108 protein-coding genes, 4 tRNA genes and 2 pseudogenes (2 of these 114 cut by a window edge) are annotated in these 111,507 nt (G+C 58.1%); 52 read left to right on the top strand and 62 right to left on the bottom strand.

Annotation, left to right across the window (positions count from 1 at the left end; all coding sequences use genetic code 11):
- A protein-coding gene (locus ACQY8Q_RS23360) for a DUF1775 domain-containing protein (RefSeq protein WP_428428807.1) crosses the window boundary here: on the top strand, nt 1-894 show its 3' portion. It extends 93 nt beyond the left edge of the window; only the last 894 of its 987 coding nucleotides appear in the window; its start codon lies off the left edge, out of view; it ends in the stop codon at nt 892-894.
- A 71-nt stretch (nt 895-965) separates the two neighbouring features.
- On the opposite strand, the gene ACQY8Q_RS23355 is transcribed toward ACQY8Q_RS23360, so the two are convergent.
- From ACQY8Q_RS23355 to ACQY8Q_RS23335, 5 genes are all read right to left on the bottom strand, one after another.
- Nucleotides 966-1,301, bottom strand: coding sequence for a hypothetical protein (locus tag ACQY8Q_RS23355; RefSeq protein ID WP_428428806.1), 336 nt, complete (start codon nt 1,299-1,301; stop codon nt 966-968).
- A 170-nt stretch (nt 1,302-1,471) separates the two neighbouring features.
- A complete protein-coding gene (locus tag ACQY8Q_RS23350; RefSeq protein WP_428428805.1) occupies nt 1,472-1,744 on the bottom strand; it encodes a hypothetical protein in 273 nt (90 codons plus the stop codon).
- A gap of 334 nt (nt 1,745-2,078) precedes the next feature.
- Nucleotides 2,079-3,005, bottom strand: coding sequence for a 4-hydroxy-tetrahydrodipicolinate synthase (gene dapA, locus ACQY8Q_RS23345; RefSeq protein ID WP_428428804.1), 927 nt, complete (start codon nt 3,003-3,005; stop codon nt 2,079-2,081).
- Nucleotides 2,998-3,504 carry a hypothetical protein gene (locus tag ACQY8Q_RS23340; protein WP_428428803.1) on the bottom strand — a complete coding sequence of 169 codons (507 nt, stop codon included), beginning with the start codon at nt 3,502-3,504 and terminating at the stop codon, nt 2,998-3,000. The genes dapA and ACQY8Q_RS23340 overlap by 8 nt, the downstream gene beginning before the upstream one ends.
- A gap of 9 nt (nt 3,505-3,513) precedes the next feature.
- Nucleotides 3,514-3,699 carry a hypothetical protein gene (locus ACQY8Q_RS23335; protein WP_428428802.1) on the bottom strand — a complete coding sequence of 62 codons (186 nt, stop codon included), beginning with the start codon at nt 3,697-3,699 and terminating at the stop codon, nt 3,514-3,516.
- Nucleotides 3,700-3,897: 198 nt separating this feature from the next.
- Between ACQY8Q_RS23335 and ACQY8Q_RS23330 the strand changes: the two genes are divergently transcribed.
- Nucleotides 3,898-4,308, top strand: coding sequence for a nuclear transport factor 2 family protein (locus ACQY8Q_RS23330; protein WP_428428801.1), 411 nt, complete (start codon nt 3,898-3,900; stop codon nt 4,306-4,308).
- A gap of 46 nt (nt 4,309-4,354) precedes the next feature.
- Here ACQY8Q_RS23330 and ACQY8Q_RS23325 read toward each other — a convergent pair whose 3' ends face one another.
- The 3 genes from ACQY8Q_RS23325 to ACQY8Q_RS23315 all read right to left on the bottom strand — a co-directional run bounded on the left by ACQY8Q_RS23325 (nt 4,355) and on the right by ACQY8Q_RS23315 (nt 7,016).
- Nucleotides 4,355-4,945, bottom strand: a complete 591-nt coding sequence (locus ACQY8Q_RS23325; RefSeq protein ID WP_428428800.1) for a carboxymuconolactone decarboxylase family protein — start codon at nt 4,943-4,945, stop codon at nt 4,355-4,357.
- 110 nt (nt 4,946-5,055) lie between these two features.
- Nucleotides 5,056-6,036, bottom strand: a complete 981-nt coding sequence (locus ACQY8Q_RS23320) for an HAD family hydrolase (protein ID WP_428428799.1) — start codon at nt 6,034-6,036, stop codon at nt 5,056-5,058.
- A gap of 14 nt (nt 6,037-6,050) precedes the next feature.
- The gene (locus tag ACQY8Q_RS23315; protein WP_428428798.1) at nt 6,051-7,016 is read right to left on the bottom strand and encodes a formylglycine-generating enzyme family protein; all 966 of its coding nucleotides are present in this window, start codon (nt 7,014-7,016) and stop codon (nt 6,051-6,053) included.
- A gap of 310 nt (nt 7,017-7,326) precedes the next feature.
- On the opposite strand from ACQY8Q_RS23315, the gene ACQY8Q_RS23310 reads away from it, so the two are divergent.
- From ACQY8Q_RS23310 to ACQY8Q_RS23285, 6 genes are all read left to right on the top strand, one after another.
- Nucleotides 7,327-8,025: a L,D-transpeptidase gene (locus ACQY8Q_RS23310; protein WP_428428797.1), complete on the top strand. Its 699-nt coding sequence runs from the start codon at nt 7,327-7,329 to the stop codon at nt 8,023-8,025.
- A gap of 166 nt (nt 8,026-8,191) precedes the next feature.
- Nucleotides 8,192-9,244, top strand: a complete 1,053-nt coding sequence (locus ACQY8Q_RS23305; protein WP_428428795.1) for a hypothetical protein — start codon at nt 8,192-8,194, stop codon at nt 9,242-9,244.
- Nucleotides 9,245-9,428: 184 nt separating this feature from the next.
- Nucleotides 9,429-10,340: a DnaJ C-terminal domain-containing protein gene (locus tag ACQY8Q_RS23300; RefSeq protein WP_428428793.1), complete on the top strand. Its 912-nt coding sequence runs from the start codon at nt 9,429-9,431 to the stop codon at nt 10,338-10,340.
- A gap of 1 nt (nt 10,341) precedes the next feature.
- The gene (locus ACQY8Q_RS23295; RefSeq protein ID WP_428428792.1) at nt 10,342-10,659 is read left to right on the top strand and encodes a chaperone modulator CbpM; all 318 of its coding nucleotides are present in this window, start codon (nt 10,342-10,344) and stop codon (nt 10,657-10,659) included.
- Nucleotides 10,660-10,747: 88 nt separating this feature from the next.
- Nucleotides 10,748-11,191 carry a VOC family protein gene (locus ACQY8Q_RS23290; RefSeq protein WP_428428791.1) on the top strand — a complete coding sequence of 148 codons (444 nt, stop codon included), beginning with the start codon at nt 10,748-10,750 and terminating at the stop codon, nt 11,189-11,191.
- Nucleotides 11,192-11,364: 173 nt separating this feature from the next.
- The gene (locus tag ACQY8Q_RS23285) at nt 11,365-11,721 is read left to right on the top strand and encodes an endonuclease domain-containing protein (RefSeq protein WP_428428790.1); all 357 of its coding nucleotides are present in this window, start codon (nt 11,365-11,367) and stop codon (nt 11,719-11,721) included.
- 661 nt (nt 11,722-12,382) lie between these two features.
- Here the strand turns inward: ACQY8Q_RS23285 and ACQY8Q_RS23280 are convergent.
- The 6 genes from ACQY8Q_RS23280 to ACQY8Q_RS23255 all read right to left on the bottom strand — a co-directional run bounded on the left by ACQY8Q_RS23280 (nt 12,383) and on the right by ACQY8Q_RS23255 (nt 18,645).
- Complete coding sequence (locus tag ACQY8Q_RS23280; RefSeq protein ID WP_428428789.1) at nt 12,383-13,012, bottom strand: hypothetical protein; 630 nt, start codon at nt 13,010-13,012, stop codon at nt 12,383-12,385.
- A 23-nt stretch (nt 13,013-13,035) separates the two neighbouring features.
- On the bottom strand, nt 13,036-13,677 hold the full coding sequence (locus ACQY8Q_RS23275) for a 7-cyano-7-deazaguanine synthase (RefSeq protein ID WP_428428788.1): 642 nt from the start codon (nt 13,675-13,677) through the stop codon (nt 13,036-13,038).
- Entirely contained in the window at nt 13,674-15,011 is a 1,338-nt protein-coding gene (locus ACQY8Q_RS23270) for a nucleoside 2-deoxyribosyltransferase (RefSeq protein WP_428428787.1), read from the bottom strand. The genes ACQY8Q_RS23275 and ACQY8Q_RS23270 overlap by 4 nt, the downstream gene beginning before the upstream one ends.
- Entirely contained in the window at nt 15,008-15,370 is a 363-nt protein-coding gene (locus ACQY8Q_RS23265; protein ID WP_428428785.1) for a hypothetical protein, read from the bottom strand. Before ACQY8Q_RS23265 ends, ACQY8Q_RS23270 begins: the two co-directional genes overlap by 4 nt.
- A 129-nt stretch (nt 15,371-15,499) precedes the next feature.
- Complete coding sequence (locus ACQY8Q_RS23260; RefSeq protein WP_428428783.1) at nt 15,500-16,432, bottom strand: hypothetical protein; 933 nt, start codon at nt 16,430-16,432, stop codon at nt 15,500-15,502.
- Nucleotides 16,432-18,645 (bottom strand): AAA family ATPase, encoded by a 2,214-nt coding sequence (locus ACQY8Q_RS23255; RefSeq protein WP_428428782.1) that lies wholly within the window; start codon nt 18,643-18,645, stop codon nt 16,432-16,434. The genes ACQY8Q_RS23260 and ACQY8Q_RS23255 overlap by 1 nt, the downstream gene beginning before the upstream one ends.
- Nucleotides 18,646-19,007: 362 nt before the next feature.
- Between ACQY8Q_RS23255 and istA the strand changes: the two genes are divergently transcribed.
- Together istA and istB are read left to right on the top strand one after the other, a co-directional pair.
- Nucleotides 19,008-20,528, top strand: coding sequence for an IS21 family transposase (gene istA, locus ACQY8Q_RS23250; protein WP_428423463.1), 1,521 nt, complete (start codon nt 19,008-19,010; stop codon nt 20,526-20,528).
- A pseudogene (istB, locus tag ACQY8Q_RS23245) lies at nt 20,518-21,313 on the top strand (IS21-like element helper ATPase IstB). The gene istA and the pseudogene istB overlap by 11 nt, the downstream one beginning before the upstream one ends.
- A gap of 98 nt (nt 21,314-21,411) precedes the next feature.
- Here istB and ACQY8Q_RS23240 read toward each other — a convergent pair.
- The 7 genes from ACQY8Q_RS23240 to ACQY8Q_RS23210 form a co-directional block, all read right to left on the bottom strand.
- The gene (locus tag ACQY8Q_RS23240; RefSeq protein ID WP_428428781.1) at nt 21,412-22,185 is read right to left on the bottom strand and encodes a metallophosphoesterase; all 774 of its coding nucleotides are present in this window, start codon (nt 22,183-22,185) and stop codon (nt 21,412-21,414) included.
- A gap of 46 nt (nt 22,186-22,231) precedes the next feature.
- On the bottom strand, nt 22,232-22,702 hold the full coding sequence (locus tag ACQY8Q_RS23235) for a hypothetical protein (protein WP_428428780.1): 471 nt from the start codon (nt 22,700-22,702) through the stop codon (nt 22,232-22,234).
- A gap of 11 nt (nt 22,703-22,713) precedes the next feature.
- Complete coding sequence (locus ACQY8Q_RS23230) at nt 22,714-23,688, bottom strand: toll/interleukin-1 receptor domain-containing protein (protein WP_428428779.1); 975 nt, start codon at nt 23,686-23,688, stop codon at nt 22,714-22,716.
- 222 nt (nt 23,689-23,910) lie between these two features.
- Entirely contained in the window at nt 23,911-27,723 is a 3,813-nt protein-coding gene (locus ACQY8Q_RS23225) for a vitamin B12-dependent ribonucleotide reductase (RefSeq protein WP_428428778.1), read from the bottom strand.
- A 637-nt stretch (nt 27,724-28,360) separates the two neighbouring features.
- Nucleotides 28,361-28,927 (bottom strand): hypothetical protein, encoded by a 567-nt coding sequence (locus tag ACQY8Q_RS23220; RefSeq protein WP_428428776.1) that lies wholly within the window; start codon nt 28,925-28,927, stop codon nt 28,361-28,363.
- Between the two features lie 196 nt (nt 28,928-29,123).
- Nucleotides 29,124-29,621 carry a xanthine phosphoribosyltransferase gene (gene gpt / locus ACQY8Q_RS23215; RefSeq protein ID WP_318411742.1) on the bottom strand — a complete coding sequence of 166 codons (498 nt, stop codon included), beginning with the start codon at nt 29,619-29,621 and terminating at the stop codon, nt 29,124-29,126.
- A 41-nt stretch (nt 29,622-29,662) separates the two neighbouring features.
- Nucleotides 29,663-29,747: transfer RNA gene (locus tag ACQY8Q_RS23210), tRNA-Leu, on the bottom strand.
- Between the two features lie 208 nt (nt 29,748-29,955).
- Here ACQY8Q_RS23210 and ACQY8Q_RS23205 point away from each other — a divergent pair.
- Both ACQY8Q_RS23205 and ACQY8Q_RS23200 read left to right on the top strand, forming a co-directional pair.
- Complete coding sequence (locus ACQY8Q_RS23205) at nt 29,956-30,198, top strand: hypothetical protein (RefSeq protein ID WP_428428775.1); 243 nt, start codon at nt 29,956-29,958, stop codon at nt 30,196-30,198.
- A 96-nt stretch (nt 30,199-30,294) separates the two neighbouring features.
- Nucleotides 30,295-30,492, top strand: a complete 198-nt coding sequence (locus tag ACQY8Q_RS23200) for a hypothetical protein (RefSeq protein WP_428428773.1) — start codon at nt 30,295-30,297, stop codon at nt 30,490-30,492.
- Nucleotides 30,493-30,799: 307 nt separating this feature from the next.
- On the opposite strand, the gene ACQY8Q_RS23195 is transcribed toward ACQY8Q_RS23200, so the two are convergent.
- Nucleotides 30,800-31,042 carry a DUF2188 domain-containing protein gene (locus ACQY8Q_RS23195; protein ID WP_428428772.1) on the bottom strand — a complete coding sequence of 81 codons (243 nt, stop codon included), beginning with the start codon at nt 31,040-31,042 and terminating at the stop codon, nt 30,800-30,802.
- A 296-nt stretch (nt 31,043-31,338) separates the two neighbouring features.
- A complete protein-coding gene (wrbA, locus tag ACQY8Q_RS23190) occupies nt 31,339-31,938 on the bottom strand; it encodes an NAD(P)H:quinone oxidoreductase type IV (protein WP_428428771.1) in 600 nt (199 codons plus the stop codon).
- A gap of 163 nt (nt 31,939-32,101) precedes the next feature.
- On the opposite strand from wrbA, the gene ACQY8Q_RS23185 reads away from it, so the two are divergent.
- Nucleotides 32,102-32,857: a competence/damage-inducible protein A gene (locus ACQY8Q_RS23185; protein WP_428428770.1), complete on the top strand. Its 756-nt coding sequence runs from the start codon at nt 32,102-32,104 to the stop codon at nt 32,855-32,857.
- A 4-nt stretch (nt 32,858-32,861) separates the two neighbouring features.
- On the opposite strand, the gene ACQY8Q_RS23180 is transcribed toward ACQY8Q_RS23185, so the two are convergent.
- A complete protein-coding gene (locus ACQY8Q_RS23180) occupies nt 32,862-33,476 on the bottom strand; it encodes a hypothetical protein (RefSeq protein WP_428428769.1) in 615 nt (204 codons plus the stop codon).
- Between the two features lie 180 nt (nt 33,477-33,656).
- On the opposite strand from ACQY8Q_RS23180, the gene ilvA reads away from it, so the two are divergent.
- Nucleotides 33,657-34,904 carry a threonine ammonia-lyase gene (gene ilvA / locus ACQY8Q_RS23175; RefSeq protein ID WP_428428768.1) on the top strand — a complete coding sequence of 416 codons (1,248 nt, stop codon included), beginning with the start codon at nt 33,657-33,659 and terminating at the stop codon, nt 34,902-34,904.
- Between the two features lie 22 nt (nt 34,905-34,926).
- Here ilvA and ACQY8Q_RS23170 read toward each other — a convergent pair whose 3' ends face one another.
- Nucleotides 34,927-35,811, bottom strand: coding sequence for an alpha/beta hydrolase (locus ACQY8Q_RS23170; RefSeq protein WP_428428767.1), 885 nt, complete (start codon nt 35,809-35,811; stop codon nt 34,927-34,929).
- Between the two features lie 109 nt (nt 35,812-35,920).
- Between ACQY8Q_RS23170 and ACQY8Q_RS23165 the strand changes: the two genes are divergently transcribed.
- The gene (locus tag ACQY8Q_RS23165; RefSeq protein WP_428428766.1) at nt 35,921-36,238 is read left to right on the top strand and encodes an HlyU family transcriptional regulator; all 318 of its coding nucleotides are present in this window, start codon (nt 35,921-35,923) and stop codon (nt 36,236-36,238) included.
- 201 nt (nt 36,239-36,439) lie between these two features.
- The gene (locus ACQY8Q_RS23160; RefSeq protein ID WP_428428765.1) at nt 36,440-37,684 is read left to right on the top strand and encodes a diguanylate cyclase; all 1,245 of its coding nucleotides are present in this window, start codon (nt 36,440-36,442) and stop codon (nt 37,682-37,684) included.
- A 19-nt stretch (nt 37,685-37,703) separates the two neighbouring features.
- Here the strand turns inward: ACQY8Q_RS23160 and ACQY8Q_RS23155 are convergent, their stop codons facing one another.
- Nucleotides 37,704-38,165, bottom strand: a complete 462-nt coding sequence (locus ACQY8Q_RS23155) for an Lrp/AsnC family transcriptional regulator (RefSeq protein WP_428428764.1) — start codon at nt 38,163-38,165, stop codon at nt 37,704-37,706.
- Nucleotides 38,166-38,319: 154 nt separating this feature from the next.
- Between ACQY8Q_RS23155 and ald the strand changes: the two genes are divergently transcribed.
- Nucleotides 38,320-39,438, top strand: coding sequence for an alanine dehydrogenase (gene ald, locus ACQY8Q_RS23150; protein WP_428428763.1), 1,119 nt, complete (start codon nt 38,320-38,322; stop codon nt 39,436-39,438).
- Between the two features lie 49 nt (nt 39,439-39,487).
- Here ald and ACQY8Q_RS23145 read toward each other — a convergent pair whose 3' ends face one another.
- The 5 genes from ACQY8Q_RS23145 to ACQY8Q_RS23125 all read right to left on the bottom strand — a co-directional run bounded on the left by ACQY8Q_RS23145 (nt 39,488) and on the right by ACQY8Q_RS23125 (nt 43,260).
- On the bottom strand, nt 39,488-39,961 hold the full coding sequence (locus ACQY8Q_RS23145) for a DUF1203 domain-containing protein (protein ID WP_428428762.1): 474 nt from the start codon (nt 39,959-39,961) through the stop codon (nt 39,488-39,490).
- A 72-nt stretch (nt 39,962-40,033) separates the two neighbouring features.
- Complete coding sequence (locus ACQY8Q_RS23140; RefSeq protein ID WP_428428761.1) at nt 40,034-40,600, bottom strand: GNAT family N-acetyltransferase; 567 nt, start codon at nt 40,598-40,600, stop codon at nt 40,034-40,036.
- 5 nt (nt 40,601-40,605) lie between these two features.
- Nucleotides 40,606-41,460, bottom strand: coding sequence for a 3-mercaptopyruvate sulfurtransferase (gene sseA, locus ACQY8Q_RS23135; RefSeq protein ID WP_428428760.1), 855 nt, complete (start codon nt 41,458-41,460; stop codon nt 40,606-40,608).
- Nucleotides 41,461-41,464: 4 nt separating this feature from the next.
- A complete protein-coding gene (locus tag ACQY8Q_RS23130; protein ID WP_428428759.1) occupies nt 41,465-42,211 on the bottom strand; it encodes an alanyl-tRNA editing protein in 747 nt (248 codons plus the stop codon).
- Nucleotides 42,212-42,219: 8 nt separating this feature from the next.
- Nucleotides 42,220-43,260 carry a cysteine synthase A gene (locus ACQY8Q_RS23125; RefSeq protein WP_428428758.1) on the bottom strand — a complete coding sequence of 347 codons (1,041 nt, stop codon included), beginning with the start codon at nt 43,258-43,260 and terminating at the stop codon, nt 42,220-42,222.
- 310 nt (nt 43,261-43,570) lie between these two features.
- On the opposite strand from ACQY8Q_RS23125, the gene ACQY8Q_RS23120 reads away from it, so the two are divergent.
- Both ACQY8Q_RS23120 and ACQY8Q_RS23115 read left to right on the top strand, forming a co-directional pair.
- Nucleotides 43,571-44,218, top strand: coding sequence for a ChrR family anti-sigma-E factor (locus tag ACQY8Q_RS23120; RefSeq protein ID WP_428428757.1), 648 nt, complete (start codon nt 43,571-43,573; stop codon nt 44,216-44,218).
- Between the two features lie 108 nt (nt 44,219-44,326).
- Complete coding sequence (locus ACQY8Q_RS23115; protein ID WP_428428755.1) at nt 44,327-45,169, top strand: SDR family NAD(P)-dependent oxidoreductase; 843 nt, start codon at nt 44,327-44,329, stop codon at nt 45,167-45,169.
- A gap of 49 nt (nt 45,170-45,218) precedes the next feature.
- Here ACQY8Q_RS23115 and ACQY8Q_RS23110 read toward each other — a convergent pair whose 3' ends face one another.
- The 8 genes from ACQY8Q_RS23110 to ACQY8Q_RS23075 form a co-directional block, all read right to left on the bottom strand.
- Nucleotides 45,219-46,559, bottom strand: coding sequence for an MFS transporter (locus ACQY8Q_RS23110; RefSeq protein ID WP_428428753.1), 1,341 nt, complete (start codon nt 46,557-46,559; stop codon nt 45,219-45,221).
- Nucleotides 46,552-47,805 carry a class I SAM-dependent methyltransferase gene (locus tag ACQY8Q_RS23105; RefSeq protein ID WP_428428751.1) on the bottom strand — a complete coding sequence of 418 codons (1,254 nt, stop codon included), beginning with the start codon at nt 47,803-47,805 and terminating at the stop codon, nt 46,552-46,554. Before ACQY8Q_RS23105 ends, ACQY8Q_RS23110 begins: the two co-directional genes overlap by 8 nt.
- A gap of 43 nt (nt 47,806-47,848) precedes the next feature.
- Nucleotides 47,849-48,727 carry a DUF1365 domain-containing protein gene (locus ACQY8Q_RS23100; RefSeq protein WP_428428750.1) on the bottom strand — a complete coding sequence of 293 codons (879 nt, stop codon included), beginning with the start codon at nt 48,725-48,727 and terminating at the stop codon, nt 47,849-47,851.
- The gene (locus ACQY8Q_RS23095; RefSeq protein ID WP_428428749.1) at nt 48,728-50,071 is read right to left on the bottom strand and encodes an NAD(P)/FAD-dependent oxidoreductase; all 1,344 of its coding nucleotides are present in this window, start codon (nt 50,069-50,071) and stop codon (nt 48,728-48,730) included. It lies immediately after the preceding gene.
- Nucleotides 50,068-51,531, bottom strand: coding sequence for a cryptochrome/photolyase family protein (locus ACQY8Q_RS23090; protein ID WP_428428748.1), 1,464 nt, complete (start codon nt 51,529-51,531; stop codon nt 50,068-50,070). The genes ACQY8Q_RS23095 and ACQY8Q_RS23090 overlap by 4 nt, the downstream gene beginning before the upstream one ends.
- Before the next feature lie 172 nt (nt 51,532-51,703).
- Entirely contained in the window at nt 51,704-52,336 is a 633-nt protein-coding gene (locus ACQY8Q_RS23085) for a LysE family translocator (RefSeq protein WP_428428747.1), read from the bottom strand.
- An 84-nt stretch (nt 52,337-52,420) separates the two neighbouring features.
- A complete protein-coding gene (locus ACQY8Q_RS23080; RefSeq protein WP_428429854.1) occupies nt 52,421-53,209 on the bottom strand; it encodes an APH(3'') family aminoglycoside O-phosphotransferase in 789 nt (262 codons plus the stop codon).
- Nucleotides 53,210-53,346: 137 nt separating this feature from the next.
- Complete coding sequence (locus tag ACQY8Q_RS23075; RefSeq protein WP_428428745.1) at nt 53,347-53,952, bottom strand: TetR family transcriptional regulator; 606 nt, start codon at nt 53,950-53,952, stop codon at nt 53,347-53,349.
- 90 nt (nt 53,953-54,042) lie between these two features.
- Between ACQY8Q_RS23075 and ACQY8Q_RS23070 the strand changes: the two genes are divergently transcribed.
- Complete coding sequence (locus ACQY8Q_RS23070) at nt 54,043-54,957, top strand: SDR family oxidoreductase (RefSeq protein ID WP_428428744.1); 915 nt, start codon at nt 54,043-54,045, stop codon at nt 54,955-54,957.
- 60 nt (nt 54,958-55,017) lie between these two features.
- On the opposite strand, the gene ACQY8Q_RS23065 is transcribed toward ACQY8Q_RS23070, so the two are convergent.
- Nucleotides 55,018-55,092, bottom strand: a tRNA-Asn gene (locus tag ACQY8Q_RS23065).
- A 221-nt stretch (nt 55,093-55,313) separates the two neighbouring features.
- Between ACQY8Q_RS23065 and ACQY8Q_RS23060 the strand changes: the two genes are divergently transcribed.
- On the top strand, nt 55,314-55,592 hold the full coding sequence (locus ACQY8Q_RS23060; RefSeq protein WP_428428743.1) for a hypothetical protein: 279 nt from the start codon (nt 55,314-55,316) through the stop codon (nt 55,590-55,592).
- A 100-nt stretch (nt 55,593-55,692) separates the two neighbouring features.
- On the opposite strand, the gene ACQY8Q_RS23055 is transcribed toward ACQY8Q_RS23060, so the two are convergent.
- Nucleotides 55,693-56,025, bottom strand: coding sequence for a hypothetical protein (locus ACQY8Q_RS23055; protein WP_428428742.1), 333 nt, complete (start codon nt 56,023-56,025; stop codon nt 55,693-55,695).
- A 252-nt stretch (nt 56,026-56,277) separates the two neighbouring features.
- Between ACQY8Q_RS23055 and lexA the strand changes: the two genes are divergently transcribed.
- Both lexA and ACQY8Q_RS23045 read left to right on the top strand, forming a co-directional pair.
- Complete coding sequence (gene lexA / locus ACQY8Q_RS23050) at nt 56,278-56,988, top strand: transcriptional repressor LexA (RefSeq protein WP_428428741.1); 711 nt, start codon at nt 56,278-56,280, stop codon at nt 56,986-56,988.
- A 295-nt stretch (nt 56,989-57,283) separates the two neighbouring features.
- Nucleotides 57,284-57,357 (top strand) — tRNA-Cys (locus ACQY8Q_RS23045).
- A gap of 243 nt (nt 57,358-57,600) precedes the next feature.
- On the opposite strand, the gene ACQY8Q_RS23040 is transcribed toward ACQY8Q_RS23045, so the two are convergent.
- Nucleotides 57,601-57,819 (bottom strand): hypothetical protein, encoded by a 219-nt coding sequence (locus ACQY8Q_RS23040; RefSeq protein WP_113243694.1) that lies wholly within the window; start codon nt 57,817-57,819, stop codon nt 57,601-57,603.
- A 518-nt stretch (nt 57,820-58,337) separates the two neighbouring features.
- On the opposite strand from ACQY8Q_RS23040, the gene ACQY8Q_RS23035 reads away from it, so the two are divergent.
- Nucleotides 58,338-58,955: a LysE family translocator gene (locus ACQY8Q_RS23035; protein ID WP_428428740.1), complete on the top strand. Its 618-nt coding sequence runs from the start codon at nt 58,338-58,340 to the stop codon at nt 58,953-58,955.
- A gap of 46 nt (nt 58,956-59,001) precedes the next feature.
- Here the strand turns inward: ACQY8Q_RS23035 and ACQY8Q_RS23030 are convergent, their stop codons facing one another.
- Nucleotides 59,002-59,664, bottom strand: a complete 663-nt coding sequence (locus tag ACQY8Q_RS23030; RefSeq protein WP_428428739.1) for a response regulator — start codon at nt 59,662-59,664, stop codon at nt 59,002-59,004.
- A 92-nt stretch (nt 59,665-59,756) separates the two neighbouring features.
- Here ACQY8Q_RS23030 and ACQY8Q_RS23025 point away from each other — a divergent pair, with 92 nt between their 5' ends.
- Together ACQY8Q_RS23025 and ACQY8Q_RS23020 are read left to right on the top strand one after the other, a co-directional pair.
- Nucleotides 59,757-61,544, top strand: a complete 1,788-nt coding sequence (locus ACQY8Q_RS23025) for a hybrid sensor histidine kinase/response regulator (RefSeq protein WP_428428738.1) — start codon at nt 59,757-59,759, stop codon at nt 61,542-61,544.
- Nucleotides 61,545-63,190: 1,646 nt separating this feature from the next.
- Complete coding sequence (locus tag ACQY8Q_RS23020; protein WP_428428736.1) at nt 63,191-64,981, top strand: hypothetical protein; 1,791 nt, start codon at nt 63,191-63,193, stop codon at nt 64,979-64,981.
- A gap of 365 nt (nt 64,982-65,346) precedes the next feature.
- Here ACQY8Q_RS23020 and ACQY8Q_RS23015 read toward each other — a convergent pair.
- Nucleotides 65,347-66,103: pseudogene (locus ACQY8Q_RS23015) on the bottom strand (IS5 family transposase).
- Between the two features lie 154 nt (nt 66,104-66,257).
- Between ACQY8Q_RS23015 and ACQY8Q_RS23010 the strand changes: the two are divergent.
- The 5 genes from ACQY8Q_RS23010 (at nt 66,258) to ACQY8Q_RS22990 (ending at nt 68,330) form a co-directional block, all read left to right on the top strand.
- Nucleotides 66,258-66,845, top strand: a complete 588-nt coding sequence (locus ACQY8Q_RS23010; RefSeq protein WP_428428735.1) for a hypothetical protein — start codon at nt 66,258-66,260, stop codon at nt 66,843-66,845.
- Nucleotides 66,846-66,867: 22 nt separating this feature from the next.
- A complete protein-coding gene (locus ACQY8Q_RS23005) occupies nt 66,868-67,011 on the top strand; it encodes a hypothetical protein (RefSeq protein WP_428428734.1) in 144 nt (47 codons plus the stop codon).
- A gap of 42 nt (nt 67,012-67,053) precedes the next feature.
- Nucleotides 67,054-67,479 (top strand): peptidoglycan-binding domain-containing protein, encoded by a 426-nt coding sequence (locus ACQY8Q_RS23000; RefSeq protein WP_428428733.1) that lies wholly within the window; start codon nt 67,054-67,056, stop codon nt 67,477-67,479.
- The gene (locus tag ACQY8Q_RS22995; RefSeq protein WP_428428732.1) at nt 67,476-67,766 is read left to right on the top strand and encodes a hypothetical protein; all 291 of its coding nucleotides are present in this window, start codon (nt 67,476-67,478) and stop codon (nt 67,764-67,766) included. The genes ACQY8Q_RS23000 and ACQY8Q_RS22995 overlap by 4 nt, the downstream gene beginning before the upstream one ends.
- Before the next feature lie 102 nt (nt 67,767-67,868).
- Nucleotides 67,869-68,330, top strand: a complete 462-nt coding sequence (locus ACQY8Q_RS22990) for a hypothetical protein (protein WP_428428731.1) — start codon at nt 67,869-67,871, stop codon at nt 68,328-68,330.
- A gap of 599 nt (nt 68,331-68,929) precedes the next feature.
- On the opposite strand, the gene ACQY8Q_RS22985 is transcribed toward ACQY8Q_RS22990, so the two are convergent.
- From ACQY8Q_RS22985 to ACQY8Q_RS22965, 5 genes are all read right to left on the bottom strand, one after another.
- Nucleotides 68,930-69,124, bottom strand: a complete 195-nt coding sequence (locus ACQY8Q_RS22985; protein ID WP_428428729.1) for a hypothetical protein — start codon at nt 69,122-69,124, stop codon at nt 68,930-68,932.
- A gap of 62 nt (nt 69,125-69,186) precedes the next feature.
- Nucleotides 69,187-69,831: a tyrosine-type recombinase/integrase gene (locus ACQY8Q_RS22980; RefSeq protein WP_428428728.1), complete on the bottom strand. Its 645-nt coding sequence runs from the start codon at nt 69,829-69,831 to the stop codon at nt 69,187-69,189.
- Between the two features lie 38 nt (nt 69,832-69,869).
- Nucleotides 69,870-70,058: an Arm DNA-binding domain-containing protein gene (locus ACQY8Q_RS22975; protein ID WP_428428726.1), complete on the bottom strand. Its 189-nt coding sequence runs from the start codon at nt 70,056-70,058 to the stop codon at nt 69,870-69,872.
- A 272-nt stretch (nt 70,059-70,330) separates the two neighbouring features.
- Nucleotides 70,331-70,420, bottom strand: a tRNA-Ser gene (locus ACQY8Q_RS22970).
- 68 nt (nt 70,421-70,488) lie between these two features.
- Nucleotides 70,489-70,731, bottom strand: a complete 243-nt coding sequence (locus ACQY8Q_RS22965; RefSeq protein WP_428428725.1) for a tyrosine-type recombinase/integrase — start codon at nt 70,729-70,731, stop codon at nt 70,489-70,491.
- Between the two features lie 1,544 nt (nt 70,732-72,275).
- On the opposite strand from ACQY8Q_RS22965, the gene ACQY8Q_RS22960 reads away from it, so the two are divergent.
- The 9 genes from ACQY8Q_RS22960 (at nt 72,276) to ACQY8Q_RS22920 (ending at nt 82,633) form a co-directional block, all read left to right on the top strand.
- Entirely contained in the window at nt 72,276-73,766 is a 1,491-nt protein-coding gene (locus ACQY8Q_RS22960) for a GSCFA domain-containing protein (protein WP_428428724.1), read from the top strand.
- Nucleotides 73,763-74,482: a hypothetical protein gene (locus ACQY8Q_RS22955; protein WP_428428723.1), complete on the top strand. Its 720-nt coding sequence runs from the start codon at nt 73,763-73,765 to the stop codon at nt 74,480-74,482. The genes ACQY8Q_RS22960 and ACQY8Q_RS22955 overlap by 4 nt, the downstream gene beginning before the upstream one ends.
- 654 nt (nt 74,483-75,136) lie before the next feature.
- Nucleotides 75,137-76,171 (top strand): septal ring lytic transglycosylase RlpA family protein, encoded by a 1,035-nt coding sequence (locus ACQY8Q_RS22950; protein WP_428428722.1) that lies wholly within the window; start codon nt 75,137-75,139, stop codon nt 76,169-76,171.
- A gap of 74 nt (nt 76,172-76,245) precedes the next feature.
- On the top strand, nt 76,246-77,394 hold the full coding sequence (locus ACQY8Q_RS22945; RefSeq protein ID WP_428429853.1) for a D-alanyl-D-alanine carboxypeptidase family protein: 1,149 nt from the start codon (nt 76,246-76,248) through the stop codon (nt 77,392-77,394).
- A 167-nt stretch (nt 77,395-77,561) separates the two neighbouring features.
- Nucleotides 77,562-78,260 carry a dTMP kinase gene (gene tmk / locus ACQY8Q_RS22940; RefSeq protein ID WP_428428721.1) on the top strand — a complete coding sequence of 233 codons (699 nt, stop codon included), beginning with the start codon at nt 77,562-77,564 and terminating at the stop codon, nt 78,258-78,260.
- On the top strand, nt 78,257-79,300 hold the full coding sequence (locus ACQY8Q_RS22935) for a DNA polymerase III subunit delta' (RefSeq protein WP_428428720.1): 1,044 nt from the start codon (nt 78,257-78,259) through the stop codon (nt 79,298-79,300). The genes tmk and ACQY8Q_RS22935 overlap by 4 nt, the downstream gene beginning before the upstream one ends.
- Nucleotides 79,301-79,461: 161 nt before the next feature.
- Nucleotides 79,462-81,012: a methionine--tRNA ligase gene (metG, locus tag ACQY8Q_RS22930; RefSeq protein WP_428428719.1), complete on the top strand. Its 1,551-nt coding sequence runs from the start codon at nt 79,462-79,464 to the stop codon at nt 81,010-81,012.
- 12 nt (nt 81,013-81,024) lie between these two features.
- The gene (locus tag ACQY8Q_RS22925) at nt 81,025-81,804 is read left to right on the top strand and encodes a TatD family hydrolase (protein WP_428428718.1); all 780 of its coding nucleotides are present in this window, start codon (nt 81,025-81,027) and stop codon (nt 81,802-81,804) included.
- A gap of 1 nt (nt 81,805) precedes the next feature.
- Nucleotides 81,806-82,633 carry an MBL fold metallo-hydrolase gene (locus tag ACQY8Q_RS22920; RefSeq protein ID WP_428428717.1) on the top strand — a complete coding sequence of 276 codons (828 nt, stop codon included), beginning with the start codon at nt 81,806-81,808 and terminating at the stop codon, nt 82,631-82,633.
- A 6-nt stretch (nt 82,634-82,639) separates the two neighbouring features.
- Here ACQY8Q_RS22920 and ACQY8Q_RS22915 read toward each other — a convergent pair whose 3' ends face one another.
- On the bottom strand, nt 82,640-83,584 hold the full coding sequence (locus ACQY8Q_RS22915; protein ID WP_428429852.1) for a phosphoribosylaminoimidazolesuccinocarboxamide synthase: 945 nt from the start codon (nt 83,582-83,584) through the stop codon (nt 82,640-82,642).
- A gap of 287 nt (nt 83,585-83,871) precedes the next feature.
- Here ACQY8Q_RS22915 and ACQY8Q_RS22910 point away from each other — a divergent pair, with 287 nt between their 5' ends.
- Both ACQY8Q_RS22910 and ACQY8Q_RS22905 read left to right on the top strand, forming a co-directional pair.
- Complete coding sequence (locus ACQY8Q_RS22910; protein ID WP_428428716.1) at nt 83,872-85,158, top strand: NAD(P)/FAD-dependent oxidoreductase; 1,287 nt, start codon at nt 83,872-83,874, stop codon at nt 85,156-85,158.
- Nucleotides 85,159-85,344: 186 nt separating this feature from the next.
- Nucleotides 85,345-85,764: a DUF4864 domain-containing protein gene (locus tag ACQY8Q_RS22905; RefSeq protein WP_428428715.1), complete on the top strand. Its 420-nt coding sequence runs from the start codon at nt 85,345-85,347 to the stop codon at nt 85,762-85,764.
- A 12-nt stretch (nt 85,765-85,776) separates the two neighbouring features.
- Here ACQY8Q_RS22905 and tgt read toward each other — a convergent pair whose 3' ends face one another.
- The 5 genes from tgt to coaD form a co-directional block, all read right to left on the bottom strand.
- Nucleotides 85,777-86,907, bottom strand: coding sequence for a tRNA guanosine(34) transglycosylase Tgt (gene tgt, locus ACQY8Q_RS22900; protein WP_428428714.1), 1,131 nt, complete (start codon nt 86,905-86,907; stop codon nt 85,777-85,779).
- Entirely contained in the window at nt 86,904-87,989 is a 1,086-nt protein-coding gene (gene queA / locus ACQY8Q_RS22895) for a tRNA preQ1(34) S-adenosylmethionine ribosyltransferase-isomerase QueA (protein WP_428428713.1), read from the bottom strand. Before queA ends, tgt begins: the two co-directional genes overlap by 4 nt.
- 76 nt (nt 87,990-88,065) lie before the next feature.
- Nucleotides 88,066-88,575: a peptidylprolyl isomerase gene (locus ACQY8Q_RS22890; protein ID WP_428428712.1), complete on the bottom strand. Its 510-nt coding sequence runs from the start codon at nt 88,573-88,575 to the stop codon at nt 88,066-88,068.
- 41 nt (nt 88,576-88,616) lie between these two features.
- Nucleotides 88,617-89,186 (bottom strand): peptidylprolyl isomerase, encoded by a 570-nt coding sequence (locus tag ACQY8Q_RS22885; RefSeq protein ID WP_428428711.1) that lies wholly within the window; start codon nt 89,184-89,186, stop codon nt 88,617-88,619.
- Between the two features lie 30 nt (nt 89,187-89,216).
- Complete coding sequence (gene coaD / locus ACQY8Q_RS22880) at nt 89,217-89,711, bottom strand: pantetheine-phosphate adenylyltransferase (RefSeq protein ID WP_428428710.1); 495 nt, start codon at nt 89,709-89,711, stop codon at nt 89,217-89,219.
- A gap of 108 nt (nt 89,712-89,819) precedes the next feature.
- Between coaD and ACQY8Q_RS22875 the strand changes: the two genes are divergently transcribed.
- Together ACQY8Q_RS22875 and ACQY8Q_RS22870 are read left to right on the top strand one after the other, a co-directional pair.
- The gene (locus ACQY8Q_RS22875; RefSeq protein ID WP_428428709.1) at nt 89,820-90,056 is read left to right on the top strand and encodes a hypothetical protein; all 237 of its coding nucleotides are present in this window, start codon (nt 89,820-89,822) and stop codon (nt 90,054-90,056) included.
- Between the two features lie 13 nt (nt 90,057-90,069).
- Nucleotides 90,070-90,210, top strand: coding sequence for a hypothetical protein (locus tag ACQY8Q_RS22870; protein WP_428428708.1), 141 nt, complete (start codon nt 90,070-90,072; stop codon nt 90,208-90,210).
- Nucleotides 90,211-90,403: 193 nt separating this feature from the next.
- Here ACQY8Q_RS22870 and gyrA read toward each other — a convergent pair whose 3' ends face one another.
- Complete coding sequence (gene gyrA / locus ACQY8Q_RS22865) at nt 90,404-93,199, bottom strand: DNA gyrase subunit A (RefSeq protein ID WP_428428707.1); 2,796 nt, start codon at nt 93,197-93,199, stop codon at nt 90,404-90,406.
- A gap of 231 nt (nt 93,200-93,430) precedes the next feature.
- Here gyrA and ACQY8Q_RS22860 point away from each other — a divergent pair, with 231 nt between their 5' ends.
- A complete protein-coding gene (locus ACQY8Q_RS22860) occupies nt 93,431-94,060 on the top strand; it encodes a MarC family protein (protein ID WP_113243675.1) in 630 nt (209 codons plus the stop codon).
- Between the two features lie 77 nt (nt 94,061-94,137).
- On the opposite strand, the gene ACQY8Q_RS22855 is transcribed toward ACQY8Q_RS22860, so the two are convergent.
- Complete coding sequence (locus ACQY8Q_RS22855; RefSeq protein ID WP_113243674.1) at nt 94,138-94,683, bottom strand: single-stranded DNA-binding protein; 546 nt, start codon at nt 94,681-94,683, stop codon at nt 94,138-94,140.
- A gap of 265 nt (nt 94,684-94,948) precedes the next feature.
- Between ACQY8Q_RS22855 and uvrA the strand changes: the two genes are divergently transcribed.
- Both uvrA and ACQY8Q_RS22845 read left to right on the top strand, forming a co-directional pair.
- Nucleotides 94,949-97,870 (top strand): excinuclease ABC subunit UvrA, encoded by a 2,922-nt coding sequence (uvrA, locus tag ACQY8Q_RS22850; protein ID WP_428428706.1) that lies wholly within the window; start codon nt 94,949-94,951, stop codon nt 97,868-97,870.
- Nucleotides 97,871-97,894: 24 nt separating this feature from the next.
- Nucleotides 97,895-98,698, top strand: a complete 804-nt coding sequence (locus ACQY8Q_RS22845; RefSeq protein WP_428428705.1) for a DUF72 domain-containing protein — start codon at nt 97,895-97,897, stop codon at nt 98,696-98,698.
- Here ACQY8Q_RS22845 and ACQY8Q_RS22840 read toward each other — a convergent pair whose 3' ends face one another.
- Nucleotides 98,699-100,183, bottom strand: coding sequence for an NAD(P)H-hydrate dehydratase (locus ACQY8Q_RS22840; protein WP_428428704.1), 1,485 nt, complete (start codon nt 100,181-100,183; stop codon nt 98,699-98,701).
- 336 nt (nt 100,184-100,519) lie between these two features.
- Between ACQY8Q_RS22840 and ACQY8Q_RS22835 the strand changes: the two genes are divergently transcribed.
- Nucleotides 100,520-100,858 carry a P-II family nitrogen regulator gene (locus ACQY8Q_RS22835; RefSeq protein WP_018324798.1) on the top strand — a complete coding sequence of 113 codons (339 nt, stop codon included), beginning with the start codon at nt 100,520-100,522 and terminating at the stop codon, nt 100,856-100,858.
- 60 nt (nt 100,859-100,918) lie between these two features.
- The gene (gene glnA / locus ACQY8Q_RS22830; protein WP_428428703.1) at nt 100,919-102,328 is read left to right on the top strand and encodes a type I glutamate--ammonia ligase; all 1,410 of its coding nucleotides are present in this window, start codon (nt 100,919-100,921) and stop codon (nt 102,326-102,328) included.
- Nucleotides 102,329-102,423: 95 nt separating this feature from the next.
- Here glnA and ACQY8Q_RS22825 read toward each other — a convergent pair whose 3' ends face one another.
- The gene (locus tag ACQY8Q_RS22825; protein ID WP_428428702.1) at nt 102,424-103,461 is read right to left on the bottom strand and encodes a TAXI family TRAP transporter solute-binding subunit; all 1,038 of its coding nucleotides are present in this window, start codon (nt 103,459-103,461) and stop codon (nt 102,424-102,426) included.
- A gap of 44 nt (nt 103,462-103,505) precedes the next feature.
- Complete coding sequence (locus ACQY8Q_RS22820) at nt 103,506-104,537, bottom strand: hypothetical protein (protein ID WP_428428701.1); 1,032 nt, start codon at nt 104,535-104,537, stop codon at nt 103,506-103,508.
- Nucleotides 104,538-104,724: 187 nt separating this feature from the next.
- Here ACQY8Q_RS22820 and hspQ point away from each other — a divergent pair, with 187 nt between their 5' ends.
- Nucleotides 104,725-105,054, top strand: coding sequence for a heat shock protein HspQ (gene hspQ / locus ACQY8Q_RS22815; RefSeq protein ID WP_113243712.1), 330 nt, complete (start codon nt 104,725-104,727; stop codon nt 105,052-105,054).
- An 86-nt stretch (nt 105,055-105,140) separates the two neighbouring features.
- Here the strand turns inward: hspQ and ACQY8Q_RS22810 are convergent, their stop codons facing one another.
- Nucleotides 105,141-105,776 (bottom strand): invasion associated locus B family protein, encoded by a 636-nt coding sequence (locus ACQY8Q_RS22810; protein WP_428428700.1) that lies wholly within the window; start codon nt 105,774-105,776, stop codon nt 105,141-105,143.
- A 222-nt stretch (nt 105,777-105,998) separates the two neighbouring features.
- Here ACQY8Q_RS22810 and ACQY8Q_RS22805 point away from each other — a divergent pair, with 222 nt between their 5' ends.
- Both ACQY8Q_RS22805 and ACQY8Q_RS22800 read left to right on the top strand, forming a co-directional pair.
- Nucleotides 105,999-107,873, top strand: a complete 1,875-nt coding sequence (locus tag ACQY8Q_RS22805) for an extracellular solute-binding protein (protein WP_428428698.1) — start codon at nt 105,999-106,001, stop codon at nt 107,871-107,873.
- Between the two features lie 100 nt (nt 107,874-107,973).
- A complete protein-coding gene (locus tag ACQY8Q_RS22800; RefSeq protein WP_428428697.1) occupies nt 107,974-108,639 on the top strand; it encodes a DsbA family oxidoreductase in 666 nt (221 codons plus the stop codon).
- A gap of 65 nt (nt 108,640-108,704) precedes the next feature.
- Here ACQY8Q_RS22800 and mfd read toward each other — a convergent pair whose 3' ends face one another.
- A protein-coding gene (gene mfd, locus ACQY8Q_RS22795; RefSeq protein WP_428428696.1) for a transcription-repair coupling factor crosses the window boundary here: on the bottom strand, nt 108,705-111,507 show its 3' portion. The gene runs 704 nt beyond the window's last position; only the last 2,803 of its 3,507 coding nucleotides appear in the window; the start codon falls outside the window, past its right edge; it ends in the stop codon at nt 108,705-108,707.

The raw sequence follows: 111,507 nt of genomic DNA, 5'->3' as shown, positions 1-111,507 counted from the left end.
GTGGCATCCGAAAGCAGCTTCAAGGCCGTGCTGCAGATTCCGCATGGTTGTGACGGCAAGGCCACTACCGAGGTGCAGGTCAAACTGCCGGAAGGCTTCGTCTTCGCAAAGCCGCAGCCCAAGGACGGCTGGGAGCTCGAGATCATCAAAGGCGATTACCAGAAGAGCTATGACAATCACGGAAAGGCGGTCACCTCCGGTCCGCTGGAAATTCGCTGGAAGAACGGCAATCTGTCCGACGACTATTACGACACCTTCGTCATCAGCGGCAAGATTTCAGGATTCGACAAGGAAACGCAGCTCGCCTTTCCGGTGACGCAGCTCTGCGGCGATTCAGGCAAGGTTGTCTGGGACGAGATTGCCGCTGAGGGGCAGAGTGCGCATTCGCTGGAGCACCCGGCCCCGACAGTGACGGTGACGCCTGCCCAGGCCGGCGGCCACGATCATCATGACATGGCGGCGATGGCTGGCATGGGCGCAACCGATGGCGCCCCGGTCAAGGCCGGATCGCTGGAGATTTCCGGCGGTGCGGTCAAGGCGATGTTGCCGGGCGCAAAAGTTGGCGGTGGTGGCTTCATCATCAAGAATGAGGGTGGAGAAGACGACACATTGCTTTCGGTCGAGAGCCCAGCCGCAGGCCGTGTCGAGTTGCATGAGATGACGATGCAGAACGACGTGATGAAGATGCGCAAGCTGGAGAGCGGCATTGCCCTTCCGGCTGGCGAAACCGTAACGCTTCAAAGCGGTGAGCTGCACCTGATGTTCATGGATGTGAAAAAGCCGTTTGCCGAGGGCGACAGCATCCCGGTGACGTTGACCTTCGAGAAGGCTGGCAAGGTTGATTATGTGCTTGCGGTTGGCAATGCGGCCGGTGGCGCGCAGAAGCACAAGTAGAATCTGCGAATTTTGAGCGGATAAATGACGGCGCAGGAAACTGCGCCGTTATCGTTTGACCGCAGTGCCGCTTAGCTATCGGTCGCTTCGTCGTCCGGGGTCAATGCCTCGTCGCTCTCATCGGTTTCCGGATCGTCCAGGCCGAACTCCATGTAGCGGCGCACCGCTTCGCCGCGGGTGCCCTGCGGCAGGCGGCCATTGGATGTCATCAGCATCAGTGAGAGTGCAGTCGGGCTGCGGAGGGCTGCAACCGAGGCATGGGTGTTTGCCGCATCGTCCTTTGGCCGCGCCGAAAGCAGCGTGATCGCCTCATCGGCCGGGCCATCACCGCTTACGCGGGCCGACGGCTTGATGGCTTGCGCCGCGTAAGCCGCCGTGTTGGCTGACATGGTAACGACCAGGGTCATGGACGATCTGCCCTTGCCGGGCACTCCTTCGGATGTGCAATCGATCCTTTTTAACCCGGCCGCCGTTTCACCACGATGAAATCGCGCGGTCGCATTTAAGGCAAATCTTATCGATCATCCGATGGAAAAAGGGGGCGCAGACCGCCGGGGATAGCGCGCGCCCCAAAGGTTCAGGCGTAACGCCGCAAAGGGACATTCCGTGCCGCTACGGCTGTTGATTTGCCGTCAAATTCGACGCATTTGCCGGCCGGTGCGCGGCACACCGCGCGCGCATCGTGATTGCTTTCTTCATCGGCAAAGTGCAGGGCCGCTGCTTCGCTGGCAAACAATCCGCCGACCCGGCCTAACCGGTCGTGCACGACCCACCAGCCGTGGTGATCGCAGCCGACGGTGAAACGCGGCGTTGCGGAATGTGTGTTCGTGCGGGGGTATCGACTGCCCATGATCCTTGTAGACCTTCGTGTTGTTAATGGTGGGTTGCTACTGGCGTCGTGCTGATTGTGCGCCTCAGCGCAGAAACCAGCCTGCCAGAATCTGAATAGTGCCGGCACAGGCAAAGACTGCAGCCAGACGGATAACGGCTCCGGACAGGCTGCTGCGAGACGGTGTCATCGGTGCCGATGTCTGCCTGTCTGATGAACCTTGCCGGGCGTATGATTGCATGACCTGTTCTTTCGGTTGGAATGTTTGCAATCCGTAACGCACTGATTGCCATGAGAAAATATGCGCTCTGCCATTGCCGTTCCATGCGGGGCCGGCGGCTTTGTTGTTAAAATTTCATAGGAATTGCCGGCGTACCGGAGCCGGTTTACACAGCACCGGCGCCAGTGCCATGCGGATCGCAGCAGTGGTTTCCGCGACGATCGGCGTCAGCGGCAACCGGACATCGTCGCTGATGCCCCGGAGCAGACTGAGCCCGTATTTGATCGCAGGGGGGCTCGGTTCGCGCTCCAGTGCCTGAAACAGCGGGCTCAGCCGCTCCTGCAAGCTTTGCGCCGATTGCTGGTTTCCGGTTGCAAGCGCCTGGTGCAGTGCGACGGTTAACCTCGGCACCAGATTGGCGCCAGCCGAGATGACACCACGTCCGCCCATGAGGGTGAAGGGCATGGCCGTCAGATCGTGCCCGGAATAGAGCGCGAACCGTTGGCGTAGGGCGGCAGGCATTGCCACAAGGCGTGCGACGTCTCCAGTTTCATCGGCAATTCCAACGACGGACCGCAGCGTTGCCAGCCGCTCCAGCGTACGGGCAGAAAGATCGATCGCCGTTCGCTGCGGTGCGACGCCGACGATGAGCGGCAGGTCAACCCGATTGGCGATCGCCTGATAGTGGCGGAACAGGCCCTCCTGAGCGGGCTTGCTGTAGTAAGGCATCACCACATAGGCCGCAGTGGCCCCCATGTTCTTCGCTTCCGCCGTCCGCGCCACCGTTGTTTCGGTGCAGTTTGTGCCGGTACCGGCAAAAACCGGGACACGGTTGCCAGAAACCGCGACGGCAAGCCGGATCAATCGTGTCCGTTCGTCATCGGTCAGAGCCCAGGGCTCGCCGGCCGGTCCCGCAACGAGCAGGCCCGATATGCCACTGTTGATCTGCCATTCGGCGAGTTCAGCGAAGGCGGATTCGTCCAGTTGATCGCCGTGGAAGGGGGTGATGAGGTCGCAGATAGCGCCGTGCGGCGTGGTGTTGATCCGGATGTGTTCACTCATTTCCAAATTCCTTTTGCACGGCTGCGTTTGTCCGTCTTCGGCGCACGAATGGTCTGGCTTTGCGGATGGCGCTGCTCAGAAGAGCAATCAGGACGGCGGCCGGTGGATCGCGATGTTCGGCGCGCATCAGCTTGCGCCGCCGCGGCTGAGAAAGGGCGTTGCGGACAGACAGAGTGGCGGCCCAATGATCTCCGTGCGGGTCAAGATCGCGAATCTCACGGGCCGGCTGGCAGGATTGCGCCAGAAGGCGGAGAGCGGCGGTAAACGCCTCCTTTTCCATCAGCCGGCGAAACTCTGGCAGCTGCTTAATGTCATCAGGCAGGCCGGCGATCTCCGGCAGAATGCGCACGGCTTCCCAGATATGGTGCTCGCGCAGAACGCGGGCGGCGCAGACCCGGGCAATCAGGCTGGAGAGTGCTGTTCCTGTTGCCATTTGGTCCGCTGGATGCGTGGTATTGATTGATGGCAACTGCTGTTGCGCTGACGGTGTCGTGCTCATGACGGGACTTCAGGCGAGGACGTAAATCAGGGCGATGCCGGCAAGCGAGAGAAAGATCGCTGCGGCATTCAGTCCCGCCGTGAGGCGGGCGCGGCGCTGCCTGCGCGACCGTATCGGAGTTTCGGGCCGGGAGCGGCCGCGCCGCTCGACCTTCGGCGTAGAGAAATGGGAAGGATGAACGTGGAGCATGGGCATCGTGGCAGTGACCTGTTTCGAATGCCTGGATGCTAGGGCCGTGCCGCATTTGAAATCCATTCCGGGACAACGGCCAAGAGATAAAGGTTTTATAGGAGAACAATTTTAGAGAATCAGCCCCGCTGCATCTGCAACCGCAGTACTTGCGGCTTTTCTTAAATATGGCACACTTCTTTCAATCAAAGGGGAGGGGTGCACATGACGGACAGGGAAACACTCGAAGGTATCGTCAACAAACTCTACGAGGCACGTGCGGTCAACAACATCGACGCGTTGATGTCCCATACCGGCCCGGGCTTCAGCTTCTGCCTCGTCGGCAGCGGCAAGCTGGCACCGATGGCGCAGCGTGTCTGCGAACCGGCAGCTGTCGATACCGCTATCCGTGGACTGGTCGGAGATTGGGATATGTCCCAGATCAAGACCACCCGCCTCTACGTCGACGGCGATACGGTTTTTGCCCATCGGGCAGGGCCGATCCGCTACAGGGGCGGCGAGGCAATCCACACGGAATACCTTGATCGTTTCACTTTCAAGGATGGCAAGATCATCGACCTGACCGAATTCGTCGATACATTGATGGTCGCCGAGACAGTCGGTTTGGTTCAATAGGCAAAAAGATCCTGAATGACCGGGTTCTCGGCGGAGGTGACCAAACTCAGGCCGCCCCATCGATCGGGCGGCCGATAACCAGCGCGGTCTTCAGGCGCGAATCCAGCTTTTCATAGGCGCTGTCGGCCTGCACGCCGAGCGCATCGAGCGTCTTGGAAAAAAAGCAGCGCACGGCGGCAGCGGTGACGATGTCGAAAATCTCCGCGTCGGAAAGCCCATGCAGCCTTAACTCATCGACATCAGCGGCCTTGATCAACGACGCATCGCGGACGACCTTGGCGGCAAAGTGCATGATGGTGCGCTCGGTCTCGTCGATTACAGCCGTGCCGGGATCATCGATCACCTGCTGGAGTGCTTCCGCGGTAAAGATATCGCGCAAAAGAACCGAGCCGTGGGCGAGCAGGCAATAGGAGCTTTTCATCTCCCTCGCTGCCGCCATCGTCACCAGCTCATAGCGCCGCAGGTCCATGTTTGCCTTGATGCTGGAAAGCAGGGCGCTCCAGTTTTTCATCACGTCCGGCCGGTGGCCGAACGCTTTCACCATATTCGGCACATAACCGTAGTTTGCTTCCGCCTCAGCGTACAATTTTGCAGTCTGCTCACTTGCGGCTGCATCGGGCGTTTCGATGAAGGGCATTGTGAGGCTCCTCTGCGGAAAGACAGCATGATAATGGCGCCGGCAATCCGCAGCAAGCCGCTGTGCTGCGGTTCACCTGTCTTGTCTTTTTGGGTCTCTTTCAGCGCCAGTCACGGTGTTTCGAACGCGTAGATTTTCTTCCAGTCGTTTTTCATGTCGACGAGCAACCATTTGCGCTCATCTGCCTCATCCATCGCCTTGTTGAGTTTTCCGAAGTGCGATTCCCGGTCGTAGGCGTATTCGCGCACCGCGTCGGTATGGTGGACGATCAGCCCGAACGTGTTCGGGCTACCGCCCGTGACCCAGCGCAGCATCTCGTAATCGCCGTCGGAATTTCCAGCGACGAAGATCGGCCGGCGGCCGATAAATTTGTTGATGCCGACGGGTTTGCCCGGACCGTCATCGATGAAGTCGATCTTCGGCAGGCGATTGAGCACGGGCTCGCCGTCTACAAGCGCATACTGGGTGGCGATGGTGCTGCCGATCACCTGTTCGGGCGGGATGCCATAGGCCTGTTCGGTGATCGGTCGCATGAATTCAACGCCACCGCCGGAGACGATATAGGTCTTGAAGCCGTTGGCCCTGAGGTAATCGAGCAATTCGCGCATCGGCAGGAAAGTCATCTCATTGTAGGGCTTGCCGGTTTTCGGGTGTTTGGCGGTTGCAAACCAGTCTGTGACGACCTTGGTGAACGCGTCGGTGGTCATGCCGGCGTGGGTGACCATTCCAAGCTCGACGATGCCTTTTTCACCGCTCGCCGCCATGCCTTTCAGGTCGCCGGCCAGGATGGATTTGAACGGTTCTGTTTCCTTCCATTCCGGGTAGTTTGGCGCTAGCGCCTTCACCCGGTCGAGCATGAAGCCGAGCTGGAAATAGAATGGCTGTTCCGACCAGAGCGTACCATCGTTGTCGAACACCGCGATCCGGTCTTCAGGCTTGACGAAATCGGCATTCTTCTCGTCGGTGACCGTGGTGACGAAATCGACGATCGCCTGTTTCGACGTGCCGTCGTTCCACGACGGCAGAGCATCCGCAAGCGCTGTAAAGGGCAACAGAAACACGACAAGGAATACACGAACAAAGCTCAACATGGATCTCTCCCGGATCAGTTTGCAGGTCTTTTGACGCAACGGAAACCGACATGGCTGGTGGAGGTATCCTCCGGCTCGGCATGGCGGGCGGCAGGGCGGTAGCGGCGGCAATAGTTCGGCGCGCAGAGATGCGAGCCGCCCTTCAGAACACGCCGGGGAATGCGGATATCCGGCACATTCGGATCGTAGCTCGCATCGACGGCCCCGCCACGCGGGTTTTGCGGAATGCAGCAGGATTTGGCAGCCGGTTCCGGATGTCGTGTCGACCAATAGTCGGTCGTCCACTCCCAGACATTGCCGATCATGTCATAGGCGCCGTAACCGTTTGGTGCGAAGGATTTGACCGGCGTCGTCCGGTCCTTGCCGGCAGGCTTGGTGCTGTGGGTTGGGAATGTTCCGGCCCAGGTGTTTGCCATGGCAATACCTCCTGGCGTCAACTCATCGCCCCAGGCGAACTCGACATCATCGAGGCCGCCGCGTGCAGCCAGTTCCCATTCGGCTTCCGTCGGAAGATCGAGGCCCGCCCAATCGGCATAGGCCCTTGCATCGCAGAGCGCCACATGCACGACGGGATGGTCGAGCTTGCCGCGCAGATCGCTCAGGCCACCATAGGGGCGGCGCCAGTTCGCACCGAACTTGAAAGCCCACCATTGGCTGATATCCGGTCCGTTGACCGATTTGGGTGGCGTAAAGACGAGCGAACCGGCTCTCAGCATCTCCGGCAGTGCACCGGGGTAATCCTTGGGGTCCGGCGCTTTTTCAGCGAAAGTCACATAGCCTGTGGCTTTCACGAATGCTGTGAACTGCCGGTTGGTCACCGGCGTCGCTTCAATCCAGAAACCGTCGACCTTCACGGGGTGACAAGGAGCCTCCTCGGGATAGTGTTTGTCGGATCCCATCGTGAAGGTGCGGCCGGGTATCCAGAGCATATCGTCCGCAGCCATTGAACCGTCCTGTTCGCTATCCATTGCCAAGGTCATGGCAGCCTCCGAATTTCGATAGGGGCACCATCGCAACCCCGATGGGCATCCGGAAGTACGTTACGGTAACAAAGCCCGCCTGGCAGCTGCGTCTTTCACGCAACGGCACATCACGATGTGGTGAGCAGGCGGGAAACTTGATGCTGGAACCGCAAGGCACCGTTGGAAAGGGCTGCGATTGGCTGCATAAGGGCTTTGATCCGATTCCTCCGCGATGAAGACATGTGGCGCAAGGCTTGACTGGTGAGCATGCGGCCGCTTCGTCCAGACGGACCGGATAATATTGCCGAATAGCGAATTGATGGGGCTCATGACCACCGATCACAGTTTTTCCCGCCGCGGTTTTCTCGGCGTTCTCGCGGCAGGCACGCTTGCCGGCTGTACCACAACGATGCCGGGTGGAGGTGCCGCTCCGACACCGGGCCGGCTGAGCCGCCCGATCGGCCCGCCATCGGATGCCGAGCTACAGGTGATGTACGGTCCCGTTGAGGATGGTGGGTACCTGATACCGGCCATTCCATACCAGCAGATCGATCCGCAATTTTATCGCCAGCGCGTTGTCGACCGCACCGGCGAGGCGCCCGACACCGTCGTCGTCGATACGCCGTCGCGCTTGCTTTATGTCGTCGAGCCCGGCGGCACAGCGATGCGCTATGGTGTCGGCATCGGTCGCGACGGTTTTGCCTGGCAGGGTGACGGCGTCATCCACTGGCGCCAGGCCTGGCCACGCTGGAAGCCACCGAACGAAATGGTGGCGCGCACGCCAAGCCTTGCCAAATACTCGATCGCCAATGGCGGCATGGAGCCGGGGCTGAAAAACCCGCTGGGCGCCCGCGCTCTCTACATTTTCCAGAATGGCGAAGACACGCTTTACCGGCTGCACGGCAATCCGGAATGGAAGTCGATCGGCAAGGCGGTCTCCTCCGGCTGCGTCCGGTTGATCAACCAGGACGTCATCGATCTCTACAAGCGCGTTCCCGCAAAGGCGAAGATTGTCGTCTTGCAGTAAGACTTTGAGAGGCAGGCGCAACAACGCCTGCCTCTCGCAAGCTGCGGGGCGGATATTAACCGGGTGCTAACCGAGATGGCCGATTCTTTGATGGTTATCCGGTCGATTGATCCGATTTGATACGCCCGACAAAACTTTGGCACGATTTCCAGCGATAGACGCTTTCATGAGTTCTTTGTTTGCCCTTCATCGCGCCTCGACGCGCATCCGCTCTGCCCGCACGGTTGTGTCGCGCGCATTGGCAGCGCTTGCTCTTGGCGTGGCACTGTCTGGCTGCATGGCGCTCGACGACCTCTCCGAGGCGCCGCCGAAACTGTCGAACAAGATGATCGCGGAAATGTCGAAGAAAGGCATGAAGCCGGAAAGCCCGGTTTTGGTGCGTATCTTCAAGAAGGAAAGCGAGCTCGAAGTCTGGAAGGTCAACAAGACCGGCGCCTACGCGCTGTTGAAGACCTACCCGATCTGCCGCTGGTCCGGGGAACTTGGCCCGAAGACCAAGGTCGGCGACCGCCACGCGCCGGAAGGTTTTTACCATGTCTCGGCCGGCATGCTGAACCCGAACTCGCAGTTCTACGTTTCCTTCAATCTCGGCTATCCCAACAAGCTGGAATCGGCGCTCGGCTATACCGGTGAGGCGCTGATGGTGCACGGCGCCTGCTCGTCGTCCGGCTGTTTTGCGATGACCGACCAGGGCGTCGGCGAGATCTACGCCACTGTCCAGAGGGCGCTGTCGAGCGGCCAGGAGAAATTTCAGGTCCAGGCCTATCCGTTCCGCATGACAGCGCAGAATATGGCGGACCATCGCGGCGATCCGAACATGCCGTTCTGGCGCACCATGAAAGAGGGCTATGACGCCTTCGACGTGACGCGCCGCCAGCCGAAGGTTTCGGTGTGCGAACGCCGCTATGTCTTCAACAAGGAATTCGAGGGCGGCGAGCCTGCCGATCCGCTGGCTGCGTGCCCGCCGGTTGTCAACCAGCTCGAGCCGCAGGCGATGGCCAGGATCGAGGCGGAAGACCGTAAGCTCGATACGGCGATCACCGGTTCCGTTCCTGCCAGCTCTACTCTCAGCGCCTATTCCGATGGTGGCATGCACCCGAGTTTTCGTGCGCTGTTGAAGGCGCAAGGCCCGAAAAAGCTGGCTGCCAGCATTTCTGGCACGCAATACCCGATCAGCCGCCCCGATGCTGCCCTGGCGGACCCTTTTGACGGGCGATAGGCTCATCGGGCCGTAATTTGGCGGGGCCGCTGTGCACCCGTGATCGCAGTGCTGGTTTCCTGCAGCCAAGCTTGCTACAGTCCGCTCTTCCACGCCCCTGTGCCATTCGGTGCATTCCACATGCTTGCTCTCGCACGCAGATGGCCTATCTTCACAGTCACGACAACGCTTCGGCGGGAGCCCCATGGCCAACGATCCCTACAAAACCCTCGGCGTGGCGAAAACCGCGACGCAAAAGGAAATCCAGAGCGCCTATCGCAAGCTTGCCAAAAAGCTGCACCCCGACCTTAATCCGGGCGATAAAAGTGCTGAGGATCGTTTCAAAACGGTCTCCGAGGCCTATTCGGTGCTGGGCGACGAGGACAAGCGGGCCCGCTTCGACAAGGGTGAGATCGACGGTGCGGGAACCGCACAGGCACCGCGAAACTATTACCGCGAATATGCCGGCGCTCCGGGCAATGATGCGCGCTACCAGAACAGCAGCGGCTTTTCCGATTTTACCGATACCGACGATATTTTCTCCAGCTTCTTTTCACGGCGGGACCGAAGCCAGATGCGCGCGAAGGGCAGGGATTTGCAGTTCTCCATGGAAGTGGATTTCCTCGATGCCGTCAACGGTTCGAAGGAAAAGATCACGTTGCCGGACGGAACCGTGCTCGACCTGCAGGTGCCGCCCGGCACCCAAGAAGGCCAGACGCTGCGGTTGCGCGGCAAAGGCGATCCCGGCTCCGGCGGCGGTCCGGCCGGCGATGCGCTGATTGAAATCCATGTCAGGCCGCACCCCATCTTCACGCGCGATGGCGACGATATCCGCATCGACATGCCGATCTCTCTGCGCGAGGCGATCCTGGGCGGCAAGGTCAACGTCCCGACTGTGACCGGCAGTGTCATGCTCACTTTGCCGCCGCATTCCAATACCGGCAAGACATTGCGGCTGAAAGGCAAGGGCGTTGCCAAGCGCGGCGGCGGCAATGGCGACCAGTACATTACCCTCAAGATTGTGTTGCCGGATGCTGCCGATCCGGACCTGACGGCCTTTGCCACCAACTGGGCGGCGGGCCAAGCCCACAATCCTCGAAAAGCCTGGGGAGATTGACATGGACCATTTGGAGTTTTGCGAGCGTCTCAGCATCGTTTCCTCCACGCTGACAATATGGATAGACCGTCAATGGATCATTCCGGAACTGACCGAGCAGGCCGAGGCTTTTCATGACGCCGACCTTGCGCGCGGGCTGCTGATCCTGGATCTCTCCCAAAGCATGGGCGTCAACCAAGACGGCATCGATGTCATCATGGCATTGGTCGATCAGGTCCACGGTCTGCGCGCCAAACTGCACACATTGACGGATGCACTCCGCGAACAGGACGCCGATGTCACCGCGCGCCTGATGAAACGGCTCGAGGGAATGCGATAACGCGGGTGAGGGCGCCTTTTAAATCTGCTGCGTGACGGCACGCCGGATTAATTTGCCTGGACACCAACAGGACGGAAGGATTTTTTCGATGCGGCACACCTATAGCCTCGACCATTTTGCCCTTCTGGTCCGTGACCTCGATCGCAGCGTCGCCTTCTACACCGATATTCTTGGTTTCACCCCGATCGAGCGAACCGGCAGTGCCAATGTCGCCTGGCTGACAATCGGCGGCCTCGATACGATCCACCTGATCGAGGGCGATTTTGGCGCGACGCACCTCACCAAGGACACGCATTTTGCACTGCGCATCAACGACCTCGATGCCTTCGTCGCCGATATTTCAGCCAAGGGTGTGACGTTTTACGACTGGCCGGGAAATTCCGGCCAGATCGGCATCCGCCGTGACGGGTTCCGGCAGGCCTATGTGCAGGACCCGGACGGGTACTGGATCGAGATCAACGATCATACGAGTGCTGTTGCGGGTGATTTTATCTCCCCCTCTGCGGGGGAGAAAGCAATTTCAACATCTTAGCTTTAGCTAAGTGTAAGAAATTGCCAGAGAGGGGGTACGCATGGGCGTACGAAACAAGCCCCTCACCTGAAAAATCTAGCACTTAGCTAAAGCTAAGACGCTGATTTTTCTTCCTCTCCCGCAAGGGGAGAGGTACCTTTGCAGCACCTTTCCACACCCTCCGGAAAACCTGCATGCATCGCGAGGTCCCCGATCCGCATCGTCATTTCGCCAGAACCATGCGCGCGGATGCGACGATGGCTGAGACCCTGCTGTGGCAGGCGGTTCGCAACCGGCAGCTCGACGGCTTCAAATTCAAACGGCAAGTCCCGCTCGACGGTTATATCCTGGATTTCGTCTGCTTCGAGGCGCGGCTGATTGTCGAAGTCGATGGGTTTCAGCATGCGGACAATATGCGCGACCTTGCGCGCGACGCATTCTTCTGCGGGCAAGGGTTTCGGATTCTGCGTTTCTGGAACGAGGAAGTTGTAGAAAACCTTGATGCTGTTTGCCTTGCGATATTGGCTGAACTGAAAAATACCGGCGAATGAGGGCGCCTTACCTCTCCCCTTGCGGGAGAGGATACAAAATCAACATCTTAGCCGCAGGCTAAGTGTTAGATTTTGTTGGTGAGGGGTTCGTTCCTTTTCCCGTACCTACCCCTCTCTTGCAATTTCTAACACCCAGCTAAAGCGTTGAAATTGCTTTCTCCCCCGCCGAGGGGGAGATAAGGTTATGGGCTTTGGCTCGCTTTCCGTATCTCTTGTCAAAAAAATGGCCCGAGAATATCCCGGGTGTTACGCGCACACTGGTCTTGCCCGAACATCTAGTCATTGTCATTGATTTCATTGATGCATTTTCCCCTTCGCGCGCGACCAAACGCACATTGCGCACTCAACGACTTCCCACGGTAAATCAAGCCGCATTTAGCAGGACCTTTGATGGCGCTCGAAAGTTGTGCTCGTCATCGCAGCTTCTGGTTGAGTGCGGCCACTGGCGGGACATTCGCGACATGCAAGCGTGGCGTGGATGACGGCGAGCGCACCGCTTCCGGCCTCCCGAAGCGCGTTGCTTTCACTACGGCCGATTGCATGGCTTCGCCCCTAAAGCGCGTTGCCATCGACGTATCGTGCGCGATAGTTTCCACGTGGCCGATCCCGAGGCTATTCTGGATCATGTTAACCTGACTGGTGCTTTCGTTAGCCAGGGGATTTAGAAAGCGAAGGTCATCTGCGGCGCAGTCAATGACGACTCGCGCAGCCATACCCATGCGTCGAATTCTCGTCTTGAGACAGACAAGAGATCGGCGGCGTAGCAGAAGACGTTTTTCAGGAAATCGTAGTCATCTTCCATGACACCGACCCGCTTTGCGAAAGTGCGGACATGACGGTCGACAGCGACAGAGTCCATCCCCACGAGGCACCCCATGTAGTCGACGGTCTTGGGGCCAACGCCCCTGACGCCTCGAAGAGCTGTCGCGAACCCGCCGTCCTGAAGGCGCTCCTTCAGGTCATCCACGTGCTCAACGGAGGCATCGCCGAGAAATAGAACGAGGGCATCGAAACGACCAACCTTCTCCTGATGGGTCCAGTTGAGAAATGCAGAGGTCTTACCACGCCCAACGAGTTCAAGCAGATCGGACGTGCGGCTAAGTCCAGGATATTCTGTGAGGATCGCCAGGATGCGCGGTCGAACGACGGAGTTGTAGTTCAACCCGGCTTGCAGAACCGAGTCAGCAAGCAGCGCACCCATGTGGTCGTAGAGAGGCCGGATTTCGAACCGATGGAGGTCGGCTCCCATTTCCTTCGCGTAGTCGGCGACTCGCCGAGCCGCGACGAGCATTTGAACTGCCGACGATTGCATAACTAACCGACCTTTGCTTTGGGATTGGCGAGACCGGGGTCCTCTAACGCACGAAGGCGCTCAACACAATTGGGACAGGCGCCACACGGGAAATCACTTGCTGCCTGACACGAGTAGGTCCGTCCTATTGGCACGCCCAGGCGGATTGCAGCCTGCGCTACTTCCGTCTTTGAGGAGTACCGAAACGGCGAATGGAAACGGACCGGGCCGACGTTCTCGACGAGGCCATCCAGCTTGTTCATGAATTCGGCAGTGCAGTCGATTTCCTTGGCGTGGTTGCTGTTGATGAAGCCCGTGTACACTTCAAGGATTCCAAGCGTTTGGGCACGGGCCGCGGCGGCCGCAAAGAACAGCATAGTCCGGTAGGGTACATAAAGGTCATCGTCCGCGACTTCCTCGGTCCACAAATCCGCTTCCTTGATCAGACGGGATGACGACCCACGGAAAAGATCGGAAACGTCGCAGCGTTCTGGCCTGCGCATCGCCGCGGGCAGAACTTCGTTCGCCCGGTTCCACTCCATCTCGACGCAATGCTGTCCGTAGTCGAAGAAAATGGGGAAAACGTCCGCTCCCTCGGCGACGAGCGAATATGCAACTGTCGTCGAGTCCAGGCCACCTGACGCAAGTAGAATGACCTTTCTCATGACTTCCTCTTCCGCAGATCTGACAGCGTCATGAACAAAGCGTTCAAACTCGTGTCGAGATCATCTGAGTAGCTAGTGCTTCCCCCGATAACCATCGTATTTTCGTTCTGTCGACGGGGGTCGAATGTTACGACAGCCTTCTCCACGGCCATCGCCATTCCCATTTCGATCAGCGTGCCGGGGTCGCGTTCCAGCGGGATCGCGAACACGACTTGGCATTCCTCAAGCAACGCTACATCAGCCGCATAGGTCCTAAAGAGGACGGCCTCCGAGCTTCCCAGCGGCAGCTCGCCGTTCTCGACGACCGGGCGGCGGACGGAGAAGTTGTGGTAGCTGAGGGCCGCGACCGCGCGCTCGATCTCAGGCTTGTGAAGGTAGGAGAAGTCGGGAGCTGCGAGATAGATCTGGAACCGCGGGCGATCATGCCACGGCAGGATTGTTCCGCCGAGATCGCGCAGCTCCTTGAGCGAAAGTGCAAGTTCTCGCTTCGTGTCCCGCCGGAAATCGTCAGGGAAGGTGGTCTGCGAGTAGACCGTGGCGGCTTTCGCACCGCGCCACGCTGCCTCTACCCATCCACGGGCATGAAAGCCGATCATGATTGCGGAATAGACATCGCCGACACCGACGGAGTTGACCGTGTTGGACAGCGTGGCTGGAATTTCTTCGACCGCATGGGTGCGCAAATCGAATAGACGACTTCCTCCGCGGTTCTCCTTGAGCAGGAATACTTCGGCGCCGAGTTTCCTTGCGCTGTCGAGCATGGGTTCCACCGACAGACTGCCCGATCGCGCAAAGAGCGGCGACGACGTCGAGATGATCATTGCACCCAGGCGTCCTGAGAATTCATTCAAGATAGAGAAATCGTCCGCGTCATAGGCAATGTCAAAGCTGATGCGGGCTGCATTACCGAAGAAAGGACGAACTGCGGAAAGATCATAACTGCCGGGAAAGACGATAATTTCCGCGTAGGCTGACAGTGAAGCGCCTACGTCGAGGATCGTGACAGATTTCTCAGTCCTTAGGAGGTCCTCGTATCCTTGATCGGAGACTTCGGTAGCGTCGCCAATGACCATGACATTCGGCGCGCCTGAAACCTCTCCCAGCCAGACGAAGTCATTACATCCGTGCGCCGCTAGATATGCTCGGGCTTGGCTGACGAGATAACTCGGACATATCGCCGCTACCGAATACGGTAGGTCGCAGGCCCAGAGCCCGCGCGCGGCATGCACGATTCCTCCCAGGCGAAGTTTGCATGCGACATCCTTCCGAGCGCTCGTAAAGTCGACGACGATCTCGCCGACCACCAGGAGCGGGCGATCGTCAGCCGCGGTCATTGGGGCGTGAAGTCGGCTGCGACGAACGAGAACGGCTTCAAGCCGGAGTCCGTCACGATGCCGGCATAGGTGATTCCGTCCTTGAGACAGCTAGCCAGATAATTGAACCTGGTAGGCAAGGCTCCGACTTTCGTGCCATTCTCTGTCACAGCAAAGATCCGGCCTTCGAACACGATCGAGAGCACTGTGTCAGCGGCAGGGACGGTGTCGTTGGTAACGAAGAAATCGCATTGCTCCACTTCCTCCAACTTTGCCGCAAAAGCCGTTCGGCAAGGATCCTTGCCACTGGAGCCGCCTGTGCCATCCGGTTTCTTCGATCCACTATAATCTGTAAAACTGCCCGAACCGGAGCTTCCCACTTAACTGTTCCCCCCAGATGTTCACAAAGCTGTCTGCAACCTGAAGTGATTCGAGCGGACAGCGCAATCTCAACGAACAGTGTTTCCTCAATTACAGTGCCGCAATTTGTTTGAGGTGAGCCAATCGCTTCATGAAACTGCGGGCTGGTCGGCTGACTCGTTGGCCGCAGCGCCCTGCATGCCTGTCACCCGAGCCGATAGTCGATTCGCAAAGTCCTCGACGAATACGCGGGCCATCGCCGAAAACGGCTTGTCGGGCTCGCAGTAGCGCTTCAATGCATCGACGCCCCTGAGTGCGTTTCGAACAGCGAACTGCGATCCGCCATTGGCGGCATCTTCCGCGAGGTCGTTCTCGATTTCGACCGCCCTCAGGCGCAGCTCGCGAAGTAATCCTGTCCGCAACTGGACGAGTTTTGTACGGTTCAGTGCGAAAACATTGATCGTCGCGAGAGCGCGTTTCGCAAAAGCAGGATCCGCCGTTGTGGGAAGCGCGATCGAAAACGTCGTACTGGCCGACCACGTCAAGTACTGGCCGGGATCGTCGACTGTCGGGTCGAGAATATCGTGATCTTCGTCAGGCAGGCTGTCGGTAGGTGCAAAAGCTCTGACGCCTGAGATGGGAAAATGATTGCCTTTTCCAGCGGTCTTTCGCGGCTTCTTTCCCTGTAATGCTGCATACTCGGCTTCGGTCGTGATTACGCTGACGAGATGCTGGCAGCGGCGCTGGTTGCACCCTGCACACGACGGCAGCAAATTCTCCCATTGCAGCGCAAGCCACCAATAGCCACGGTGTGTGGGTTCGCCATCGACCCGTCCTTTCGGCCGGAAGTGTTCGACTTCCATACCGTCGCCAAGCTGGTGTTCGCAGTAGGCGCACTTGTTGTGAAAGAGTTTGTCGAGCGAAAACTTCACATCGAATTCTTTGTATTTCGAGAATTCATAGGATGCCGATGTGGTGGCAGCGTAGTGCGCCACGGCCTCACTCCGCTCCGTGGAAACGGCTGCTGAAGGATTGGTTAGAGATGCCGGCGCAGCAACTGCATTACGGTTGACGCGCCGCATCAGGGAATTTTCCTGAGCGCTGCGACGACTTCCTCGACGGCCTTGGCTCGGAGGTCGGTTCGAGATCTGCCATCCGGACTCTCTCGCTCGGCGAGATAGCGTTCGAGCGCTGCCTGCATGATTTGCTCAGAAGGCGTATCACCCAATGACAGGCGCTTCAGCATTGCCTTCGTCTGCTCTGAGACCTGGACGCTAAACTCGCCTGTCGGACGTCGACGAGCATAATCGTTGGCTTCCTTCAGAAGTCGGAGTTCCAGGCCCGGATCTGCCGTGCTTGCGAGACCGAAATAATCTGAAGTTAGCAATTGCTCGGCTGTCATGCCGCGAATGCTCGGAAGGTCTCGAAGTTGTCTGACCTCACGGCCTCTATTGCGCTGCAGCACTACAACTTCTCCATCGTCCATGCCTCGCAGACATAGAGGGTCATGGGTCGTAGCGATGAACTGGACCTTCGGCAGCACGCGTCGCAGCGAGGTCATCACCTGCATTTTCCAGCGCGGATGCAGGTGCGTTTCGATCTCATCGATCAGCACCACTCCCTGCGCTTCCTCGAGGTTGTTGAAGTACTGTGAAAATTCCCGAAGCATATCGACTGTCATCGTGAAGACGGACCGATAGCCTTCGCTTAGAGCCTCGATAGAGGTCGAACGCCCATTCGCGTTGACCTTTATCGTCTGGCCCTCCCTGAGAAGCTCGTCGTCATCGTCCATCGCAAGAACGACGCGCAGTGCCGCAGCGATCTTTTCAAACTCGGCATGATTTCTGGAATTGAGCCACTCGTCAGGATATGGGATCGTGGCCAAGGGATCGAAGAGTGTTTTCACGCGGGCTGCGGCGCCGCCTCGGTAGTCGCGTTTTTTGGGATCAAAGTATCTTCTTGGACCGTAACCAAGAACGATGGTCGCTTGATCCTGCCCACCGACAAAATTCGTGCTTGGGTCGAATGTGAAACCTGAGGTTTGGCGTGTGTGGTGGAAACTAACATGAACGCCCATAGGTTTCTGGTCGAGCTGGTCGAGGCGATCGCGTTCCTCACTCCTAACGGCTGCTGGGAAGAACTTTGCGAGCTTTCGGCTCTCCTTCCTCCCGATCAATGCGAGTGCGATCGCTGAAAGAATGCTCGATTTTCCGGTAGAGTTTTCTCCGAGTATCATCAGACAGGGTGCGCCAGCGCGGTACGCTCGGCTTGCAGGAAGCGTCAGTCTCAGCGCGTCGATTACTTTGAAGTCCAGCACCGTGATTTGACGGATTTCCTGGTTTGATGCGAAGAACAGTTTCGGTCTGGCAAGCGAACTGTCGTCGTACGACGAGGCATGCCATTCAATCGCTCGCGGAGTCGTTGCCTGGTCGCTATCGGATAGTGATCGCAATCCATCCAGAAGGCGCTCCCTGTCAATTGCGCTTAGTCTTCGGATATATGATTGCAGCTTGTACGGAAAATGAGAGAGCTTTGAGCGAATCAGTGTCGGCGGCAGAGCAAGCCTTTCGCCGGCCAGGCGCCTCCAAATCTGTCCCAATGCGCCCGCGTGGGGCGATCCTAGTTTTAGATGCGCAAACTCAACGTCAAGTGATGACGAGGCAAACTCCAATTCATCGAACATCGTATTGACGGCTTTTCGGCGACTTTGGACGAGTTGATCTCGATTGAGGTCGAATATGTCGATGGTCGCGCTGCCCTGAGCAGTGACCGGCTCGACAAGTCCGGTACAACGGAACAGCAAATGCTTGCTGGGATCGTCCTGACAGGGGTCCAGCAAGAGACGTCGCTCTCTTCGATTGATAGAATCATAAGTGGACAGAAAGTCGGCGCGCTTGCCCTTCACAGGGAACCTATTGCCTTTCGCCTTGTCACAATAGGCGCACACGGCATGCAGGTTCGGCCACTCGAAAGCGAGCCAAAGGTAATAATCCTTGTCGACTTCGAAACTGTCTCGCACGAACCGAAGGGGTCTGAAGTGTGCTACCCGAAGAATGCTTTCGTCGTCTTGGAATTTCCCAACCGCTCTCTCGCAAAACGCACAAGTCCCCTCGAAGGCCTCATGTAACTCCAGTCTAAGTGAAGGATCGAAGAAAAGAGAGTCATTGAGGTTGTCGCGCCGCGACCGCTTCTCAACGGGATCGCGCCGAAGATATTCAAGTAGGCGCTGCTTTTCGGCGAGCACGACCTCAGACGAGAGAAAAGCGGGCGGCCCTCGTCTGTATATACGTCTCATCCGGTTCGCCTCCTCGTATTCTACTCAACCTAACGTATATTGATGCGGTTACTGCCTAGCAAGGTCAGCGCAGTCGCTGAGGAAATTCTTCTCGCTGCTATCATTGAGGGTCTCTCTCAGCTAGATGAGCCGATCTTCAAGAACTGCGTGAACGAATCTCGGAATAAGACTTCGGCCTGATTGGCAGGAACCTTGCCTTCGAACTGGCGCCCGTCCAATTCGAAGGGGCGAAGCCCATTCTTAGGCACATTGTTGGTTTCCACTCAGAACTGAGCCGGTTAGACGCATAATTTCCATTGAGAATTGAGCCATGTGACCTTCCCCCCAACGCGGTGAGCGACGGGGGCAACGGAGTGATCCACATGGGACTTTTAAACATCATCCGTCGGATGAAGCTGCGCGAGAAGCAGTCGATCCGCGAGATCAGTCGGCATACCGGTTTGTCGCGCAATACGATTGCGAAGTATTTGAACGCTGGCACGATCGAGCCGACGTTCACGGTACCGGAGCGACCGAGCAAGCTTGATCCTTTTGCCGACAAACTGGCGGCCTGGCTGAAGACCGAGGCCGGGAGGTCGCGCAAGCAGCGCCGAACGCTGAAGCAGCTTCATGCCGATCTGGTGGTTCTCGGCTTTACCGGCTCCTATGGTCGGGTCGCTGCCTTTGCCCGTGAGTGGCGGGTTGAGCAGCAGACGACTGGCCGCGGCATATTCGTTCCGCTGTCTTTCCGTGCAGGCGAAGCATTCCAATTCGATTGGAGTGAAGATTATGCCGTGATCGGCGGCGAGCGCACCAAGCTTCAGGTCGCACACATCAAGCTATCGCACAGTCGGGCGTTTCTGGTCAGAGCCTACCTGCTGCAGACGCACGAGATGCTGTTCGATGCTCACTGGCACGGGTTCCGTGTGTTTGGCGGCGTACCTGGTCGCGGCATCTACGACAACATGAAGACCGCGGTCGATCGTGTTGGCCGCGGCAAGGAGCGACAGGTCAACGTCCGCTTCCAGGCGATGACGAACCACTACGTTTTTGCGCCCGAGTTCTGCAATCCTGCCGCAGGCTGGGAGAAGGGGCAGGTCGAGAAGAACGTTCAGGATGCCCGACCACGTTTGTGGCAACAGATGCCGGACTTTCCAGATCTGGCGGCGTTGAATATCTGGCTGGAACAGCATTGCCAGGACCTGTGGCGAGAGACGGCGCATGGCACCTTGTCCGGTACGATTGCAGATGTCTGGGCTGATGAGCGGGCAGCATTGATGGCATTGCCTAACGCATTTGACGGCTTCGTCGAGCAGAGCAAGCGCGTCTCGCCGACATGCCTGATCACCTTCGAGCGCAATCGTTACAGCGTGCCTGCGTCTTTTGCGAACCGGCCCGTCAGCCTGAGGATTTATCCCGAGCGACTGGTCGTTGCGGCCGAGGGCAATATCCTCTGCGAACATCCGCGGATCATAGAACGCAGCCACGACAAACCACCACGGACGATTTATGACTGGCGGCATTACCTTGCCGTCATCCAGCGCAAGCCCGGTGCTTTGCGCAATGGCGCACCCTTCCTGGAATTGCCGCCGGGCTTTCGACAACTGCAGGATCAGATGCTTCGCCGCCCCGGTGGTGATCGGGAGATGGCCGACATCCTCGCTCTGGTTCTTCATCACGACGAACAGGTTGTCGTCAGGGCTGTGGAACTGGCTCTGGATCAAGGCGTGGCGACCAAGACGCATGTGCTGAACCTGCTGCATCGGTTGATCGACGGCAAGACGACAGACGGTCCCGATATCGACACGCCACAGGCGCTAACCTTGCTGCGTGAACCCAAGGCCAATGTAGAACGCTATGACGGTCTGCGGGTCCGGATCGTAGGAGGTCGTCATGCGTCATGATCCTGCCAGCGCCGCCGTCGTCATCATGCTGCGTAGCCTGAAGATGTATGGCATGTCTCAAGCCGTCACGGACCTGATCGAGCAAGGCGCTCCAGCGTTTGATGCCGCCGTGCCGATCCTGTCCCAATTGCTGAAAGCCGAAATGGCCGAACGCGAGGTCCGCTCCATCGCCTATCATATGAAGGCTGCTCGCTTCCCGGCCTACAAGGACATCTCCGGATACGACTTCGCCGCCAGCGAGATCAACGAAGCGACGGTGCGCCAACTAAACCGATGCGAGTTCATCGACGGAGCGCAGAATATCGTGCTTGTCGGCGGACCGGGTACAGGCAAAACGCATGTCGCGACCGCCCTCGGTGTCCAGGCAATCGAGCATCATCGCCGAAAGGTCCGCTTCTTCTCAACAATTGAATTGGTCAATGCGCTCGAGCAGGAGAAGGCCAAAGGCAGAGCAGGCCAGATCGCTGAGACGCTGGTTCGCCTCGATCTGCTGATCCTCGACGAACTCGGATATCTTCCGTTCAGTGCCTCAGGCGGAGCACTGCTCTTCCACCTGCTGAGCAAAGCTATATGAACGCACCAGCGTCATCATCACCACCAACCTCAGCTTCAGCGAATGGGCCACCGTCTTTGGCGATGCCAAGATGACCACAGCTCTGCTCGACCGTTTGACCCATCGTTGCCATATCCTTGAAACCGGGAACGACAGCTTCCGCTTCAAAGCCAGCTCGGCCGCAGCAGCGCAAAAGAGAGGAGAAAAAGCCAGTCACTTGACCAGAGCCTGATCAAAAAACCATACTTAGAGGTGGCTCACTTCTCGGTGGAAAAACCGGCTCAGTTCCGCGTGAAAACCAACACACTGGAGCCGACGGGATGTGGATCGTCACTCGAAAACTGGCAATCCTTCGACCGTGATGCCCTTTTCGCTTCTGATTGCGCGGATGGAATGGACTTCGCCAGTAGACTCGACACATACCGCCGAGAGAGCTCCCAGCGCGTAATTTCCGTCGTTGATCGCAATCCTGTTGGGATGATGCTCAACACCAGTGCGGTCACCAAACGGCTGTCCGTGGATGACCTTCTTGCCGAAGGATTCGCGATGGTCCAGAAACTCTCGCTGCGGCCTTAGGAGCCATTCATAGTCCTGATCGATCAGATGGACACCTGGCTTCAGTGATGCGTGGACGATGACGTGATGATCCAATTCGACGTAATGCTTTGCCTTGCGGAAAAACTCGATGTGGCGGGGATCGACCACTTCCTCGATTGCATCGACGAGACCCGCACGCTGGGTGGTTCCGTATGACATCAGCGTCTCCTCGCCGCCCATGGTGGTGAACCACGGAACCACCATGGATCGCCGCTTCTTCCAGTCCTTCTCATCAAGGATTCGCAGAACTTGTGCTTCGTGTAGTCCCAGGATGAGAGCGGAACCCGGATGCTGACGCGTGGTTGCGAGGGCGAGATCAACCACCTTACTGGACGCAGGGCCTAGATCAATGAGGTTGCCAAGGAACACTACCCGATACTGAAACCGCTCCCTCCGTGCCCTGCGTTCGATTGCGAAGAGCAGCTCTCGCAAAAGGTCGGCACGTCCGTGAACGTAGCCTATGGCGTAGGTGTATGGGGACTCGGCGACTGACGATGCACGGTTCATGGGAGAGTTTCAGAACGGGGGCGCGATCCGAATGCTTGATCAAGTATCATTTCAAGCCTTTGTAGGCGTCGATCTTCATCAGGATTCGCTTATCGGCACCGCTGCCGCGCGTGACCTGCCACCTCGAGAAGGAGGCTTCGACGGACGCGGGCGGTATCGAAGCAAGCTTCGCCAGCGATCTTCCCCTCGATAGCTGCCCGATCATCGCGATGCGAATGCCGATCTCTTTCTCGGCGCAAACGATCGATCCTAGCGGCGTGTCCCAGTTTTCGTGTTCGGCAATGCTGGTCTCGTCCACCTCTATGCCAACGTCGGGAACGATTAAGCCCTTATGGCTCGAGTTGTCTGCCGAGGGGAAAGCCTGGAAGCGATGATCATCCCCAAGAATGACGAACATCGGCGCGTCATTGAACGACGCAATGATGCCGCATCGATCGTATTTCGACCTGGGAAGGACGAGACTTCCCAACGGAGCTTCGGAGATGGTGCCCGTGAAAAATTCCGATAGAGCCAGCATTCAAAGCCTTCTCAGCGTTCTTTTTGGAGCGGTTCCATGAACATCGCCCAATAATGTTCCGCGGCGCCCTCGGGGGTCAGCTTGCTGTCTCGATTGGAAGCGCCGTATCTGAAGCCCAGGCTCTGCAGAAATAGCGACTGATCATCGACGTCGATCGTGAGCATTTCATTGTAGGAGTTGCTCGCGGAAGTTTCTCCCTGAACGAAGGCGATTCCGCGAGAGAGACCGCTGTCGCCTCCCATGAAGACAGTGCAGCGGCTGAGCGCCTTGCCGTCCCTGTACGCGGACGCCGTAAAACTATTTGCGTCGATCCGACGGAAATCACCCTCGATGCTGGAGTTGCGCTTCTGCAATTCGTCCAGGCTGTTCTCGAAGAACTTGGCGAGGAATTCGAACGCGTCATGCTTGAAGCGATCCTTGTCGCGGTCAGTGAACGTCTTTGTCATCCGAAGATTGGATGACCGAGGTCCGAAAGAGGTGACCGGACTCAGGTCCGTTGGAATGATGCGAACGGGGCCGGTGCGGGCAGGTGGAACTCCGCGGCCGCCGTCCAACTTTTTCGCTGCAGCCTGGACAGCGTTCGCGACTTCGAGGAATGCTTGATCGCGGTCGGTGGCTTGAGTGATCGGTCGGCCATCCGGTGGTGTCGCATTGAGCTTGCCAAATGGTGCCCCGTGCCACTGGCAGGCCCGCAGAATGACAGGAATGACGACCGCATCGCCACGCTCATGCCGTTCCATTGCAACCGTCATTTCGCGGTCATAGCAGTAGTCCGAGTTGATGAAGTCCGGGCTGATCAGGAGGAGGAGGATGTCAGCGGACATCAGGTTCTCACTGATTGCTTTGTCTATCTCTTCGCCGGCCCCGATCCGTCGGTCGTGCCAGGTCTCGATCACACCTTGGCGCTTGAGAATCGACAACTGCTTTTCGAGTTGGTCTCGGAGGGCTTCGTCTGCATGCGAATAGGAAAAGAATACGCTTGCCACTCTATGCTCCGGATAACTTCACAAGTTTGCTCCCTCGACAACGAAAGATAGATCCTCGTCGGACGCGTATGACTTCCGGTCCGCCTTGCGATTTGCGGTCGCCTCCCCAAGTATGATCACTCAACCTGGGGAGGCGTTTTCGTCAATTATATGCGCTCCTGGGTAAGATCACTGTGCGCATAACACCGGGCCATAGGCAGTCAGTCAATTTTCAACAGGCGATCAACTGCACCCACTCGTGGCACCACACGTGTCGCACTTTTCACATGTGCCATTGCGCACCATCGTAAAATTCTGGCACTCGCTGCACATGTTGCCCGTATAGCCTTGAGCAATCGAGCGGATGCGGCGGGCGGCTTCCAGTTTCTTGGCGTCCGACTTGGCGGCGGCGGCTTCGGCGGCTGCCTTGTCGGAGAACAGGGCGGTGACGTCCGGTTCGGTGCTGGCGTCGTCAGCGATCTCTTCGGCCAACTCGACGGCGCGCTCCTCGTAATCGCGCTTGAAGGCGACGATTTCGGAGGTGGAGATCGCGACGGCGGCGACCGTTTCGAGCTTGCGGGCAGCACTGCCGGAAAACGCAGTGACTGTTCCGCCCGACGATGCCTTGGCGGGAGCCGCAGTCGCAGCCCCCTTCGGCTCGCCGGATGTGCGGTCAATCTGGCCGCCCTGGATCAGCGTCGGCTTGTGGCCGCGGGTCCAACCGGTGGACAAGAGGTTGGTCTTGCCTTCCTGGATACCCTTGCCGAGCGCCGTGTTGGAGAAGTCGGACGTATCGACATGCGCGAGGTCGTGGCGGTTGAGGTAGGAGACGGCGAGTTCGCGGAACACATAGTCGAGGATCGACGTGGCGTTCTTGATCGCGTCATTGCCCTGCACCATGCCGGCCGGCTCGAATTTGGTGAAGGTGAAGGCCTCCACATATTCTTCTAGCGGCACGCCATATTGCAGGCCGAGCGAGATGGCGATGGCAAAGTTGTTCATCATCGCCCGGAAGGCAGCGCCTTCCTTGTGCATGTCGATGAAGATCTCGCCGATGCGGCCATCGCCGAATTCGCCGGTACGCAAGTAGACCTTGTGGCCGCCGACGATCGCCTTCTGGGTATAACCCTGGCGGCGGTTCGGCAGTTTTTCGCGTTCGCGGGTGACCCGCTCGATGACCCGCTCGATGATCTTTTCGGTGACGGTGACGGCCTGGGCGGCGGCGGGCGCTGCCAGGAAATCCTCCATCGCATCCTCGTCCTCATCGTCCTCGATCAGCGAGGCGTTGAGCGGCTGGGAGAGCTTCGAGCCATCGCGATAGAGCGCGTTGGCCTTCAGCGCCAGCTTCCAGGAGAGCATGTAGGCGGCCTTGCAGTCCTCGACCGTCGCCTCGTTCGGCATGTTGATGGTCTTGGAAATCGCTCCCGAGATGAACGGCTGGGCAGCCGCCATCATGCGGATATGGCTTTCGACCGAGAGGTAACGCTTGCCAATCTTGCCGCAGGGATTGGCGCAATCGAACACGGGCAGGTCCTCGTTCTTCAGGAACGGCGCACCTTCCAGCGTCATCGCACCGCAGACATGCACGTTGGCCGCTTCGATATCCTTCCGCGAGAAGCCGATATGCTCGAGCAGGTTAAAACTCATGTCGGCGAGCTGCTCGTCGGACACCTTCAGCGTGTCCTTGAGGAAATCGACACCGAGCGTCCACTGGTTGAAGACGAATTTGATGTCGAAGGCAGCCTTGGTGGCACCGTTGATCGCTTCGATCTTGTCGTCGGTAAAGCCCTTGGCACGCAGCGAGCCTGGATTGACCGCCGGTGCCTGGTTGATGTTGCCGTGACCGACGGCATAGGCCTCGATCTCGGCAATCTGGCTTTCCGTGTAACCAAGCGTGCGCAGGGCTTCCGGAACAGCGCGGTTGATGATCTTGAAGTAACCGCCGCCTGCGAGCTTCTTGAATTTCACCAGCGCGAAATCAGGCTCGATACCGGTCGTGTCGCAATCCATGACCAGGCCGATCGTGCCGGTTGGTGCAATGACCGAGACCTGGGCGTTGCGGTAGCCGTGCTTTTCGCCGAGCGACAACGCCTTGTCCCAGGCATCCTTGGCATGAACGATCAGGTCCTGATCCGGGCATTCGCCATGGATCAGCGCCACCGGATCGACCGACAGGCCTTCATAGCCCTGCGTTTCGCCATGGGCGGCGCGGCGGTGGTTGCGGATGACGCGCAGCATCGATTCGCGGTTCGGCTTGAAGCCCGGGAACGGGCCAAGCTTGGCGGCGATTTCGGCCGACGTGGCATAGGAGACGCCCGTCATGATAGCGGTGAGGGCACCGGCAATGGCGCGGCCTTCGGTCGAATCGTAGGGAATGCCGGAGGACATCAAGAGGCCGCCGATATTGGCGTAGCCAAGGCCGAGCGTGCGGTATTCATAGGAGCGTTCGGCGATTTCCTTGGACGGGAATTGCGCCATCATCACCGAGATTTCAAGAACCAGCGTCCACAGGCGCACGGCATGCTCGTAATCGGCAATGTCGATGTTCTTGGTGGCGGCATCCTTGAACTGAAGCAGGTTCAGCGAGGCAAGGTTGCAGGCCGTGTCGTCGAGGAACATGTATTCCGAGCACGGGTTGGATGCACGGATCGGGCCGGCGGCCGGCGAAGTGTGCCAGTCGTTCATGGTCGTGTTGAAATGCAGGCCCGGATCGGCCGATGCCCAGGCGGCATGGGAAATCTGCTCCCAGAGATCGCGGGCCTTCAGCGTCTTCATCACCTTGCCGTCCTTGCGGGCGGTGAGGTTCCAGTTACCATCGGTCTCCACAGCGCGCAAAAAGTCGTCCTTGAGCGAAACGGAGTTGTTGGAGTTCTGGCCGGAGACCGTGAGATAGGCTTCCGAATCCCAATCGGTGTCATAGGTCTTGAACTCGATATCCTTGTAGCCCTGCTTGGCGAACTGGATAACGCGTTTGACGTAGTTTTCCGGAACCTGGCTCTGCTTGGCAGCTTTGATTTCGCGCTTGAGAGCCGGATTTTCCTTCGGGTCATAGCAGGCGTCATTTTCAGCCGAGCAATTGATGCAGGCCTTCATGATCGCCTTCAGGTGCTTGGCGACGATCTTCGAGCCGGTAACGAGGGCTGCGACCTTCTGCTCTTCCTTGACCTTCCAGTTGATGTAGTCCTCGATATCCGGGTGATCGATATCGACGACGACCATCTTGGCGGCGCGGCGGGTGGTGCCGCCCGACTTGATGGCGCCGGCGGCGCGGTCGCCGATCTTCAGGAACGACATCAGGCCCGACGACTTGCCGCCGCCAGACAGGCGTTCACCTTCGCCACGCAGATAGGAGAAGTTGGAGCCGGTGCCGGAGCCATACTTGAACAGGCGGGCTTCACGTACCCACAGGTCCATGATGCCGCCTTCGTTGACGAGATCGTCACCGACCGACTGGATGAAGCAGGCATGCGGCTGCGGGTGCTCGTAGGAAGACTTGGATTTCACCAGCTTGTTGGTGAAGGGGTCGACATAGAAATGGCCCTGGCCGGGGCCGTCGATGCCATAGGCCCAGTGCAGACCGGTGTTGAACCACTGTGGGCTATTGGGTGCGACGCGCTGGGTGGCGAGCATGTAGGCAAGCTCGTCGCGGAAGGCGAGGGCGGCTTCTTCCGAAGCGAAATAATTGCCCTTCCAGCCCCAATAGGTCCAGGTTCCGGCCAAGCGATCGAAAACCTGGCGGGCATCGGTTTCGGAACCGTAATGCTCTTCCTTCGGCAGATCCTTCATGGCGGCAAGGTCGGCTTCCGAGCGCCACAACCAGGACGGAACGGAATTTTCCTCGACCTTCTTCAGGCGCGCGGGAACGCCGGCCTTGCGGAAATATTTCTGGGCGAGAATGTCGGCTGCGACCTGGCTGAACTGGGCGGGAACGTCGATATCCGCGAGACGGAACACGATCGAGCCATCGGGATTCTTGATCTCGCTGATGGCCTTGCGGAACTCAATTTCAGCATAGGCCGATTGGCCTGGCTTGGTGAAACGACGTTCGATCTGCATCTGTCCCTTGTCCTTTGTTTGCCGCATGCCCGAACCCATTCAAAGGCTCAGGGCACAACTGTTCGCGTCCGGCCGCGCGGGTGGTGCGCAGCCAGTTTCGTTTTCCGCTCTGATGGGAAACCCGCTCCGGGAGACCCTGTATCTTGTGCTGATTTTGGCTGCAAACACTAAATATAGTATCAACAACTTACTTACGCCAGCGATTTGTGACGTGTTTGGCGCCTGGGGAGATCACAAAAAATAACCGTCACGACCAGTGGATCATCCACCGGACAGTTTTGAAGACACAGACGATTTCCTCTGAAATGAACCGGCCTCGTTACTTTCCGGTCCCGCCGCCGCCGCAACGTAGAAACCATTAACGGCATTCGACCCGAGTCCGTCAAGGGCTGGTTTGTGTCGTAATTGCGAACACCAGATGTTGTGTGTGTGACCTGTGGAAAACGGGGACAGCGGGCATATCAAGCAAAATCAGACGCTTCGCCCGGTTCCCTCCAGCACTGTCCGCAGCGGCAGGCAATTTTGCGAAATTTTGCGGGTGAGAAACCACACTATATTTACCATGGTGCCCTCTGGTCATAGCCACGGCGATCGAAATGTGGGGCTTGGTAAAACTGATTCGAAAAGACGGCGCGGCCTAGAGGGCGTCGAGATTGATGCCGACAGTAATGGCACCGATCGGCTGTCCTGTCTGTGGATCGGAGACGGTCAGACTGGCCTGCGATTGCAGCATCTGCGTCGATTCATCCTTCTCCGCGACGTCAACGAAGAGGGTCGAGGTCCCGGCAAGATAGGTTTTTTGCCATTTCGGCTCGTCCCCCTGCCAATAATCGGAACTCATCTCGCTTTCGCCAACCGACAGGCCCTTGGCGTCGATGACAAAGATCTCGGTGATGACGCCGCCCGAGGCGATCTGCTTGTCCTTGAGGAATGCCGACAGCGGATTACCCGTGACCGTATCGATCAGGGGATGGACATCGCTCGCAAATTCGGTGCGCCAGGTGGCGTCCAGGTCGTCGATGGCAGCCTGGGTGAGGCGGGCGTGGAGCACATTCTGGCTCTTCAGCGCTTCGATTATGACCGGATCTTCGATCCATGCCCGGATATTGGCTTCGACATAGGCCGTGACCGGCTCGACATGGACATCGCCGGCTTTTGACGGCGCAATCTGTATCAGACAGAGTACCGCGCCAGCCGCAGCCATGAAGAATGTCCTGCCCACGATCATCTGCCCTCTGCGATCCGTTCAGAAAAGCCTTGCGGCATTCCGTTCGGCGCCTACTTGCGCCGCACGGTACCGCGCAAGGTGCTTCAATCTAGCAGAACAGTTCCTTGTTCAAACAGGAATATTCGATACGTCTTGTATGCGGGCGGCCGCTGAGCCGCCTCACCAAAACTCTTCAGCCGCGCGATCCCTTGGCGATCGGCTCCTGGTAGGTGAGGCCCATGTCCCAGGGGAAGTAGATCCAGGTATCCTGGCTGACTTCGGTGACGAACGTATCGACCTGTGGCCGGCCCTTCGGCTTGGCGTAGACGGCGGCGAAATGGGCCTTGGGCAGCATGGCGCGCACCACGGCTGCGGTCTTGCCGGTGTCGGTGAGGTCGTCGATAATCAGGACACCTTCGCCGCCATCGGCCTTCAATTCCTCCGAAATGCCCTTGAGCACGTACATCTGCCCCTGAGCATCGTAGTCATGATAGGAGGCAACGCAGACGGTCTCGATCAGCCGGATATTCAGCTCCCGGCAGACGATGGCCGCCGGGACGAGGCCACCACGGGTGATGCAGACGATCGCCTTCCACTCGCCACCATTGTCGGCGAGGCGCCAGGCAAGCGCACGGGCGTCACGGTGAAACTGGTCCCAGGAAACGGGAAATGCTTTTTCAGGAAGTGACATGTGCTCAAGCTCCAGTTGATCGAGGCATCCGGTTTCGGGAGTGGTGCGGACGACGGGGGTCGAACCCGTACAGATCTCTCCGAGAGATTTTAAGTCTCTTGCGTCTACCAGTTTCGCCACGTCCGCCTGCTTTCCCTTTCAAACACTCGGGCTTTAAGGTCAATAGGCAGTTTTTTAAAACACGATCCGGATGACGAATTTGGCCCCGGTTAAGCAATAATAGTCGATTTTCGAAAACCCCTCAAACCACAGGGTTATGCCAAGACCGCGGCAGCCTTATATTTATTTATGAATCATAAGCTGGGGCATAGCCGACGTGTTGCAAGAAATCCCATTGACGTGGAAGCCGATCCGCAATCGCTCGTTTGCCGGCATGCTTGGCCAGCAGGAACTGGCCTATGTGCTGCAACATGACGGTCAGACAAGTTGGAAATGGATGGTGGCGGGTTGCAACGGCACGATACGCTACGATTTCCAGTCGGCCGACACGCTGGATGATGCCAAAGCCGCCGTACAAGCCAGTATCGACGAATGGTTCAGGCTGGCGGGCCTGCTGGACAGGGCCGTATTGTTGTAAGTTGGCTTCTTCGGGATTGGCGCTAGATAGCGTGTATTGCTAAAAAAATCAACTGGCGATAATAATCGGCAAGAACTTGCAGTTGAATGATGAAAATTGAATATTACTATTGGTACCGCAATCGTTGAAAAGATGAGGTTTCCGATGTCGGATAAAACGCATGTTACGGATCTTCTACAGGCTGCAAAATTGCTGGCCGATGCTGATCAGAATGTGATGCTGAGCTATTTGATCTGCATGGCCATTCTCGAGGCCCGGCAAATCCCGAAGGAAAGAACCGCGAAGGCGGCGTAGACGCGCAATATCCCGCCATTGGTTGCCGAAGACCAATGGCACGGTGGATTGCCGTAAAAACAAAAGGGGTGCCAGTGGCTAATTTACCGCCTGCTGGTGGCGTGGCCATTAACCCTACCTCTGAAGGTTAATCAACGGTTTCAGTTGATGCCTCGGCGTAACGACGCTTTAAACAGCGGCGCCGAGGGAGGGAAACTCGGCGTTTTTCAGCACCAAACTATAAGCCCCTCTTCGGCGCCGGAGAGGGGCATTGTGGTCTGGCTCGTCAGTGGGTCAAATATTTTGTCCCGATGGGGGATTGCCAGGTCTATTGATCTTCGACAACGGCTTCCGGCCGGTCGCCGCCATCCGCATGTTCAAAATGCCATCGACCGCTTTGGTCCTGAAAACTGATTTCCTCGTCGTCACCGCCGACCTGCTGTTCTGCCGCTGCTGCCTTGGCTGCAGCCAAAGCTAGGTCCCGGCTCGAAAAGGTCTCGGAAAATACGTCGGCAAGCTTGTAGGCCCATCCGCCGTCATGCTCGACGATTGCATAGATCACTTTGGTCATTTCGTACTCCCTGGAGTGCGCCGCATTCCATATCTCATGGAGCCGACGTGACCGGACAGGAACGGCCGATACTGGCAATCGTTCCCGTCGCCCAAATCCGCGTTGCGAATTCCTTCCGTGCGTCGCGGCATCTCACGGTAACACGAAATCGGAGGGGTTTTCCATTTTTCCGGTGGGCGCGATGGATCCTCCGGCTATCCATCTGTTATCGCCGTTATCTGGCCTTCCGGCACGGACGTAAAAAGGGCGACCTTACGGCCGCCCTTGACGTTCACTCGGTTGATGTGGCTTGCGCCTCAGGCCGATAGCTTGGCCGCGATCTTGGCAACATGGGCACCCTGGTAGCGCGCGGCTTCCAGTTCGTTTGCCGACGGCTGGCGTGACCCGTCACCATCGGTGATCGTTGACGCCCCATAGGGGGAACCGCCCTTGATCTCGTCGACGCCCATCTGCCCCTGGAAGGCATAGGGAAGGCCGACAACGACCATGCCCTGGTGCATCAGGGTGGGGATGAAGCCGAGGATGGTGGATTCCTGACCACCGTGCTGGGTTGCCGAGGATGTAAAGACCGAGCCGACCTTGCCGACAAGTGCACCCTTCATCCACAGGCCACCGGTCTGGTCGATAAAATTACGCATCTGCGATGCGACGGTGCCGAAACGCGTACCGGCGCCGAAGATAATGGCATCGTAATCGGCCAGTTCATCCGGAGTGGCGATTTCGGCCGCCTGATCGACCTTGAAATGGGAGGCCTTGGCGACATCAGCTGGTACCAGTTCCGGTACACGCTTGACGGTGACATCGGCGCCTGTGGACTTGGCGCCTTCGGCGACCGCGTAGGCCATGGTTTCGATATGTCCGTATGCCGAATAATAAAGCACCAATACCTTAGCCATCGTATTCTCCTTTGAGTTGGCAATTCCGCTTGATTGCCACTGGAGAGAAGATTTATCAGTTTACCTGTCCGTTGTCCGAAACGAAGCGGGCGACAGACTGTTCGAGAATAAGAGACAGTCTGGTTTTTGACTGAACGATCCCGGTTTTACACAGGACCTTCCGATGACCAGCGAAAAAATCGTCACCGCCGCCATGCTCGCCATCGGCGACGAATTGCTCTCCGGACGAACCAAGGACAAGAATATCGGCCATCTGGCAGATGTACTGACGCTCGCCGGTATCGACCTGAAGGAAGTCCGCATCGTCGCCGACGACGAGCCGGCGATCGTTGCAGCCCTCAACGGGTTGCGGACTGAGTATGACTATGTCTTCACCTCCGGTGGTATCGGCCCGACCCATGACGACATTACTGCGGATGCGGTATCGCGGGCGTTCGGCGTCGAATGCGTTCATGACCCGGAAGCGATGACCCTGCTTGGTGCCATGTATGAGCGGCGCGGCCTTGAGTTCACCGAAGCACGGCGGCGCATGGCACGTATGCCAAACGGGGCGCGTCATATTCCCAACGCCGTATCGACCGCACCCGGGTTTATTATCGGTAATGTTCACGTGATGGCCGGCGTGCCGCAGGTCTTCCAGGCCATGCTGGATGCGCTGCTGCCGCACTTGCAAAGTGGCACGGTGGTCAAATCCCGCACCGTGCGCTCGCCTTTCGGGGAGGGTGATATCGGCGGGCCGCTCGGCGAGGTGCAGAAGGCGCATCCTTTGACCAGCATCGGATCCTACCCGAAATTTGACGGTACGTCGTTTTCGACCGACCTCGTCATCCGTGCCCGCGACGAGGCCTTGCTTGATGCGGCGGAGGCGGATGTAAAGACGATGATCGAGACAATCGCGGCGTCGAAAAACAAGGCCTGAGTGGTTATGGCGCTGGAGATGCGGCAGCGATCGTGAATTTCTGATCGACGCTTGCGGAATTGCCGCTGTTCAGATCGTTGAAATGAAACCGGAGAATATAATCGCCGGCTGCAGCACCGCTGACATCCGTGGTCAGGGTCGCGTAGATTTCCTGGTTGCGCAGGAAACTGGTAAAAGTGAAATTGCCAAAAGCCTTCTGGTTGGCCAGCGTTTCGCCCGAAGCGCTGAGAATATCCAGGTCGACGGTAAAGTGGGTCTGCACCTTGCCGGCAACGTCCGCTGGCTTCCAGGTCAGGCCGATGGGTTCGACATAGGAAACGAGGGCTTCGCCTGGCTTGAACACAGGCTGCGGCTTGGGCTCATACATTGCATAGCCGACCGGAGCTGCGGCGACGAACACCGCCGTGCCGATCGAAAAGGGCAGCGTCGCTGAAAAGGTACTTGTTGCCGAGCGTAGGAGATCATGAGCCCCCCGCGTATCGCCAGACGCTGCCAGTGCCTCGGCTTTCGTTGCCGCGTCTGCGAGCGGCCCAGCGAGGGCGGAGCCTGTCAGCAGCAACAGCAGTGGGATCGCGCTGACTGCGGCCGTCAGACCGCTTCTTCGATTGCCGGTGCGCATTGTCTCTCCCCTGATCCTGCGTTGCTTCCGGATGTTCTGTATTTGCGGGATGGAGTCAAGGCGGGGCACCATCGCGAAAGGTGAGTTACACACTCCACTTAATGACGAATAGCTGTGGTTTAGCCAACTGTGATGTGGCATAGGCAGGGCGATACGAACCCGAACGAAAGACCGCATTCCATGAAGCAGGACGTTGATAATGCCGTCGAGGCTTTGCGCACATTGTTTCCGGCAACGCCATTGCAGCTCAATGATCATCTGAGCGCGCGTTACGGCGCGACGATCTATCTGAAGCGCGAGGACCTTTCGCCGGTGCGCTCCTACAAGATCAGGGGCGCGTTCAACTTCTTCCGCAAGGTGATTGCGGCCGGTGGTACCGGCAAGACCTTTGTCTGCGCATCGGCCGGCAATCACGCACAAGGGTTTGCCTTCGTTTGCCGGCATTTTGGCGTACCGGGTGTGGTCTTCATGCCGGTGACGACACCGCAGCAGAAGATCGACAAGACGCGGATATTCGGCGGCGAGTTCATCACCATCAAGCTGGTCGGCGACTTTTTCGACCAATGCTATCAGGCGGCACGCGAGCATGTGGAGCGGATCGACGGTGTCATGGTACCGCCATTCGATCATGCCGATATCATCGAGGGGCAGGCAACCGTCGCGGCCGAGATGATCGAACAATTGCCCGAAGGCGTCGTTCCGGATCTGGTGATCATGCCCGTCGGTGGCGGTGGACTGTCCGCCGGCATGACCGGCTATCTGAAAGATGTTATCCGGTCCGAAGCGTTCATTTTCTGTGAGCCGGAAGGGGCACCGAGCCTGCGCCGGAGCTTGGAGACCGGATCGGTGGTGACACTCGATCAGGTCGACAATTTTGTCGATGGTGCCGCCGTCGGGCGTATCGGTGACCTTAATTTCGCAGCACTTAAACACTTCTCAACAGATCAGGTTCTGCTTCTGGCGGAAAATGCCATCTGCGTCACGATCACCGACATGCTCAATGTCGAAGGCGTCGTGCTGGAACCGGCTGGGGCCTTGTCGATCACGGCGTTGGAAACGCTGGGGCGCGAAGCACTGGAGGGGAAGACCGTTGTCGCCGTCGTTTCCGGTGGCAATTTCGACTTCGAACGTCTGCCTGATGTCAAAGAGCGGGCCATGCGGCACGCGGGCCTGAAAAAATACTTCATCCTGCGGATGCCGCAGCGCCCGGGTGCGCTGAAAGACTTTCTCGGCCTGCTCGGCGAGGAAGACGATATCGCCCGGTTTGAATACCTGAAGAAATCGGCGCGAAACTTCGGCTCGATCCTGATCGGCATCGAAACCAAACATCCGGAGAATTTTCCAAGGCTGAAAGCGGCCTTCGACAGTGCCGGTTTGCATTACCAGGATATCACCAATAACGAGATATTGGCCAACCTTGTGATCTGATATTTTCTTTTATATCATAATATTAAGATATTTTATTAAACCAGTTTATGATGTCTTTCGTGATCTGCCCTGTCGTTTGTGGTGACAGGGCATCGCCCGCGACCATATGCGCGTAGGGATCGCTGAGTGCACCCGGGTCAAGCATTATGGTTGGACCGCCCCAGCGCGTAGCAACAGCAGATGTTTGCCGCGCGTCGACAACCTGATCGCCCGGCGATTGAATGAACAGTGTCGGAGTTGCTATCGTTTCAAAGGGCAGCCGCCGGGCTTTCGCGACCAGTGATGCCATCGGCAGGAGCGCGCGGACCGGATAGTCCGTGGTCCAATAGGCGGCATGAAGGGTATTGAGCGGAACGAAGGAGCGGCGGCGGCCAAGGATGAGGCGCGCACTCAGACGGGCGAGCGGCGCAGTCAGCAGGAAAGCGCCGCGCCCCTTGATCCGGAAGTTCGGGCTGAGAAAAACGGCGCCTTCGACACCTGCGGCCAATGCGTGATGCGAAAGTGCCCAGGTGGCCAGTGTCGCGCCGGTCGATGTTGCAATAATCAATGTTCGCTCGCCGAGCAGGGCGGCAATAGCCAGCGCCTCGCGCATGTCCTCCTTCCAGTCGGCCACCGAGGCCTCAGCCATCGCGTCACCGCCGCGGCCATGACCGGCGAGGCGCGTATAAAACAGGTTGGCGTCTAGCGCTGTCGCCACCAGATCGGTCAGGGGACGAACCTCGCCTTTGGAGGCGGAAAATCCGTGGATGTAGACAATGGCAAGCGATGTGCGGCGCTTTGCGGCAGGATCGGCCCAGACGACCTGCTTGGCCAAACCCGGCCTGATATCGGGGAAGACCGATTCGCCGGCATCCAGGTATGCTTCGACATCGCCGATCGATCCGATGGCAGAAAAGCCCGAGGTCATGATCGCGACAACGCCCTTGTCATTCCATTTTCCTCATACCTTCGAGCTGATTGCTGATGGAAGAACTTAGCCTTTGACAGCTCTGTTTGCCATGAGTTAAGTCTTTCGCATGGCTTCTTTTCTGTCAAAACTGTTCGGCTTTTCCAATGGCTCCGGCACCGAGACGGCTGCGTCTTCCGGCAAGACGGAGACCTATGGTGACTGCCTGATCCGCGCGACCCCTCTCAAGGAGGGTTCCCAATTCAGGCTGGCAGGTTCGGTTGAAAAAGAGATCGACGGCGGCGTTCGTGTTCGAACATTCATCCGCGCCGACGTTTTCGCGTCGGAACAAGATGTGATCGACGCAACCTTGCGAAAAGCGCATCAGATCATCGACCAGCACGGCCCATCGCTGTTTGCCGACGATATCGCCTCGCGGCAGGTCTAATTCCAGACAATTGAAATCTCTGTTGTTCGATCTGCCAACGGCAGAGGTCTTTGCTGCGAAACGTTGAAAGACCGCACGCGATCGGCTTTTGCAGAACGCCCTTCGAAGCGCTTTTAGCAATCCCAGGCAACAGCCTCTAAACGTTTCTTTAAATTTGCCGTTTATAGATTCGTATATTGAAATCCGAGTGAATGTCCGGCGATGACCAATGTAGTCCTGTTTTTCTGCGAAGGCCTTGTCTACGTCGCAGTCATGGTCACGCTGCTGCATCTGCGCCATCGCCTGGGCCTTGGCGTCTTCATCGCAGCACTCGGCGTCCTGCATTTCATCGAGACCTATCTTGCAGCCGTCTTTTACGTGCAGTTGCCATTCGGCGTCATTTCGCCGGGTTCTGCTGTGCTGTTTGCCGGCAAGCTGCTGATGATCCTTCTGCTCTACGTGAAGGAGGACGCGGCAACCGTGCGTCAGCCGATCTACGGCCTATTGGCGGGCAATTTCATCACCGTCGCGCTCAGCCTGCTTTTGCAGATGCACCAGACCGTTTCGGCTGTTCCCAACCGCAGTGCCGACCTCGCCTTCATCGACGAGATGGGCTGGCTGATGCTGTGGGGAACGCTGCTGCTCTATCTGGATTCGCTGCTGATCATTCTGCTTTACGAACGGATCGGCCGCTGGATGCGCGGAATGCTCACCTTGCGGTTTCTCATCTGCGGTGTCGTGGTGCTGACCTTCGACCAGGCCGGGTTCTATCTCGCACTGCATGCGCTCAACGACGCACCGGCGGAAGTGTTCTGGGGCGGCTGGATTGCCAAGATGGCGGCGGCGGTCGTCTATTCGCTGATTCTCGGGGCCTATCTGCATTTTTCCAGCCACTCGGTGCTTGCCGTCGCGCGGCAACCGATCGGCGATATTTTCAACACGCTGACATTCCGGGAGCGTTACGAGGATCTGCTGTCGAAGTCGGGACGCGACATGCTCACCGGCGTGCTTGATCGCAGCCGTTTCGAGTTCGAAGCGCCACGATTGATCCGCCACGCGGTGGCGTCGGGCAGCGTCATCAGTCTGATCATGATCGATGCCGATCACTTCAAGAGCATCAACGACCGTTTTGGCCATCTCGAAGGCGACCGGGTGCTGAAATCCATCACCGACGCCATTCAGTCCGGCCTGCGCCCGAGCGATCACCTCTTCCGCTATGGTGGAGAGGAGTTCGTCATTCTCTGTGATGGGCTTGATCACGCCAGTGCATTGTCAAGGGCTGAACAACTGCGCCAACGTGTGCTGATGGACGTGATGACACCGGACAAGTCGGCGGTCACCGTCAGCATCGGTATTGCCTCAACCCCTATCGACGGAATGACGACGCGCGATCTGCTGTCGAAGGCCGATATCCGGTTGTATGAAGCCAAGCGCAGAGGACGCAATTGCGTGGTTGGAAACGCCTGAGACTTCATGCCGAGGGCATTCAGACGCCGACATTCGGCCGGTCAATGATCTCCCGCAGCGAGAAGCTGGAGTTGATCTTGACCACGTGGGGCAGGGCCGAAAGCCAGTCCCGGTGAATGCGCTCGTAGTCCTCAAGGTCCTTGGCGGCAACGCGCAGGATATAGTCGTATTCGCCTGACATCAGATAACAGACCAGCACATTCGGACAGAGCTTTACCGCCGCTTCGAACTCGGTCAGGGTCTTGGCAAATTGGCCTGACAGCGAGATGTGAACGATGACCATGATGCGGTAATCGAGTGCCTTGTGTGACAGGCGCGCATGATAGCCGCTGATGACGCCGGATTTCTCGAGAATATCGACCCGGCGCGAGCAGGCAGAAGCCGACAGGCCGATTTTCTCGGCCAGTTCTGCATTGGCGATCCGGCCGTTCTGCTGCAGGATCCGTAGGATCGCAGCATCAATTGCATCCATTGCTGCCAATCGAATATCCTTCGAATTTTTTCAGAAAAACGCAATAATCTGCGAAACATTACGATATCACCCCTTCATTTTGCAAGGACATGCGGTGATCTTTCTGTTTCGCTACGCGGGTAAAACAACGACGGCGAAAGCTGCATAGGAGAGGAACGCGAAGATGCGTGTCGGTTGCCCGAAGGAAATCAAAAACCATGAATATCGTGTCGGTTTAACACCCGGATCGGTGAGGGAATATGTGGCGCATGGCCACGAGGTGATCATCGAAACCAAGGCCGGCGCAGGCATTGGCGCGGAAGACGACAGCTATCGCGCGGCCGGGGCGAAAATCGTTGCAACGGCCAAGGACATTTTTGAAAAATCCGACATGATCGTCAAGGTCAAGGAGCCGCAGCCTGGCGAATGGGCGCAGCTTCGCGAGGGTCAGATCCTCTACACCTATTTGCATCTTGCTCCCGATCCCGAACAGACCAAGGGACTGCTTGGCTCCGGCGTGACAGCCATCGCCTATGAAACCGTTACCGACGATCGTGGCGGGCTGCCGCTTCTGGCACCGATGTCGGAAGTTGCCGGACGCCTGGCCATCCAGGCCGGCGCCACATCATTGCAGAAGGCTAACGGCGGCCGCGGCATCCTGCTCGGCGGCGTGCCAGGCGTTCTGCCAGCCAAGGTCACGGTGATCGGTGGTGGCGTCGTCGGGCTGCATGCCGCGCGCATGGCCGCTGGTCTTGGCGCCGATGTCAGCATTCTCGACCGCTCCATTCCTCGTCTGCGCCAGCTCGACGATCTTTTCGCCGGGCGTGTCCACACCCGGTTCTCAACCATCGATGCACTGGAAGAGGAAGTCTTTTCAGCCGATCTCGTCATCGGCGCCGTGCTGATCCCGGGTGCTGCTGCGCCAAAACTGGTGACGCGCGAAATGCTGTCCGGCATGAAGAAAGGCGCTGTCATCGTCGATGTTGCCATCGATCAGGGCGGTTGCTTCGAGACCTCGCATGCGACGACGCATTCCGATCCCACCTATGAAGTCGATGGCATCGTGCACTATTGCGTCGCCAACATGCCCGGTGCCGTTCCGGTGACCTCGGCGCATGCGCTCAACAATGCGACACTGTTCTATGGCCTGCAGCTTGCCGACCGTGGCCTGAAGGCGATTGCCGAGGACCGGCATCTGCGTGCCGGCCTCAACGTCCACAGGGGGCGTGTCACCAACAAGGCGGTCGCCGAGGCGCTTGGGTATGAGAGCCACGCACCGGAAGCCGTATTGATGATCGCCTGATTCCATCGCCGGTAGAATTAGACGGGGCCGGTATCTTCCGGCCCCGTTTTCATGCGCGCTCGATACGGCATTGATAACAATTGTTGCGGGCTGAGCGAACGTGGATATAGGCGACCTCGGGACGTTGCAGCAGCTCGGCTGCCTGGGCTTGGATACCGTCAACCGGCGTTATGGCGCCGGTGCCATAAACGATCCGGTCATCGGCACTGTAGCCCCTCAAAAGATAGTCCTTGCTGGTGGTCAGGATCGGCGGAACGGCCTCGCAACCAGCATAGGCCTCGCATTGTTCCGCATGCAGAAAGATTGGCCCGGTTTCCGCATAGGGCTGAAGCTCGGGGAAGGGGCGATAAGCGAGAATGAGATAACCATCGCCCTTGGCGATATTGGCGAGGCAATGGCGGCAGGGCATGCCTTGACCATCGGAGACATGCGGTTCCGGTGTCAGGCCATAGGCATCGGGCTCGCGGCGCCGGTAGCGCGCAGCAAGATCGCTCGGCATCGGTTTATAGCGCAGGTTGATCATCGGTTCCTCCTTGTTCGACAGAGGAGGACCTAACATTCGCTCAAAGCGGGCAACACCCGATTCTTGCCGAGGTCAGAGGCTGTTAGCGAATGCCAGGAGTTCGTCATTGCTCAGCGGCTGAACCGAAGCGTCATGGGTAGACACCGGGGAGAAGCCGAAGCGCTGGTAGAGTTGCAGCGCGCGGGGATGGTCGAGCGTGTTGGTTGCGACACGCACCGTTTTTGGATTGGAGTTCCATGCGGCATAGAGCGTCTGCAGCAGGAACCATTTGCCGAGCCCTAGGCCAAGCGCATGTTCGAACATGCCGAAATGAGAGAGTTCGACAGTATCCGCGTCCACCTGCAGCAGTTCGAAAAAACCGGCAGGCGCGCCATTGACGTACAGCACCGTCACGGCATTGCGCTTGTCATGCAGGACGGCGGTCAGGTCTACATCGGCCATCCGCAGCCGGTCGACCCAGTTCCAGCGTTTGCCGACCTGCAGGTAGAGGAAACGATAGAAAGGCAGCGGAATTTCCGGCACGCGCATGATCGCGGTCTGGATATTGACCGGCACCGGCAGGCTCTGCTTGGGCGGTGCGGTCATTTCCAGTTCGGTGACGCGGACGTCGAGCGCTTTGACTATTTTGTCATCGGCCATGCTGATCATTCTTTCCCGGTAACGACGGGTGTGTCTGCCCGGCTGCCCCATTCGGACCAGGAGCCATCATAGAGCGAATTGTCGGTGTGGCCCAGCGATTGCAGCGCCAGCATGATGATCGCTGCCGTGACGCCGGAACCGCAGGAGGTGACGACCGGCTTGTCGAGATCGATACCGGCCGCCTCGATCGTTTCGCGCAGCGCGTCGAGTGATTTGAGTTTGCCACCGGTCGAAAAGACGCCTGAGGGCAGGCTTTTGGCACCGGGCATGTGGCCGGAGCGCATGCCGGCTCTGGGTTCGGCTTCCTCGCCGGTAAAGCGTGCGGCACCGCGTGCATCGGCAATCTGGCGAGAGCCGCTTGCGACGATGTCGCGCATTTGCGCAAACGAGGTCACGGCTTCACCGTTGAATTTTGGGTGGAATGTTACGGGCTCCGGCTGCGGGACGTCGGTGGTGACAGGACGGCCCTCCGCCTTCCAGCCGTCGATACCGCCATCCAGCACGAAGACAGACTGTGCACCCATGGTTCGCAACAGCCACCAGACGCGCGGGGCCGTAAAAATGCCGGGGCCGTCGTAGACGACGATCGTGTCGGTCTCGGCGATTCCAAGCTTGCCGACCGACTCAGCAAAAGATGCGGGCGAGGGGATGGTGTGCGGCAGGCCGCTGGTGAGATCGGCAATGGCATCCTGATCGTAGAACACGGCGCCGGGAATATGACCCGCTCCGTATTCGGCTTTCGGATCCCGCTTCTGCGCCGGCAGATACCAGGCCGCATCGAGAATTTTGACAGAAGGATCGGTGAGCCGCTGCTCAAGCCAATCGGCGGTTACGACATAGGCGCTTTTCCGTTCGGTCATCGGTTTATTCTCCGGTGGACGTGGCATCGGGCGTGCCGAAACGAATGCGAAAACGCCGGTTTTCCTTACCCTTCTTTTCGATCTTGGCGATGTAGATCGCCCCGACTTCCTGGGTTTCGGACACATGCGTGCCGCCGCAGGGCTGGCTATCGACTGAGGCGTTCTCGCCGATGCAGACAAGGCTGACGCGGCCAAGGCCAACCGGCGGGCGGACATTCTTCGATTTGACGATGTCGGGATTGGCTGCCAGTTCCTCGTCGGTGATCCACTGCAGATAGATCGGGTGATTGCCGTCAACCAACGCCATCATCGCGGCCGTGACGGCATCTTTGTCGATGGTTTCGCTCATGTCGAAATCGACACGGCTCTCGTCTTCGCCGACAGCAGCGCCCGTGATCGGGTACTGGCAGACAACCGAGAGCAGGTGGCAGGCCGTGTGCATGCGCATCAGCTTGTAGCGGCGTGCCCAGTCGATATGCAGCACCAGCTTTTCACCGACCAGCGCTAACGGCTGATCGGCTGCCGGGATATGGACGATAATATTCTTGGTGTCACCGTGGCGGGTGGTCTCGATTTCGATTCGGCTGCCATCGGCGCGCTCGAAAAAACCGTTGTCGCCGGGCTGGCCACCAGACGTCGCGTAAAAACACGTCTGGTCCAGCTCGATGCCGCCGTCTTCCCGTATTCCCGTGACGATTGCTTCCGTTGTTGAAAGATAGAAATCGTCGCGAAAAAGAGGAAGTGTGGTCATGATATGCTCTATCCGGCTGGTTCGTATGGCACCGTTATTCCGGAATTCCGCGTCAGCCAGGCCGGAACAGGAAGGCCCTTGGACTTCAGAAATGCCGGGTTGAACAGTTTCGACTGATAGCGGTTACCATAGTCGCAGAGGATCGTCACGATGGTATGTCCCGGTCCCAGATCTTTTGCCAGACGAATGGCGCCGGCAATGTTGATGCCGGAGGAACCGCCAATGCAGATGCCCTCCTTGTCAACAAGATCGAATACCAGCTGTACGGCTTCGGCGTCCGGTATCTGGTAGGCGAAGTCGGGGGTGAAACCTTCGAGATTGGCCGTGATACGCCCCTGGCCGATGCCTTCGGTGATCGAACTGCCTGATGATTTCAACTCGCCATGGGCGTAAAATTCATAGAGCGCGGCGCCCTCCGGATCGGCGATGCCGATCTTGACGTTCGGGTTGTTCGCCTTCAGGCCAAGGGCGACGCCGGCGAGAGTACCGCCGGAACCAACCGCGCAGATGAAGCCATCGACCTTGCCGTCAGTATCGCGCCAGATTTCCGGAGCCGTGGTTTCGACATGGGCGTCGCGATTGGCGACATTGTCGAACTGGTTGGCCCAGATCGCGCCGTTCGGCTCCGTCTTTGCCAGTTCTGCCGCAAGACGGCCGGATAGCTTTACGTAATTGTTGGGGTTCTTGTAGGGAACGGCGGGAACCTCGATGAGTTCGGCGCCCAGAAGCCGCAGTGCATCCTTCTTTTCCTCGCTCTGGGTCTCGGGAATGACGATGACCGTGCGGTAACCGAGCGCCTGGGCGACCAGAGCAAGACCAATACCGGTATTGCCGGCTGTCCCCTCGACGATGACGCCACCCGGCTTCAGCTGACCTGATTTTTCGGCGTGGCGGATGATCGACAGCGCGGCGCGATCCTTGACCGACTGGCCCGGATTGAGAAATTCGGCCTTGCCGAGAATGGTGCATCCGGTCGCTTCCGAGGCACCCTTGAGGCGGATCAGCGGCGTATTGCCGATGGCATCGAGAACGGAAGGCAGAACGGGCATGATTGAACCTCTTGGCTTCGGGCAATTGCGCCAGGCACGAACCTGACACGGATGGCGATTTAACAGGAAATGGGAAACTGCATAAGCCGAGAAAGCCCCTGCAGTTCAACGGTCCGAAATCCTAGCGTCTTTTCGCCCCCCGCTCCTGTTGAAGCAAGAAATAGCGTTTCACCTCGGCGCTGTCGTGGACAAAAATTGACCCAAAAGTGGCAGATGGCGTTTCGCGAACGGGGTGATCCATTTCTTGACCCTTGGCGTAGTGAGGCGATAGTTTCCGCTGCGCAATCCGACAAGACAGGTTTGAAAATGAATGGCTGATATTCAGCTCGATACGGTTGATGCCTTGATGGCACGTTACGCTGCGGGCATCCTCCCGGAACCGGCGCGTGTGCTCGTCGAAGCACATCTCGAGATGCAATCCACCAATCGGGCGAAGGTCGCCAAGTATGAAATGGTTGTTGGAGACATGCTCGAATATCTGGAGCCAGTTTCTCTCCAATCAAGAGACAAGGCACTGGAAGCCATTTTCGCGGCTCCTTCCTTGCCTATGGCAGATCCGACATCCGGGCAGCCCAAAAACGCGCTTTTCCCGAAAGCCATTCGCGAGTTTGCCGGGCTGGACGCTGCCGAAATCCCTTGGAAACGAAAGCTGCCGGGTTTCAAGGAATACAGCCTTGGAAAAATCGACGGTTGCGATGTCAGCTTCTTCTGGCTGAAGCCGGGACGCGTGATCCCGGCCCATACGCATGAAGGCTACGAGCTTTCGCTGGTTCTTGATGGCGCCTTCAACGACACACGCGGACGTTTCGTCAAAGGTGACATATCGGTGGCGGATGAAAGCATCGACCACCGTCCCGTGGCAGAAGCCGAATGCCCCTGCATCGGCTTTGCCGTCTCCCAAGCCCCCGTCAAACTGACTGGATCCTGGAGACAATTGCTCGGTGACATGATCGGTTGAGTTCCTGCCGAACAATGGCCCGAATGCGGGAACAAACTACATTTCAATGCGTATTGTTTGGTGATCCCGGTTTCCGGGGTCGGCGATGAAGCAGCGAAAGGAACCCCGATGACCAATTTTGTTGCACACCCCGAGTTGGGTCTGGCTTGGGTCACGGGAGCAAGCTCCGGCATCGGCCGTGCGCTGGCGCTGCGCTTGGTCAGGGACGGTTTCAATGTTGTCGTCACAGCCCGCGACCACGAGAAACTGGTCAAACTCCAGCACGAATCGCCCGGACCGGGCAAGATCATCGTGCTCGATGGCGATGTGACCGATCCCCGCGACATGGAACGGATTTTGGCTGCGATTGAATACGAGCACGGTTCGATGGTGCTCGCAGTCCTGAATGCCGGCGTTTACGTTGCCGTTCACGGCGAAGACCTGCACCGCGAGGATTTCGAAAAGACGTTTGCGGTCAACCTGAACGGCACGGTCAACTGTCTGTTGCCGGCCGTGCGCCATATGAAGGCGAGGGGACATGGCCAGATTGCTATCGTGTCATCTGTCACCGGATATGGTGGCCTGCCGACAAGCGCTGCATACGGAGCCACCAAGGCAGCGCTGATCAACATGGCGGAGAGCCTGAAGTTTGATCTCGATAAAGTCGGCGTGCGGCTGCAGATCATTAACCCCGGCTTTGTCGAAACGGCAGCCACGGCGAAGAACGCATTTCCGATGCCGGCCCTGGTCAGCGCCGAGGTGGCGGCGGATCGTATTGCGGATGGCCTGAAATCCAGCGGTTTCGAAATTACTTTTCCAAAGCGCTTCACCTACGTCATGAAGCTGCTCAACCTCTTGCCCTATGGCTTCTATTTCTGGCTGATCAACAAGGCGACCGGGTGGAAAACACGACCGCTGGTCACGGATAGGCAGGCCGTCGAGGCGTTGGAGCGAAACCCTCAAGCCGTGTGAAGCCCACAGACTGCCGTCATAAGACGGGATGGTCTTATCTCGAACCGCTTTATGAGTGGATATGAGACTGCAGCTTTTGCTGTGCCGTTTCGTCCAGTGGGAAATTCCACATCAGCGCGATAGCAGCCAGTTTCAGCGCGACCGGAACCCAGGCATAGATGGCGGCGAGCGCAAACAATGCAGGTGCGCCGTTCTGCGCCGCCGGTGCCGGATCGAAGCCGAAATACCCAAGCAGCGGAAAAACAATGCCCACACCGGCTGCCAAAGAAAGCTTGGTCGCAAGCCCCCAGGCGGCGAAGTAAAAGCCGCTGCGCTGATCACCAGAGGCTGCGGTATCTGCATCGATGACATCGGCCTGGATCGACGGCGGCAGCGCCAGGTCGAAGCCGAGCAGAAGTCCGGTCGAGGTGCAGATCAGCGCAAACGGCGCCAGAGCACCGGGCGACAACATGGGCGCAGCCGCAAATATGGCGCAGGCGACGATCATCGCCAGAGCCCATGCCCGATGCTTGCCGAGCTTTCGCGCCGCCCATGCTGCAAGCGGTATGCCGGCGACAGCACTGAGAAAATAGAGAAACAGCAGCGGTCCGCGCATGTCCGGCAGCTGCAATCGCGCCGAAACGAAATACAGGAACAGTGTCGCCGGAATGCCGTTGGCAAGGCCGTTCAGGAAGAAGGCAGCAATCAACCGGAGGAATGGTTTGTTGCGAGCAAGACAGGACAAGGCCTCCCTCAACGGCAAGGGTTTTTTCGTCAGGTTGGTTGGCTCCGGAACGATCCAGACGGTCAACCCGCCGAAGACAAGCAGCGAGACTGCAACGATGATGCCAAGGACGGCCAGGCCGGAAAATCCTTGCCGTTCAAACCCGATGGAAAAGGGGAGCACGATGGCAATCAGCGTCCCGGCCAGCGTCAGCCCTTCGCGCGCCGAAGTCAGCCGCGTGCGGCCGTGATAGTCCGATACGAGTTCCGCGCCCCAGGCGGAGTAGGGCACGACCGCCAGTGTGAAGCCCAGCGATGTCAGCATGCCCCAGAGTGCGAGCCAGGCAACACCAGCGCCGTCTGCAGGCCAATACAGCATCAGCGCCGACAGGGCAGCGATAGGCAAGGACAGAAGGAAAAGCAGCCGGCGGCGGCCAAAACCCGGATTGATCCGGTCTGCCGCGTAGCCTGCTAACGGATCGGTGATCGCATCAAAGAGCCGCACCAGCAACAGCGCCCACCCCACCGAGGCAATCGGCAGGCCGAGTGTTTCGGAATAGTAGGTCGGAACCAGCGAGTAGAGCGGCAGGCCCAAGGCCGCCAGCGGTGCGGCAGGCAGGGCGTAGGCGAAAAGCATCCGGCGGCTGATCTGTGTCTGGGTCACACCGCCGACAGTGGGCTTATTCATACACGATCTGTCGGACGTCGATGTTCTTGGCGCGGAAGCCGGCTTCGCAATAGAACAGATAGAATTCCCAGAGCCGTTTGAAGCGGATATCGAAGCCGAGCGGTTCGACCTTGTCCCAGACGCTCCAGAACCGCTCGCGCCATTCGGCAAGCGTGCGGGCATAATCCAGACCGAAACCGAAATCGCCGCTGATCTTCAGGCCTACTTTGCGGCCAAGGTCGATCAGATGTTGCGGGGTTGGCAGCATGCCGCCTGGAAAGACGTATTTCTGGATGAAATCCGGATTGGCGCGATATTCTTCATAGGCTTCCGGCTTGATGGTGATGATCTGCAGCCCGGCCTTGCCACCCGGCTTCAGGCAGCGCTGCAACTGCGAAAAGTAAGCCGGCCAATATTTTTCGCCGACAGCCTCAAACATCTCGATGGAGACGATCCGGTCATAGAGCCCGGTCTCGTCGCGATAATCTTGGAACTTGATTTCGACCTTGTCGGACAGGCCGGCGTTCTTCATGCGCTCATTGGCGAAGGCAAGCTGTTCGCGGCTGATCGTCAGTCCCGTCACCTTGCAGCCGATTTCGGCCGCAGCATATTCGGCGAACCCACCCCAGCCGCAGCCAATCTCCAGCACATGATGGCCGGCATTGATGCCGGCCGCATCCGCCAAGGCCTTGTACTTGGCACGCTGGGCCGATTGCAGGTCATTGGCTCCCGTCGAATAGAGGGCCGATGAATAGGTCATCGTTGGATCGAGCCATTGCTTGTAGAAGGCATTGCCCAGGTCGTAATGGGCGGAAATGTTTTTCTTGGAGCCGGATTTCGTATTGGCGTTCATCCAGTGGCGAAATTTCTCGACCAGCCGCAACACACCGCGTGCACCGTTGGAGAAATTTCGGCCGACATCGGTGTTGACGAGGAAGAGCTCCAGAAATGCGCCGACATCCGGGCTGTCCCAGTCGCCGTCCATATAGCTTTCGGCAACGGCGATCGTACCGCCAGTCAGCGCCCTCTGCGGCAGGTTCCAGTTGTGCAGTGTCACGGAGGCGACCGGCCCCTGCGCCTTGCCCTTAACGATGACGGTGCGTCTATCCGGCAATGTCAACTTCAGACAACCGGCCTGCATATGGACAAGACCACGCAAAACCATCTGAGCTTTTGCCGGTAAACCTTTGACAAGGCGTGACAAGTTTTCGGTGGAAAGACGCTCTCCATCCTTCGGATCACAATAACCGGTGCCTGCTGTGCTCATTCGACAGATCCTCCGCAATCATTGTTCTTGACGCAAAATAACCTCATTCTGCCGGACCGCCAACCTGAGATTCGTGAGAAAAACCGTTCCGTGTTCTGCGGCCCTCTCTCCAGACACTCGTTGGTTCCGGCGCTTGCGGCCGCGGGATATAGCGGACGCCTTTGATCCAGAGCTTCAATGCCTCCCAGTGAATCCCTGCAACGATCTTGAGTGTAAGATGTGGAATGCGGGCAACAAGACGCAAAATCTTGCCTGTCTGTAGCGGTACCTGAACACCGGAAAAAGTTGCAGCCAGCAATGGCCCGACCTTGTCGGTCTCGAGAATACGCCAGCGGATTTCCTGTCCGGGCGGCAGCATGCGGAACTGGTAGCGCATGGCCATGGGGATGAAGGGCGAGACGTGAAACAGCTTGTCGCATTGCTGGCGAACACCGGCATCGGATACATCGTCCAGCCCGATCGGGCAGACATAGGTGTGGCGCTCGCCGAATGTGTTGCGAACCTCGTAGACCATGGCGCTCAACGCGCCGTCTTCACCATAGGCGTAATAGACGGCCAGAGGATTGAACACGAGACCGAGGATGCGCGGATAGCAGACCAGAAGCACGCGCGCGGGCCGCACCGGCAAACCGTTCTTCGCCAGCAGCGCATCAACATAGCTGCGCAGCGATACCCCGCTATCGCCCGAATGGTCCTTTTCGTGGAACGACAGCAGGTTGCGGCGATTGACCGAGAATATCCCGCTCATTCCATCCGCTTCCTCCAACCGGTCGAGATCGATCATCAGCGAAAAGACGTCATAGCTGAAACGATGACCGACCGGTTTCATCCGCTGGTGCATGACCTGGCCTGCATAAAGCACGGCAGCCGCCTGCGGAGGCGCGCCGTTCTTCGTCATGTCCGATCCGGATGATGCACGCATCTATTCCGCCGCCTCCTTGAACACCGAGGATATCTGCTGGCGCCAGGGGATGATACCGCCAAGTGCTTCTGCAGCCGCAAGTCCCGACGCCAAGCCATCCTCATGAAAGCCGTATCCGGTCCAGGCACCGGCAAAGAACGTGTCGTTGTCGCCCTGGATTGCCTGCAGAGCGCGCTGGGCAGCCATGGAGCCCGCGTCGAACTGCGGGTGATCATATGAAAATTCGGCAAACACGCTTCCGGGTGCAGGCTCTTGTTCCGGGTTCAACGTCACAAACAAGGGATGTTGAGGCGCGATACCCTGAAGGCGGTTCATCCAGTAGCTGACGGCGACACCCTGCGAGCCGCAGGGTTTGGTCGAACGCAGGTAATTCCAGGACGCCCAGACTTTTTTTCGTTTCGGCATCAATGCCGTGTCGCGGTGCAGTATGACCCGGTTGGGATGGTAGGGAACAGCCGACAGCAACGCGCTTTCTGTAGGTGTCGGATCAGAAAGCATGGACAGCACTTGGTTGCTATGGGCGGCAATGATCACCTTGTCGAAGGTTTTCGTAGTGCCATTCGTATCAGCGATTGAGACCCTGCCGTCCTGACGCCGGATCGACGTCACGCCGCAGCCAAGACGGACGCGGTCACCAAGTGGCCGCAAAAGCTTGTGCAGATAATTGCGGCTGCCACCGGTGACCGTGCGCCACGGGTGCGGTTTAGAATAGATCAGCCGGTGATTGTCGAAGAACTGGATAAAATTTTCGGCCGGAAAATCCAGCATCTTGGCTGTCGGCGATGACCAGATCGCGGCTGCCATCGGTGCCAGGTAATTGTTGGTGAACCCTGGGGAGAAACCGCGCCAGTTGAGATAGTCGCCGATCGACATGGCCTTGAGCAGGCCGGCACTACGATCTTCCAAGCAGATGCGGTTGAAGCGGAGGATTTCGCGCAGCATCATCAGGAAGGAGGGCCGGAGGAGATTGCGCTTCTGGGCAAAGACGGTGGCCAGATTGTCGCCGCTCCATTCCAGCCGCCCCTGATCGAGCGAGACCGAAAAGCTCATGTCGCTCTTGTGCGTCGTGACGTCCAGTTCGGCAAACAGTGCTTTAAGGTTTGGATAATTGGCTTCGTTATAGACGATGAAACCGGTATCGACTGAGATTGGCGTGCCGTCATAGTCGATATCGACCGTCGCTGTGTGGCCGCCGGGGCGAGCATCCTTTTCATAGAGAATGACATCGTGGACAGGATTGAGCGCCCAGGCGGCAGAGCTGCCGGAAACGCCGGAACCTATGACCGCGATCGATAGACGACGGCCGGGAACATGATATTGGCCTTGGGAAAAGGGGGCGTTCATGCTGCGTCCTTGATCTTATTATAGGCGGCCAGTGCGCGGTCGCGCGCCTTTGCATGGTCGACGATCGGCTTCGGGTAGGTATCCCCCAGCGTCAGGCCGGCGGCATTTAGGATGCCGTGAGACGCTTCGAACGGCCGGTGCACGAATTTTGCGGGCAAGTCCGCCAGTTCCGGCACGAAGGTCTTGACGTAGATGCCATCGGGATCGAACTTTTCGCCCTGCAGGACCGGATTGAAGACCCGGAAGAACGGCGATGCGTCCGCACCGCTGCCGGCCACCCACTGCCAGCTGGCCGCATTGGAGGCTGGATCGGCATCCACCAGCGTATCCCGGAACCAGGCTTCACCCCGGCGCCAGTCGATCAGTAGGTCCTTGATCAGGAAGGATGCCGCAATCATGCGGACGCGATTGTGCATCGTGCCGTGCCGCCAGAGCTGGCGCATGCCGGCATCGACGATCGGATAGCCGGTTTGACCCTTGGTCCAGCGCTTGAAATCGTCGTCGGTTCCGCTCCAGGCGAAAGCGTCATATTTCCGGTTGAGATTTTCCCTCGGCAAATCCGGATTATGAAAGAGCAGGTGGTAAGAAAAGTCGCGCCAGACCAGTTCCTTGCGAAAGGTAACCAGATCATCCGCGGGAACGTCCTGCAGATTGCGGGTGGCCTGCCAGATGCGGGCAGGGGAGATTTCCCCCATGGCCAGATGCGGCGAGAGCCTTGATGTGCCATCAGTTCCCGGCAGATCCCGTCTCGTCTTGTAGCCGGACAGATCATCCTCGACGAATGCCTCTAGCCGTTCGAGCGCTGCATCCTCCCCAGGCGTCCAGATTTCGGAAAACGTCTGTGCCCAATCCGGAGCAGTAGGCAAAAGAGCCCACGAGGCCAGATCAGCGCTGTCAGGCCATTGGGCTGGAGAAACCAGCGCATCGGGCCGCTGCAGAGGCTGATCCGGCTCGCCGGATGCCTCGAGCGCCCGCCAGAACGGCGTATAGACGCGGTATGGCGTGCCCGAGCCTGTCTTCAACCGTGTCGGCTCGTGGAGAAGCTGTCCGGCAAAACTCTTGACGCTTATTCCTGTAGACGCCAACATATCTTTGAGCGGCCCATCGACGGCGATGCCGTTCGGGTCGTAGCGGCGATTCCAATAGACAGTTGAAGCGCCGGTCTCAGCAATCAGCTTGGCCAATACGCTATCCGGTTCGCCGCTGCGCAGGATCAGCTGGCTTCCGAGGGCACCGAGTGTCTTTTCCAGGCCCGTGAGCGAATGATGCAGCCACCAGGCTTGTGCGGCACCAAGTGGCCCGGTGCCGTTCTGTGAAGGCTCACGGATATAGACGGGAATGACAGCGCGGCCGGTTTGGGCTGCGGCGTGAAGCGCATGATTGTCGTCCAGCCGCAGGTCCTTGCGAAACCAGACGATGATAGGGTTTTCGGGGGAAAGATCGTTATTTTTCATTTTCATCCGCGCATCGTATCCAACGTCTTAGTCTACGCAGATACGGATGCAGCGGATCAAAGGTTTCGCGGAGAAAGCTTTTTATTTCATCGTTTTGCGGGGGAATGCCGCCAATGAAATTCGAACTGCCGCTTCTCTATATGAAGCGGCAGTCGCAGCCATTGGAGGCGGGAAGGCATCAGCTCTTCTGGAAAGCCAGATGCGCGCCAAGACCGACCAGCATCGTGCCACCGGCGCGCTGCATGAGGCGTTGTGCGGAGCTCGAGCGGCGCAGCTTGGTCATCACGGCACCGGCCAGAAACACGCAGACGATATCCGCTGACGAAAACATCAGGTTGACGATCGTGCCGAGGATTGCCAGCTGCAGCCAGACAGGAAAGGCGGCCGACGCGTCGACGAACTGCGGCAGGAAAGCCACAAAGAAAATCGCCGTCTTGGGATTGAGCACCTCAACGGTGACGCTTTGGAAAAAGGCACGGCGGCCGGACTTCGGCTCGACGCCGGGCAGGGCGGCATCACCCTCGACCTTGGCCCGAAACAGCGAAATACCCAGCCAGATCAGATAGGCCGCGCCGGCAAATTTGACGATCATGTATAGGGTCGGCACGGCGTGAAACAGGATCGACAAACCTGCGGCTGCGGCAATGACGTGGAAGTAGCCGCCGAGGTGAATACCCAGAACTGCCATCAGCCCCGACCAGCGGCCGCGCGCAATCGTCTGGGCCGCCGCATAGAGCATTGCCGGACCGGGAATATAGGCAAAGACCGCCGTAGTGGCGATGAAGGCGATAAGCAACTCGATCGATGGCATTGACTGCTCCTGTCTCCGGTCATGATTGTGAACCTGATCTATACAACAGGATTTTCAGAAAGTCGCGCGTACGTTGTGCTTAGCTTAGCCCCAGGTCAACGGGTCGAGACGCAGATAGAAATCGAGCCGTGCCCGGTCGGCAGTCGCGATCGCATGTACGTCGAACAAGCGATTTTGTGCTGCCTGCGCTTCGTCTGCCGTGCGCCATGTTTCGCGGGTATTGCCGACAAGCAGGGCAAAGTCGACATAACGGTCCGCCGTGCCCAACCGTCCGAGATCGATCATTCCCGTGCAGCGAAGCGTATCCGGATCAATCATGAAATTCGGCATGCATGCATCACCATGGCAAACGACCCGATCAAGGTTTTCCTGCAGCAATCGCTCGGACAGTTCCGCCTCTACCCGGTCGAGCAACGCTTGCGGCGGTATATCGTGATCATCCGGATCGAGAAAATCCGGATTGACGCCACCACGGCCAACCACGTCGGCCGCCCGGTCGAACATGGATTGTAAGCCACGGTCGAACGGGCAATCTTTTGCCGGAATGGCATGGAGATCGCGTAACCGCGCCGCAATAGACGGCCAGGCCTTGAGCAGTTCTGCCGCTTCGATCTGATCTGCTGGAATACCGGGCACGGCGCTTGTCACGAGGCACGCCACGTCGTCCGACACCTGCCAATCGAGAACTGTGGGAGATCCGAGTTTGTAGGGTGAGAGCCATGCCGTCCGCCGCCGTTCGTCATCCAGCAGCGCCACACCACTGCCGGTAGCGACCTTTGCATAAGCGCTGCCATCGACCCGCCGAAACAGCGCGTCACCCGATTCGCCGTGATGATGGGCGATCCACTGGCTTCCGAGAGAAAAGCCCTTCAACTGTGCTGCACCGGGTCGATAGTCAGTCACGCGTCATCCCCCATGGCTTGCTTGGCGAAGGCGATGTTACGCCCCCGCCCCAGATAGATATTGGGAAACGCGATTTCACTATCACTAAACGGAAAATGTCCAAGTTTTTACGCCAAATCCTGTTTGCCGAAGAAAGCCGGCGAGGGAGGAGATGAACTGCCGAGTTCGGCGAGAAATTCTTGAAGTTGCGATTCCACATAAGGCACGACCGGACCGTCCGCCTCAAATCCCCACCAGAGCAGCGAGCCCTGCCATTGGGCAAGCATCAGCCGTGCTATCATCTCCGGCCGGCTGGATTTCGCAAGGCACGCGCTGATGGCCTCGACGAGCGTTCGCCCCCAGGCCGCTCCCCGAGCCCGCAGCGCGGGATCACGAAAATCCTCTCGCAATAAACGCAGGCCATCGGCATAGACTGCGGCGCTGTCGCCATAATTCTGCGACAGACCGACAAGCAGGGCGACGGCGCCTTGCTGCGTCCTGGGGATTGCCCCGCACAGCCGCGCCGTTTCGGCATCGAGCTGGTCCCAGGCGTGCAGCAAAGCCTGACGCAGCATCGCCGCCTTGGTCGAAAATCGCTGCACCAAGGTCGAACCGGACAAGCCACTGGCCTTGGAGACAGCCGAAAACGTCGCTGCCTCCGGCCCCTCGGCATGGATCAGCGTCAACACCAGATCAAGAAGGTGCTGGTCGGACAGCGAACGTGGACGCGGCATCAATTTCCCCTTGTATTCATTTTATTTATGAACGAACGTTCGTTTATTATCAATGCTGTTTTGATTCCGATGTCAAAGGAGAACAAGGACATGACACCTGACCTGCAGGGGAAAATCGCACTTGTGGCCGGGGGGACGCGCGGTGCGGGTCGCGGCATCGCCATAGAATTGGGGGCTGCCGGTGCAACCGTCTACGTGACCGGGCGCACGACACGAACCCAGCAATCGGACTATGGCCGCCCGGAAACGATCGAAGAGACGGCGGAGCTGGTGACCAAGGCCGGCGGCAAAGGCATTGCCGTGCGGGTGGATCATCTTGTCCACGCGGACGTCGAGGCACTGGTCGTCCGCATCCGTCGTGACGAATCACGCCTCGATATTCTCGTCAACGATATCTGGGGCGGCGAGTATTTGACCGAATGGAACAAGCCTGTCTGGGAACACGCGCTCGACAATGGCCTGAAGCTTTTGCGGCTGGCGATCGATACCCATCTGATCACCGCCCATTACGCGTTGCCGTTGATGATCGAGAAGCCCGGCGGCCTGCTGGTGGAGATGACCGATGGTACTGCAGAGTATAATGCCACCCATTACCGGCTTAGCCCGTTCTACGATCTCGCCAAGACCAGCGTTACCCGCATGGCCTGGGCGCACGCACAGGACCTCGCACCGCATGCAGCCACTTCTGTTGCCATCTCGCCCGGCTGGATGCGCTCCGAAATGATGCTCGATATCTTTGGCGTGCGCGAGGAAAACTGGATGGAGGCAACGAAAGCCGAGCCGCATTTCGTGATTTCCGAAACCCCGCGCTTTACCGGCCGCGCCGTTGCGGCCCTTGCCGCAGACCCGGAGCGGAGCCGCTTTAACGGCCAGTCGACATCCAGCGGCGATCTGGCCAAACTCTACGGCTTTACGGACCTCGACGGATCCCGGCCTGACTGCTGGCGCTATATAACCGAGGTACAGGATGCAGGCAGACCGGCAGATGCCAGCGGTTATCGGTAGGGGAGGTGAAACGGGCCTGATACCAAAAAGGCCTTGCTTTTCAGCAAGGCCTTTGGAAACTGGCTCCCCGGGCCGGATTCGAACCGGCGACCTGTCGATTAACAGTCGAATGCTCTACCGCTGAGCTACCAGGGATAATCTGCGGCGGTGTGTGCTGCAGAAGTGAGGCTGCTAATACAAATGCTTTTCCGATTTGCCAAGCGATTTTTCAAAAAAAACGCACAATCTTGTCTGATTGTGGACAACTCCCCATGTGAGAGGTTGAGGCATGCTGTTGATTTGTGGGGCATCAGCCCGCACGAAGACGACAATCGCAGGCATTGGCGGACGGCAGAGATTTGGTTGGTGGAGAATTGATGGCAGAACAGCGGAAAACCAAAAAATTCGGAATTGATGCCCGCACGCATGAACTCGTCATTGGCACATGGCGCATGCGGCTGCCGCAATCGCGCCTTTTGCGCATCACCATTGGTTGCGGGCTGATTTTCGGCGGTATTTTGGGGTTCCTGCCGATTCTCGGTTTCTGGATGGTACCGCTCGGCCTCATCGTGCTGTCGCACGACCTTGCCTTCGTGCGCCGCCGCCGCCGCCGGCTTCACGTATGGTGGGCCCGTAAGTGGCAGACGTCCAATTAGAACACACAGATTTATCTTTTCGTCCGTCAACAACCTCTGTGTCCAAAAAGCCTCTCCCGATTCGAGAGAGCTGACGTCGGAAAAAAAGGATTCGAACCCTCTATCCGCCTGAGCCTGTCTGTGGCGTCGGGTCCTTGTCCGCAGGCACCGGTTGCGCTGGCAAGTCGCCTGGAGCTTCCTGCTTCGACATCGCATCGCTGTTAGGGCCAGAGGACTTTTCCTCGATTTTCGTTGCCGCATCATTGTCGGTGCTCTCACCATACATTTCGACGCCGGCCCAAGCCAGCGCAGCGAGGACCAGACCGCCGACCAGCACCATCAGCACCGGACGGCCCAGAAAGCCTTGGCGGGACTGCACACCACTCAACTCCACCGTTTTCGTCGTGTCGGCATCGGAAACGCGGTCGCCGCGCTCATCAATATATTTCGCCATCAAAGCCTCCTTGGACGGTGTTTGGATTATGCCGTCCGTTGCACAGTTCTAAGAATCGGGAACGGCTCCGGCCGCGCAAAGGTTCCGCCAGGCCACAGGCCGCGATCGAGGCCAGATGCTCATACGCTCACCGTTCGGTGAAAATGTTTGATTGCCTTGAAAACACTGGCTGAATTTTAGGGACTTGCGGAACACATATGGAACAGATAGTGTTCGTTCTTGATTTGTTTCTCGATTCTGGAGTGATCGTTCATGCTGACCCGCAAGCAACAGGAACTGCTTCTGTTCATTCACGAAAGAATGAAGGAATCGGGCGTACCGCCATCGTTCGACGAGATGAAGGATGCACTGGATCTGGCCTCGAAGTCCGGCATTCACCGGTTGATCACAGCGCTTGAGGAGCGGGGCTTTATCCGCCGGCTGCCAAATCGTGCGCGGGCATTGGAAGTGATCAAGTTGCCGGAGGCCTATTCGATGAGCCTCCAGCCCAAGCGCGGCTTTTCGCCCAGCGTCATTCAGGGCAGTCTTGGCGCGCAACCGGCACCTCCCGCACCCGCCAAGACCGCTGCAAACAGCGACACCGTTTCGATACCGGTCATGGGCAGGATTGCCGCCGGTGTTCCAATCTCGGCAATCCAGAATAACACTCATGATATTTCCGTGCCTATCGAGATGGTCGGGCCGGGCGAGCACTATGCGCTTGAAGTGCGCGGCGATTCGATGATCGAGGCGGGTATTCTCGATGGCGACACGGTCATCATCCGCAACACCAACAGTGCCAGCCCCGGCGAAATCATCGTCGCGCTGGTTGATGATGAGGAAGCAACGCTGAAACGGTTTCGCCGCAAAGGTGCCTCGATCGCACTGGAAGCCGCCAACCCAGCCTACGAGACACGGATTTTTGGACCTGACCGGGTCAAGATACAGGGCAAACTCGTCGGACTGATCCGGCGCTATCATTGATCTGAAAGCATTGCGTTTCCGGCCTGCTTGCGGGTGAAATATGGTCGCCTGGTCTGAGGATGCGACCGCATCACACCGCGCGGCACGATATTGTCGTGTGCCGCCGGGCAGGCCGGCGCTCACGCTGAATGGCTCATATTGGAATATGACGGTCGCTGCGGTTTTGTGAGCGGACTGGAAGCACTGAAACTTGCCTGTGATCCAATGACCAAGGACGTTTTTCGGAAATATCCTCTTGCGGTTTGTCTAGGATCATTCTAAACCGCCGCCACAGTTCGATTATTTGAACTCGTGAGGCCTCGTGGCGGAGTGGTGACGCAGAGGACTGCAAATCCTTGCACCCCGGTTCAATTCCGGGCGAGGCCTCCAAATTTTCCCACGCGGAACGAAAATTAGTTCAGGACAAGACACTGCCGTTGCTTGCTTTGACCCAACGGTCTTGCACGGCGTGACAGTATCTGCCCGGGAAGAATTTTTAGACAGGACCGATCAAACGGTTTCGGCTTTCCCGTCACTCCTGACCGGGAAGACAAAGGCAGGCGGCAGTGGTCGATGGACGTTCTGCATCCGCAGTCCCGGCCTGCTTGTCACGGAAAAGGGGGGGATTTTTGCTCAGTGATAGTAGAAGCAGGCGCAATCAGCCTTGCTGTCATCCGGTTTCGTCCAGACGCGCACTGCGAGTTTCTTGGCCGCACCCGTCTCGTCCAGACGTAGCCCCAGCAGCGACACGGCCGCAAGCTTCGGGTTGACCGCATCAATCTCGATCGTCGATCCAACCTGGTGGACGCCTTGCTTTGGGGTCCAGGTGAAAAACTGCACGCTGTAATGCATTGCATTCTCCTTCACCGCGCTTTGCAGCACATGAGCTTAATGGGTGAACAGACGCTCAAGGCGCTGGCCACGAGGCGTTGCACTGCTGGATGCGTACTCAATGCGTAGGAAGCCAACATAACATATTTTGGCAGGCGGCGAAACATTCTCGCTGCAATTTAAGCCGAATGGTGACTGGTCATCAGCACCTGCCTTGCACGCAGCAAGGGAGGGGCATCATCCGAGTACGGAGTGTACCCCAACCGGAATTGTCACTCTCGTCTGCGGAGCGGCCTATCATCCACGTCGCGGCGCTGAGGTACTGCGCGATCGCCGCTATCCTTGGTAACGCGCCGTTAACGCTACCGTTGGTTTGACATACGTACGCATGTCGAAATACGGCACCTGCCGTATGTCCAACACGCCCATTGCGCGTGCATTTCTCCCGGCATCGATGACAGCATTACGGCTTGACTGGATTGGCTTCATCAATCCCGCTTCGAACAGACGGAGCGGTGCCACCGGTTGGAGGAACCGCTATGTTGCCACTGGAACAGTTGATGCCATTCGCCTTTGCGACGCTGATTTTCGCCTGCATGCCAGGGCCTGCCATTCTCTACATGACGGTACAGACGCTGGCGCATGGCCCCCGCGCCGGGCTGATGGCAGCTTTTGGTGTCCATTTGGGTTGTTATGTTCATGTTGCCGCGACAGCTTTGGGCTTGGCGGCTGTCCTCAGCCATGCACCCTTCGTTTACACCGTCATCAAATTCGCCGGCGCCGCTTATCTGATGTGGCTGGGTGTCACCATGTTTCTTGGCCGCCGGCAGAATGGCGGGGAGGCTGTCAATCCAGCCCCCGGTGTTCTGCGCGACAGCATCGTCGTCGAAGTCCTCAACCCCAAGACTGCGCTGTTTTTCCTGACCTTCCTGCCGCAATTCATCGACCCGGCGCTGGACACGCCTGTCTGGCTGCAATTTCTCATCCTCGGCATGATCGTCAACCTTGCCTTGTCCATTGCCGACCTGGCGGCGGTCGGTATTGCGTTCTTTGCCCTTGGACGCGCTCGAACCAGCGGTTCGAGCTGGCTCGTTCCGAAGGCGTGTGGATCTATACTAATCGGCCTGGGGATCGCTCTGGCACACAAGGGAGCATGATCGGGCTGGCAAGGGAATGATGCGCGAACGACTTGCCTGCAGTCTTCTAACCCGCCGACAACCCCAGGCGAATGGCGTAGGCCGTCAATTCTGCGCCGCTGTGAAGGTCCAGTTTCCGCATCAGGTTTTCCCGATGTTTGCGGGCTGTTAGTGGACTGATCCCGAGACGTTCAGCGATGTCGCGCGTGGTTACGCCGTGCGGGATAAGCGCCAGCATCTGCTGCTCTCGCCGGGTCAGTTCGGCAGGCGACGCAAGAGCGGTCCGTGGCGCAGACGGTCCAGCCGGCCGGTCTTGATGGTCGATGGCAAAACGAACCTCTTCGGCGACATAGGGTTGATCATGCCGCAGCGCCTCGATCGCCGCCATCAGCTCACTCGCATCCCCGCTTTTCGTCAGGTATCCGTCAGCACCTGCGTCGATGGCGGCGCGAACCGAGCGGGGTTCGAGATTGGCCGTCATGATCAGAATCTTCAGATCGGGCCATAAGGTTCGAATGGTCCGAATAAACTGGAACCCGCCGACGCCGGGCATCCCGAGATCGAGGATCAAAAGATCGGTCTTGATTTCCTTGAGCAATCGCTCGACGGTGTCTCCGTCTGCCGCTTCGCTGACGACGGCAATACCTTCGATCGTCGACAGAAGCATTTTGAGGCCTTCGCGCACGATGGCGTGATCATCGGCAAGAAGAACCCTCGAAAGCCCACGCATATCGCCTACCCGTTTTTAGAGTGAATTCCGGAATACCACCGTCTTGTGGCATCGGGAATCAGAATAGGATTACGATGCTCCTCGAGCAACGATTGCAACCCCATCTTGTCGATCTCCTATACCGCCAATCCTACGCGGTGCTGTTTTCCAATTTTATCATTCCGCTGCCTGTTGCTTACATGCTGTGGAGCGTCGTCCCGGGCGATACCCTTTTATGGTGGATGGCGGCGATTTATGGCCTTACCATTGCGCGCGTGCTGGTCTCGCGGCGGTATTTCAAACATTCCAGGCGCGGGGCGGATCAGATCGTTGAAAACGCGCGTTTCTGGGCCTGGCGTTTCGCCATCCTCTCATGGGCGTCCAGTTCGCTTTGGGGGCTGCTTGGGTGGTTCGGTTTTCTGTCAACGCAACCGCAATTGCAAGCCTTTACGACCATTGTCCTGACAGGGCTGGTCTGCGGCGCCATTCCCTCGCTCTCGGCCTTTCCGATTGCCTATATCGGTTCGCTTGCCGCCATGCTTTTGCCGCTCGCGGCACGGGCCGTCATGGGCGATGCCGCGAGCGACACGGTCTATCTCCTGTTCGTGATCTGCCTTGCAGGCGTTAATCTCTACTATAGCCGGGTGTCATACCGGTCGATGGTCGAGACGGTTCAGCTGCGCTTTGAAAATCTTTCATTGATTACCCAGTTGAAAACGGAAAGAGACAAGGCGCAGGGCGCCGATCGCGCCAAATCCCGATTCCTCGCCGCCGCGAGCCACGACCTGCGTCAGCCGATCCATGCACTCAGCCTTTTCAATTCCACACTGGCAGCCTTGGCCGAACGGGGCGATGTTAAAAGCGCCGACGCGCGCAATCTGGCCGGCAGAGTGAAGTCGATTACCGCCAATCTCAGCGGGCTCCTGAACGCCTTGCTCGATGTCTCGCGTCTGGATGCAGGCATTGTCACTGTTGCCAGGGAGCCGGTGGCTCTGGCCCGGCTGTTTGACGATCTGCACGGCGAGTTTCTGGGCAAGGCCGAGGAATATCGCCTCGACTGGACCGTTGTCGATACCGGCTGCTGGGTCGAGACGGATCCGATGATGCTCAAGCGCGTGCTGGGAAACCTCCTCACCAATGCCTTTCACTATACGGACCGGGGGCGGATTCTGCTCGGTTGCCGAAGGCGGGGGGCAAATGTCGAAATCCAGGTTTTCGATACGGGCATAGGAATACCATCCGATCAACAGGACGCGATTTTCGATGAATTCCACCAGCTGAACAATCCTGCCCGCGACCGGGAAAAGGGCCTGGGGCTCGGACTCGCCATCGTGCGCCGCACGGCAGATCTGCTGGGCCACCCCTTGAGACTTGTATCCATGCAAGGGCGCGGCTCGCTGTTCTCGATCACAGTGCCGTCTGTCGCTGCGCCAGCAACACCGCCAGTCCCGGAGTCCCAACTGCCCGCCACCGGCTTAATCCGGATCATCGTCATCGACGACGACCGCGATGTGCTTGATGCGATAGGCCTGCTGCTGACGGTGCTGGGGTGCATGATCTACCCCGCAAGATCGGCGGAGGATGCGATCCAGCTGCTGATAGCAGCGGCAACCGGCGCGCCCGTCGATCTGATCATCGCCGACTACAGGCTGGAAAACGCCACCACCGGTCTGGATGCGGTCGACGAATTGCGGGCCTATTTGAAACAACCCGTTCCAGCGATCATTCTCACCGGAGATACATCGCCCTTTGTCTTGAAGACGATTTCAGACAGCGGCCATCATCTGCTCAACAAACCGATCGACGGAGACCATCTGCAACAGGCCATCCATGCGATATTGAGACCGGTTCGCTCCAAGGCGCTGTTGGCGACTTCAGAACAGGGGCAGGGCGTCGCTTAACCTGCATCCGGTTGGGTGTCAGGGGCATATACCACCAATCGCGCATGATCTTCGCGCTCCTTTGTATGGCTTCGTTGCGGTATCCGAGTTGGAAAATCCCGGCTGCGCGGCCTGTTTCGGCGGCGACACCAGCAGGAACAAGGTCCAGAGCGCGAGGCCACTCAGAACAGCGCATATCGCAATGTAGGCATAAAAAATCCGCACGGCGTTGCCAGCTATGTTTCCCTCAGAGTTGGGCTTCTTTCTCGAGCACAATCCCGCATGTCAGTATGGCCTTGGGCGGGGCATGGCGCCACGAAATATGCCAATGGCCATGCCCCTATGGCGTTCAAGGCCAACGCCGTTTTGTAGTCCCTGGCGTTTGGGGATACAATTCCGACATAAGGAGCCGGGGGTACAGCCTTTGGACTAGGATTAGGCGGAGATCGTTGAGACAAAGCGCACGTCTTAACCGCGATACCCAGTCTCAACCTATTTTTGCGAGGGCATCACGGCGCCTTTCATCCATTGGACAATGGTGAATAGACTTTTAAATAAGGAAGTGCTAATTTATTTAGGCTGTTACCTTGGCCGAAACCGGAACGGCATTGATTGCGAAAGCGTTTTCCACTTTGCGTATTGAGGGACTTTTCAGCGATCTATATTTGCGAGGCGATTTAGAACCCGTCATCTGATCAGGTGACGGGTTTCTTCTGTTGTGCGGTTGATGCATAGGCCGATTGTCGATCCTGTTCAGCGGCCATCGGAAATGATCCCAAGTCCCAGATTGGTAGGCCTGTGTGATGCTCAATGACGGCTTTGCACAAGGGCATCCCGCGCTGACGAATTGCGGTGTAAAATCAACCGGATCTGCCAAGTTTTTTGGCGAAAGAAGTGTCTGGCTATAATCTCGCTCTCACCTGCCCGGAAGTGGGGACGGATTTGGCTCGTGTCTCGAGCAAGCTATCGGCTTTCTTTGTCTCATCTGACAAGCTGACAGCTGCGCATCATAACGACTGGATGGGCTTTACTCAACGTATCAAAGGCGATTTCTAAGTCCTGACTGAACATGTGGATCAGCAACGGCAAGGGTTATAAGTTGGGTCTCGGCAGCGCCGTCCGGGAAGGCCGAGAAGGGCGAAAACGATATTACTGCGACAGGCGCGGGATAAGGCGCAAGAAATCCGCGACATTCTGGGACGGCTAGGGATCGTTCACGGAAGCCGCCGATCGCCAAGCCGCCATCAAATTCAAAACGTCACGCTGGAAACGGCAGGGTTGTGCTGCATTGGTTTCAATGCTTGATCCGTGGGAAATCTATCGTTGCAAAAGAGGATCAGTTAGATCTCCGACCAGCATACTCCGGCCGCAACTGACCGAAGAGGACTTTCCGTGGGATTGATCTCTCGTTCGACAGTCGGGGTGGCCGGCCGTAATTCAGGGGCGTTGCTGACTTGCTGTTCCCTTTCATTGTTGTTAGCAACGACGGGGTCGGCATCGTCGATGCAGTCCAAGCCACTATGAACATTCCGGGATAGCCGTTGGCAATGATATTGATAAACTCCTTCGAGGTGAACACTTCGCCGGTCACCATGTAGTTCAACTGAGGGCTCGAGTTGACGATTGAGACAAACTCCAAAACTAGCATCGTAACAGTGGTTGCGGGCATGATATTGCTCGTTATTTCCGGCTCGACACTCCGGTTAGTCAGTGACCAAGTACCGGGTGTGGTCATTGTTGCCGCTGAAGCGGCTCCATCTGGGACAGAAGGTACAGCATCGGCAGCAGCACCATCCATCGCGGACGCGGATACTGCGCGTGAGGCGTGGCATTATCTTGGAGCGGGAGCGGCTGTTGAAAACCGCTTGGCGAATACGATCGATGTTCGCGCACCCGCCTATGGCGCGATCGAGTCCGGGACGGGAGCAGCAAACCATACCGCTATCCAGCGTGCTATGGATGACGGGGCCGCCGCTCTTTCTGTTGTTGATGTCACTAAGACCTTCAACGTCTCAAGTGACCTGATAACGTCAAGCAATCTGTATCTGCGTGGGCGTTCATGGGCGTGGCTCAAGCAGCAGGGCTCGTCTTTTACTGGCGGGTTCCTGACTAACCTTCGCGGCAGCTCCGCCGACGCTGCTACCATTCAATCGGACATTGTACTGGAGAATGTCAACATCGACGGGGCTGGCACGACGGAACCCGTGGAACTTGAGGTAGCGTCATCGACGGCGGGCGCCGTGGCATTCACATCGGCTGCGTCAGCAGTTGATGACTTTTACATCGGCTTAGCCGTCGCGGACACCACCGTAGCGAATACCGGCTTGAGGATAATCAAAGACTACATCGGTTCGACCCGTACTGCGACCATGTCTTCGACATGGTCCGCCAATCCATCAGCTGGGACGAAAATGCTGGTTGGCTACAATGACAACGCCGCCAGTTTCGCCGCCGGTCTTGATGGGCTTATTTCGATTGGCGGCATTTCAAAAAACTACCCGGCGAGTAAACAAATTCCTCCGGGGTTAGGCGGCAAGGGGTTTAGTCTAGAGCAGGGCGTCGCCAACAGCAAGATCATCGGTCGCCATGCGGAAAATTGTGGAACCGGTTTCTTCGTTCAGGGCGTTGATGGTTCCTTTGCGAACGGAGCAGCAAAGATGGCTGTAGCTATAGACCTTATCGATAATAGCGTGAAGAACTGCGGTTCTGCATTGACGATCGCTGGCATCAATAAGTCTGCTGATCCGGATGGTGATGCCAACGATAGCATGATTACTGTTGCCGGTTTGACCTATGAGAATTCGGGTCATAACCCATATAGGCTGGTTTCCAGCGATCAGCAAAAATCCGGCATCATAAACTTTCTTGAAGCCCAGAATGTGAGCGTTTCAAACGTCCACGGGCGGAACGATAGCGGTTATCCAAATAGGTCCCCCGGATACCCAGGAGACTATGCAACACGCGTTGGCTACGGTCTGTCCGGCAACATCGGAGCGATGGTTTGGGGCTGGGGTCGAAACCTCAAGATCGACGGTTTTGTGCACCGCGGAAACGTGGATAACGTTATTGTAGTTCGTCGCGGTCGCGCACTCGGCGATGATGCGGGCCCGACTGGAGCGCCACGCAATTGCTTCAATTGGGATTTCCGGGACATAGAGCATGACGGTGTCATCAACGAATATGTGATCCGTATCGATCCGAAACCCGCGTTACGGGTCGCCGCATCTGAACTTACGGGGAAAATCGAAGTCGCAATCAACGGTTCATTTCTGAAAGGCGGCCTGATAGATCCCAATATGTCGGCGTTCAGCGCTATCACAATGACCATCCGCAACCTTAGCGGTGGCGCGACAGTGATCGGAACTCCAGCGCAAATCTACGCGGCAGGGAACACGTTTGCTGCGTTTGGCGCCGGTGTCACTGACTTACGAACTAATTCGCCGAAAATACGACAGTGAGAGGCGGAAATCTTACTTGCCGGCGGCAATACAGCCACATCTGTAGCGACAGAAAAAGCTTCATTGACGTAAACCAATAGCCTAAAGCGTTTTGCGGTTTACCTGATTCAGGATTCTCAAAGGTCCTGATTTATGATTCATTTGCCGATGGCAGGAGAATGTCCATGGGCTAACCGCATCCGATCGAGTTGCGCGCGCGCGTTGCATTTGTCGAAAAAGGCAATATTCACCGGGAAGCGGCTCTCCATTTCCGGGTTTCACCGCGGTTTGTAAACAAAAGTTGTGATCCTGAAGCGCGCATCTGAAGCGCTTGCACCCGCCCGGCAGGGGCATCTGGGCGGCGGCAAGCTAGGGCTCAGGACTCATTAATCGAGCCAATAGCAGCACGTTGCGGCGATGGTGATTGCGGATAGGAAAGTATGAGCGCATCGGTCGTATCTGGTCGCGATGCGCCTCCAATCCTTGATCCTGCCAAACATGTTCTCGATACGATATCGTTGCCTGTAAAGGATTTTGTCGTAGTCGGCCGGGTTGCTGCGCTTTTTGCGTGATGGAATGCAGGGCGAAATGCCTTTGTCTTTCAATCCGTTGCGGAACCAGTCGGCATCGTAGCCACGATCTGCCAGCAATTCCCTGTCCTTGGGCAGGCGATCGAGCAGGTGCCGGGCCCCTGATAGTCGCTGGTCTGGCCAGCCGTGAGGAAAAACAGCAAGGGTCGGCCCAGCCCATCGGTGACGGCGTGCAGCTTGGAATTCAGGCCGCCTTTTGTTCGTCCGATAAAGCGGGAAAGAGCCCCTTTTTTAGCAGGCTGGCTGCGGTGCGATGGGCTTTGAGATGGGTGGCATCGATCATCAGCCTGTCGGGTTGGCCCGCCTTGCCGGCAAGGGCCTCGAAAATCCGGTTGAAGACGCCCAACTCGCTCCATCGAATGAAGCGATTATAGAGCGTCTTGTGAGGACCATATTCTTTCGGTGCATCTTTCCACTGAAGTCCATGTTTCAGCACGTAAATAATGCCGCTGACAACCCGGCGATCGTCAACGCGTGGGATGCCATGAGCCAGCGGGAAATAGGGCCTGATCCGGCTGAACTGCGATGGCGTCAGCAAAAACAAATCACTCATGGCGAAATCCTCCTGCCATGAGTGAACCAAAACAATCCCAAATTGGGAAGGCCCTTAATCAATAGGGCCTGAGCCTAGTCCCTCGGGTGCTCCGAAAAATTGCTTTAACTGGTCACTAAAAGGCATCGAACATCACGGCGTCATCAATGAATATGTGATCCGCATCGATCCCACCTCTGACCTGCGTGTCGCTCCCGCTGAACTCACAGGCGAAATCGAGATTGCGGTGAACGGCTCATTCATCACGCTCGGCCTGATCGACCCGAACATGGCGGCGTTCAATATGATCACGATGACTATCCGCGACCACAGCGGCGGCAAGATTGTGATTGGCACACCGCAGCAGATATATGCAGCAGGGAACACGTTCGCATCGTTTGGAAATGGTGTCACCGATCTTCGCAAGGCCGATCGGCGGCTTCATTCGGTGACACCACACAAGATTATTTCCTTGCTCGATGACACCGCGACCTCGTGGAATGTTCCGATCGGGTGCACAGGCTTCAAGCTCGAAGTTTATCTTGCCGGCAGTTCCGCTCGCTGCATCGTGGCGTTCGTAAACAACGGATGGGCGATCCTCTATCAGCCTTCCATGCTGATCGAGACGTCTCTCGCGATCCTAACCGGCGCAACGGGCAATGACGCCAAGGTTACGTTCTCATTTAACGGTGGGAAAATTTACGTTGAGAACCGCCTGGGGGCAACTTACGTGCCCTATATAGTTGCAACCTACTATAGTTGACACCAACCCAAAGGATATAATTATGGATGATGATCGCCGCCCTATGTTCGAGCAGTTAGATGACCTTGGGGTCGATATGGCCGAACTCCATCGCCGCAGGGAGGCGGCGAGAGCCTGCCCCGAGCCGGGGGTAGATCAGACCGAGCGCCAGATGGATGCAACCTGATATGCATTTGCAGCTCGCAAGATTGTACTACTTGAAGTTTTGGTGCTTGGCTACAAAGCCGACAACGTTCGTCAGTTCCAGGCTGATCGTCGGCTCGATGTCGATGGTGACGTTGGTCCACGTACACGTGCTGCGCTTCATGGCGAGTTGGTGGCTCTCATCCCCGGCGAGATGGCCAAGGCTTCGGTGCAGGTGGCGCCTGTGGTCGAGGAAAAGACTGTGATCGAGGAGAAGCCTGTTGTCCCGGTCTCCGTTGACAGCCAGGTCAAAACGAAAGCCGATCGCACCGGCTGGCTTGTGGGTATCGGCGGAACGGTAGGAACCGCGATGACGGCTGTTCTCGGATCGAACTGGCAGACCGTCCTTGCCTTCGGCGGCGTCTCGCTTGTTGCCCTGCTTCTGATCGTCCTTTTGCGGCGTCAAATCGTGGCTGCGGTGAAGGAGATCCGCGGGGAGGTCGAGGCGTGATCACAAAAACAGCGGCCATCATCGGCGGCGTGGGCGGGCTTCTGCTTGCCTTCGCCATCTTTCAGATCGTCAACGCGCTCTGGCTGCTGCCGGCGGCCCGATCGCATGCCGTCGATGGCTACATCGAATCCCAAGCGGTCGCTGATCGCAAAGCAGAACTTGAAAGGAAGGGCGACGATGCAACGCTCCAAAATCTCTCTAATTATGACCTGTGTGTTGCTGGCCTTCGGAGCAGCCGGATGCCAATCGATCCCTGCGACCAGCTGCGCGGGAATGATTCGGAATAACCTTTCACCCGACGGGACAGTCGCCCAGATAAGGGCCGATCGGTCTGGGTATGAACGGGTCATCGGGAATGACAGGGCAGGTTCGCGAAAAGGGTGCTGGGAATGAGCGCCGAGAGCTACGCCGGCCCCGGCGTATGGATCCGCATTCAGCATCGGTTCGGCCCCAGAATGATGGAATGGTTCCTGGCGGGACACACGGCCTTCTGGGGTGCCGTCCTGCTTTACTCGGACAATCTCTTTGAGCAACCGTCATGGGCGGGATTCCGCGCAATCTTCGGCGATGCTGCCTTCCTCGGATGGACCATGGCAGGCCTTGGCCTTGGCCTTCTCCGTATCGGCGGCCTGATCGTCAACGGCGCGCGCAAGAACGTTACCCCGACTATCCGGCAAATTTCGGCCGGTATCGGCTTCTTTATCTGGTGCGGCATCACATATGGCTACTCGTCCTCGGGCTTGATTTCGACGTGGCTCGCCATTTATCCGCTGTTCGCTCTTGGCGAGCTGGTAAACATCAATCGTGCCGCGCATGACCAAGGGGAAGCCAGGAATGGAAAATCTCGATAAGCTGCCCCTTCCGCTGCTGATAGCATTTGGTTTGGGATTGGCTGTCATCTTTGGGGTTCGTCATCTCGGCCTGCTATCAGGGGAGCGATCGACCCCGGCAGGCAACGCATCCACCGCTCAGGTCGCCGCAGTTATTGTCGACCCATCAGCACTGAACAGGGCAACAGCTGCGCTCGAAGCTCAAACGCTCGAAAGCGTCAACGCCGGAAGTCGTTCGAGCGCGGCCTTGAGGCCCTTTGCCGATCGGTGGAGCGCCTGTGCGAGGAAGTGGACGATCTCAAGAAAGAGCTTATTAGGCGGAGCCGGTAGGCGGTTTTCGCGGCGTCATCACCCGCTTAGCCGTCTCCCAGTATTCCTCGACCTTCTGCACCGCAAGCCGAGCCGTGGCTTGATAGCCAGCGTTAGGCAAGGGAGGCGTGCCCTTATGGGTTTTCGGATACCATCCGGCCCAGTGCCAAAGCCCCTTCGTCTTGCCGTGCAGCTCTTCCTGATCCGTCCGATCATTAATTCGCCGTCCGTGCCGATCCAGTCCGTATCCCTTGGCGGGTCGTTCTCGTCCAGCTGGGTCCGGTGCCATTTGTATTTGGGCTGGTAGTCGGTCAACGGCGCGGTCCCTTCAGGAGCTCATCGGCCTCGATCGCTCCCTCCAAAATAAGATCGGCCCACTCCTGCGCCAGCTCGGCTCTGCGTGAAATGTGCAGCGCTCTATTGTATGCTTCCTCGACTTTGTCCTTCGGCACATGGGCAAGCATCAGATCGATGATCGGCTTGTCGGCGGGGAACTGCTCATTCATCACGGATGAAAATGTGGCTCGCCATCCATGGGGGACATGCTTGTGATGATAACCGGCCCGATTCAGAAGATACCCGATTGCGTTCTCCGAGATTGGCTTGTGGGCATGTCTGGCGTTCGGAAAGGCGAGGGGCCACGGCCGGTCAGAGTTCGCAGGGCATTGATGGCCGCTACAGCCTGTTTCGATAATGGAACCATGTGATCGCGTTCCTCATCGTCCTTGTGCTGCAGCCTGAGTTTCATCCGCTCTGCAGGGATCCGCCAGACCGCGCCCTCATGGAGATCGGCCGGCCATTCCGCCCATGGTGTCGTTGCTATAGTGCCAGGCCTGACAGCAGTTAACGCCAGGATCCGCAGCGCCAGCTTCGTCACCGGGTGCGCGAATTCCGCATCGGCCTTCTTCAGCATTTCCTTTGCCGCAGCCAGATCAGTGATCGCCGGCTGCCGCCCCTTTTTCATCGGGGCCATAGCTCCCCTGACGATGGCTGCCGGATCATTCGCGGCACGCCCGGTAGCGATGCCGTAGACGAACACAGCGGACATCCGCTGCCTCACCCTGCGAGCGGTTTCAATCGCTTTCCTTGCCTCTATGAGCCGCAACAGGCCCATGACTTCCGGCGCTCCAATGTCCCGGATAGGCACATCCCCGATATGCGGGAACACCTCCTTTTCAAGACTTTCAATGACATCGCTGGCGTGGCGGTCCACCCATTGCGACTTCTGAAGCGCATACCACTCCCGTGCGATCAGCTCAAAAGTCTCCCCCCAGCCTTTACCCCCGACAATTTATCGAGCTTTTTTGTGGTTGATGGGTCTTTCCCGGATCGCAGAATTGCTTTCGCGTCATCCTTCGCGCGCCGCGCATCGAGCAAGGAGACAGCGGGGTAAGGGCCGATCGAGAGGAGCTTTTCTTTCCCCCCAAACTCGTAGCGCATCCGCCAAGCTTCTTACCAGCTGATGTGACGAACAGATGCAAACCCTCACCGGTCGGTCAAGCGATATGACTTTTCAGCGGCTTTGGCGCGCTTCACTTGTGCGTCGGTCAGCATGTTTCCCTCGATACCCGGCTTTCGCCTCGCCCGTACATACCCGATTTTCACCGGGTATGTACGGGGCACGTCGGGACTATTCGGGAGAGGAAAGGCCACTCTTTCGCCTGATAATCAAGGCTTAGGGGGATTAATTGGGTTAAGTCGGATTGGACGTCTGGCGGAAGAGGTGGGATTCGAACCCACGGTACGGTCTCCCGCACGCCGGTTTTCAAGACCGGTTCCTTAAACCACTCGGACACTCTTCCATCTATTTGATAAGGTTGAGAAAAAAACATTTAGTTGATTTTTTAAACCGGTAGTTTCTACCCGTTTGCTACCCAATCATTCGATCGCTGGCTTTTTTACCAGCTTTGTTCGCGGCGTCAACCTGCTTAACGGCGTTCGCTTGCATCCCTGGCATTACGTGCGAATAAAGGCCGATCGTGATGCCGATCGTGGAATGACCGAGGCGTTCGCTGGCGATCTTTGGATGCACACCGGCAGCAAGAAGGCAAGGTGCAAGCGAGTGCCGGAGATCGTGAAAGCGGATGCGGGGCAGGGAGGTTTTTGCCAGCAATCGCGTGCATTCGTATGTCTGAGACAACGGCCGCCGCGCTGGAGGAAGCAAAGCCACTTCTCCGGCCTAATACGACGAATTGTCCGAACACAGGCTCGCGGGCCTCCCGCCGGGTTAGCAATATGGGGTCTACCTCGCTCGGGTAGAAGCCGGGCAGGTTTTCTGTACCACGCCACGCGAACAGGGCGCGCTTATCGGCTATTTGATGAGCTTTGTGGCTCCGGCATGCACCACCATCCTGCCTCACGGCGACCGGCGATATTTTCTTCGTCTTCCCGACCAAACGCGGTCTGCAGGGTGGAAAAGTTCTGTTCGCGACTTGGATCAAGGAATGCAGACGCTGCGGCATCCGAGTTGCTCAGGTCGGTATCAAATCGCGCCATCTGTGGTTCGCGCGTGCCCGCGGTTGGAGGATTTCGGGTTCTTCGAAACCGAAATCCTCCTGCCAGTTTTTGGATAAGGATGAATAATCATGGTTGCGACCGCGATATGAGGATCCACCGTCGCCGAAGCTGGCGCGAAGAAACAATCCAAAGTCACAACAACGCGACTGACGTTCAAGATCGCATGTATCCGCAAACCTGTGCCGATCTGTCACCATGAATAAGGCCGGGCAGAGTGCCACCAAGATGCTGTCCAGCTGGCAAACGGAACTCACTTCTCCGGTTGTCATGCATAGAGATTCTCTCGTAAAAAATCAGTTCAAACTGCGGGAAGGCTTAACACCTCGGCCGACCCTGATGGTGATGGATACGACAGTATGATGATTGTTGACGGGCTCACCTGCGAAAACTGTGGCCATAGCCCATACCGATTCGTTACTACTGCCCCCTCTAGGTCGGGCGTCATCAATTGTTTTGAGGAGCAGAATGTTAGTGTTAGCAATGTGCGCGGACGCAACGACAGTGGTTACCCGAACATCCCACCTGGATAGCTGATCGGGAGCGACAATTCTCGGTTCTGGTCCTGTCACAATAATGGCGGAAACATCGCTGTTAACGGTACATTGCGTGACCGCAACGGCGGCAAAACAGTTATCGGCACGCCAACGTAGATATACTCGGCTGGCAACACGGTCGCGTCTTTTACACAGACCCATACGGATTTTCGCAATAAGACGTTCAGCAACGCAGTCTCCATCACTGTTGGTGGAGCTAACCTAACCAACTATACGGAGGCCACATTCGTTCCAGTGGTCGCAGGGGCCGCCGTTGCAAGGGTGGTGACGTATAGCGTACAGGCCGCCATCTATACGCGTGTCGACAGACAGGTGACGGTCCACGGCACGTATGATCCTTGCATGCCGGCACTGATAATGTGAAGATAACGGGGTTGCCCAGTCGCCGCAAATGCTTCCCTGACGTTTCCCGCAACCGTGTTGGGCTAGGTGGCCGCGGGATCGGTGGAGACCACTCTAGAGGCAGCCGCGGTAGCCGCGACATATTTTGTCTAAACGTCGCCGCTCTAGGGAGCCCAAACCACTTGAGGTTGTTCGATGTCATCCATATAACGGATTTCTTTGCAGAAGCCGTAGGGGGAGCCTTATGAACGAACATCCAAAACATCCCTTCATAGACCTCCCGCGGAGAGCGTTTTGGAAGTCCGGCGTTGCCGAGCCGAATATGTTCGAGATATCTGACCTCTGGACACCAAAACTCGAGATTTTGCCAACTACGCGTGTGGTGACTTTCGGCTCCTGCTTTGCACAGCACATCGGGCGGGCCCTAAAAAAACGAGGGTATGGCTGGCTCTCAACGGAACCTGCACCTCCCGGTCTGTCGCCGCAGAACGCAAAAAAATACAGCTACGACGTTTTCTCCGCTCGAACGGGGAACATTTATACAACGTCTATGCTTCGCCAATGGGTCGAGTGGGCCTCTGGCATCAAGGCAACGCCTACGGAAACATGGCAGAGAGCCGGCCGTTTCTACGACCCATTCCGTCCGTCTATCGAAAAGGACGGGTTCGCGTCAGTTGAAGAATGTTTGCGCGCGCGGGAATTCACACTGACGACGTTCAGAAAGGCCATTGAAGAGGCGGATATCTTTGTTTTCACGCTTGGCCTGACGGAAAGCTGGTACAATTGCGTTGATGGATATGAGTATGCGGTTTGTCCTGGCACAGTTGCCGGGAAATTCGACCCGCAGAAGCATGTGTTCAAAAACCAGGATTACGCGTTCATTCTGAACAATCTCACTGCTGCAATCGAGATGATGAGGGATATCAATCCGCACATTCGCGTGCTTTTGACAGTATCGCCCGTGCCGCTGACTGCAACGAAAACGGATCGACATGTGGTTGTCGCCACCATGGCATCCAAGTCCGTACTTCGCGCGGTCGCGGATTATGCGGCCAATAGCTGGGATTCTGGCGCTCGGATAGTTCCTATTAGAGAGATTGAAGGCGATTTGTCTGATTGGCAAATGAGCGGCTCTGTTTCAAGCTCAGAAGGCGTAATCTCGATATCCGGTCCATCGAGCAATCCCTTTTCGGGTATCAAACGAAGGCTCGAGAAGCTTGGCCGCAGTGACGCGGTAGTGCTAGGTTTCGATGTCGAGACAGAATCCTCTTTGAAGCTTAGTATTTCCATTTCACCTGCTCCCGCGACCAGGCGCAATGGCAAAACCGTCGTTCAGGAGATAGAGGGACGCGGGAGGGTTGACCTGGAGCTTAAGGCTGGGTGGGACGGGGAGCTATGCCTGTGGATCGGAGCCGGCGCAGAAGTTGGCCAGTTCCATATATCTAATTTCTCATGCATTGTTCAAACCATCGCTCAGCCTGCGCAAATTGACTATTTCCCGTCATACGAGATCATCAATTCCCCTGTTTTTGGGGGGGTATTCTTTGAGGCAAACAAGAGGGAAGTCAGCCAGTTTGGTGTTGATTTTGTGATGAGTCATTTCTTCGCGGGCCTCTCGCCGGTAGCGCCAGTTGTGCCAAAAGGGCATACCCCGGCCACCAAAAAAGAGAAAACTGAGATGGACGTGATTTGTGACGAGAGCCTGCTTGAAGCATTTGCAGGTGTGAAAGCATGACTATCCACCTGATTGGCAATTCGCATGTTGTATTTTTGAGGCAATTCATTTTGGCAATGGAGGAGATGCCGCTCCCGTTGCCTATCGTATTCTATGCTGCGAATAATTCAGACTACAAGCATGGGACGTTCACGTTCGACCATAACCGGTTGCGCCATTCAAATGGGGATGTTGCCGCCGGTTGGGCGCGATCGAGCGGCAAGCGAGAAGTAACAATATCACCCAACGATGTCGTCCTTGTTCTCGGTTTTGATGATTACGATGAAAGGTACCACTTTCTCTCTGCGGACTTAGGGTTTATTTCTGAGGCTTGCCTCGCAGACGTACACGCAGACCAACTGCATAGATTGCCAAGCTACCATCTCGTAAAGTCACTTCATTCTGGTGGTTGCCGCGCCAGAGCGGCAGTAGTGGATCCACCACTTATTACGCTCAAACTTCAGCGGGCAAAGCTTGCCGGTCGGCTCGTCAACGAAAAGCGTTTCCGTGATCTGATTGAATTTCAGAAAGCCCGATTTGCTGAACTAGGAGCGCTCTCCATTGGGCAGGCGGAAGAAACTCTCGCCCGAGATGACGCTTCAATTTGGAGTGAGAAGGAAACGATGCATCAGGATGGCTTCCATCTTGGTCCGGGTGGTGTTTCGGCAGTCATGTCTTCAATCGGCGCCTTCATGTCTCAGGACGCCGAGCAAATCGCTGATCCTCTTATAAGCTAAACCAGCTCCGTCATTGCCAGGAATGACCGAGCCCCGACTTCGAGCGGGGTTTTTCCGTTTCACCACATCAAAGGACATCATAATGAACCATGCGCGTTCTTCGCGAGCATGCGCTCTCGCACGTCTAGCGTATTTGGTACCGGGTAATGGACAGATACCGGGTCAACGAGGTGAACACGATCATTGCTGACGCGGTGACCGATCAAGGGGACGTCTGATGTTTGGCCTTCTGGACGAACTCAAGACAGGCGCTGGCGCTGTTGTCGCGATGACGGTTAGCCAACAGATGGATGGTACAATCTGCATACCGCCCAAGCCTCAGTATTTCCACATTTATTCGCGGCATTGATGGCACCATCATCGGTATTTTCTACGACCTTGTCGATTATGTATGCTAGGAGGATGTATTCGCCTGAATTCGGCCCACCTTTACCTGCACTTTCAAGCGTTTTCAGTCAACATCGGCAGGAACGGCGTTAACTATTCGTAAACCATAATCCCAATTGTTTCACTTCAGCACGGTTAACCATTCGCATTTTTGCCACGTTGTTGGCATGATTAATCGACTGTTACGTTTCGGGACGCCGGTACTTTCGCGGAGGCAAGCGCGGGAAAGTACTGCGTACGGCTTTTACGAATGGCGATGTGGGGCACATGACTTCCAATCTGACTGCGGCTTTTTTCTTCAAGGGATTGCGCGTTGCCGCGATTCCGATGCTGTGCGTCGGGCTGACCGCGTGCGGCTCAACGAGCACCGTCAAGAACGGCAAGCCGCGCAGCAAGGAGTATTTTGCAGAATCGATCTATGGCGTGAAGGCCAGTCCGCGCGTTGTTGACGAGGGTAAAGCCGTGCCGAAGGGCGGCGGCCGCTATCAGGTCGGCAAGGCCTATCAGGTCAAGGGCAGGTGGTATCAGCCAAAAGAAGATTTCGGCTATAACAAGACCGGCATGTCCTCCTGGTATGGCTCCGCCTTTCACGGCCGGTTGACGGCGAACGGCGAAGTCTACGACAAATACCACCTCTCGGCTGCCCACCCGACATTCCCGTTGCCAAGCTATGCCCGCGTCACCAACCTTGAAAACGGCACGTCCGTCGTGGTCCGGGTCAATGATCGTGGCCCTTATGAATATGGCCGCATTATCGATGTCTCGTCCAAGACGGCCGACTTCCTCGACATGAAGCGCAAGGGCAGTGCCCAGGTTCGTGTCCAGTATATCGGCAAGGCACCGCTTGAAGGCAACGACATGCCCTATCTGATGGCGTCGTATGTCAAGAAGGGCGATCGCAGTCCGAACGCATTCCCAGAGGGCCAGATCGCCACCGGTGTCATGGTCGCGTCGAACGAACCGCTGCGCAAGCAGGCCGGTAATCTCGGCATACTGACCATCCCGTCCAAATCGAACCTCGACATGGGCGTACCGGTCACGGCACTTGCCGAATCTGAAGCGCCACGCGCATCATCGGCCGGGCTCGATGCTTTCGCCATGCTGCCGGAGATCGGCCCGATCCCGCGCGAGCGCCCGGCCTATATCCCGATGCCCAATGGCAATATGGCCTATGCTGCCGCTTACGTCGAAGCGCGCGTCAGCGATTCCAAGACGGCTTTCGATGCCGTTCTGGTTGATCAGAACCCGCTGACGCCAAATTCGATCGTCGAATATGCCAAGCGCAAGAGTGTCCTGCGCTAATCGCGATCCTTCGCGATTGCTCCCCGGTAGTCCGGCTGCTATTGCCGGAGAAGGCACCGGAGTTTGGAATGCATATACGACTGGTCTCGGTTTACATTGCTCTTGTCTTGAGTGTCTGCACGCCGATAGCTGTGTGGGCGCAGGCCTTTGAAACCAAGGCGAAGCAGGTCTATCTGATCGATGCCGAGACAGGCACGGTCCTGTTCGCCAAGGACGAAAATGCCGTCGTTCCACCAGCGTCGCTTGCCAAGCTGATGACCATGGAAGTCGTCTTCGACGCGATACGCAAGAATGAGCTGACGCTCGATACTGAATTTCCGGTCTCCGAACATGCGTGGCGAACCGGCGGCGCGCCGTCGGGAACATCGACAATGTTCGCGGCCTTGAAATCGCGTGTCCGCGTCGTCGATCTCATCCAGGGCGTCACCGTCCAGCTCGCCAACGATGCCTGCATTATTCTGGCCGAGGGCATGACGGGCAGCGAGGAGGCCTTTGCCAAGCGCATGACTGACCGCGCCCGTGAGCTTGGGCTGACTGGATCGGTGTTTCGCAATGCCACCGGTCTGCCCGATCCTCAGAACAAGACGACGATGCGCGATATGGCGCTGCTGGCACAGCACATCCAAGTCAACTATCCCGACCTGTTCAAATACTATTCCCAGACCGAATTCGAGTGGAACAAGATCCTGCAGCGCAACAGGACACCGCTGATCTCGGCCAATATCGGCGTCGATGGATTTGCCACCGGCTTTGCCGAAGGGGTCGGCTTCGGCATGGTTGCCACCATGCAGAAAGACACAAGGCGTGTCTTTCTGGCGCTGGGCGGCCTTGCCACTGACAAGGAACGCGTCGAGGAGACCCGCAAGATTCTCGACTGGTCGATGACGGCCTTTGAAAGAAAGCGGCTGTTCGAAGCCGGCGATACTGTTGGCGAAGCGAGCGTCTACGGCGGCGCAGTATCGCATGTTCAACTCGTCACGGCCGATGCGGTCGATGTGCTTGTGCCGGCCAACAATCCGGAGCGGCTTTCGGCCAAGGTGATCTATCGCTGGCCACTGACTATGCCGGTCGAGGCCGGCAAGCAGGCAGGCACGCTGAAGATCTGGAGCGGCGAGCGGCTTTTGCGCGAAGTGCCGGTCGAAACCAATGCGACGGTAGGGCAGGGATCGCTTATAACCAGAGCCGTGGATGCGCTGCAGGAACTGCTGTTTTTCTGGCTCTGATGAAATGACGCCACCGGCGGTTTCGCGTCCGGACACAATCAGTTAAACAGACCCTGTGTCACGTTTTCCACCCGCCATCTATACCGGCGGCTGGGGCCGTAATACCCAGACAAGGGCATCCCGTGTGCGTGGATGTTCAATTGAAAAATGACTTACGGGAATCAGCAGTGTCAGTCGGAACAGGCTTATTTGTTACATTCGAAGGCGGCGAGGGGGCTGGCAAATCCACCCAGATTCGCCTGCTTGCCGATGCCTTGCGCGAGCGCGGCTACACGGTGCTGACGACGCGCGAGCCCGGTGGTTCGCCAGGTGCAGAAGCCGTGCGGCATGTGCTTTTGTCCGGCGCGGCCCAGGAATTCGGCGTGCGCATGGAGGCAATCCTGTTTGCTGCGGCCCGCAGCGACCATGTCGAGGAGATTATCCGGCCGGCCCTCCTGAAAGGCACGGTCGTCATCTGCGACCGGTTCATGGACTCTTCCCGCGTCTACCAGGGCGTTACCGGCAATCTGGAGCCCAGCTTTATCGAGGCGCTGGAGCGCGTTGCGATCAACGGGGTCACGCCGGATTGCACGATCGTTTTCGACCTGCCAGCAGTGCTTGGTCTGGAGCGGGTGCGCCGACGGGCAGGGGCTGCCGAGGCCCAGACGGGCCAGGAAGTCGAGCTCGACCGGTTCGAGAAGGAAGAACTCGAAACCCATGAAAAACGCCGTGAGGCCTTTCTCGATATCGCCAGTGCCGATCCTACGCGCTGTCATGTGGTCGATGCCTCTGTTTCGGCCAGCGACATTGCCGCTGCCGTGCTTCTGATCGTCCAACCCTTGCTGCCCGGATCGGGCAACGGACCGGATACGGAAGCGGCACAATGAGCACCGACAGGTTCGACGTTCTCGACGGCGCCATTTCTCCAGCCGAAAACATGCGCTTGTTTGGCCATCCGGAGGCCGAGCATTTTCTGGCGCAAAGCTATCGGTCGGGGAAGGGGCATCACGCCATCCTGATCGAAGGACCGGAAGGCATAGGCAAGGCGACGCTTGCCTTCCGCTTTGCCAATCATGTTCTGACCCATCCAGATCCGGCGCAGGCACCGGCGGAACTTGGCAATCCCGATCCGAATTCCATTGCCAGCCGGCAGGTCGCATCGGGTGCATCCCACAATCTTTTGCACCTGACGCGTCCGGTCGACGAAAAGACCGGCAAAGTCAAAAGCGCCATTACCGTCGATGAAGTGCGCCGCGCTGGAAAATTCTTTTCGCAGACGTCCGGTACAGGCAACTGGCGGATCGTCATTGTCGATCCGGCCGACGATCTCAATCGCAACGCCGCCAACGCCATTCTGAAAATCCTCGAGGAGCCGCCGAAGCGGTCGCTGTTCCTGGTCTTGACCCATGCGCCCGGCAAGCTCTTGCCGACCATCCGTTCGCGCTGCCTGCCGCTGCAGCTGAAGCCGCTGGCGCCGGACGCGATGCGCAACGCCATGAACAATCTCGGCTTCGACCTTTCAGGGGCGGACGGAGAAAAGGTGCTGACATCGGCCAATGGCAGTGTGTCGGAAGCCTTGAAGCTGATCAATTACGGCGGCCTCGATATCATGGCGACGTTCCAGGCTATTCTTGCCGGGCAGGACCCGGGGATCCGCAAGGACATGCACAAGCTTGCCGACGTGCTTGCCGGAAAAGACAGCGAAACGATTTTCGCGTTCTTCCTGTCGCTGGTGACAGGCCATATGATGGGCGAGGCGCGCCACGCTGCCCATTCCGGCGATCTCGACAGGGCTGACCGGTTCGCACGCCTTTCCAGCAGCGTGACCGAGCGGATTGCTGTGGCGCAGGCTTACAATCTCGATCGCAAACAAACGGTTCTGTCGATTCTGGATGATCTCAGGGCAGCCTCGCGCGCGGTGGCCTGAATTTCCACTCTGCTCCCTTGCGATGGCAGCTTCGATATCGGCTTTGCGCGGGTGCTGAGCGGCGGCACGTTGCCGCTTTTCTAAGCGTGCACTGTTTCATCCCGCCGTTGGATGCGCTAATAGCCAGACACCCAAGATCAGAGACAGGCCGAAACCCGATCATGACCGACACGTCCCCTTTCTATATCACCACCGCGATCTCCTATCCGAACGGCAAGCCGCATATCGGCCATGCCTACGAGCTGATCGCGACCGATGCGGTGGCGCGCTACCAGCGGCTGGAGGGGCGTGAGGTGCTGTTTCTGACGGGAACCGACGAACACGGCCAGAAGATGCAGCAGACGGCGCGCAAGGAGGGCATCAGCCCGCAGGAGCTGGCCGACCGTAACTCCGCCGAATTTCAGAACATGGCCGTTCTGCTCAACGCCTCCAACGATGATTTCATCCGCACGACGGAACCGCGTCATCACGAGGCCGTCAAGAACATCTGGAACCGCATGGGCGACGCGGGCGACCTATACAAGGACAGCTATTCCGGCTGGTACTCGGTGCGCGACGAAGCCTATTATCAGGAAGGCGAAACGGAAGTGCGCGCCGATGGCGTCCGCTACGGGCCGCAGGGATCACCGGTCGAATGGGTCGAGGAAGCCAGCTACTTCTTCAAGCTCTCCGCCTATCAGGACAGGCTGCTCCAGTATTATGAGGAAAACCCGGACTTCATCGGTCCGGCCGAGCGCCGCAACGAGGTGATTTCATTCGTGAAATCCGGCCTGCGTGACTTGTCGATGTCGCGGACGACCTTCGACTGGGGCATTCCTGTTCCCAACGATCCAAGCCACGTCATGTATGTCTGGGTCGATGCGCTGACCAACTACATCACTGCGACTGGTTACCTGACTGATCCGGAAGGTCCGCGCGCCAAATTCTGGCCGGCCAATATCCACATGATCGGCAAGGACATCATCCGCTTCCATGCCGTCTACTGGCCGGCCTTCCTGATGTCGGCCGGTCTACCTTTGCCAAAGAAGGTGTTTGCCCACGGATTCCTGCTCAACAAGGGCGAGAAGATGTCGAAGTCGCTCGGCAACGTCGTCGATCCCGTCAATCTGGTCGAACATTTTGGTCTCGACCCGATCCGCTATTTCTTCCTGCGCGAAGTCTCTTTCGGCCAGGACGGTAGCTATAGCGAGGAGGGGATTGCCACCCGCATCAACTCCGATCTCGCCAATGGCATTGGCAATCTGGCCAGCCGCTCGCTGTCGATGATCGTCAAGAACTGCGACGGGCAGATCCCGGAATGCGGCGCGCTGACCGACGAAGACAAGGCGATGCTGGCTGCGGCCGATGCACTGCATGCCTCGACCCGCGACGATATGAATGCGTTGATGATCCACCGGGCGCTGGCCTCGATCATCGCTGTCGTCTCTGAAGCCGACCGTTATTTCGCGAGCCAAGAGCCCTGGGCACTGAAAAAGACCGACCCGGCACGCATGGCGACCGTTCTCTATGTCACTGCGGATGTCGTGCGCCAGATCGCCATTCTGCTGCAGCCCTTCATGCCGGAATCGTCCGCAAAACTGCTTGACCTCGTAGCGGCGCCTGCCGACAAGCGCGCTTTTGCCTCGCTGGGCAAAGCCGGACGGCTGGTTGCAGGCACGGCGCTGGAAGCGCCAAAGCCGGTTTTCCCGCGTTACGTCCCGCCGGAAGCTTGAGGACGGCCCGCGATGCTGATCGATACCCATTGCCATCTGGATTTTCCGGACTTCGAGACCGAGCGTGATGCGATCATCGAGCGGGCACGCGCGGCCGGTGTCGAGCAGATGATCACCATCTCGACGCGCGTGAAGAAATTCGACACGATCCTGGCCATTGCCGAAAACTACGCCAACGTCTTCTGCTCAGTCGGCACGCATCCGCACAATGCCGATGAGGAACTGGATATCGAGACGGATGATCTGGTGCGCCTATCTGCGCATCCGAAGGTCGTCGCCATCGGCGAAGCCGGGCTTGATTATTTCTATGACAATGCACCGCGCGACGCCCAGGTGATCGGCCTGCGCCGCCATATCACTGCTGCCCGGCAGACACAGCTGCCATTGGTGATCCACAGCCGCTCTGCCGACGACGACATGGCCGCGATCCTGACCGAGGAAACAGGGAAGGGGGCCTTCCCCTTCCTTCTCCATTGCTTCTCATCCGGCCCGGATCTCGCAAAGGTCGGCGTCGATCTCGGCGGTTATATCTCGTTTTCCGGCATCCTGACCTTTCCAAAATCGGAAGAGTTGCGCGAAATCGCCAAAACCGTGCCGCATGACCGGATGATCGTCGAAACCGATGCGCCGTATCTAGCGCCAAAGCCATTCCGGGGCAAACGCAACGAACCAGCCTATGTGGCACATACCGCGCAGGTTCTGGCCGAGACGATCGGTGTTTCGACGGAAGAGATTGCGGCGATCACCACCGACAACGCTTTCCGCGTCTTTTCTAAAATGCCGAGACTGTGAGATGGCGGTGAGGCGGGTCTTCACCATTCTCGGCTGCGGCTCGTCTCCGGGCGTGCCGCGCATCAATGGTGACTGGGGCGCCTGCGACCCCACCAATTCGAAAAACCGCCGCAGCCGCGCTGCCTTGCTGATCGAGCAGACCGGTGAGGATGGCGGTACGACCACGGTCGTCATCGATACCGGGCCTGATTTTCGCGAACAGATGATTGCGGCAAAGGTCAAAAATATCGACGCGGTGTTCTATTCACATCCGCATGCCGACCATATTCACGGCATCGATGATCTGCGTGGCTATGTCCAGTACACCGGCAGACGCATGCCGATCTGGGCCGATGCACTGACGATGGAGCGTATCCACGAAGGGTTTCGCTACTGCCTGGAGACGCCGGAGGGCAGCAACTATCCACCGATCGTCGAGGCGAGGATCATCGATCCGTCGCTATTACCTGTTTCGATCAGCGGCGCCGGCGGCACGATCGTGCTGCAGCCAGTGTTGCAGCACCACGGCAGCATCATGTCGATGGGTTTTCGTATCGGCGATTTTGCCTATTGCAGCGATGTCAGCGATTTCCCCAACGAGACCGTCAGCAAGCTGACCGGGCTGGATATGCTGGTGATCGACACGCTGCAATACAAGTTCCATCCGAGCCATCTGTCGCTGGAACAGTCACTTGGCTGGATCGCGCGCTTTGCGCCTAAGCGCGCCGTGCTCACCCATATGCACACACCGCTCGACTACGAAACGGTGATGCGTGAGACGCCGGACCACATAGAGCCGGCCTATGACGGGATGCGGATTGCGGTCGACATCAGCGATGAGCCCGGCTGAAACCGTTCAGCTGAAGTAAGGCTGCAGATTGGACCGTATGCGGTCGAGTACGGTGGCGCCGGAAAGATCAGCGACGAAACGCTTGCCGGTGATCGTCTCATAGGCCTCGATATAGACCTTTGACGTCTGCTCGACGAGATCGGCCGGAATTTCCGGGATCGCATCCTTGTAGGGATCGCAGCGTTCAGTCACCCAGGCACGGACGAAATCCTTGTCAAAACTTTTGGGCCGCGTGCCCGAGGCAAAGCTCTGCGCATAGCTTTCGGAGATCCAGTAGCGGCTACTGTCCGGCGTATGGATCTCGTCGGCAAGAACGATGCGGCCGTCCTTGTCGGTGCCGAATTCATACTTGGTATCAACGAGAATGAGACCGCGTTCGGCAGCGCGTTCCTGGCCGCGCGCAAACAGCGCCAGAGCATAGCGCGAGACGGTTTCCCATTGTTCGGCTGTCAAAAGCTTTTGAGAGAGGATTTCATCGGCCGAAAGCGGCTCGTCATGACCACCGTCAAACGCCTTGCTGGTTGGCGTGATGATCGGCTGCGGCAATTTCTCGTTGTCTTTCAGGCCATCGGGCAAGCGGATGCCGTACATGTCACGCTCGCCATTGCGGTACTTGGTCAGGATCGACGTGCTGGTCGAACCAGCAAGATAGCCGCGCACGACGATCTCGACTGGCAGGATATCGAGCCGCGTGCCAATGACGACATTGGGGTCCGGATAAGACACCACATGGTTCGGGCAGATATCGGCGGTTTCCTCGAACCAGTACCGGGCCGTCTGCGTCAGAACCTGGCCCTTGAACGGGATCGCGGTCAGGATGACATCGAAGGCGCTCAGCCGGTCGGTGGCAATGATGATGCGGTTGCCATCCGGCAGATCGTAATTCTCACGCACCTTGCCATTGTAGCGTCCTGGCAATTCAGGAATGAAAGCATCTGAAAGAATGCGCAAATCGCTCATGGGGCCGGGTCTTTCGCTGACGTGGAGACCGGTATCGCTTAAGCCTTGGGACCGGGTGAGGTCAAGGCAGGACAAGCTGGAATGCGAGAGATCAACGCGATTCACATATCCGTTAGTTCCATAATCTATCTTATGTGATATAGATACGCGACCGGGTGGGTTCAAGGATAAAGTGCCGCTCATCCCCAAAACGAGCCTTGAGATTGCGAACAACGCTCCCTTCTCAAATGCTGCTTGCCGTGCAGAATGGTCCTCTCATTCAGATGAAGGCACAGCATATGTCCGCAGTCCCGTTGCCGATCAGCCTCTATACCGACACCGCGCGTCCTGCACCATCGACGCCAACGCTGGACATTGACCGAACCGCGTCGGTCGCCATCATTGGTGCGGGGTTTGCCGGGTTGTCTGCAGCGTTGCATCTGGCTGAAATGGGTGTCGATGTCTGTGTGCTGGAAGCCAATGAGCCCGGCTGGGGTGCGTCCGGGCGCAATGGCGGGCAGGTCAATCCTGGACTAAAATTCAATCCCGACGAAGTGCTGGGCCGGTTTGGCCGAGATCTCGGCCAGCGTATGATCGACATGGCCTGGAGCGCACCGGACTTTACCTTCGATCTCATTTCCCGTCTGGGCATCGATTGCGATGCACGCCAGAACGGTACACTACGGGCCGCGACCAACACACGGACGGCCAAGGCTATCGATGCCACGGCAAACCAATGTGCTGCGCATGGCATGCCGACACGCTTGCTGGACGCAAGGGAAACGGCACTGGCAACGGGAACGGACCGATACCCGGCGGCGCTGTTTGATCCGCGCGGCGGCGATCTCCATCCACTGAATTATGCACGCGGCCTTGTGACGGCAGCCCAGAATGCCGGCGCATCGATCCATGGCGATAGCCGTGTTGTCTCGACTCGCAGGCAATCCGGAAAATGGTTTTTGACCACCGACAAGGCGACTGTCACGGCGGATAAATTGCTTGTTGTTACAAATGCATGCACGGGCGGGCTCTGGCCGAACTTGAGGAAGTCTCTAGTCCCTGTTTACAGTTCGATCGTTGCAACAGAACCCCTGCCCGATGATCTCGCGGCTCGCATGTTGCCGCAGCGTCCGGTACTCTATGAAAGCGGCCATATCACCGTCTATTACCGGCTCGACAGGAAGAACCGGCTGTTGATGGGTGGCCGTGGGCCGCAGCGGGAATTATCTGGGCAAACCGGGCCGCTCGATTATCTGAAACGCTATACCGAAAGCCTTTGGCCGGGCCTGGCGGGTATCCGTTGGACACATGCCTGGAACGGCCAGCTGGCTATGACGACGGACCATCTGCCCCATCTGCATGAACCGACCGAAGACACGCTGATCTATCTCGGCTGCAACGGCCGTGGCGTGGCGTTGGCGACGACTATGGGCAAACAGCTGGCCCAACGGCTGGTGGGTGGGCAATCCGTCCAGATCGACCTGCCTTTGACCGGCATCAAACCCATGCGCTTCCATGCGTTCTGGCCGATCGGCGTTCACGCGGCGATGATCTGGGGCAGGATGAAGGACCGGTTGGGCATGTAGTGCGTTAAAACCGGCCGCGAAGACCTGAAATTATTTAAAGGTTCTATTTTTTTAGTTTATGAAAATTGTTCAATATATTGAATTTTATTTATAAATTCAATTTCAGAATATCACCAGAATCAAAGAAACCATTTTCGCTCGGCACACGTATCATATCTATTCTGGTGGCCAGCAAGGAGACGGGGAATGATCCGGACGCTCAGAGCCTGCGCATGTATTGCCATTCTATTGTCCGCCCCGCTGGCTTTGGCGGCGGAGCCTGTCGATACGGCTCAGTCGATCATCCAGAACCAGATCGAGGCCTTTCTCAATGATGACGCGGAGGCGGCCTATTCCTTTGCCTCGCCGCAGATCAGGCAAAAGTTTCCTGACAAGAGCATCTTCTTCGAGATGGTCAAGCGCGGTTATACCCCGGTCTACCGTCCCGGTAATTTCGCCTTCGGCCGCAACAAGATCGATGGGGATACGGTGGTTCAGGAAGTGCTGATCTCTGCGCCTGATGGCAAGGACTGGACGGCGCTGTATTTTCTCGTGAAGCAACCGGACGGTAGCTACAAGATCAACGGCGTGCAGATGCTGCAGCAGGCCCCCGGCCCCGAAATCTGACCGGAACGCCGCTCAGAGCGGCGCCAGGTCGCCGCGCGCCCATTCTTCCTGCGTCTCTTCCATGAAGGCTGCATAACGGCCCTCCTCGATCGCCTTGCGGATACCGGCCATCAGGTCCTGATAATAGGCCAGATTGTTCCAGGTCAGCAGCATGCCACCGAGGCTCTCGTCGGCGCGGACGAGATGATGCAGGTAGGCCCGGGAATAGTCGTGCGCTGCCGGGCACGCAGACTGATCGTCCAGTGGCCTGATATCTTCGGCATGACGGGCATTGCGCAGGTTGACCCGCCCTCGCCGGGTGAAGGCCAGACCATGGCGGCCGGCCCTTGTCGGCATGACACAATCGAACATGTCGATGCCGCGCGCCACCGACTTCAGGATATCGTCAGGCGTGCCGACACCCATCAGGTAACGCGGCTTTTCGACCGGCAGTTCCGGGCACGTGATGTCCAGCATATCGAGCATGACAGCCTGCGGTTCGCCAACAGCAAGACCGCCGATGGCATAACCCTTGAGGTCGAGTTCTGACAGAGCCTGGGCTGAGCGGACACGCAGCGCCGGAATATCGCCGCCCTGAACGATGCCGAACATCGCCTTGCCCGGCTGGTCGCCAAAGGCGGTCTTGCATCGATCAGCCCAACGCAGTGACATTTCCATTGCGCGTTCAATATCAGTGGGTTCTGCCGGAAGTCTCACACATTCATCGAGCTGCATCTGAATATCGCTATCCAGCATGCCCTGGATCTCGATCGAACGCTCCGGCGACATATGATGCAGGGCGCCATCGACATGGCTCTTGAAGGTTACGCCCTTCTCGTCAAGCTTGCGCAGGCCGGCGAGCGACATGACCTGGAAGCCGCCGCTGTCGGTGAGGATCGGATATGGCCAGCGGATCAGTTCGTGCAGACCGCCAAGACGCGCCACCCGTTCCGGGCCGGGGCGCAGCATCAGGTGGTAGGTGTTGCCAAGGATGATGTCGGCGCCGAGATCGCGGACCTGATCGAGATACATCGCCTTGACCGTGCCGACGGTTCCGACCGGCATGAACGCCGGCGTGCGGATTTCCCCGCGCGGCATCGATACCGTGCCACGGCGCGCCTTGCCGTCGGTTGCCTTGATGTTGAACTGAAATGTTTCGGTCATGTTGCATCCCGGAAAAGCAGGCTGGAATCGCCGTAGGAATAGAAACGGTAGCCGGTGTCGATGGCGTGCGCATAGGCCCGCCGCATCGTCTCGAGGCCGCTGAAGGCCGAGACGAGCATGAACAGGGTCGACTTCGGCAGGTGAAAATTGGTCATCAGCATATCCACAGCGCGGAATCGGTAGCCGGGCGTGATGAAGATGCCGGTCGGCCCGGACCAGGGGAGAATATCGCCATTCTCCTCCGCAGCACTTTCAAGCAGCCGCAACGAGGTAGTGCCGACACAGACGATGCGCCCGCCCCTCGCCTTGACCGCATTCAGGCGTTCGGCGACTTCAGCGCTGACATGACCGACCTCCTGGTGCATGACGTGATCGTCGGTATCATCGACCTTCATCGGCAGGAAGGTGCCAGCACCCACGTGCAAGGTGACGAAATGGCGCTCGACGCCGAGCGCATCCAGCGCTTCGAACAGGCGGTCGGTGAAATGCAGGCCGGCGGTCGGCGCCGCAACGGCGCCGTGTTCGCGGGCGTAAACTGTCTGGTAGTCGGTGCGGTCCTGCTCATCCTCCGGGCGCTTGGAGGCGATATAAGGGGGCAACGGAATGTGACCGACGGCAAGGATCGCCTCGTCCAGCGCCGGGCCGGACAGATCGAACCGCAACGTCACCTCACCCGCCTCGCCCTTCTCCTCGACGGTCGCGTCCAGCGTGCCCATCAGGCAGGTATTGGAGCCGTGGCCGAACTCGATCCTGTCGCCGAGCTTGAGACGTTTGGCTGGACGGGCAAACGCCTTCCAGCGATCGGGGGCGACGCGCATGTGCAGCGTCAGCGACACTTGCGTGACCACGTCCTCGCCACGCCGGCGCAGGCCCTCCAGTTGGGCAGGAATGACCTTAGTATCGTTGAAGACCAGGGCATCGCCGGGGCGCAGGAACGATGGCAGGTCCATGACGCTGCGATCGGAGAGCTCCACGCTTTCATTCGGCTGGACGACAAGCAGACGGGCGCTGTCGCGCGGGCTTGCGGGCCTCAGCGCAATATTGTCTTCGGGGAGATCGAAATCGAACAGATCGACGCGCATGAAAAATCTTCTTTAAACGGCAAACCCGCCCCGGCGCCTTTCAAGGCAACGGGACGGGTTTGGGCAATAGCCTGAATTAGGCGTTGGCGGCAAGTTTCATCGACACGATGCTGTCGGGATCCTTGACGGGCTCGCCCTTCTTGATCTTGTCGATGTTGTCCATGCCGGAAATGACCTGGCCCCAGACCGAATACTGCTTGTTCAGCCATGGGCTGTCGGTGAAGCAGATGAAGAACTGCGAATTGGCAGAGTTCGGCATCTGGCTACGCGCCATCGAGCACGTGCCACGCACATGGCTCATGTTGGAGAATTCGGCCTTGAGGTCCGGCTTTTCGGAGCCGCCCATGCCGGCGCGGGCCGGATTGAAATCCTTGCCGCCCGTCTTGCCGTACTGCACGTCGCCGGTCTGCGCCATGAAGTCGTCGATGACGCGGTGGAAGACGACGCCATCATAGGCGCCTTCGGCGCACAGTTCCTTGATGCGGGCAACGTGGCCCGGCGCCAGGTCCGGCAGAAGCTGGATAACGACCGGTCCCTTGGTGGTTTCCATGATGATTGTGTTTTCAGGATCCTTGATCTCTGTCATGGCCTTCTCCTTGTTGTTAAAGCGAGTGTTTTAAACGTGTGTTACTTGCCGACCTTGACGCTGATCATCCGGTCGGGGTCGGTGACGGAACCATTGTTGGCTTCGTCGCCCTTCTTGATCTTGTCGACATTGTCCATGCCTTCAACGACCTTGCCAACGACCGTGTACTGGCCGTTCAGGAAGTCGCCTGGTGCGAACATGATGAAGAACTGCGAATTGGCGGAGTTCGGATCCTGGCTGCGTGCCATGCCGACCGTACCGCGCGCGAACGGAACCTTGGAAAATTCAGCTTCGACATTCGGCTTCGACGAACCGCCCATGCCGGCCATCTCCGGCTTGAAATCCTTTTCCATGTTGCCGTACTGGACGTCACCGGTCTGGGCCATGAAACCCGGGATGACGCGGTGGAAGGCGACATTGTTGTAGTCGCCGGCTTCCACCAGTTCCTTGATGCGCGCAACGTGCTTCGGCGCGACGTCCGGCATCAGCTCGATGACGACCGGGCCGTCTTTCAGCGTGATGGTGATGTAGTCCTTGGCCTGGGCAAAGGCATTGCTGGTCAGGGATGCGAGGACAACGGCGCCTGCGAAAGCGAGTTGGAGAATTTTCATGTTAGCTCCCGTGGAAATAAAAGGAAAACGTCAGGATTTGCGTTTTGCGTTCAGGGCCTGATGAACGGCCTTGGGTACGAAGGCGCTGACATCACCGCCCATGGCAGCGATCTGGCGAACCAATGTGGCGGTAATGGGCCGCGATGCCGTGCCGGCCGGAAGAAACAGGGTCTGGATATCCGGCGCCATCTGCCGGTTCATGCCTGACATCTGCATCTCGTAGTCGAGATCCGTGCCATCGCGCAGGCCGCGCACCAATAGCGAAGCACCATGTTTCCGCGCTGCATCGACCACCAGGTTATCAAAAGAAACGACCGAGATATCGCCGGCTCTTTCCGGAAGGAATTCCTGCAGCGACTGGGCAATGAGGGCTGCGCGCTCCTCAAAGGAAAACAGCGGCGTCTTGCCGGGATGGATACCGATCGCAACGATGACCGTCGGCGCCACGTTGAGCGCCTGTACCAGCACGTCGAGGTGACCGTTCGTCATCGGGTCGAAGGAGCCGGGATAAAAAGCAGTGGTCATCGCGCCTGTTTCCGTTTCGAAGCCTTTTGTCACGGACTGCGGTCAATCGCAAGGGAGCACGCTTGCCGCTCCACGTGTTCCCTTCGGAACACAAGCCGGATGGCATGAATGCTAGATGAAGGACGCGTTCAAGGTTGCTTCAAAGAGGATTTGATATTCCGCGAAGTAGAGAACGGAACTTTTTCCAGTCACGGCCGTTTATTGGCTGAAAGGATCACCACTATGGCACTTATTCTTCTGTCGATGACCATGTTTTTTGTCATGCTTTTTGCAACGGCAAATGCAATCAGAAACGAAGCGCGCCTGGACCGGCCTGATCTTAACCGCACGCGTTTGTTCAAATAGAGGATGATCTGCAATGGCCATCACAATGATGCTCATATCGGCAGTGATTAGTATCGTGTTCCTGGTCGATTTCGCCAAAACCATTTTCGAACTTCAGCGCGATAGAAGCGCGATGAAGGAAATGAGCCGCGACGCAGGTGGTTTCAGCGTCTGACATTTTCCCAAAGTTCCCATAGCGGCAACCTCCAGTACCCGCTGACATAAAAGCCGGACGGTTCCCCTGCCAGTCCGGTTTTTCTTTGCCTTGATCACCGCAATTGCCACAGATGACAGCCGTAATTCGAAACCAAACGAAAAAGCCGGGCGATCGCATCGCCCGGCTTTTTTTAATCATAAGGCGGAAGGTTTCACTCTTCCGTTTCAGCCGGCGGCTCTGTTGCCTGCACGTCGTCATCCGGCATGTCGGTCTGGCCTGCGATGTCATCGCCCTCTTCGGGCTCAGGCTCGCTGATACGTTCCACGGAAACGACCTTTTCGTCCTTCGCGGTTGTGAAGATCGTCACGCCCTTTGTGGCGCGGCTGGCAAGGCGGATGCCGCCAACCGGGACGCGGATTAATTGGCCGCCATCGGAAACCAGCATGATCTGGTCGTTGTCTTCAACCGGGAAGGCCGCGACCAGTTCGCCAATTTCGCCGGTCTTGGAGGTATCCGTTGCGCGAATACCCTTGCCGCCACGGCCGGAGGTGCGGAAGTCGTAGGTGGAGGAGCGCTTGCCAAACCCCTTGACGGAGACCGTCAGCACGAACTGTTCGCGTGCCTTGAGTTCCTCATAACGGGCGTCGTCCAGCTGACCTTCCTCGGTCACCTCTTCGCCAACGAGCGCGATTTCCTCGTCCTCGCCGGTTGCAGCCCGACGCTCAGCAGCAGCGCGCTTCAGGTAGGCAGCACGCTCCCACGGTTCGGCATCGACATGGCCGACAATGGTCATCGAGATGATCCGGTCGCCGTCGCCGAGCGTGATGCCGCGAACGCCGATCGAGTTACGGCCGGCAAAGACGCGGACGTCATCGACCGAGAAGCGGATGCACTGGCCAAGCGCCGTCGTCATCAGCACGTCGTCATGCTCGGTGCAGGTTTCGACGGAGAGGATTTCGTCACCCTCCTCATCGAGCTTCATGGCAATCTTGCCGTTGCGGTTGACCTGGACGAAATCCGACAGCTTGTTGCGGCGGACCGTGCCACGCGTCGTCGAGAACATCACGTCGAGGTTTTCCCACGTCGTTTCGTCCTCTGGCAGCGGCATGATCGTGGTGATGCGTTCACCCGGCTCCAGCGGCAGCATGTTGATCAGAGCCTTGCCGCGCGATTGCGGTGTGCCGATCGGCAGGCGCCAGACCTTCTCCTTGTAGACGATGCCGCGCGACGAGAAGAACAGCATCGGCGTATGGGTATTGGCAACGAACAGGCGCGTGACGAAATCCTCGTCGCGCGTCGCCATGCCGGAGCGGCCCTTGCCGCCGCGGCGCTGAGCCCGGTAGGTCGCCAGCGGCACACGCTTGATATAGCCGAGATGGGACACGGTAATGACCATGTCTTCCTGGGCAATCAGGTCTTCGTCGTCCATGTCCGGACCGCCTTCGACGATCACGGTGCGGCGCGGGGTGCCGAACTCTTCGCGAACGGCAATGAGCTCGTCCTTGACGATAGTCATGATGCGGATACGCGACGACAGGATATCGAGATAGTCGCTGATCTCGGCGCCGATCTTATTCAGCTCATCGCCAATTTCGTCGCGGCCAAGGGCCGTCAAGCGGGCGAGACGCAGCTCAAGGATGGCCCGGGCCTGCTCTTCGGACAAGTTGTAGGTCAGGTCTTCGTTGATGCGGTGGCGCGGATCGTCGATCAGACGGATCAGGCTTTCAACATCCGATGCCGGCCAACGGCGCGTCATCAACTGTTCGCGCGCGGTGGCTGGATCCGGCGCGCTTCTGATCAGCTTGATGATCTCGTCGATATTGGCAACCGCAATCGCGAGGCCGACCAACACATGCGCGCGATCACGCGCCTTGCGCAGCAGATACTTGGTGCGTCGGCTGATGACTTCCTCGCGGAAGGCAACGAATGCACGCAGCATGTCGAGCAGCGTCATCTGCTCCGGCTTGCCGCCATTCAGCGCCACCATGTTGCAGCCGAACGACGTCTGCAGCGGGGTGTAGCGATAAAGCTGATTGAGGATGACTTCGGCGTTGGCATCGCGCTTCAGCTCGACGACGACGCGGTAGCCCTGGCGATCGGATTCGTCGCGAAGGTCGGAAATACCCTCGATGCGCTTGTCCTTGACCAGTTCGGCCATCTTCTCAATCATCGTCGCCTTGTTCACCTGATAGGGAACCTCGGTGATGATGATCTGTTCGCGGTCGCCGCGCATCGGTTCGATGGTGGCGCGGCCGCGCATGATGACCGACCCACGGCCTGTCTCATAGGCCGAACGGATGCCGGAACGGCCAAGGATGAAGGCGCCGGTGGGGAAGTCCGGACCTGGAATGATCTCCATCAGCTGCGGCAATTCCAGCGCCGGCTCGTCGATCAGGGCGATACAGCCATTGATGACTTCAACCAGATTGTGCGGTGGGATATTGGTCGCCATGCCGACGGCAATGCCGCCTGCGCCGTTGACCAGAAGGTTCGGGAATTTCGCCGGAACAACGGCCGGCTCGCTCAGCGTGCCGTCATAGTTGTCGCGAAAATCGACCGTTTCCTTGTCGAGGTCGTCGAGAAGTGCGTGAGCTGCCTTCTGCAGGCGGCACTCGGTGTAACGTTCGGCGGCCGGCGGGTCACCGTCGATCGAGCCGAAATTGCCCTGACCGTCGATCAGCGGCAAACGTAGCGACCACGGCTGCGCCATGCGGGCGAGCGCATCATAGATCGCCGAGTTGCCGTGCGGATGGAATTTACCCATCACGTCACCGGTGACGCGGGCGCATTTGACGTATTTCTTGTTCCAGTCGATGCCCAGTTCGCTCATCCCGAACAGGATGCGCCGGTGCACGGGCTTCAGACCATCGCGGACATCGGGAAGAGCACGGCTGACGATAACGCTCATGGCGTAATCGAGATACGAGCGCTGCATTTCCTCCATGATGGAAATGGGCTCGATGCCTGGTTGATTCTTGCCGCCGCCTGGTGTGCTTTGTTCAGTCAATTTCGATCACGATCTTTGTTCAGAATCAGACAGATTTTTATAGCCGAATGCATTGGCGAGCGCCAATTTCGGGGCCGGGTTGTGAACAGCCTTTTAGGCTCATCGGCGCTCTCACAGGCATTTGCAAGGCAAAAGCGGCCAAACAGTGAAGGAGAGGCCTTTCATTCGAAGCCACCCTCGCCTAACAATTCATCAGACGGTCATCATAAACAAGGCCGCGAGGGGAATGGGATGTCTCAATTCGACCTTCTGATCAATGCGCTGACCACGATCCTGGTCACCATCGATCCGCCCGGCCTTGCGCCGATCTTCCTCAGCCTGACCGTCGGCATGAGCCGGCAAGAGCGCTTTCTGGTGGCACGCCGCGGCACACTGATCGCATTCTTCATCCTGGCAGCCTTCGCGCTGTTCGGAAACGGTATCCTCGGATTGCTCGGCATTTCCATCGGCGCCTTCCGGATTGCCGGTGGTTTGCTTCTGTTCTGGATCGCCTTCGAGATGATTTTCGAGAAGCGCAACGAGCGTAAGGAAAAGACCGGCGAAGCCGCCATTACCCGCGACCACATCCACAATATCGCGGTATTTCCGCTGGCGCTGCCATTGATTGCCGGCCCCGGCGCGATCTCGGCGACGATCCTGCTCTCGGGTTCGTTCTCTGCAACGATCGACCGGGTTCAACTGATCCTGGTCATCGCCTTCTGCCTTGCCATCCTGTTTGCCGCCCTCGTTATCGCCGACCGTATCGACCGGTTTTTAGGCGTTACCGGCCGCGCCATCCTGACACGCCTGCTCGGCGTCATTCTCGCGGCGTTGGCGGTGCAGTTCGTCGTCGATGGCGTCAAGTCGACCATGGCCTTGTGACCGCACGTGATTGATGCAGGTTCCGCCAACGAAAAAGGCCCGGTTTCCCGGGCCTTTTTGACAAGAGAGCGCTTCGATTAGAACGGAATGTCGTCGTCCATATCGCGCGAAAAGTTTCCACCGGCGTTGCTGCTTGCACCACCGCCAGAACGGCCTGCGGGGGCCGAGGATGGGCGATCGTAATCACCGCCGTAGTTGTCCGAGCCGCCACCGGCATTGCCGCCGCCATACTCGGAGCCACCGCGTCCGCCGCCAGCACCCTGCCCGTCACCGCGACCACCGAGCATGGTCAGCGTCGAGTTGAAGCCCTGCAGCACCACTTCCGTCGAGTAGCGATCCTGGCCGTCCTTGTCCTGCCATTTGCGGGTCTGCAGCTGGCCTTCGATATAGACCGTCGCACCCTTCTTCAGATACTGCTCGGCAACCTTGCAGAGACCTTCGTTGAAGATCACCACACGGTGCCATTCGGTCTTTTCCTTGCGCTCGCCGGAATTGCGGTCGCGCCAGCTTTCCGAGGTCGCAATGTTGAGGTTGGCGATCGGCTTGCCATCCTGCGTGCGCCGGATTTCCGGGTCTGCCCCGAGGTTACCGATCAAAATCACCTTGTTGACACTGCCTGCCATCTTGCTTTTCCCGCTATCCTGCCCGGCCTTGCAGCCCGGCTTCCAAATTCAGAGCACGCATCTTAGCGGCTGACGGCCAAGCATACGCCCCTTTGCATTGTGTCATCCACAACAGATTTCAGATTTTGTTCTATCTTTGTTCTAATAAATTTGTAATATCCTGTCAACCGACTCGGAAAGCCCGCTGTTTTTCACCTTGTGCCTCGACATGGGCGCTGGCGTACTTAAATAGGAGCTTTCCAATACCGATACAAAGCTGGGCACGATGAGCAAACTCGAGACCATTTCCATCCGCGGCGCGCGCGAACACAATCTCAAGGGCATCGACCTTGACCTGCCGCGCAACAAGCTGATCGTCATGACCGGCCTGTCGGGCTCCGGAAAGTCCTCGCTTGCCTTCGACACGATCTATGCCGAGGGACAGCGGCGCTATGTCGAGAGCCTGTCGGCCTATGCCCGTCAGTTCCTCGAGATGATGCAGAAGCCGGATGTCGACCAGATCGACGGTCTGTCTCCAGCCATCTCGATCGAGCAAAAAACCACCTCGCGCAATCCGCGCTCGACGGTTGGCACGGTCACCGAAATCTACGACTATATGCGCCTGCTGTTTGCCCGCGTCGGCGTGCCCTATTCGCCGGCAACAGGCCTGCCGATCGAAAGCCAGACGGTCAGCCAGATGGTCGATCGCGTCGTCGATTTTGGCGAAGGCACCCGTCTTTATATTCTTGCTCCGATCGTGCGCGGCCGCAAGGGCGAGTACAAGAAAGAGCTTGCCGAGCTGATGAAGAAGGGCTTTCAGCGCGTCAAGATCGACGGTCAGTTCTACGAGATCGCCGAGGCGCCGACGCTCGACAAGAAATACAAGCATGACATCGATGTCGTCGTCGACCGCGTCGTCGTACGCCCGGACCTGACTGCGCGTCTCGCCGACAGTCTGGAAACCTGCCTGACGCTCGCCGATGGCCTGGCGATTGCTGAATTTGCCGACAAGCCGCTGCCACCGGAAGAAACCTCGGCCGGCGGTTCAGCCAACAAGTCGCTGAACGAAACGCATGAACGCGTGCTGTTTTCGGAAAAATTCGCCTGCCCGGTGTCCGGATTCACGATCTCTGAGATCGAGCCGCGGCTGTTCTCGTTCAACAATCCCTTCGGCGCCTGCCCGACCTGCGATGGTCTCGGCAGCCAGCAAAAGATCGACGAAGCGCTGATCATCCCGGAACCCGACCGGACGCTGAAGAACGGCGCCATCGCCCCTTGGGCAAAATCGTCGTCACCGTATTATAACCAGACGCTCGAGGCCCTCGGCAAAGCCTTCGGCTTCAAACTGTCGAGCAAATGGACCGACCTGTCCGACGACGCCAAGAGCGCCATCCTGCAGGGTACCGAGGAGAAGATCAGCTTCCATTACGAGGACGGTGCCCGCTCGTACAACACCACCAAGAATTTCGAAGGCATCGTACCCAATCTGGAGCGGCGCTGGAAGGAGACCGACAGTGCCTGGGCGCGCGAGGAGATCGAACGCTATATGTCGGCGGCCCCCTGCCCGGCCTGCAACGGTTTTCGCCTGAAGCCGGAAGCGCTGGCGGTCAAGATCAACAAGCTGCATATCGGTGAAGTCACGCAGATGTCGATCCGCGTGGCGCGTGACTGGTTCGAGGTCCTGCCCGAACACATGAATGCCAAGCAGAACGAGATCGCAGTGCGCATCCTCAAGGAAATTCGCGAGCGGCTGCGGTTTCTCAATGATGTCGGGCTGGAATATCTCAGCCTGTCGCGCAATTCCGGCACACTGTCGGGCGGCGAAAGCCAGCGTATCCGGTTGGCTTCGCAGATCGGCTCGGGCCTCACCGGCGTGCTCTATGTTCTCGACGAGCCGTCCATCGGCCTGCACCAGCGTGACAATGCCCGGCTGCTCGACACGCTGCGGCATCTGCGCGACATCGGCAACACCGTGATCGTCGTCGAGCATGACGAAGACGCGATCATGACGGCCGACTACGTAGTCGATATCGGCCCGGCGGCCGGTATTCACGGCGGCGAAGTCGTAGCGCAAGGCACACCGGCGGAAGTTCTTGCCAATCCGAATTCGCTGACCGGCAAATATCTGTCGGGCGAAATGGCGGTTGCGGTTCCGGCCGAGCGGCGCAAGCCGAAGAAGAAAAAGGAAATTACTGTTGTCGGCGCCCGCGCCAACAATCTGAAGAACGTCACTGCCTCGATCCCGCTCGGGATTTTCACAGCCGTTACCGGTGTATCGGGCGGCGGCAAATCGACCTTCCTGATCGAGACGCTTTATAAGGCGGCGGCTCGGCGCATCATGGGCGCGCGTGAAAATCCGGCCGAGCATGACCGGATCGACGGTTTTGAGCATATCGACAAGGTTATCGACATCGACCAGTCGCCGATCGGCCGCACCCCGCGCTCCAACCCAGCGACCTATACCGGCGCCTTCACACCGATCCGCGACTGGTTTGCCGGTCTACCGGAGGCAAAGACGCGCGGCTATCAGCCGGGCCGCTTCTCCTTCAACGTCAAGGGCGGCCGCTGCGAGGCCTGCCAGGGCGACGGCGTCATCAAGATCGAGATGCACTTCCTGCCGGATGTCTATGTCACCTGCGATGTCTGTCACGGCAAGCGCTACAACCGCGAAACACTGGACGTGCATTTCAAGGGCAAGTCGATCGCCGACGTGCTCGACATGACCGTAGAGGAAGGTGTCGAGTTCTTCGCTGCTGTGCCCGCCGTGCGCGACAAGCTACAGGCGTTGCAGGGCGTCGGCCTCGGCTATATCAAGGTCGGCCAGCAGGCCAACACGCTGTCGGGTGGCGAGGCCCAGCGCGTCAAGCTCGCCAAGGAGCTGTCGAAGCGCTCGACCGGCCGCACGCTCTACATTCTCGACGAACCGACCACCGGCCTGCATTTCCATGATGTTGCCAAGCTTCTGGAAGTGCTGCACGAGCTGGTCGACCAGGGCAATTCGGTTGTGGTCATCGAGCACAATCTCGAGGTCATCAAGACTGCCGACTGGGTGATCGATTTCGGCCCGGAAGGCGGCGATGGCGGTGGCGAAGTGATCGCAGCCGGAACGCCGGAGGATATTGTCAAGGAAAAGCGATCGCATACCGGTGTCTTCCTGAAGGAACTTCTGGAACGACGGCCAATCCGCAAGATGGCGGCGGCAGAATAAGGCGTAGACCGAGAAGGAAAGAGCATGTCGACATCAGGCACAATCCGCTGCGGCATTGGCGGCTGGACCTTTGATCCCTGGGAGGGGACATTCTATCCGGACACGCTGACGAAGAAGCGGCAGCTGGAATATGCCAGCAGCCAGCTGAAAGCCATCGAGGTTAATGGGACCTATTACGGTTCGCAAAAGCCGGAGACGTTTGCCAAATGGGCGTCGGAAGTGCCGGATGATTTTATCTTCTCGCTGAAGGCCAGCCGCTTTTCCACCAACAAGAAGGTGCTGGCGGAGGCCGGGGAGTCGATCGGCAAGTTTCTGGGCCAGGGACTGACGGAACTCGGGCCGCATCTCGGGCCGATCCTCTGGCAGTTCATGCCGACCAAGAAATTCGACGCTGAGGATTTTGGCGCATTTCTGGCGCTGTTGCCGGAAAAGCAGGATGGCTTGACGTTGCGTCACGTTGTTGAGGTACGCCACGACTCCTTCCGCACGCCGGAATTCACCGCCCTGCTTGCCAAGCACAAGGTCGCGGTCGTCTGCGCCGACCATTTCGACTATCCGATGATCGCCGATGTGACCGGTGATTTCGTCTATACCCGCCTTCAGACCGGCAGCGATGACGTCAAAACCTGTTACGATGAAAAGCGGCTCGATCTCTGGGCGGACCGGGTGAAAAGCTGGGCAGCAGGCGGCGATATCGGCGATCTCGCCCATGCGGACCCCACGCACAAGCCGGAAAAGAAGCCACGCGACGTGTTTGCGTTCTTCATCTCCGAGGGCAAGGTCAATGCACCGAACGGCGCTCGGGCGCTGCAGACACTGGTCGATTAATCAGCTAGCGGCAGGCAACGGCTCAATCGCAGCGGCAAGATCCTCTGCCGTCAGCCCCTCGCCTGCCTTGGCTCCAGCACGACCGTGGCGCCAGACGCCGGCAGCGGCGGCCTCGAAGGCCGGCATGCCTTGCGCCAGATGCGCGCCGATGATGCCGGCGAGCGTATCGCCGGATCCGGCAGTCGCCAGCCAGGGTGGCGCATTGGTGTTGATCGCGGCGCGTCCGTCGGGCGATGCAATGACGGTGTCGGCGCCCTTGTAGACGATAACAGCGTGGCTGCGTTTGGCTGCTGCGAGGGCACGGTCGACCTTTGACAGAGTTGGGTCGGCGTCGATATCGGCAAACAACCGGGCGAACTCGCCCTCGTGCGGGGTCATGACCAGATGGGGCTCACCCTGCGCGAAAACATCGAAAAGTGGCGCCGGGTCATCTTTGAAAGCGGTAATCCCGTCGGCATCGAGGACCAGTGCCCGTTCGCCGAGCAATAGGGCGTATTGCCGTGCCTTCTCCAGATCGCCAAATCCCGGGCCAAGCACGAAGGCGCTGATGCGCCTGTCGGCAAGCCAATGCGACAGGGCGGCGGCATCCTCGACCTCCTTCAGCATCACGGCCGTCAGATGCGCGGCATTGGCAGTGATCGCCGCGGAAGCAGACGCAAGCGTCACCAGTCCGGCGCCAGCAGTCAGCCCGGCCACAGCCGACAGCCGCGCAGCACCAGTTGACAGCGGCCCGCCCGAGAAGACGGCGAGATGGCCGCGTGTGAATTTGTGGGCCGAGGGATCAAGGACATGCGTATAGCCAGCCCAGAGATGCGGGCCGTTTTCGCAAAGCCTGCTTGCATGGCTGCGCAGCAAACTTTCGGGTATGCCGATGTCGAACACGTCGAGGCTGCCGCAGAGCGTGCGGCCCGGCAAAAGCAGATGCCCAGGCTTTCGCGCCATGAAAGTAATGGTATGGCTGGCGCGAAAACTCTTGCCCAGCACCTGTCCGGTGCGGCCATCAAGGCCGGACGGCAAGTCAATCGCGATAACGGGAATTTGCGCCTGCGCGACGACCTGCATGACGAAGGCAGCATCATCTGGAACCGGACGGGACAGTCCGGCGCCGAACAGGGCGTCGATGACGACATCTCCGGTCTCGGGCCGGCAGGCCCGCAGAGTTTCCACACTATCCGCCCACTGCGCATGCGCACGCGCTGCATCGCCTTTGAGGTGAGCGGTATCCCCCAGCGCATAAACGGCGACCTCCGCGCCGCTTCGCTTCAATCCGGCGGCGGCGATATATCCGTCGCCGCCATTATTTCCGGGGCCGCATAGAACGACAAACCGCAGCGCCTGCGGATAAATCCGCAGTGCTGCAGCGGAAACAGCCAGACCCGCCGAGGTCATCAGCCGGAAACTGTCGATCCCCGAGTGTGCGGCATCGCTGTCGATCGCGGACATTTCCGTGGGGGTGATGATGGATACGGTGCGGTCAAAGGACATGGCTCAAAATGCCCGCAAGTCGCAGAGCCGACAAGCTTAAAACGTAGCCTTATTTTGTATATTTTTTAGGCATTTGCATAGAATTCATCCTGACCGATGGCGCCTGCTGCAGCAATGGTTGATAGACACTGAGGACAAAGCCCGTTCACGCAGAAAAATTCATAAAAAATAGGCAAATGGCGCTGTTTATTCCGAAGAAAGGGATATGATCATCGCAGCTGCGGGTGTTTTCACCCAAAACAGCATCGCATTTGCCATATCTGGCATGTAAAATGCATAATGAAGGTGAGCGGGCATAAGCCTGCCATAACGGGAGAAGCGGAGAGATATTTTCTCATGAAAAAGATCGAAGCGATCATAAAGCCTTTCAAGCTGGACGAAGTGAAGGAAGCCCTTCAGGAAGTTGGTCTGCAAGGGATCACCGTCACCGAAGCCAAGGGCTTTGGACGCCAGAAGGGCCACACGGAACTGTATCGTGGGGCGGAATACGTTGTTGATTTTCTCCCGAAGGTGAAAGTTGAAGTCGTACTGGCTGACGAAAATGCGGAGGCCGTGATCGAGGCCATACGGAATGCCGCCCAGACCGGACGTATTGGCGACGGAAAGATCTTCGTCTCCAATATCGAAGAGGTCATCCGCATCCGTACCGGCGAGACCGGCATCGACGCTATCTAATCCGCCTGACCGTTCGGTTCAGGCCCTACCTCGTCATCTCAAAAGAGGGACTTTCAAAAAATGACGACTGCAAATGATATCCTCAAGCAAATCAAGGATAACGACGTCAAGTTCGTTGATCTGCGCTTCACCGACCCGAAGGGCAAGCTGCATCACCTGACGATGGACGTCGGCTGCGTGGACGAAGACATGTTCGCCGATGGCGTCATGTTCGACGGCTCGTCGATAGGCGGCTGGAAGGCCATCAACGAGTCCGACATGGTGCTGATGCCGGATACGGCGACCGTGCACATGGATCCTTTCTTTGCGCAGTCCACGATGGTCATCGTCTGCGATATTCTCGATCCGGTCTCCGGCGAAGCCTATAACCGCGATCCGCGTGGGATCGCCAAGAAGGCCGAGGCCTATCTCAAGGCGTCCGGTATCGGCGACACCGTCTTTGTTGGTCCGGAACCGGAATTCTTCGTGTTCGACGACGTCAAGTACAAGGCCGATCCTTACAATACCGGCTTCAAGCTCGATTCGTCGGAACTGCCGTCGAACGACGACACCGATTACGAGACCGGCAACCTTGGTCACCGTCCGCGCGTCAAGGGCGGCTATTTCCCGGTTCCGCCGATCGACAGCTGCCAGGACATGCGCTCCGAGATGCTGACGGTTCTGACCGAAATGGGCGTCACCGTTGAAAAACAGCACCACGAAGTCGCCGCAGCCCAGCACGAACTGGGTGTCCGGTTCGACACCCTGGTGCGCAATGCCGACAAGGTGCAGATCTACAAGTACGTCGTGCACCAGGTCGCCAATGCCTATGGCAAGACGGCGACCTTCATGCCGAAGCCGATTTTCGGCGACAATGGCTCGGGCATGCACGTCCACATGTCGATCTGGAAGGACTCGAAGCCGACCTTCGCAGGCGATGAATATGCCGGCCTGTCGGAAAGCTGCCTTTACTTCATCGGCGGTATCATCAAGCACGCCAAATCGATCAACGCCTTCTCCAACCCGACAACGAATTCCTACAAGCGTCTCGTCCCGGGTTATGAGGCACCGGTTCTACTGGCTTACTCGGCTCGCAATCGTTCAGCTTCCTGCCGCATTCCGTTCGGCACAGGCCCGAAGTCCAAGCGCGTCGAAGTCCGCTTCCCTGATCCGCTGGCAAACCCCTATCTCGCTTTCGGCGCCATGCTGATGGCTGGCCTCGATGGCATCAAGAACAAGATCCATCCCGGAAAAGCCATGGACAAGGATCTTTACGACCTGCCGCCGAAGGAACTGAAGAAAATCCCGACGGTCTGCGGCTCGCTGCGTGAGGCACTGGAAAGCCTCGACAAGGATCGCAAGTACCTGACTGCCGGCGGCGTTTTCGACGACGACCAGATCGATTCCTATATCGAACTGAAGATGGTCGAGGTCATGCGCTACGAAATGACCCCGCATCCGGTCGAATTCGACATGTACTACTCGGCCTAAAGCCGGATCCGGACCCGCATGGCGGGTTCGTGTCAACACAGCAAAAAGCCGGCTTCGCGAGAAGCCGGCTTTTTGTTTTTGGGCTTTCGTAGCGTCTATTGTTTCTTCAGACGCTGCTTCAAGAGATTGAGGTATTCCTCGTTGTTATCCTGTCCTTGGCTCGCAGCCACCGGCGCCTTGCAGGCGGGCTTGTAGTCGAGCGCCATGCCGGCCTTGACGCAGACGCCGACCTGCCAACCGGGCGGCAGCGCGGTCAGATCGACATCCTTCCATTTCGGATGGCCGCTTGCCTGCAGCTTGTCGAGATTGTTGAGGATGAGGTTGGAAAACTCCGAGACAGCCTTGCAGCTTTCCCGCTGATAGGCGTTGCGCTTGACGTCGTAGTCATAGGTCATCATCACGGCCTTGACCGCGATCAGATCGACAGGCTCCTTCTGGAAAGCATAGGTTCCGCCGTCGATCCGCGACGGCGTGTAGGTTGCCAGAAGCGGCGCTTCGGTGATCGGCACGAGATGGAACTTCGAGCCGTCGATCGGATTGTTCTTGAACAGCGCTGCAGGCGCTCCGGCCACGTAGAAGAAGGCGTCGATCTCGCCTGCGAGAAGCTTTGGCAAGGCCGCATCCGGATTGAGCGGAACCCGCTCCCCGGTCTTCACCTGCAAGATGTCGAGGATCAGCGAAGACGTGAGGAACGTGCCGCTGTCCTTGACGCCGACGGCAACCTTCTTACCGGCCAGATCTCCCATGTCCTTGATATCGGCACGGGCGAGAACGTGGATTTCCTCGTTGTAGAGCGGAAACATGATGCGGACGCCGCGCACGGCCTGCTGCACTTCCGGATCATCGGCCTCGAATGTTTTCAGATATTCGAGCACATCGCTCTGAACGATGCCGAACTGGGTATTCTTGCTGTTGCGGACACCGACGAAATTCTCCAGCGATCCTGCGGATTCCTTGACGTTAAGCGTCAGGCTACAGGTCTTTCCGAGTGCTGCAACATCCCGGCCGATCTGGATATATGTACCTTGCGGCCCGCCGGTCATGATGTTCTTTTCGAACTCAGCTGCCGATACCGGAGTAAGCGCAAGCGCTGCCAGGATCGTGGCGGCCACAAAAGCCTGTCGGAACATCATGTTTCTCCCCGTGAGGCGCCCGCCAGATTGGCAGATACCGGTTGTCAGCAATCACTTTTGAAATCGCGCATCAGATTGCGCATCAGGATCAGCGGCACTTTGTCAAAAACACTCTCAAGCGCATCGGTGATACAAGCACCGGATGCCAGCTGGTCTTTCAGCCGCTGTTTCTTTTCATCGTCCAGAAAACCGACGCCACGCGTCGTACCAATGATCGTATCCACCATCTGCCGGTCACGCGGAACCAATCCGGCGGCCGGAACCGATTGGCCGGTTTCAGATGTCGGATTGTCGATCACCGGAGGATCTGCAACAACTCTGGCAGCGGCCTTGGTCTGATCGTCAAGCTGCTTCAGCAGTGTCTCGACTTTCCGGCGTTCTTCGCTCAGGCTTTGTTCCAGCGTGGTGATCTGCACGTCGCGCGCCTGATCGAGCGCCGATTTGGATGTTGGAGCTTTTTTATCGGCATCCGCTACCGTCTGATCCAGCGCTTTTTGCGCAGCTTCAGTATCAGCCATTGCCTTCTCGAGGGCGGCCTTCAAGCCAGTTATCTGCCTGTTAAGGCCCAGTTTGTCGGCGCTAAGACTTTCCGCCTGTGTTTGGGCATCAGCGGTGTCGGTCCGTGCGGTGTTCAGCTGATCATTCAAGCCGGCAATCGTTGCCGTAAAATCATCGGCGGCGGCTTGCGCTGCGCTCCTTTCGGTAGCCAGCAGCTTTTCAAGCGCGGAAAGATCGGTATCGCGCTTGTCGAGAAGCCGGTTGAGCTTCGGAACCTCATTCAGCGTCAGCTCGGCATAGTCTTTTTCCAGTTGCTCGGCCCAGTTTCCGGAATTCTTTTTGAGGTTGACGAGATCGCTGTTTGCCCTGTCCTTTTGCGCCGTGACGTCGCCCAGTTCGGATGTCAGTAATGCCGTTTCGGCCTTGAGTGCTGCAATTTCCGTCTGCATTGCCTGCCGCGCAAACCAGAAATAGCCACCGGCGCCAATCAGCGCCAGGCAGAGCACGGCCGGCAACAGGAGGCCGGACGAACCACGGCCGCGCGTCACCTGCTGGTCCCTACCCCATTGATTGCTCATGCCGTATCCGCCGTCGAAGAATTCCTCCTATGGGAGGTACGATGATTTCCTCAGAGAGGCAAGCAACGGCTTACGCCAATCCTGTCTCCGGCCGTCTGCGCTGTGGCGAGCCCATGTTCTGCCCGGGTTTCACACTTGATGTTTGAGGAAAAACCACCACATACTACAGCGAAAGGAACCTATCATGATGAAACAAAGAGACGCAAAATTTCAGATTGGACAGGTTGTTCGCCATCGCGTGTTTCCATTCCGCGGCGTTATATTTGACGTCGATCCGGAATATGCCAACACTGAGGAATGGTGGAATTCAATTCCCGCTGAAGTCCGCCCGACCCGGGACCAGCCGTTTTATCACCTGCTTGCCGAGAATGAGGAGACCGAATACGTCGCCTATGTCTCCGAACAGAACCTCATCTCGGATGAAAGCGGACAGCCGGTGCGTCACTCGCAGGTGAACGCCTTCTTCGATCCGGAAACCGTCGGTCAGTACAAGCCGAAAGCGGTTGTCCAGCACTGACAATACGATTGACAAGGCTTTGGCCTTGAACGCAAAAAGCCGCCGCGAGATTCCCGCAGCGGCTTTTTGTTTGATGAGGCAGGCAATCAGTTTGCTGTCGCAGCCTTCTGGGCGTCTTCCAGCTTCTTGCGGGCGTCTTCAGCCTTCTTCTGCATTTCGTCCTGCAGCAGACGCTGGCGCTCTTCGAGCTTGGACTGTTCGATCGGCTCGCCGTCAAAAACGCCGGTGAAACCACCGAGCGAAATCTTGATCGGGTTTGGCGCACGCTGGAAGTTGACCGACGTGAAGACCACTTCGCCGCCCTTCTTCAGGGTGGCGAGAACAGCATCGCTGAGCGGCACTTCGGCAACGCACTTGTCCGGCATGCAGATGGCGTAATCGAGCTTGGCGCCCTTGCCACCGTCGATCTGCATCTGGATACCCGGCGGGATGAGGCGTGCCGACGGAACCGAAACCTGCAGAACCTTGCGGTTGACCTTGCCCTGAACACTGATCAGGCCAACTGCAGTGATCAGCTGACCGTTGCTTGCTGTCAGCAGGTTCTGCACGATGCAGACATCGTTGTCTTCCTGCTTGGTGCAGACCTTGAACCAGCCCTGGGGCGGACGGCCGGCGCCAGCAGCCTGCTGTGCAAAAGACGCAGCCGGCATCGCGGCAACAGCAACTGCGCCGGCAAATGCCGACAAAGCAGCCTTTTTGGTGAAGTTCGACTTGAAGATCATAATGATACCCGTCTCCTGAATTCCGGTGCCTGAGCAGTCTAAAGACGCTCGTGATCAATGGTCAGCTGCCCGCTCTCCTGTTGGGCAAATGAGGCAATTGCATGACCCTCGTCTCCGGGAACACCTGTTACAGCGAGCAGCGACGGATATCCAGCCCCCCGCCATTTTTTTGCGTTCCGTTGTTGGGCCAGCATTGGCTTTTAAAGTATCGGTTGGTTGGAAATGCTGGTCAACGTGTTAATTTGCCGTGATTCACGAGATGACGACAGCAGGAGGCGGGCTTTGCGCGTATTGTTTTTGGGTTTGATTTCGGTGCTGGCCACGCTTGGCACCGGTGTAACTGCACAGGCCGAACCGGTTCACGGCATCGCCATGCATGGCCAACCCGCCCTGCCCGCCGATTTCAAATACTTCCCTTACGTCAAGCCCGACGTCAAGAAGGGCGGCAGGGTCTCCTATGGCGTGGTCGGTACGTTCGACAGCCTCAACCCATTCATCCTGAAGAGCATGCGCACCACGGCGCGCGGCATGCTCGATCCGGAATACGGCAACCTCGTCTATGATTCGCTGATGCAGCGCTCGCGCGACGAAGCTTTTTCGGTCTATGGCCTGTTGGCCGAGACGGTGGACTGGGATGACGATCGCACTTTCATCCAGTTCAATCTCAATCCGAAGGCCAAATGGGCCGATGGTCAGCCGGTGACGCCGGAGGACGTGATCTTCACGTTCGAACTGTTTCGCGACAAGGGCCGCGTCCCGTTCAGCACACGGCTGGCAAAGGTTGACAAGATCGAGAAGGTCGGCGAGCGCAGTGTCCGCTTTACCTTCAACGATCAGGCCGACCGCGAATTTCCGCTGCTGCTCGCCATGACCCCGATCCTGCCGAAGCACGCAATCGATGTGGCGACGTTCGACCAGACCTCGCTCAAATTCCCGCTCGGCTCTGGCCCCTACCGTGTCGCCGAAGTGAGACCGGGAGAACGGATCGTCTACAAACGCAATCCCGACTATTGGGCAAAGGATCTGCCGGCAAAGGTTGGCTTCGACAATTACGACGAGATTTCCGTCGAGTATTTTCTGCAGGACAATTCTCTGTTCGAGGCCTTCAAGAAGGGCGAGATCGATATCTATCCGGAAGGCAGCCCGACGAAATGGTCGCGCAGCTATAATTTCCCGGCCGTCCAGTCCGGCAAGGTGATCAAGGAGACGTTCACGCCGAAGACACCGTCCGGCATGCTCGGTTTCGTTTTCAACACGCGCCGGCCGATGTTCGAGAACCCAAAACTGCGCCAGGGGCTGGCACTGGTCTTCGATTTCGAATGGGCAAACAAAAACCTGTTCGACAATGCCTATACGCGCACGCAAAGCTTCTGGCAGAATTCGGGTCTTTCCTATCTCGGCGTTGCTGCCGATGGCCGCGAGCTCGGAATACTCGGCGACATCAAGAACCGTATCAATCCGTCGGTTCTCGACGGAAGTTATCGCTTGCCCGTGACCGACGCCTCGGGGCGTGACCGCAATGTGCTGCGCGAAGCCGTCACACTGCTGCGTGAAGCCGGTTACGGCATCAAGGATGGCAAGATGCTCAGCGCGCAGGGCATACCGCTCGCTTTCGAGATCATGACGCAGAACGAGGGGCAGGAAAAACTGGCGCTGACCTATCAGCGCTCGCTGGCGGCGCTCGGGATTGCCGCATCTGTGCGCACGGTCGATGATTCGCAGTACCAGCAGCGCACCCAGTCCTTCGACTACGACATCATCATGAAATCGTTCCCGTCCTCACTTTCGCCGGGCATCGAGCAGATTACCTACTGGGGATCGCAATCGCGCGATCAGCAAGGCAGCTCGAATTTTGCCGGCGTCGCCGACAAGGATGTCGATACGCTTGTCGATCATATTCTGCGTGCCGTCAGCGTCGAAGACTTCACAGCCGCCGTTCGGGCGCATGATCGCCTGCTGGTCTCCAATTTCTATCTCGTGCCGCTCTATCACGTCGGGTCGCAATGGGTGGCCCGTGAAAAACGCATTGGCCGTCCAAGCATCGTGCCGCTCTATGGCTATCAGTTGCCGGCATGGTTTGATGAAACTGTGCAGTAACCCGAAATTGCCGGCGGTATACTTTTGGTAACGCATTGAAAGCGCAAACCGGGACGCCTATGTCGCGGATCAACGATTTTCAGCGCGAGGAGCAAGCGCCATGAACCATGTCAATATCGATGTCGTCTCGGACGTCGTCTGCCCCTGGTGCTACCTCGGCAAGGCGAGGCTCGATCAGGCGATCGCCAATGTCGCCGGCGATATCCTCGTCACCGTCAACTGGCGGCCATATCAGCTCAACCCGGACCTGCCGCCGGAGGGTGTTGATCACAAGGCCCATCTCGCCGCCAAGCTCGGCGGCCAGGAGGCTGTCGATCGTGCACACAAGATGCTTGTTGGCCTTGGCCAACAGGAGGGTATCACCTTTGATTTCGAGGCCGTCACCATCAGCCCCAATACACTCGATGCGCACCGGCTGATCCGATGGGCCTTGACCGAAGGCGGTGACACACAGAGCGAGGTCGCCTCGCTTCTGTTCAAGGCGAATTTCGAAGAGGGCCGCAATATCGGCGATCACGCTGTGCTGCTAGACATTGCGACTGAGGCCGGTCTCGACCGCACCGTCATTGCGGCTCTGCTTGCTTCGGATGCGGACAAGGACGCGGTTTCCGAGGAAATCGACATGGCGCGCGGCATGGGCGTCACCGGTGTTCCCTGCTTCATCGTCGACAGCAAATATGCCGTCATGGGCGCCCAGTCGGTCGAGGTGCTGGAAGACGCGCTGCGCGATATCGCCAGGATGAAGGACACGTCGCAGATCAATTGACCTGCGACAGCCCGGTATGTTCAACAAGCCGCGCGAAACATCTGCGCGGCTTTTTTCGTCTGCCGTCAGGTCTTTGCCAATCCGGCCAGCTGCGTCATTACCACCGCAGCACCCGCCAGCCGCTTTTCCGGCGTTGGGAAATCGCGCTGGAAGAAGACGCTGTGATCGGGGCGGATCTTGGCCATGATGCCCTGCTTGGCGATATAGCCGACCAGCGCGCCCGGATTGGGAAATTCGCGGTTGCGGAACTGCACCACGACGCCCTTCGGGCCTGCGTCGAGCTTTTCGACATTGGCGGTGCGGCAGAGCGACTTGATATAGACAATCTTCAACAGATGCTGGACTTCCAGCGGCAGCGGACCGAACCGGTCGATCAGTTCGGCACCGAAAGCGTCGATATCGCCCAATTCGGTAATTTCGCCAAGGCGGCGGTAAAGGCCAAGGCGCAGATGCAGGTCCGGTACATACTCGTCCGGGATCATCACCGGCGTTCCGACAGAGATCTGCGGCGACCAGCCGCTGTCGGCGATCTCCTCGTCCCCCTTGAGCTCGGCAACCGCCTCCTCCAGCATCTGCTGGTAAAGTTCGAAACCGACCTCCTTGATATGACCCGACTGCTCGTCACCGAGCAGATTGCCGGCGCCACGGATATCGAGGTCGTGGCTTGCCAGCTGGAAACCGGCGCCCAGCGTATCCAGCGACTGCAGCACCTTAAGGCGCCGCTCCGCCATGCCGGTCAGCGTACGATTGACCGGCAGAGTGAACAGCGCGAATGCTCGGACCTTGGAGCGGCCGACGCGGCCGCGCAGCTGATAGAGCTGCGCCAGGCCGAACATGTCGGCTCGATGCACGATCAGCGTGTTGGCCGTCGGCACATCGAGACCGGATTCGACGATCGTCGTCGACAGGAGAACATCGTAACGGCCCTCGTAGAAGGCGTTCATGATGTCTTCGAGTTCGGTCGCCGGCATCTGGCCGTGGGCAACGGCAACCTTCAGTTCCGGTACATCGGATTTGAGGAAATCATGGATTTCCGAGAGGTCGGCCAGGCGCGGGCAGACGTAAAAACTCTGGCCGCCGCGATAATGCTCGCGCATCAAGGTTTCGCGGATCACCAGGGCATCGAACGGCGAGATGAACGTGCGAACGGCCATGCGATCGACCGGCGCCGTGGTGATCAGCGACAGTTCGCGAACACCCGTCAGCGCCAGTTGCAGCGTGCGCGGGATCGGCGTTGCCGACAGCGTCAGGACGTGCACGTCGGATTTCAGCTCCTTCAGCCGCTCCTTGTGCTTGACGCCAAAGTGCTGTTCCTCGTCGATGATCAAAAGGCCGAGATTGGCGAAATTGATCGAGGTGCCGAGCAAAGCATGCGTACCGACGACGATATCGGTCTTGCCTTCGGCCACTTCCTTTTTGGTCAGCGCCAGCTCCTTGGAGCCGACCAGACGGGACGCCTGGGCGATACGCACCGGCAGCCCACGAAAACGCTCGGTGAACGACTTGAAATGTTGGCGGGCAAGCAAGGTCGTCGGTACGACAACGGCCACCTGGACGCCGTTCATCGCGGCGATAAAAGCAGCGCGCAGCGCCACTTCCGTCTTACCGAACCCGACGTCACCGCAGACGAGCCGGTCCATCGGACGGCCAGCGCCGAGATCGTCACGGACGGCCTCGATCGAGGTCATCTGATCCTCGGTCTCGTCATAGGGGAAACGCGCCGCGAACTCGTCGTAGAGGCCTTCCGGCGTCGTCAGCACCGGTGCGTGACGAGTCAGGCGTTCGGCGGCGATGCGGATCAGACCGCCGGCCATATCCAGCAGGCGCTTCTTCAGCTTGGCCTTGCGCGCCTGCCAGGCGACGCCGCCGAGCTTGTCGAGCACGGCATCGCTGCCTTCCGAACCATAGCGCGACAGAAGCTCGATGTTTTCGACCGGCAGGAACAGCTTTGCCTCGTCGGCATAGACCAGTTCAAGACAGGCATGTGGCGCACCGGCGGCCTCGATGGTGCGCAGGCCGATGAACCTGCCGATACCATGCTCGGCATGGACGACAATGCTGCCTTCGTCGAGCCCGGCCACTTCCGCAATGAAATCGGCACCGCGCTTGCGGCGTTTTGAGCGGCGGACCATGCGGTCGCCGAGAATATCCTGTTCGCCGATGACGACGAGATTGCCAGTTTCAAAGCCGCTTTCGAGGCTCAGCACGGCCGATGCCGCCTCCCCGGATTTCAGACTATTGAGCTCAGACAGCGCCTTGATCGGCTTGATATTGGCAAGGCCGTGCTCGACAAGAACTTGCAGCAGACGATCAAGCGATCCTTCCGACCAGGCAGAGATCAGCACCTTGGCGCCCTTGGCGCGGCGGTCGGCGATATACTTGACGGCCAGATCAAAGACATTGACGCGTTCGGCGTCGCTGGTGGCTTCCGTCGCATTTTTCGCCCAGCGCACACCGAGGCGCGCATCGACGGCGATGACCTGGCGCGCTTCGCCCTCATGTTCACTGAACGGCGACAGACGCACGGCATTGCGCGATACCAGAGCGGCATTGAACGCTTCGGCGCTCAGATACAGCATCTCCGGTGGCACCGGCTTGTAGGGCGTGCCCTGCGAAATCTGCGACTTGCCCGGCGAAACCGACGACTGGCGGGCCTCGTAATAGTCCTGAACCAGCTTGGAGCGCTCGGCAGCCGCCTCACGAACCACATGGTCGGTGACGATATGGAAACCGGCGAGATAATCGAACACGGTATCGAGCGTGTCGTAGAACAGCGGCAGCCAATGTTCCATACCGGCATAACGGCGGCCTTCGGAGACGGCGAGATAAAGCGCGTCGTCGCGGGTCGCCGCGCCGAACATCGACAGA

The organism is Pararhizobium sp. (assembly GCF_965279435.1).
In the GTDB taxonomy this organism is placed as follows: domain Bacteria; phylum Pseudomonadota; class Alphaproteobacteria; order Rhizobiales; family Rhizobiaceae; genus Pararhizobium.
This window is presented reverse-complemented; position numbering and strand designations above follow the sequence as displayed.

Excerpts from the sequence above, each read along its gene's own strand:
- ACQY8Q_RS23355 (WP_428428806.1), bottom strand. The coding sequence starts at position 1,301 with ATGACCCTGGTCGTTACCATGTCAGCCAACACGGCGGCTTACGCGGCG.
- ACQY8Q_RS23350 (WP_428428805.1), bottom strand. The coding sequence starts at position 1,744 with ATGGGCAGTCGATACCCCCGCACGAACACACATTCCGCAACGCCGCGT.
- dapA (WP_428428804.1), bottom strand. The coding sequence starts at position 3,005 with ATGAGTGAACACATCCGGATCAACACCACGCCGCACGGCGCTATCTGC.
- ACQY8Q_RS23340 (WP_428428803.1), bottom strand. The coding sequence starts at position 3,504 with ATGAGCACGACACCGTCAGCGCAACAGCAGTTGCCATCAATCAATACC.
- ACQY8Q_RS23335 (WP_428428802.1), bottom strand. The coding sequence starts at position 3,699 with ATGCCCATGCTCCACGTTCATCCTTCCCATTTCTCTACGCCGAAGGTC.
- ACQY8Q_RS23330 (WP_428428801.1), top strand. The coding sequence starts at position 3,898 with ATGACGGACAGGGAAACACTCGAAGGTATCGTCAACAAACTCTACGAG.
- ACQY8Q_RS23325 (WP_428428800.1), bottom strand. The coding sequence starts at position 4,945 with ATGCCCTTCATCGAAACGCCCGATGCAGCCGCAAGTGAGCAGACTGCA.
- ACQY8Q_RS23320 (WP_428428799.1), bottom strand. The coding sequence starts at position 6,036 with ATGTTGAGCTTTGTTCGTGTATTCCTTGTCGTGTTTCTGTTGCCCTTT.
- ACQY8Q_RS23315 (WP_428428798.1), bottom strand. The coding sequence starts at position 7,016 with ATGACCTTGGCAATGGATAGCGAACAGGACGGTTCAATGGCTGCGGAC.
- ACQY8Q_RS23310 (WP_428428797.1), top strand. The coding sequence starts at position 7,327 with ATGACCACCGATCACAGTTTTTCCCGCCGCGGTTTTCTCGGCGTTCTC.
- ACQY8Q_RS23305 (WP_428428795.1), top strand. The coding sequence starts at position 8,192 with ATGAGTTCTTTGTTTGCCCTTCATCGCGCCTCGACGCGCATCCGCTCT.
- ACQY8Q_RS23300 (WP_428428793.1), top strand. The coding sequence starts at position 9,429 with ATGGCCAACGATCCCTACAAAACCCTCGGCGTGGCGAAAACCGCGACG.
- ACQY8Q_RS23295 (WP_428428792.1), top strand. The coding sequence starts at position 10,342 with ATGGACCATTTGGAGTTTTGCGAGCGTCTCAGCATCGTTTCCTCCACG.
- ACQY8Q_RS23290 (WP_428428791.1), top strand. The coding sequence starts at position 10,748 with ATGCGGCACACCTATAGCCTCGACCATTTTGCCCTTCTGGTCCGTGAC.
- ACQY8Q_RS23285 (WP_428428790.1), top strand. The coding sequence starts at position 11,365 with ATGCATCGCGAGGTCCCCGATCCGCATCGTCATTTCGCCAGAACCATG.
- ACQY8Q_RS23280 (WP_428428789.1), bottom strand. The coding sequence starts at position 13,012 with ATGCTCGTCGCGGCTCGGCGAGTCGCCGACTACGCGAAGGAAATGGGA.
- ACQY8Q_RS23275 (WP_428428788.1), bottom strand. The coding sequence starts at position 13,677 with ATGAGAAAGGTCATTCTACTTGCGTCAGGTGGCCTGGACTCGACGACA.
- ACQY8Q_RS23270 (WP_428428787.1), bottom strand. The coding sequence starts at position 15,011 with ATGACCGCGGCTGACGATCGCCCGCTCCTGGTGGTCGGCGAGATCGTC.
- ACQY8Q_RS23260 (WP_428428783.1), bottom strand. The coding sequence starts at position 16,432 with ATGCGGCGCGTCAACCGTAATGCAGTTGCTGCGCCGGCATCTCTAACC.
- ACQY8Q_RS23255 (WP_428428782.1), bottom strand. The coding sequence starts at position 18,645 with ATGAGACGTATATACAGACGAGGGCCGCCCGCTTTTCTCTCGTCTGAG.
- istA (WP_428423463.1), top strand. The coding sequence starts at position 19,008 with ATGGGACTTTTAAACATCATCCGTCGGATGAAGCTGCGCGAGAAGCAG.
- ACQY8Q_RS23240 (WP_428428781.1), bottom strand. The coding sequence starts at position 22,185 with ATGAACCGTGCATCGTCAGTCGCCGAGTCCCCATACACCTACGCCATA.
- ACQY8Q_RS23235 (WP_428428780.1), bottom strand. The coding sequence starts at position 22,702 with ATGCTGGCTCTATCGGAATTTTTCACGGGCACCATCTCCGAAGCTCCG.
- ACQY8Q_RS23225 (WP_428428778.1), bottom strand. The coding sequence starts at position 27,723 with ATGCAGATCGAACGTCGTTTCACCAAGCCAGGCCAATCGGCCTATGCT.
- ACQY8Q_RS23220 (WP_428428776.1), bottom strand. The coding sequence starts at position 28,927 with ATGGCTGCGGCTGGCGCGGTACTCTGTCTGATACAGATTGCGCCGTCA.
- gpt (WP_318411742.1), bottom strand. The coding sequence starts at position 29,621 with ATGTCACTTCCTGAAAAAGCATTTCCCGTTTCCTGGGACCAGTTTCAC.
- ACQY8Q_RS23195 (WP_428428772.1), bottom strand. The coding sequence starts at position 31,042 with ATGACCAAAGTGATCTATGCAATCGTCGAGCATGACGGCGGATGGGCC.
- wrbA (WP_428428771.1), bottom strand. The coding sequence starts at position 31,938 with ATGGCTAAGGTATTGGTGCTTTATTATTCGGCATACGGACATATCGAA.
- ACQY8Q_RS23185 (WP_428428770.1), top strand. The coding sequence starts at position 32,102 with ATGACCAGCGAAAAAATCGTCACCGCCGCCATGCTCGCCATCGGCGAC.
- ACQY8Q_RS23180 (WP_428428769.1), bottom strand. The coding sequence starts at position 33,476 with ATGCGCACCGGCAATCGAAGAAGCGGTCTGACGGCCGCAGTCAGCGCG.
- ilvA (WP_428428768.1), top strand. The coding sequence starts at position 33,657 with ATGAAGCAGGACGTTGATAATGCCGTCGAGGCTTTGCGCACATTGTTT.
- ACQY8Q_RS23170 (WP_428428767.1), bottom strand. The coding sequence starts at position 35,811 with ATGACCTCGGGCTTTTCTGCCATCGGATCGATCGGCGATGTCGAAGCA.
- ACQY8Q_RS23165 (WP_428428766.1), top strand. The coding sequence starts at position 35,921 with ATGGCTTCTTTTCTGTCAAAACTGTTCGGCTTTTCCAATGGCTCCGGC.
- ACQY8Q_RS23160 (WP_428428765.1), top strand. The coding sequence starts at position 36,440 with ATGACCAATGTAGTCCTGTTTTTCTGCGAAGGCCTTGTCTACGTCGCA.
- ald (WP_428428763.1), top strand. The coding sequence starts at position 38,320 with ATGCGTGTCGGTTGCCCGAAGGAAATCAAAAACCATGAATATCGTGTC.
- ACQY8Q_RS23145 (WP_428428762.1), bottom strand. The coding sequence starts at position 39,961 with ATGATCAACCTGCGCTATAAACCGATGCCGAGCGATCTTGCTGCGCGC.
- ACQY8Q_RS23140 (WP_428428761.1), bottom strand. The coding sequence starts at position 40,600 with ATGGCCGATGACAAAATAGTCAAAGCGCTCGACGTCCGCGTCACCGAA.
- sseA (WP_428428760.1), bottom strand. The coding sequence starts at position 41,460 with ATGACCGAACGGAAAAGCGCCTATGTCGTAACCGCCGATTGGCTTGAG.
- ACQY8Q_RS23130 (WP_428428759.1), bottom strand. The coding sequence starts at position 42,211 with ATGACCACACTTCCTCTTTTTCGCGACGATTTCTATCTTTCAACAACG.
- ACQY8Q_RS23125 (WP_428428758.1), bottom strand. The coding sequence starts at position 43,260 with ATGCCCGTTCTGCCTTCCGTTCTCGATGCCATCGGCAATACGCCGCTG.
- ACQY8Q_RS23120 (WP_428428757.1), top strand. The coding sequence starts at position 43,571 with ATGGCTGATATTCAGCTCGATACGGTTGATGCCTTGATGGCACGTTAC.
- ACQY8Q_RS23115 (WP_428428755.1), top strand. The coding sequence starts at position 44,327 with ATGACCAATTTTGTTGCACACCCCGAGTTGGGTCTGGCTTGGGTCACG.
- ACQY8Q_RS23110 (WP_428428753.1), bottom strand. The coding sequence starts at position 46,559 with ATGAATAAGCCCACTGTCGGCGGTGTGACCCAGACACAGATCAGCCGC.
- ACQY8Q_RS23105 (WP_428428751.1), bottom strand. The coding sequence starts at position 47,805 with ATGAGCACAGCAGGCACCGGTTATTGTGATCCGAAGGATGGAGAGCGT.
- ACQY8Q_RS23100 (WP_428428750.1), bottom strand. The coding sequence starts at position 48,727 with ATGCGTGCATCATCCGGATCGGACATGACGAAGAACGGCGCGCCTCCG.
- ACQY8Q_RS23095 (WP_428428749.1), bottom strand. The coding sequence starts at position 50,071 with ATGAACGCCCCCTTTTCCCAAGGCCAATATCATGTTCCCGGCCGTCGT.
- ACQY8Q_RS23090 (WP_428428748.1), bottom strand. The coding sequence starts at position 51,531 with ATGAAAATGAAAAATAACGATCTTTCCCCCGAAAACCCTATCATCGTC.
- ACQY8Q_RS23085 (WP_428428747.1), bottom strand. The coding sequence starts at position 52,336 with ATGCCATCGATCGAGTTGCTTATCGCCTTCATCGCCACTACGGCGGTC.
- ACQY8Q_RS23075 (WP_428428745.1), bottom strand. The coding sequence starts at position 53,952 with ATGCCGCGTCCACGTTCGCTGTCCGACCAGCACCTTCTTGATCTGGTG.
- ACQY8Q_RS23070 (WP_428428744.1), top strand. The coding sequence starts at position 54,043 with ATGACACCTGACCTGCAGGGGAAAATCGCACTTGTGGCCGGGGGGACG.
- ACQY8Q_RS23060 (WP_428428743.1), top strand. The coding sequence starts at position 55,314 with ATGGCAGAACAGCGGAAAACCAAAAAATTCGGAATTGATGCCCGCACG.
- ACQY8Q_RS23055 (WP_428428742.1), bottom strand. The coding sequence starts at position 56,025 with ATGGCGAAATATATTGATGAGCGCGGCGACCGCGTTTCCGATGCCGAC.
- lexA (WP_428428741.1), top strand. The coding sequence starts at position 56,278 with ATGCTGACCCGCAAGCAACAGGAACTGCTTCTGTTCATTCACGAAAGA.
- ACQY8Q_RS23040 (WP_113243694.1), bottom strand. The coding sequence starts at position 57,819 with ATGCATTACAGCGTGCAGTTTTTCACCTGGACCCCAAAGCAAGGCGTC.
- ACQY8Q_RS23035 (WP_428428740.1), top strand. The coding sequence starts at position 58,338 with ATGTTGCCACTGGAACAGTTGATGCCATTCGCCTTTGCGACGCTGATT.
- ACQY8Q_RS23030 (WP_428428739.1), bottom strand. The coding sequence starts at position 59,664 with ATGCGTGGGCTTTCGAGGGTTCTTCTTGCCGATGATCACGCCATCGTG.
- ACQY8Q_RS23020 (WP_428428736.1), top strand. The coding sequence starts at position 63,191 with ATGATATTGCTCGTTATTTCCGGCTCGACACTCCGGTTAGTCAGTGAC.
- ACQY8Q_RS23005 (WP_428428734.1), top strand. The coding sequence starts at position 66,868 with ATGGATGATGATCGCCGCCCTATGTTCGAGCAGTTAGATGACCTTGGG.
- ACQY8Q_RS22990 (WP_428428731.1), top strand. The coding sequence starts at position 67,869 with ATGAGCGCCGAGAGCTACGCCGGCCCCGGCGTATGGATCCGCATTCAG.
- ACQY8Q_RS22985 (WP_428428729.1), bottom strand. The coding sequence starts at position 69,124 with ATGAATGAGCAGTTCCCCGCCGACAAGCCGATCATCGATCTGATGCTT.
- ACQY8Q_RS22975 (WP_428428726.1), bottom strand. The coding sequence starts at position 70,058 with ATGCGCTACGAGTTTGGGGGGAAAGAAAAGCTCCTCTCGATCGGCCCT.
- ACQY8Q_RS22960 (WP_428428724.1), top strand. The coding sequence starts at position 72,276 with ATGAACGAACATCCAAAACATCCCTTCATAGACCTCCCGCGGAGAGCG.
- ACQY8Q_RS22955 (WP_428428723.1), top strand. The coding sequence starts at position 73,763 with ATGACTATCCACCTGATTGGCAATTCGCATGTTGTATTTTTGAGGCAA.
- ACQY8Q_RS22950 (WP_428428722.1), top strand. The coding sequence starts at position 75,137 with ATGACTTCCAATCTGACTGCGGCTTTTTTCTTCAAGGGATTGCGCGTT.
- ACQY8Q_RS22935 (WP_428428720.1), top strand. The coding sequence starts at position 78,257 with ATGAGCACCGACAGGTTCGACGTTCTCGACGGCGCCATTTCTCCAGCC.
- metG (WP_428428719.1), top strand. The coding sequence starts at position 79,462 with ATGACCGACACGTCCCCTTTCTATATCACCACCGCGATCTCCTATCCG.
- ACQY8Q_RS22925 (WP_428428718.1), top strand. The coding sequence starts at position 81,025 with ATGCTGATCGATACCCATTGCCATCTGGATTTTCCGGACTTCGAGACC.
- ACQY8Q_RS22920 (WP_428428717.1), top strand. The coding sequence starts at position 81,806 with ATGGCGGTGAGGCGGGTCTTCACCATTCTCGGCTGCGGCTCGTCTCCG.
- ACQY8Q_RS22910 (WP_428428716.1), top strand. The coding sequence starts at position 83,872 with ATGTCCGCAGTCCCGTTGCCGATCAGCCTCTATACCGACACCGCGCGT.
- ACQY8Q_RS22905 (WP_428428715.1), top strand. The coding sequence starts at position 85,345 with ATGATCCGGACGCTCAGAGCCTGCGCATGTATTGCCATTCTATTGTCC.
- tgt (WP_428428714.1), bottom strand. The coding sequence starts at position 86,907 with ATGACCGAAACATTTCAGTTCAACATCAAGGCAACCGACGGCAAGGCG.
- queA (WP_428428713.1), bottom strand. The coding sequence starts at position 87,989 with ATGCGCGTCGATCTGTTCGATTTCGATCTCCCCGAAGACAATATTGCG.
- ACQY8Q_RS22890 (WP_428428712.1), bottom strand. The coding sequence starts at position 88,575 with ATGACAGAGATCAAGGATCCTGAAAACACAATCATCATGGAAACCACC.
- ACQY8Q_RS22885 (WP_428428711.1), bottom strand. The coding sequence starts at position 89,186 with ATGAAAATTCTCCAACTCGCTTTCGCAGGCGCCGTTGTCCTCGCATCC.
- coaD (WP_428428710.1), bottom strand. The coding sequence starts at position 89,711 with ATGACCACTGCTTTTTATCCCGGCTCCTTCGACCCGATGACGAACGGT.
- ACQY8Q_RS22875 (WP_428428709.1), top strand. The coding sequence starts at position 89,820 with ATGCTAGATGAAGGACGCGTTCAAGGTTGCTTCAAAGAGGATTTGATA.
- ACQY8Q_RS22870 (WP_428428708.1), top strand. The coding sequence starts at position 90,070 with ATGGCCATCACAATGATGCTCATATCGGCAGTGATTAGTATCGTGTTC.
- ACQY8Q_RS22860 (WP_113243675.1), top strand. The coding sequence starts at position 93,431 with ATGTCTCAATTCGACCTTCTGATCAATGCGCTGACCACGATCCTGGTC.
- ACQY8Q_RS22855 (WP_113243674.1), bottom strand. The coding sequence starts at position 94,683 with ATGGCAGGCAGTGTCAACAAGGTGATTTTGATCGGTAACCTCGGGGCA.
- uvrA (WP_428428706.1), top strand. The coding sequence starts at position 94,949 with ATGAGCAAACTCGAGACCATTTCCATCCGCGGCGCGCGCGAACACAAT.
- ACQY8Q_RS22845 (WP_428428705.1), top strand. The coding sequence starts at position 97,895 with ATGTCGACATCAGGCACAATCCGCTGCGGCATTGGCGGCTGGACCTTT.
- ACQY8Q_RS22840 (WP_428428704.1), bottom strand. The coding sequence starts at position 100,183 with ATGTCCTTTGACCGCACCGTATCCATCATCACCCCCACGGAAATGTCC.
- ACQY8Q_RS22835 (WP_018324798.1), top strand. The coding sequence starts at position 100,520 with ATGAAAAAGATCGAAGCGATCATAAAGCCTTTCAAGCTGGACGAAGTG.
- glnA (WP_428428703.1), top strand. The coding sequence starts at position 100,919 with ATGACGACTGCAAATGATATCCTCAAGCAAATCAAGGATAACGACGTC.
- ACQY8Q_RS22825 (WP_428428702.1), bottom strand. The coding sequence starts at position 103,461 with ATGATGTTCCGACAGGCTTTTGTGGCCGCCACGATCCTGGCAGCGCTT.
- ACQY8Q_RS22820 (WP_428428701.1), bottom strand. The coding sequence starts at position 104,537 with ATGAGCAATCAATGGGGTAGGGACCAGCAGGTGACGCGCGGCCGTGGT.
- hspQ (WP_113243712.1), top strand. The coding sequence starts at position 104,725 with ATGAAACAAAGAGACGCAAAATTTCAGATTGGACAGGTTGTTCGCCAT.
- ACQY8Q_RS22810 (WP_428428700.1), bottom strand. The coding sequence starts at position 105,776 with ATGATCTTCAAGTCGAACTTCACCAAAAAGGCTGCTTTGTCGGCATTT.
- ACQY8Q_RS22805 (WP_428428698.1), top strand. The coding sequence starts at position 105,999 with ATGCTGGTCAACGTGTTAATTTGCCGTGATTCACGAGATGACGACAGC.
- ACQY8Q_RS22800 (WP_428428697.1), top strand. The coding sequence starts at position 107,974 with ATGAACCATGTCAATATCGATGTCGTCTCGGACGTCGTCTGCCCCTGG.